Consider the following 96,941-nt stretch of genomic DNA (forward strand, 5'->3'; position numbering starts at 1 on the left):
ATTCAGTCCAGCAAACACAAGTGGTCGCCAAAGACCTACACGCAATCCGTGGCGATGGTGCAGAACCTCATCGTGCCGTATATCGGAAAGCGGAAGGTGCAAGACCTCCGCACCTACGACATCGAGCAGTTCTACGCCACTCTGAGCCAGACCCCCTGCGGCCAGTACGTTCACGGCGAAAAGCAGGAGCTGACGGAAAATCAGAAGAAGCGGCTGCTGTCCAGCACCTCTATCCATGAAGTCCACACGCTCCTGAAGACCGCCTTTTCGTATGCCGTTGACTGGGATTTGATTCACAAATCGCCTACCCCTCGTGAAGCCCCTAAGGTCAACACCGAGGAGCGCACGATCTGGGATGAGCGTACCATGCTGGCAGCGTTGCAGACCATTGAGAACCCCGCACTCCATCTGGCGGTGCATCTGAGCATGATCCTTTCCTTGCGAGAGGGTGAGATCCTCGGCTTGCAGCCGGGAGACCTCGACTTCGATGCCGCCGATGGTCGTGGAGCTATCACGGTGAACAAGGCAATGCAGCGCGCCAACAAGGAAGCCTTGTCCAAGATCGACCCCAGCCAGATCTACCACACCTTCCCGGACAGACGGGAGGGGAGCAAGTCCTCGCTGATTCTGAAAAAGACCAAAACCAAGAAGTCCAACCGTGTCCTGTATATGACGAAACCGCTGAAAGAGGAACTTCTGGCATGGCTCGACAAGATGAAGCAGGACGAACAGAACGCCCCGGAAAAGTACAGCAACTGCGGTCAGCTGTTCCGCTTACCAGACGGCTTACCCATTGCCCCGGACGTTCTGACCAAGTGGTATCGCCAGTGGAGAGCGGAGCACCCGGAGTTTGAGAAGATCGTGTTTCATGGTCTGCGACACTCCAGTGCCACCTATCAGCTGTTGCAGTCTGGCGGCGACTTCAAATCGGTGCAGGGCAACACAGGTCATGCAACTGCTACCGTCCTGATGGACACCTACGCTCACACGCAGGACAGGCCTCGGTTGGAGCTGGCAGAGAAGATCGAAGCCGACTTCTACCGGCAGGACGCAGCAGGAGCAAGACCTCAGCCCATGGAAAACAAAATGCCGGCGGCAACAAAAATCACGGGTAAAATGATCCTTGAAGCCATCCGGCAGATGGACGCAGAGGAACGCCGCGAGCTGACGCGGGTGCTCTTCGCGTAAAAGATTCTTTTTTGTGCAGCGAAATACACGCTGTGCAAGCGATGCAAAGAGTTCATGGCTTTTTTGTAAAGTGTGCAGAAAGTGTGCAAGTGTGTGCAACCTCTGCCAGAAAAACAAAAAAGCCATGAAATCTTTCGATTTCACGGCATTTTCTGGTGCGATGGAAGGGACTCGAACCCCCGGCCTACTGATTCGTAGTCAGTCACTCTATCCAGCTGAGCTACCAACGCATACGTTCCGTTCGGAACATGATGTATTTTATCACTCAGACTGGGTTTTGTCAACCGTTTTTTGCAAATATTTTTATCTTTTTCAAAAAGCAGCATTTTTTATGATTTTTCTTGTATCGTTTTTGTCGTTCTTGTGCTATAATAGCCTTACTATATGTTTTTAATCTGTGTCCGTGCAGGGGTACAGGAGCTTTACGGGCAGCACCGCGTGGAGGCTGCGCCGCCTGATTTTCTCTGCAGCGAGGCACCACGGAGGGTAGATCCTATGAAACTGGTAAGCGTGGAAACTCCCGAAAAGAGTGTCTGCAAAATGACCTTCAGCGCCAGCCCCGAAGAGCTGGAAGCTGCATCCAACGCCGTTTACGAACGCACCCGCGCCTCCTATACGATCCGCGGCTTCAAGAAGGGCGAAGCGGACCGCGCACAGATCGAGGCTGACCGCGGCGAGCACACCTTCTGGTACGATGCCATCAACGATCTGATGGACAAGGACGTGCCCGCGCTGTATGATGCCGCCATGGCAGAGCACGGCTTTGTGGCTGTTGACAATCCTGTGTACGATCTTGTGAGCGTGAAAAAGGACGAGGGCTTTGTGGCCACTGCCACTGTTGCCCTGCAGCCTGAGCTGAACCTGACCAAGACCACCGGCTTTACCGCCGAGTGCGTCACCCCGGAAGTGACCGACAAGGAGATCGACAATGTGCTGGAGCGCCGCCGTACTGCTGCCGCTGAGCTGGTGCCGCACAAGGGTCCGGCCGTAAAGGGCAACATCGTACATATCGATTACGAAGGTCTGCTGGAGGGCAAGCCCTTCCAGGGCGGCACCGCAAAGAACCAGGCCGTCCAGCTGGGCAGCGGCCGCATGATCCCCGGCTTTGAAGAGGGCATTCTGGGCCACAAGGCAGGCGAGGAATTCGAGATCTTCGTCACCTTCCCGAACCGCTACCACGCAAAGGATCTGGCCGGTAAACCCGTCGTGTTCAAGATCAAGCTGATCGACGTATGTGTGCGCCAGATCCCTGCTCTGAACAGCGACTTTGCCAAGAAGGTTGCCAATCTGGACACCATGGACGAGCTGCGTGCACAGGTCAAGCAGCAGCTGCACGACGGAAAGCATGCCGGTGCGCTGAACCATGCCAAGGATCAGATCCTGACCCAGCTGGCCGATGCTTCTGAGGGCGAACTGCCCAGCGTGCTGGTGGAGACCACCTACCAGCAGCAGATGGAGCAGATCCAGCAGCAGCTGCAGATGCAGCGCCTGAGCCTGGATCGCTACCTGAGCCAGATCCACGAGACCCGCGAGAGCTTTACCGCCAAGGTGCGCTCTTCTGCCGAGAAGACCGCCCGTGTGCACATGGCTCTGCTGCAGATCGCACAGCAGGAAAATCTGGTGCCCACCGAGGAAGATATCGATAAGGCTCTGGCCGCTCGTGCAGAGCGCGCCAAAAAGACACTGGAAGAGATCAAGGAAAAATCCGATATTCCCGCCATGCGCCGCAACGAGGGCATCCGCAAGGCTGCCGACTGGGTGATCGAGCACTCCACCATTGAAGAAAAGTAAGTTCTGATACAGAGAAAGCCCGTGCAGTTTCCGGCTGCACGGGCTTTCTTTTTTCATTTGAAGGGCAGGGGATATCAGCTCAGAAGGTTGAAGCCCATAATGACCACGCCCAGCACCACCAGCACAACACCGGTGGCACGGTTCAGGGTCTTGGGGTCTGCCTTATTGGCAAACACAGCGGCAATGCGCGCCCACAGCAGGGTGAACGCCACGCACAACGCCCAGACGAACCAATTGGGCGCACCGCCGATCATGAAGTGGGAGACAGCACCGGTCAGGGCGGTGAAGGTCATAATGAACACGCTGGTGCCCACGGCGGTCTTCAGCTCATAGCCCAGCACACTGGTGAGGATGAGCAGCATCATCATGCCGCCGCCTGCGCCGATGAAGCCGCAGATGAAGCCGATGAGCACACCGCACACGATGGACTGGATGGCACGCTTTTGGGCGCTGACACCCTGCATAGCTTCCTTGGTCGTCATGACCGGGCGCACAATGAACTTGACACCCAGCAGGAAGGTCATGAACACCGAGAAGCCGCCCATGGTGGCCGAGGGCACTCTGCTGGCCACCCAGCTGCCCACCACCGTGAACACCAGCACGCTGACCATCATGATCAGGCCGTTTTTGATATCCAGGTTCTTGTTTTTGTGGTAGGTATAGGCCGAAACGGCGCTGGCCAGCACATCCGACGACAGGGCAATGCCCACCGCCATATAGGGGTCCATGTGCAGGAAGGTGATGAGCATGGGGCTGATAACTGCAGCCGCACTCATACCGGCAAAGCCGGTGCCAAGGCCGGCCCCCATGCCGGCAAAAAAGGTGACAAGAACCGTAAACAACACGTTCAATTTATGCGTTCTCCTTTATAATTTCGTCCAGATTTTTCCCGATCAGCTCCATGGTCCGGAAAAAGACCTCCTGATCGGCCGGCTCCACATGATCCAGCAGGCGCTTGAAAAAGGCATTCTGCACCACACGCCCCTTGCGGATGATCGGGTCTGCCTTGCCGGTGCAGAGAAGCTTCGTTTTGCGGCGGTCGCCGGCCACAGCGTACCGTTCCAGATACCCTTCCTGCACAAGCTTATCCACATACATGGAGACGAGATTCGCCTTGATATGCCGCACCTCCACGATGTCCCGGGCCGTTTTATAGTCCGGGTTGTTGGCGAGGAACAGCAGGATGTCCAGCGCCGTCTGCGACAGGCCAAGCTCCTGACACAGCGGCTTGCAGACGGCATTGTACGCCTGCGAGGTCTTGATCGCAAATTCTACGTTCGGGTTCACGCCGAGCCTTCCTCTCTCTTCATTTTTGAATGATTCATTTTTGAAGTATTATAGTGCAGATGAGGGGAGTTGTCAAGAGAAAAAGAGGTCCTGAAAAGCCCGCAGGCTTTTCAGGACCTCAAAACCAAACGAATCTTTCAGAACAGCGCCACTGCCGCCAGACGCACCAGCAAAGCGCACAGCCATGCCACGGCGCACTGGTTCACCACCATGACGACCGCCCACTTGTTGCCCAGCTCCCGCTTGACCGAGGCCACTGCCGCGATGCAGGGGGTGTACAGCAGGCAGAACACCAGCAGGGGAGCCGCCTGCGCCGGGGTAAGGGTCGCCGACAGCGCAGCTTCGGAGCCAAAGAGGATGAGCAGCGAGGACACCACGCTCTCCTTTGCCATGAAGCCGGTGATGAGGGCGGTGGAGATGCGCCAGTCCGCAAAGCCCAAAGGCCCGAACAGCGGGGCGATGTCGCCCGCGATGCGGGCAAGGATGCTGGCCTGCGGGTCGGCGGTCAGCCGCAGCTGCAGGTCAAAGTTCTGCAAAAACCAGATGACGATGGTGGCCGCAAAGATCACCGTGAAGGCCTTCTGCAAAAAGTCCCGGGCCTTTTCCCACAGCAGCTGTGCCACGTTTTTCAGGCCGGGCAGGCGGTAGTTGGGCAGCTCCATGACAAAGGGCACCGCCTCGCCCTTGAACACCGTGCTCTTGAGCAGCAGTGCCGCCAGCACGCCCACCGCGATGCCGGTAAAGTACAGCAGCACCATCACAAGGCCCGCATACTGCGGGAAGAACGCCGCCGCAAACAGGCTGTAGATGGGCAGCTTTGCCGAGCAGCTCATGAACGGGGTGAGCAGGATGGTCATTTTGCGGTCGCGCTCCGAGGGCAGGGTGCGGCTTGCCATGACGCCGGGCACCGTGCAGCCAAAGCCGATGAGCATGGGCACGATGCTGCGGCCCGAAAGGCCGATGCGGCGCAGCAGCTTATCCATCACAAAAGCCACGCGGGCCATGTAACCGGTATCCTCCAGCATGGAGAGGAAGAAGAACAGCACCACGATGATGGGCAGAAAGCTCAGCACGCTGCCCACACCGGTAAAAATGCCGTCGATGAGCAGGGAGTGCACCGCCGCGTTAACGTTCCAGTTTGTAAGCGCCGTGTCCACGATGCCGGTCAACGCGTCGATGCCCGTTTCCATCAGGTTCTGAAAGAACAGGCCGATGACGTTGAAGGTGAGGAAGAACACCAGACCCATAATGGCGATAAAGGCCGGGATGGCGGTGTATTTGCCGGTGAGGAATTTGTCGATGCGGTTGGAGCGCAGCTGCTCTTTGCTTTCGTGGGGCTTGACCACTGTCTTTGCCACAAGCTCCTGAATGAAGGAGAACCGCATATCCGCAATGGCGGCGGCGCGGTCCAGCCCGCGCTCCCGCTCCATCTGCACGATGATATGTTCGATCATCTCTTTTTCGTTCTGATCCAGCTTCAGGGCTTCCTCGATGCGCCGGTCGCCCTCCACCAGCTTGGTGGCGGCAAACCGCACCGGAATGCCCGCCGCCCTGGCGTGATCCTCGATCAGATGGATGATGCCGTGGATGCAGCGGTGTACGGCACCGCCGTGGTCGTCCTCACTGCAGAAATCCATGCGGCCGGGCCGCTCCTGATACTTTGCCACATGAAGTGCGTGGTCTACCAGCTCATCCACGCCCTCATTCTTGGCGGCAGAGATGGGAATGACCGGGATGCCAAGCATGGCTTCCATCTTGTTGATGCGCACCGTGCCGCCGTTGCCGCGCACCTCGTCCATCATGTTCAGTGCCAGCACCATGGGGATGTCCAGCTCCATGAGCTGCATGGTCAGGTAGAGGTTGCGCTCGATGTTGGTGGCATCCACGATGTTGATGATGCCGGTGGGCTTTTCGCCGATGATGAATTGGCGGGTGACGATCTCCTCGCTGGAATAGGGGGACATGGAGTAGATGCCCGGCAGGTCAGTGACCTCCGTCTCCGGGTGGCCCTTGATGGCACCGCTCTTGCGGTCCACCGTCACGCCTGGGAAATTGCCCACATGCTGGTTGGAACCGGTGAGCTGGTTGAACAGGGTGGTCTTACCGCAGTTCTGGTTGCCAGCCAGCGCAAAGGTGAGGGTCCTGTCCTCGGGCAGGGGATTCTCCCCCTTTTTGATGTGGTATTTTCCGCCCTCGCCAAGGCCGGGGTGATCCACCATTCTATCATCTGCCGGAGCCGCCGACATTGCCGGGGCCTTTTCGGTGGGGGTGATGCCGATCTGCGCGGCATCATCCAGCCGGAGGGTCAGCTCGTAGCCATGGATGCGCAGCTCCATGGGGTCGCCCATGGGTGCCAGCTTGACCAGCGTGACCTCCGCCCCCGGGATCAGGCCCATATCCAGAAAATGCTGGCGCAGTGCGCCGGCCCCGCCGACGGTATCCACAACAGCGCTTTTTCCGATCTGCAATTCTTTTAATGTCATAAGATCGACCTTCTCATTTTATCCACTGTCAAAGTGTGTTAGTTTGTGTTAACAATAGTAATATAGGCTAACTTTGCGCGGTTGTCAATAGATAAAATGGTGAAGGTTTAACTCCCCCAGTCTGCTGCGCAGACAGCCCCCTCTGGGATGGGGCCTTTGGCATAGCGGGAAAGTTTGCAGCTAAAACGCAAAGCTTGCAGGCACGCCAGAGGCTCCCTCTCCGAGGGAGCTGGCAAAACCGTCAGGTTTTGACGGAGGGAGTTTGCACACTAAAAAGCCGTGCCCCCTCTTTTCAGAGAATGCACGGCTTTGGAGGTTTATGCGTTTACTTCACGGTGTGGTAGCCATCGGGGTTGTTCTTCTGCCAGTTCCAGCTGTCGGCACACATTTCCTCGATGCCGTATTCCGCCACCCAGCCAAGCTCGTTCTTTGCCTTGGTGGGGTCTGCATAGCACTCGGCAATGTCGCCGGGGCGGCGCGGGTCGATCACATAGGGGATCTCCTTACCGCATGCCTTGGAGAATGCGTGGATCACATCCAGCACGCTGTAGCCCTTGCCAGTGCCCAGATTGCAGATGAACAGGCCGCAGTTCGTTTCCAGCTTCTTGATGGCGCACACATGGCCGCGGGCCAGATCCACCACGTGGATGTAGTCGCGCACGCCGGTGCCGTCCGGGGTGGGATAGTCGTTGCCAAAGACATGCACCTTTTCCAGCTTGCCAACGGCCACCTTGGCGATATAGGGCATGAGGTTATTGGGGATGCCGTTGGGGTCCTCGCCGATGAGGCCGGACTTGTGCGCACCAATGGGGTTGAAGTAGCGCAGCAGGGCCACGTTCAGGCTGGGGTCTGCCTTGCACACATCCTGCAGGATGCGCTCGGTGAACACCTTAGTCGTGCCGTAGGGATTGGTGGTGGCACCGGTGGGGAAGTCCTCGGTGATGGGCACGCTGGCGGGGTCGCCATAGACGGTTGCGGAAGAGCTGAACACGAAGTTGTGGCAGTTGTGATGGCGCATCACGTCCAGAATGACCAGCGTGCAGTTGAGGTTGTTGTAATAGTATTCAATGGGCTTGGAAACACTCTCGCCCACTGCCTTGTAGGCTGCGAACTGGATCACAGCAGTAATGTCCGGGCACTCAGAGAAGATGTGCTCCACATCCTCGTGCTTGGTCATATCCGCCTTGTAAAAGCGGAAGTCCTTGCCGGTGATCTGCTTGATGCGGTCCAGCACCACCGGAGATGCATTATAATAGTTATCTGCCACAACAATGTCGTAGCCAGCGTTCAGCAGTTCGATGCAGGTGTGGCTGCCGATATAACCGGCGCCGCCGGAAACCAAAATTGCCATAGCCTAGTACCTCTCTCGCTCATTTACATTACAGTTGATGCCGGCATTCCCCGGCCTTGCCTAAAGAATACCGCTTTTATGGCTCAGAATCAAGGGATGTGTCTTTTATTTAGATGAATTTTTGTTGCATCTTTGTTTTTGAGGTTTTGATTTAAAAACGTTTTTTGGCATTTTGTCATGGATAAAAGGCACGGTTTGTGCAAAACATAGAAATAGGGATCAAAACTCCCTCAGTCAAAGCCTGACGGCTTTGCCAGCTCCCTCGGAGAGGGTTGTCGCCGTAGGCGACTGGGGGAGTTTTCCTCCTGCCACGCAAAAAACGCCTGCCGGAGCAGACGTTTTTGTGTGGTACATCATTTTTTACAATTTTCCGCACTGCTTGCCGGTGAAGAAGCGCAGGGTGGTGGTGGCGCGGAACACCTTTCCTGCCCGCAGCACTGTGGTGGGGAACTCCGGGTGGGAAGGGCTGCAGGGGTAGTGCTGAGTCTCCAGCGCAAAGCCGCCGTACTTCTGCATGGGCACGCCGCCCTTGCCGGGGGTGGGGCAGTCCTGCAAAAAGTTGCCGGTGTACAACTGGATGCCCGGCTGGGTGGTGTACAGTTTCATGCTGATGCCGGTCTTTTCACTGGTGACCCATGCGCAGATGCTCTGGCTAGAGCCGCGGGCGCGGTCGATCACAAAGCAGTGGTCGTAGCCACCGCCCACCATGGTGGTCTGGGCAAAGCCGGTATCGATATCCCGGCCAATGAGCTTTCCCTCGGTAAAATCCATGGGGGTGTTTGCCACCGGCAGAATGGCACCGGTGGGGCAGGTCTGATTGTTGCCTTCCAGATAGTTGGAGGCATAGATGCGCAGCTTCTGGCCCAGAATATCGCCCTCACCGTTCAGGTTGAAGTAGCTGTGGTTCGTGAGGTTCACGATGGTATCCGCATCCGAAGAGACGCGGTAATCCATGCGGAAGGCATTGTCCTCGGTAAGGGTATAGCGCACCGCCAGCTTCAGGCTGCCGGGGAAGCCGTCCTCGCCGTCCGGGCTTTCAGCCTCCATGAGCAGGGTATCGCCAAAGGATTTTACCCGGTACAGCTTGCGCGAAAAGCAACCGTGCAGATGGTTGGGGCCGTTGTTGGCTTCCAGCTGGTAGGTCTTGCCGCCCACGCTGAAGGTGGCATTCTCGATGCGGTTTGCATAGCGGCCCACGAACGCGCCGCAGCAGGTGCTGCTGGAGGACGTGAAGTCATCCTCATAATCTGCCATGGTGTCGTGGCCCAGCACGACATCCACCGGGCCGTTCTTGGCCGGAACGATGATGTTTTTAATGATGCATCCGTAGTTCAGAACGCTCACCGTCAGGCCGCCGGGATTGGAAAGGATGTACTCTGTAACATTTGCGCCCTGTTTGGTCACACCGAAGGGCTTGGAGCGGATCTGTGCCATTGGGCATTCGCCTCCTCAGATTTTACTCGGACATACAGTCAGGCAGACTTCCACTGTATTCTATCTTATTTATGATTATATCACAGTTTTATATCTTTGTGGGGAACCGATTTTAGAATTTGCATCCAATTTTTCCAGCTATTTTTTGTTGAAATTATTCAGGTGGCGAGGCATGTAACACAAAAAAATCCAAGCCGCTCCGCTAAATGATTTTTTGTGTTACGCCGATTTTGAGTCGCTGCGCGACGGCGATAAGCCGACAGCAGCAGCTGCCGTTTCCCGTTACGACCCTTTCCGTGAAAACATAATGCCGGGCGGTCCGCAGACCGCCCGGCATTGCTCTGTTCTAAAATGATCCTTCCGCCGAAGATGCCCAGCAAGACGCGGAAAGCCTTCTGAATCGTCAGGCTTCCGGCTGTGCCGTGCCCGCAGACTTCTGCGCCGCAATGAACTCGGCTGCATCGTCCGGGATGTCGTCCAGATCATCGTCGCTGCCAACATCCACGTTGAGCGGCGGCTTCTTGAACAGGATATCGTACAGCACCGGAACGATATACAGGGTCATCAGGGTGGCGTAGCTCAGGCCGCAGATGATGACGATGGCCATGCCGCTCATCAGCTGGCTTGCCATATCGCCGCTGAACACCAGCTGCAGCATGGCCAGCACGGTGGTCAGGGTGGTCATGAGGATGGGGCGCATACGGGTCTTGCCGGTAGCCACCAGCGCAGCGCGGCGCTCCATGCCGCCAATGCGCAGCTGGTTTGCATAGTCCACGAACACGATGCCGTTGTTGACAACCGTGCCCATCAGCACGATGAAGCCCATCAAGGAGATCATGGTGAGCTGCTGGCCGGTGATCAGCAGGCCCAGCAGGCCACCGGTAAAGGCCAGCGGCACCGTGAACAGCACGATGAAGGGGGACAGCAGGCTCTGGAACTGTGCCACCATGACCAGATATACAAAGGGCAGGGCCAGAGCCATCCACTGCACCATTTCGTTCACCATGTAGTCGGTGCTCTCGGTCTCGCCGCCCAGCGTGACGCTGCAGCTCTCCGGCATCTCGCCGCTGGCTGCGTACTCGTCCAGCTTCTTCTGCAGCACGCGGGACTGCACCATGGTGTTGTAGCCATCCAGCGTATCCGCCGTCACAGTGACATACTCGGTCTGGTTCTCGCTGGTAATGGCATCCGGTGCGGTGCCGGTGGTCCAGCTGGCGATATCGTTCAGGGTGCAGGTACCATTGGTCACTGTGCCGTCTGCCGACATTTCGGTGGTCTCAAAGGTAAGCTCCATCATGTTTTCCTTGGTGACGGGGTCCAGATTATTGGTGATCTGGACATCCATGGTGGTGCCGTTCACCGTGACGGGGGTCTGGGCGGTGGCGGTGGTGGTGAGCTTTGCCGCGATCTGCTGGTACACCTGCGCAACGGTCAGGCCGTAGGCGCGCACCTTGTCGCGGTCCACCTTCAGGATGATGGTGGCATCGCCGCTGCCAAGGCCGTTGTCCGCATTGGCAAAGCCCTCGGTATCGTTGATGATCTCCATTACCTTCTCGGAAACGGTAGTCAGCGTTTCCGGATCCTTGCCGTAGACCTTGACCGACAGGCCGGTGGCCAGCTGGCTGGTCAGATCATCGGTCATGCCGTACAGCTTGACCTCAGCGGTGCAGTTCTCGATCTGGGACACTGCATCCTCCATGGCCTGCCGGGTCTTTTCCACCTCACGGGAGGAAAGGCTCTCGCTCATCATGACGTTGATCTTGTATCTGCCGTAGGCATTGGCGGAGTTCAGGATATCGGTAATGGCGGTGGGCAGGCCCAGCTGGCTGATATCCAGACCGGCCATGCTGGTGTCGAGGGTGATGCCCACCTCTTCCACGTTTTCCACATTCAGGGCCGCCTCTGCCACCTGACCCGCAATGGCATAGGATTCCTCCTTGGTCAGGCCGTCGGCGGTGGACAGGGTGATCTGCGCCTCGTTGCTGGTGATGCTGGGCAGCAGCTCCACGCCCATGTTCAGCACCTGCCAGCCGCTGAACACCAGCAGCACCACCGCTGCGATCAGGGGCAGGGCACGGTGCTGCAGGCACCATTCCAGACTATGGGCATACTTTTCCTGCACCTTTTCAAACCAGGCAAGGCGCTTGGGTTCAGCTTTTTTCAGCACAGTAGAGGATGCCGCCGGGACCACCGTGAGCGCCACGATGAGGGAGGCCATCAGGCAGTAACCGATGCACAGGGACATGGGCATCATCAGGCTGCGCACAATGCTGGCCGAGAACACCACCGGCAGGAACACGCACACCGAGGTAAGGGTGGAGGCCACCACCGACATGCCCACCTGTTTTGTGCCCTGCACGGCAGCGCGGGCCGCAGGCACGCCGCGGCTGCGCAGACGGTAGACGTTCTCAATGACGACCACCGAGTTATCCACCAGCATACCAATGCCGAGGGAAAGGCCGGCCAGGGTCATCACGTTCAGGTCCAGCCCGGTAAAGTACATGAGCACCACCGCGAACAGAACGGACAGCGGGATGCTGATGCCGACCACGAGGGTGGGCTTGATATCCTTCAGGAAGATGGCCAGCACGATGATGGCCAGTGCAGCGCCCACCACCATGCTGGTGAGGATGCTGTTGATGACGATGGTGATGTAGTTGCCCTGATTGGACAGCACCACCATGTGCAGGCCGTCGTATTGTTTTTCCAGCTCTTTAAATGCGGTCAGGCAGTTGTCGGAGACCTCGCCTGCACTGGAAGTCGCATTCTTATAGATTTTGAGGATGGATGCCTTTTCGCCGTTCAGACGGGTGTAGCTGTCGGCGGAGTTATCAATGACCTCCACATCCGCCACATCAGAAAGGCGCACGTCGCCGTAGCCCTCCACATGCAGCAGCAGGGCACCGCTGATATCCTTCACACTGTCGTACTCTTCGCCGACTTTCAGCAGCCAGGACTCGCCGTCCTTATCCTGCACGTAACCGGCCGGCATGGAGAAGTTCTGGGCATAGATGAGCTGCGCCAGCGTTTCAATGTCCAGCTGCTTTGTCACATCGGCCTGTGCCAGAGCGTTGGTCTTGGCCGTCTCGTACTCTGCCTTGGCGGCCTCCAGCTGCTTTTCGTACTCGTTCAGCATTTCACGCGCTTCGGTGAACTGCATATAGGCGTTGAGCTGCTGCTGGGAGAAGCTGCCCAGTGCGCCGGAGAACTCGGTCATCAGCTGGGGCACATTGTCCATGGCCTTGATAGTGCTTTCCAGCGTGTTATAGACCACATTCAGGCTTTCCTGCAGCTGCATCTCATTGGCAAGATCCTCTGCGGTGCTGCCTTCGGAGCCGGTCTCGGTGTTCACGCGCTCCTGCAGCTTCTGCAGGGCGGTAGTGAGCTTATCGGTAATGGTGCGCAGCTCAGCCACAATATCGATCAGAGAGTCGATATCTCGCATACCGGTCTCGTTGAACTTGTCCATGACCTTCTGCAGACCGTCGCGCACCTCGATCAGGGCCTGCTGGATCTCAGGCTCCTTGACCACAGCGATCAGGCTGTTCACGCTCTCCAGAAGAGCCTGCGCCTGCGCGCGCACCGTTTCCACTGCGGCACCCACCTCGGTGCTCATCTGGCTCATGACCGAGTTGGACACCGTATTGCCAAAGTTTTTCAGCTGCTTTTCGTATTCCTTGCGTCCGGCGGTGATCTGCGCCTCGGCGCTTTCCAGCTGGGAGCGGGCTGCAGCCAGCTGGGTATCGATCAGTTCCAGCAGCTTTGCGTTGATCCCGTCGATCTTATCCTGATTGAGCTGCACCTGCACCAGCTTTTCCACCAGACCGCTGGACGAAACGCTGGACACACCGCCCTTGCGCTGCACTTCCGGCACAAGGGTGTTCTGGATAAACTCAGAAAGCTCGTACTGGTCGGCACCTTCGCGGCTGACAGCCACCGTCATGAAAGCATTCATGTTCAGGCTGTACTCAATGATGGAGGGGGTCAGACAGGTGCTGGGCAGGTCGCTTTTGGCCTGATCCAGCTTGTTGGACACCTTGACCAGCGCGCTGTTCATATCCGTATCCTCGGCAAACTCCATCAGCAGCAGGCTGTAGTTTTCTGCCGATGTTGCGGTGATCTTGGACACGCCCGGCACTGTGAGCGAGTTCTGCAGCACATCCGAGACCTCACTCTCCACGCGCTCCGGGCTTGCGCCGGGATACACGGTGACCACCATCAGATACGGTGTGTTCACGTTGGGCAGCAAGTTCGTATCCATCTTTGTGACCGCCACAAAGCCCAGGATCAGGATCATGACCACTGCAACCAGCACCGTAAACGGCTTTTTGACACTGAATTTTTCCATTTTCTCCTACCGTTTCTCTGCCTTGCCGCAAAGCAGGACAGCTGCTTTCCCTGCGGGAAAGGCTACACTTCAACATTTTTATTATACACGCAAGCCCCCGCCTTGCAAGAGCGGGGCGGGATTCTTTTGCGATTCTTTAGATTCTTTCGCAAGATTTTAACATTTGCCGTTCCGTTTTTCCATTTTTCGGCTGCGGGTGCGACCAAATTCGGTCAGTCTTCCTTTATGGATACGCGGCAGCCGGGCAGATTGTTGCACATTTTTAAAATTTTTCTGCTGAAGCGCCAGAGCCGCTTTTTGTTTTTTGCGTGGAAATGTGCATTTGAATATGTTATACTAGAGTACAGAATGGATCAGCAGGCTCTTTTTCGGGCCTTATCCTATAGATTCGACCGATAAAAACGAGGAACACTATGAAAAAAGTCATTTCCGTCCGTTTCAAAGAGAACGGCAAAAGCTATTATTTTGATCCCGCCGGGGGCGACATCAAAACCGGCGAATACGTGATCGTGGAGACCGCCCGCGGCATTGAGTGCGGCGAGGTAGTGCAGGGCGTGAGGGAGATCGCCGATGCGGCAGTGCCCAAGGCCCTCAAGCCCATTACCCGCATGGCCGACAGCGTGGATATCCGCCGGATGCGCCAGAACCGTGAGGACGAAAAGCGCGCCTACCGCACCTGTCAGGAGTGCATTGCCCGCCACGGCCTGGAAATGAAGCTTGTGGAGGCCGAGTATACCCTGGACCGCTCCAAGATCATGTTCTACTTTACCGCCGATGGCCGCGTGGACTTCCGCGAGCTGGTCAAGGATCTGGCCGGTATCTTCCACACCCGCATCGAGCTGCGCCAGATCGGCGTGCGGGACGAGAGCAAGATGATCGGCGGCCTTGGCATCTGCGGCCAGCCCTTCTGCTGCAGCCGATTTTTAAAGGACTTCCAGCCCGTCTCCATCAAGATGGCCAAGGAGCAGGGCCTTTCGCTGAACCCCACCAAGATCAGCGGTGCCTGCGGCCGGCTGATGTGCTGCCTTGCCTATGAGGAGAGCGCCTACGAGTACCTGAACAGCATCATGCCCATGGTGGGCAGCACCGTGCGCACGCCGGACGGTCTTGGCACCGTGCTGGAGGTGAACCCGGTCTCCGGCTACCTGCGGGTGCGCTGCGGCACCGAGAGCCTTTCGCCCCGTTACTATAAGGTGGGCGTGTGCGAATATATCAGCGGCGGCAAGCGTGCGCCCCGCCGCCCGGACCCGGACGACGATTACTCCGGCGTGCGCAACCCGGCCCCGGTGGTGGCTTCCTCCGACGATGGCGAAAAGCGCTGCGCGGGCGGCGGCTGCGCCCGGAAGCGCGCTGCCGAAAAGGAGTGAGGGCCGCGCCGGCGGCTCTGAGGGGTTAGTCTGCTAAAACTAACTGTTCTTCGTGATTTTTGCCAAAAAACTCCTGCAAATTTGGCCATAAGTTAGCCTGTGCTTTTGTGCAACCCAACAAAAAACAGACTTTTGTGTTTTTCGGGTCACGGTTAGTCTTGCCTTTTCTCACCTGCTTTGTTAAAATGCAGGCAAGGATATGATTTCCGGAGAGACATGCACAGCCGTGCCATACATGACTCTTCATACAATACTTCGGGCACGGAGATAAAAAGGAGAGTTTATTATGGCACACAAGGTTTCTGACGCATGTGTTGGCTGCGGCGCTTGCGAGGGCGCTTGCCCGGTTGGCGCTATCACCGTTGATGGTGTTGCTTCTGTGAACGCAGACGCTTGCATCGACTGCGGCGCTTGCGAGGGTGCTTGCCCCACCGGTGCTATCACTGCTGAATAATTTTAGCAGCTGCACAAAAAACGCATCAAAAGCAGCAGGCCTGTCCAAAGCAGGTCTGCTGCTTTTTTGTTTTGCAGTAATTCGCACAAATTCCCCGAGCAATTCCACGCATTTTTTTGAGAGGGTACGGCACACTTATCTATGGAACATTCTACCGAAGTCTTGTATAATAGAACTATGGTTTATTGCTCGCCGGAGCATCGTTTCGGCTCCGACGCGCTGCTGCTGGCCCGTTTCTGTGAGCCAAAGCGTGCCCAGAAGGCCGCAGACCTGTGCTCCGGCTGCGGCATCGTGGCGCTGGAATGGCACGACCGGGGCCACCGCGGCCCCTGCATAGGGCTGGAGCTGCAGCCCGAGGGCAGCGCTCTGCTTTCCGCTGCGGTGCAGGAGCAGGACATCGGGCACATTGAGCCTGTCTGTGCCGACCTGCGCGCTTTTCGGCAGGGCGATGGAAGTTTTGACGTGTGTGCGTGCAATCCGCCCTATTTCACGGATGGGCCTCAGAGCCGGAATGCAGCCCACGCCCTTGCCCGGCACGAGAACACCTGCACGCTGGACGATGTGTGCCAGTGTGCGTTCCGCCTTTTGAAGGACGGCGGGCGCTTTGCGCTGTGCCACCGGCCGGAACGGCTGGCGGAGGTGCTGGCGGTGCTGCGGGCCAACCGGCTGGAGCCGAAGCGGCTGGCCTTTGTAAAGAACAAGGCGGACGGCGCGCCATGGCTCTTCCTTGTGGAAGCGCAAAAGAACCGCAAGACCGGCCTGCGGGTGGAGCCGGATGTGTTGATCAGCGCCGGTGCGGCGTTATATGGGAGGTAAACTATGGCAGGAACTCTTTATATCGTGGCAACGCCCATCGGCAATCTGGACGATATGCCGCCGCGCGTAGCGGCCACCTTTGGCGCGGCAGACTTTATTGCCGCCGAGGACACCCGTGTGACCATGAAGCTGCTGAACTTTCTGGGCCTGAAAAAGCCCATGGTCAGCTACTATGAGCACGCCCTGCAGAAGGGTGAGGGCATCCTGCGCCGCATTGAGGCAGGCGAGAGCTGCGCCCTGTGCAGTGATGCCGGCATGCCCTGCGTCTCCGACCCGGGCGAGGTGATCGTGCGGGACGCACTGGCCCGGGGCATCAAAGTGGTGCCGGTGCCGGCGGCCTCTGCCTGCGTCACCGCGCTGGCCGTGTCCGGGCAGGACACCTCCCGCTGGGTGTTTGAGGGCTTTCTGCCCGTGAACCGCAAGCAGAAAAAAGAGCGGCTGGCTGAGCTTTTGCAGGAAAAGCGCACCACCATCTTTTACGAAGCGCCCCACAAGCTGCGCACCACGCTGGACGATCTGGCCAATGCCTTTGGCGCAGACCGCAGCATCACCCTGTGCCGGGAGCTGACAAAGCTGCACGAGGATATCTGGAAGACTACCCTCGGCGAGGCGGTGGAGCACTACAAGACCAACGAGCCGCGCGGCGAGTATGTGCTGGTGATGGCCGGTGCGCCGGAGACCGCCGACCCGGAGCAGGAGCTGACGCTGGAGCAGGCAGCGCATCGGGCGCTGGAGCTGACCGGGCAGGGCTTTGGCCCCACCGCCGCAGCCAAGGCGGCGGCACAGGGTACACCTTATTCTAAAAGCGAAGTGTACAAGCAGCTGCTGGTATTGCAACAGGGCCAGCAGGCTGGTGAATGACAGCATCTCAGGTAAATGGTAATAGAGGAGGACCCCTTTTGTGACAAAACTTCTGGTTTTGAGCGACAGCCACGGCGGACGTGCCGCCATTGAGCGCGTGCTGATGAAAGAGAGCAAAAACATCGATGCCCTGATCTTTCTGGGCGACGGCCTGCGGGATCTGGAACTGGCTCTGACGCAGTACCCCAAGCTGCGGGCCTACTCGGTGGCGGGCAACTGCGATTACGGCGCACTGGAACCCACCGACGGCCTTGCCGCCTTTGACGGCGTGGTGATCTTTTACACCCACGGTCATATGTACGGTGTGAAATACGATCTGGATACGCTGGCAGATGCCGCATCTGCCCGGGGTGCCGAGGTGGCCCTGTTCGGCCACACCCACATCCCCCATGCAGAGGCCCGCAGCGGGGTGTTCCTGTTCAACCCCGGCTCCTGCGGCCGGTGTTACACCGGGCCGGACACCTACGGCATCCTGACGCTGGACGAAGGCAAAGTGACCACATACGAACACAAAGAGGTACCCAGACAATGAGCATCAATGAGGTGCGCTATCTGCCGGAATGCGGCAGCACCAACGCTTACGCGAAGGAACATTTTGAAGAATTCGGCCCGGTGGGCGCGGTGTATACCGAGAACCAGACCGCAGGCCGGGGCCGTCTGGGCCGCAGCTGGGTGAACGCCGAGGGCAAGGCCCTGTATTATACAGCAGCCATCCGGGAACCGCTGGCCCAGCCTGCCACCCTGCCGCTGCTGGCAAGCCTTGCCGTGCGCACCCAGCTCAAGCTGCGCTACGGCGTGGACTGCCAGATCAAGTGGCCCAACGACCTTCTTCTCAATGGCAAAAAGGTCGTGGGCATCCTGTGCGAGAGCGTGAGCTACGGCTACCAGCAGCAGGGCAGGGGCATTTTGTGCGGCATCGGCATCAATCTGGCCCAGCCGCAGAGCTACTTTGATGCCGCCGGTCTGCCCAACGGCACCTCGCTGGCGCTGCAGGGGGCAAAGGTGGATCTTTCCACCGACCCCGCATGGCTGGCCGAGGGCCTGACCGACTTTGGTTTTGACCGCAACATGTATGTGTTTGCCCGCGATGGCTTTGCACCCTTCCGGGAGGAATACAAGGCCGCCTGCGTCAATCTGGGCCGCCGGGTCACTTTTGACCTGCCGGACGGCGGGCAGGGTGCCGGTGAAGCTGTCGATGTGGACGAAGAGGGCCGTCTGGTGGTGCGCACCGACAGCGGCGAAGTGCACGTTTTTACCGGCGAAGTATCGGTGCACGGCATCTACGGGGCCGTCTGAGTTTTATAGAACTGTACGCTCCACGCAGACAGTTTTAAGTCTGCATGGAGTTTCTTTGCACATTTTTGCTCGATTTTTCCGCAAAACGCTTGAATTCACGAACTTTTTGTGAATTTGTTGTGTACATTTCCAGTTGCCAATTCAGCCATACTTTAGTATAATAGAGTACGTGCCAGCGTATCCTTTGTTGGATAGGATGCGCGTGTTTTAGGAAATAGGAAAACGGACAGCACAAGCGCCATGCCCCAAAAAGCAAGGCGCTTGTGCTGTCGCAAGGAGTGCAAGCATGAAAGATCAAGAATCCTTCAAGCCGTATATTCCTGCGGAAAAGATCACCGCGGAAATGACGGCGACCTCTGTGATCATGGGCATCATCCTGTCTGTGGTCTTCGGCGCTGCAAATGCCTATCTGGGTCTGCGCGTCGGCATGACTGTTTCTGCCTCCATCCCGGCAGCAGTCATTTCTATGGGCGTGATCCGCGTCCTGCTCAAGAAGAACTCCATTCTGGAGAGCAACATGGTGCAGACCATCGGTTCCGCAGGCGAGAGCCTGGCCGCCGGTGCCATCTTCACCATGCCCGCACTGTTCCTGTGGGCAAAAGAGGGCCTGTGCGACAAGCCCAGCATCCTGGAGATCACCCTGATCGCCCTGTGCGGCGGCATTCTGGGCGTTCTGTTCATGGTGCCCCTGCGCAACGCCCTGATCGTCAAGGAACACGCCACCCTGCTGTACCCGGAAGGCACCGCCTGTGCAGACGTTCTGCTGGCCGGTGAAGAGGGCGGTGCAAACGCCTCCACCGTGTTCTCCGGCATGGGTCTGGCAGCCATCTTCAAGTTCCTCGTGGACGGCCTGAAGATGATCCCCGCCGACATTGCCGTAGCCTTCAGCTCCTTCAAGGGTGCTCTGGGCATGGAAGTGTACCCCGCTCTGCTGGGCGTGGGCTACATCGTCGGCCCCAAGACCGCTTCCTACATGTTTACCGGTTCTCTGGTGGGCTGGATGGTCATTATCCCGCTGATCTGCCTGTTCGGCTCAAACATCTCCCTGTACCCGGCAGCAGCCGGCACCACCATTGCTGATCTGTATGCAGCAGGCGGTGCAGACGCTATCTGGTCCAACTACGTCAAGTATATCGGCGCAGGTGCCATTGCTACCGGCGGTATCATCTCGCTGATCAAGAGCCTGCCTCTGATCGCATCCACCTTCCGTGATGCCATGAAGAGCATGAAGGGCGGCAGTGCTTCCGGCACCTCCCGTACCGAGAAGGACATGCCCATGCCCTTTATTCTGGGCGGCATCCTGCTCATCATCCTCATCATCTGGCTGGCTCCGGCAATCCCCGTCAGCCCGCTGGGTGCTCTGCTGATCGTCATCTTCGGCTTCTTCTTCTCCACCGTCTCTGCACGTATGGTCGGCATGATCGGCAGCTCCAACAACCCGGTCTCCGGCATGACCATTGCCACCCTGCTGATCGCTACCATGATCCTGAAGGCCACCGGCAACGTTGGCATCGAGGGCATGATCGGCTCCATGGCAATCGCATCTGTCATCTGCATCTGCGCTGCCATTGCTGCAGATACCTCTCAGGATCTGAAAACCGGCTACCTGCTGGGTGCGACCCCGGTCAAGCAGCAGATCGGCGAGCTGATCGGCGTTGTTGCTGCCGGTCTGGCCATCGGCGGTGTGCTGTACCTGCTGGACAGCGCATGGGGCTACGGTGGTGCTGAGGTCCCCGCACCGCAGGCTACCCTGATGAAGATGATCGTTGAGGGCATCATGGGCGGCAACCTGCCCTGGAACCTGGTGTTCACCGGTGTGTTCCTTGCCATTGCCCTGGAGATCCTGCGCATCCCTGTGATGCCGTTCGCCATCGGCCTGTATCTGCCCATCTACCTGAACACCTCCATCATGATCGGTGGTGCTGTGCGCTGGTTCATGGACAGCCGCAAGAACGTTGACGCTGCCACCAAGGAAGAGCAGACTACCAACGGCACCCTGTTCTGCGCCGGTATGATCGCAGGCGAGGGCCTTGTGGGCATCCTGCTGGCTATGTTTGCCGTGTTCGGCATCAGCACTGCCCTGAGCATTGATCTGGGCAACATTGGCGGCGTGGTTCTGATGATCGTCATGATCGCATGCCTGCTGGCCTTCTCCATGAAGAAAAAGAAGAACTGATGCGTAAGAAAAAGCAGTCCATCAACTATCTGGACCTTATTCCGCAGCGGGCGGAAACCCTGCGCTGGCACACAGACGAAGCCACCGGCCTTATCACCCTTGAGGTGGAGAACACCGGTGTGTTCAATACGATCGCGCAAAAAGTGTTTCATAAACCGCGCACCACACAGGTGCATCTGGACGAGACCGGCAGCTATCTCTGGCCGCTGATCGACGGCCAGAAGACCGTTGCACAGCTTGCTGACTGCATGAAGCAGCAGTTTGGTGAAAAAGCTGAACCGCTGTACCCGCGCATCATCAAGTATTTCCAGATCGTGGAATCTTACCACTTCATCCAGTTTCTGAACAAGTAAGCAAAAGCGGCACATCGGGCCTTTGTGCAAGGCTCCGAGTGCCGCTTTTTGCTGTTCTTTATTGTTTTTTGCAGTTTGCCGTGGTATTCTGTAATCGCCGCATCTGCGACCACGGCATTTTATCTGCGGCGCTTTCTCCTTTTAAGGTTCAGTGAACCGCCGCCGGCCGCAAGCGTGAGCACCATCATTGCAAACAGGATGAGCACCAGCGCGCACAGCAGAAGCACTGTCGCCTTCATGTCGGTGCGGAAATCGGAGACATACTCCTTGTGGGTCACAAGGTCTACCGTGCCCACCTCGTAGCCGTCCAGATAAACAGTGGCCGAGCCGATCACACTGCCGCTTTTGACGGTAGCGGAAACACTTTCCGGCAGGTCGAAGGAGTAGGTAACGATATCGTCTGCGTGGCCGTAGCCGCTGACCGGCGCAGCGGCATACAGCGCCACCGCCGGTTCGGTGCGGCACTTGGTCAGCGCCACGGTGGTGAGCTCGGTCTGGGTATCCACCAGCGGACGGTCCGCAAAGCTGGCAAAGGCCCAGTCGAACAGATCATCGCACTCGGCAAAGAGGTGGTCCAGCGTATCGCAGCCAAGGATCACCAGCCCGTAGGTGTGGCCGTCCTTTTCCGCAAAGGCCACGATGCAGCGGCCTGCCAGCGTGGTAAAGCCGCCCTTGACCCACCGGACATACTCCCGGTAGTTAGCGCTCTCGCTGTTCATCAGGCTGTTGGAGCTGCTGATGGTGTACTCGGCCTTGCGCAAGTTGGTAGCCGGCAGGACATAGCTGGCGGTGCCCGCCACCTGTGCAAAGGTCTGGTTTGCCGCACAGGCGGCGGCGATCTTTGCCAGATCCTGCGCGGTGGACACGTTGCCGTAGTCAAACAGGCCGTGGGCACAGGTAAAGTTCGTGCCGGTGCAGCCCAGCTCCTCGGCACGGGCGTTCATCTGCTTGACGAAATCCAGCACGCTGCCGCCCACATCGTAGGCAATGACGCTGGCGGCGTCGTTGGCGCTGACGATGAGCATGGCGTTCAGCAGGTCGATGCGGCGCACCGTCTCGCCGATGCGCAGGCCCATAGTGGTGCCGTTGGCGTTCTGGATGTCCCGGAACTCCTGGGTCAGCGCGGTGGGCACGGTCACTTCACCGTTCAGATCCTTGCCGCTTTCCAGCAGCAGCAGGGCCGTCATGAGCTTGGTCAGGCTGGCAACATACTGCTGCTGGTCAGCATTCTGGTTCAGGATGGTCTTGCCGGTGTCGGCGTTGAACAGGTACACCGCCTCGGTCTCGCTGGCAGTCTGGATGGGCATGGGATATACCGCAAGGCCCGGCAGTGCAGCAGCAGCGGCCAGTGCCAGCGTGAGCACCAGCGCCGTCATGCGGCGGAAGATGGTGTTTTTGAACATGAGCTTGCCCCCTTGTATCTGCTTGCCGACGCACGGCAAAAATTTTTGTTTTGAAACAGCTCCTACTTGCCGGAAAGGCTCTGGCTTGCTATACTACTTTAAAGAATACCATAAACCAGCCAAAAGAGAAAGAGAGAAAGGCGGTTTTTAACAATGTTTCTGTCCTTTTGTGGAAAAGTTCCCCGCGACGAGGGGGCTGCTTTTGTTGCGCCCAACGCCACCGTGCAGGGAGATGTGATCCTGAAAGCCGGTTCCACGGTGTGGTACGGTGCTGTGCTGCGCGGCGACGACGGCACTTTGACCATTGGCGAAAACTCCAACGTGCAGGATAATGCCGTGCTGCACTGTGATGTGGGCGGTGCTGTAATGCTGGGCAAAAGCGTCACCGTGGGCCACAGTGCCCTTGTGCACGGGTGCACGGTAGGGGACGGCAGCCTCATCGGGATGCACGCCACCCTGCTCAACCACTGCGTCGTGGGCAAAAACTGCATCATCGGCGCGGGTGCGCTGGTGCCGGAGGGCATGGTCATCCCGGACGGCTCGGTGGCCGTGGGCGTGCCCGCAAAGGTCATCAAGCAGGTGAGCCCCGCACAGATCGAGGCCAACCTGCACAACGCCGCCCACTATGTGGAGCACGGCAGAGTGCACGCAGCACAGTGCAAAATGGATTGACCCCCGTTTTTAGCCATGATATACTGTACAAAAAGCCCTTGTTTTGGGGGCAGGAGGTAAAAAACATGAAAAATCTTTCAAGACGCGCATTCCTTAAGCTTTCCGGCGCAGCACTGCTTGCGGCAGGGCTCACCGGCACCCTGACCGCCTGCGGCGGCACAGGCAGCATTGACATCCCCGGCACTGTGAACGGCATCGGATACGTAAGCGGAAGCGCAAACCGCACGATCCTTGGCACGCAGGAATACGGCACCATCCATGTGGTCAAGGTGGTTGTCACCCTGAAAAACGTCAGCAGCCGTGCCGTCACCCTGACCGCCGACAACTTCCCGGCTGAGATCGACCATTCTGCTGCATCGCCCATCTACTTTGGCTTTGCGGACAACGCCAGCGGCGACAGCTGGTGGACCCAGAAGGACTACGAATTGCAGCCGAACGAAGAAAAGACCTTTGTGCTGATCTACCGCATCAGCGAGAGTGCCTACAACAGCTGGTTCAAGCAGGTTCATACTGTCAGCCTCACCTTTACCAGCGGCCACCAGAAGGTGACCGGCAGCTACTCCTCCGAGACCGGTGAGCTGGTGGTGGGCGAAGTAGAAAAGGCATAAGGGAAAAACTGCGATTCAGATTGACACTTTGCACCTTATCTACTATAGTGAAAGTGACAGTCTGCCGCATTCTGGAATACCAGAATCTTTTGTACACCGCGCTGTTTGGTTTTTATCATTGGGAGAATTTTGTAAAAAGTTCATTGCAGGATGTTTTTTCACAAAAAAGTAATGACTTTTCACTTAAAATCGGGTATACTATATCCTGCGGGGAGGCGGGGCCGCAACCGTCTTTCCGCACATGATTCCTCCTCACACCAAAGCAATACCCCAAACAGAAACTCCCTCCGGTGTACCGCAAGCGCCGGAGGGAGTTTCTGTTTGCATCAGCTTTTGTATTTTATGATTTCCTGCAATCAAAGGAGAGATTTTTATGTCTGAACTGATCACCCGCCGTACTTTTTTAAAGGCCACTGGTGCCGCCGCACTGGTCGCTGCCGCAGGCGGCATGCTGGCAGGCTGCGGCGAAGGTTATGGTGCAACCCCCGGCAACCCGACCCTGCCCGCCATCGACACCGGTACTTATGCTACATTCGGCAACACCTATGTGGATATGGGGCCGCTGACTGGCACTTGGGTCTCCCGTACTACTTACGAATCGGACGGATGGCGGCATAATTATCTTTACACCGGCCTTTCTATTGATAACACCTATAACACAACTACTTCCGTTACGATTCATACCAGTAATTTTACCTGCAAACATAACGGTGCTACCGAATCTGGTCTGAAAGTGTGCAGTCTGGACAATTTTGGCCTGAACAGGGCCGGAACCGGTTTCCAGTATGTTTCTTCCGTAACCGTTGCCAGAGGTGACCGTAAAACGTTTCCTATCTATATTGACCTTGGCCCGGTGAATACAACTTCCCTCAATGTCAGAGGCATTTTTACGGTTGAGCTGAAACTGGGCGGAAAAACGGTCACCTTTAAATATCAGCCCATCTACGAAGACCCCTCTATTGAATAAAAATCATGATGCTAAAAACCGGAAGGGCACAACGCTCTTCCGGTTTTTCTTTTTGCATTACAGCGCGCGGAACTTTGCCGCAAACACGCTGAGCACAATTTTAGGGTTCACCTGCGCGCCAAGGCGCTGGATGGCGGCTTCGGCCAGCCGCAGGGCACGCTGGGCGGCAATGCCCTGCACCGGTGCGTGGGGGCTTTGCCGCAGGCCCGCTGCCGCCACCGCACGGAAGTCCGTCAGCAGGGCGGCGGCACCGGCCTTGTCCTTTTCGTAGGCGGCCAGCAGGCAGGCTGCGGCATAGCTGTCACGGTCGGCAGCGGCCTTTGCCAGCTGCAGGGCCTTTTCCACCTGCGCGGTGCGGGCTTCGTCCTGTGCGGCGGCAAGCACCGTGCCAATGTGACCGTCGAACAGTTCGCTGTACAGCGCGGCCGTCTTTTTGTCCACCCCCTGTGCGGCGCAGTAGCGGGCGCACTGCTCCGGCGAGACAGGAGCCACTGCAAAGCTGACGCAGCGGCTTCGGATGGTGGGCAGCACGCTTGCCAGCGAATCCGCCGTAAGCAGGAACAGCACCCCCTCCGGCGGCTCTTCCATCACCTTCAGCAGGGCATTGGCGGATTCCTCGTTCATCTTTTCCACATGGTAGAGCAACACGGCACGGCCCTCGGCCGAAAGGCTGGTGTTGAAGATCTCGCTGCGCATAGCCTTGACCTGACTGACCAGATATTTGCCGCCTGCGCCCATACCGGCAACGCTGATCGCTTCACGCACGATGCCGGTCTCCACATGGCCGCTGTCGCGGTCGCCGGGCTTACCCACAGCACGGCAGCATTCGCCCCGCAGAAGGGCCTCAGCGGGCACTCCGCCTGCAGGGTAAAGATAATCTGCCGCAATGCAGCGGGCCGCAAAACCGGCTCCAAGGCCCTCTTCTCCCACCAGCAGCACGCTGTGGGTCAGGCGGCGGGCTGCCAGCATCAGCTGCACGCTGCTTTTCAGTTCTGCATTGCCCTCCATGCGGTCCAGCATCATGGTGTTTCTCCTTACCTTCTGTTTCTCCGCTTCCACTGCTCACGGCGTACCCACGCGCGGACGGAACGATAGGCCATCGGGCCAAAGAACAGCCAGACGTTCGCCATGCTGAGCAGCAGGCTCAGCTTTTGCGGCAGCGGCGCGCCCAGAAAGCTGAGCACCCACAGTGCTGCCGCAAAAAAGCCAAAGTATTTTACCCGGATGGGGATGACAAAGAACAGCAGCACCTGCACCTCCGGGTACAGCACGGCAAAGGCCAGCAGCAGCGAAAGGGACAGGCAGTAGGTGCTGCCGGTCACGCCGGTGAGCAGGCAGGCCAGCACAGTGCCCAGCATCCCGGAGAGCAGATACACCGTATAGCGGAAATCGCCCCACTCCCGTTCCAGCGCCGTGCCGATGAACCATGTGAAATAGATGCCCAGCACCGCGCTGAGGATGCTGCCGCCGTAAGAGGGGATGAACGCAAAGGTGATGATGCGCCAGATCTGGCCGCGCAGCAGAAAATAGCGGCTGAGTGCCAGCCAGACACTGATGGTCTGGTTGACAAACAGCTCGATGGCCAGCACAAGGATCTGCCCGCCCACCAGAATGTTGGTCAGGTTCGGGATGCTGAAGCGGCCGTATTTGCGCTCCAGCTGGTTGAGCCAATTGTTCATATAAGGTGCCTCCAACGCATTGTATTCCGATATCGGTGAGTTTTGCCGCATTTTTCTGCTGTTATTGTACCATGATTGGCCGGGGCATTCAAGGCAATGCCACAGTGTGGAAAACCGCCGCATCTTCCGCCCAAAAATACAGCTGTCAAGCGGATCTTGCGGCACAAAAGCACAACCGGAAAGTGTATGGATTTTCCTGTCTGGAATGAACTTTTCACTTTTTCCACCGGGTTTTCCACCGTTTTTGTGAAGAAAAGGGCAAGTTTTCCATGAGGTTTTCCACTTTTTCCACCGGGTTTTCCACAACAAAAGGGCATCAGCCCTATACACACCGTAATTCAGGCCGCAGCTTTCTGGTAAGTTTTGGGCAAAAATGCGGGCATTCTGCCTTTTATAAAAAAGAAAGTCGAAGGATTTTCTTTGTATTCTACAAACCGTTCCTGAGCGGTGATTTATTTTTCTCCAATCTGGAATGAACCGGTCACAAGTTTTCAACACCTGGCCGCTGCCGTTTTTCTGTGTGGAAAAGGCGGGGAAACATGCAGTTTTCCACACCGGAAAAAGCAATGCCGGGCAGTCACTTCAAGACCGTCCGGCATTGCTCTATTGTTTACATCATATTGTGGAACACCAGCTGTGCGATCTGGAAATACAGGATCAGGCTGCAGGCATCCACGATCGTGGTGATGAAGGGGGTAGCCATGATGGCCGGGTCGGCACCCAGCTTCTTGGCTGCCAGCGGCAGCATACCGCCCACCAGCTTTGCCAGAATGACGCTGAAGAACAGCGATACGCTGACCACGATGGCATAGCCCATCACGTTGGCGTACTGGCCGGGGAACAGGAAGGTGTACATCAGGTAGATGCGCAAGCCGTTCACGATGCCCAGCACCGCGCCCACGATGGCAGACACCCGCAGCTCCTTGCCCAGCACCTGCAGAAAGTCGCTGGGCTCCACCTCGCCCAGAGCCAGACCACGCACCATCAGGGTGCTGATCTGGTTGCCGCAGTTGCCGGCGGTATCCATCAGCATGGGCATGAAGGAGACCAGCAGGGGCAGGCTGACAAAGGCCTCCTCATAGTGGGTGGTGACCATGCCGGTAAAGGTGGCGGACAGCATCAGGATCAGCAGCCATGGGATGCGCTGCTTTGCGTGGGTCCAGACGCTGGTGCCGAAGTAGGTGGTGGCATCGTCGTCCGGCAGAATAGCAGCCATCTTCTGCATATCCTCGGTGCTCTCGTCGGTCAGAACGTCGATTGCATCGTCGATGGTGATGATACCCACGAACATGCCCTCGTTGTCCAGAACAGGCATGGCGGTAAAGTCGTAGCGCTGCATCTCACGGGCCACGTACTCCTGATCGTCGGTCACTTTCACAGTGACCACGTTATCATCCATGATCTCGGTGATGGGAGTATGCGGCTCTGACAGCAGCAGGCTTCGGGCAGAAACAACGCCCTTCAGGCGGTTGCGCTCCACCACGTAGCAGGTGTACACGGTCTCTGCGTTTTCGCCCTGCTTGCGGATGGCTTCAAAGGCCTGCGCCACGGTCATATCCTCGCGCAGACGGACATATTCGGGGGTCATTAGGCTGCCGGCAGAGCTTTCGGGGTAGTTCAGCAGCTTGTTCAGGCTCTCACGGGTCTGCTTGGAGGATTTCTCCAGCACCCGCTTCACCACGCCTGCCGGCATATCCTCCAGCAGGTCGGCGGCATCGTCCAGACTCATTTCTTCAATGGCACCCACCAGCTCCACATCTGAGAAGGCGTTCACCAGATCGTCGCGGGCCTCGTCGGACATATAGGCAAAGGCCTCGGTGGCCACTTCCTTTTTGAGCAAGCGGAACACCACAAGGCGGTTGTTTTCGTCCAGCTCTTCCAGCAGCTCGGCCAAGTCGGCAGGCTGCTCTTCCTCGGTCACTTCGCGCAGCTTGACATACTGCTTCTTGATGAGCAGCTTGAGCAGGCGGCTCTTGGTGAGCATCTCAGGGTTGGCCTTGACCTCTTCGTCGTTGGCTTCCTCTTTTTCGGCCTCGCGCATATCCTGCTTGAGGTCTTCCGTAGCTTCCTCGTTCAGATCTTCAGCCAGCTTCTGGCGGACCTCGGCGGGGATATCAGCAGGCAGCTCCTGCACCGGCAGCGCCTGTTCCGCAGCATCAGCCGTCAGCTTCTTTTCTTCCATATCCATTGGGCGTACCTCCTCAGTTTTTACGGAACAGGAGCAGCTCCTGTATCCGGAGGACGCAGCAGATCGGGAAACAAAAAACGCGCCGCCTTGCCTGCCGGAATGCCGCAAACGCCGCATTCTGCGCACACAAAGCCGCGCCTTCCTCTGCTCTGTTTTGCGGAAAGATGCACCGTTGAAGCGGTGCTTTTCCGCAAGGCTCAGCGAAGGAGGCGAACGGTTGGGGAAAACGCAGTTGTTTTTGTTTTCTGATCCACCGCGCCGGTGGTTCTACTTCGACTATGATCCGGGTCCATTTTCCTGCGTTCACCTCCAAGTTTTCATACTCATTTTTATTATAGCGCCGCAAAAAAACGGGGTCAACCCTAAACCACCGATTTACCAGAATTTTGCAAAACAAAACACCCTCTTCCGTGTTGCGGCACACGAAAAAGGGTGTTTTGTTTGGATATTGCCTTGGTGTGAGGAGGAATCATGTTACTTGGGTAAGCGGTTGCGGCCCCGCTTCCCATGGCAAAAGTATAACAGCTTTCACAATTGAATTCGTTAAGAAGCTATGAAGAAACTGTAAAAAGGGAATGGTATCTTTTGGAAGATTTTGTGATAGGCTTTTTCGGTTGACGTTCGATTTCCGTGCACAAAAATACGCCCCGGTCACCTTGCGGTGAACGGGGCGCTAAAAACGATATTCGTTTTTTACTGCGGCAAGATTCCTGCAAAGCAGGTCTTATGCAGCAGGTGGAGCAAGGTATCTGCAAGCAGACCTTATGCTCCTGACACACGCGGTGTGTGCTTTCAAGGACCCTCGCGGGCGCTTTGGTATCTCATATCCCGCTGCGGTGCTCCGCACGGAACAAAGCACCGCCCGGGAAGTGAAATCAGATAGAACTCGTATGGCGAATGCTGTACTTCAGCACATCACCTGCATGGATGGATGCGTTTCTCCGCTTCGTACCGCTGCATTGCGCAGTAACCGCCGGTACGGGGCAGCCGCCCTCTTGCATTGTGGGGCTAAGGTGCCGCAAATATCTGCATCCAAAGCGCAGAAGAATGCTTACTTGTACAGGTCGACCAGACGGGTCAGGTGCTCGTAGCGGTCGTTTGCAACTTCCTGGTTGCGTGCGAACAGCTCCTTAGCACGGTCGGGGAATGCACGAGTCAGGCGGCTGTAACGGGTCTCGTTAGCCAGCAGTGCCTGATACTTCTCGTTATCCACAGCCTTGGAGGTCAGGGTGAACGGATTCTTGCCCTGAGCCTTGTTTGCCGGGTTGAAGGTGAACAGGTTCCAGTAACCGGCCTCAACTGCCTTCTTCATCTCGTTCTGGCAGTTGGTCATGCCGCCCTTGACACCGTGCAGCTCGCAGGGAGCGTAGCCGATGATCAGAGACGGGCCGGGGTAAGCCTCAGCCTCAGCGATGGCCTTGACAGCCTGAGCCGGGTTAGCACCCAGTGCGATCTGAGCAACATAGATGTAACCGTAGGTCATAGCGATCTCGGACAGGCTCTTCTTGCTGATTTCCTTACCAGCAGCAGCGAACTGGCAGACTTCACCAATGTTGGAAGCCTTGGATGCCTGTCCACCGGTGTTGGAGTACATCTCAGTATCGAAGACCATCACGTTGACATCCTCGCCGGAAGCCAGAACGTGATCCAGACCACCGAAGCCGATGTCGTATGCCCAGCCGTCACCACCGAAGATCCAGACGGACTTCTTGGCGATGTACTGCTTGCTCTTCAGGATCTCTGCAGACTTCTCGCAGCCGGCAGCAGCAGCCTTCTCCAGCTCAGCGATCAGGGCCTTTGCGGGCTCGTCGTTGGCCTTGGTGTTGTTCTTGGTTGCGATGAACTGCTCGTAAGCAGCCTTCAGCTCAGCAGAAGCCTTGTCGGAACCAGCAACCTCTGCGATCTCCTTGATCAGGTTCTCGCGGATGGTCTTCTGGCCGATGTACAGGCCCAGACCATGCTCTGCGTTATCCTCGAACAGGGAGTTGCACCATGCAGGACCATGGCCGCTGTCCTTGTTGACGGTGTACGGAGAGATGGAAGCGGTGCCGCCCCAGATAGAGGAGCAGCCGGTAGCGTTGGAGATGTACATCTTCTCGCCGAACAGCTGAGTGATCAGGCGAGCATAAGAAGTCTCGGCACAGCCTGCGCAGGAGCCAGAGAACTCCAGCAGCGGCTGGTTGAACTGAGAACCGATGACGGTATCGTCAGCAAACTTGGAAGGCTTCTTGGAGATGTTGGCCACGCAGTAGTCGAACACTGCCTGCTGATCGGCCTGGCTGTCCTGCGGCACCATGGTGATAGCCTTGGTGGGGCAGACGGTGACGCACTCGCCGCAGCCCATGCAGTCCAGAGGAGACACAGCCATAACAAACTTGTACTCGTTTGCGGGCTTGTTGTCGCGGCTCTTGGTCTGTGCAGGAGCAGCTGCCAGCTCGTCGGCGGTCAGCTGGAAGGGACGGATGGTAGCATGAGAGCAGACGAATGCACACTGGTTACAGCCAACGCACTTTGCAGCATCCCACTCGGGGACGTTGACAGCGGTGCCGCGCTTCTCGTATGCAGAAGCGCCCTGCTCCCACTCGCCGTTTGCATTTGCCACGAAGGAAGAGACAGGCAGGCTGTCGCCGTCCATACGGGCAATGGGCTCCATGACCTCACGGATCTGCTTGACCAGCTCCGGACGGCCGGTGAGAGCCTTGGGTGCGGGATCAGCCTCGGGGTTGGACCAGGATGCGGGCACGTCCACCTTGTGGATGGCGTCAACGCCTGCATCGATAGCCTTCCAGTTCATCTCAACGACGTCCTGGCCCTTCTTGCCGTAGCTCTTCTGAGCTGCCTGCTTCATGAAGTTGACGGCATCCTCGATGGGCATGACGTCAGCCAGCTTGAAGAATGCAGACTGCAGGATGGTGTTGGTGCGCTTGCCCATGCCGATCTCGATAGCCTTATCGATAGCATTGATGGTATACAGCTGGATGTTGTTGTCAGCAATATACTTCTTTGCCTCGGCGTTCAGGTGCTGGCCCAGCTCCTCATCGGACCACTGGCAGTTGATCATGAACACGCCGCCGGGCTTGACATCCTGGACCATCTTCATGCCCATGTGGATGTAAGCGGGGTTGTGGCAGGCCACGAAGTCAGCCTGGTTGATGTAGTAGGGGCTGCGGATGGGCTTGTCGCCGAAACGCAGATGGCTGATGGTCACGCCGCCGGTCTTCTTGGAGTCATACTGGAAGTATGCCTGAACATACTTGTCGGTATGGTCGCCGATGATCTTGACGGAGTTCTTGTTAGCACCGACAGTACCGTCGCCGCCCAGACCCCAGAACTTGCACTCCTTGGTGCCAGCAGCTGCGGTGATGGGAGCGGGCTTGACTTCCGGCAGAGACAGGAAGGTGACGTCATCGGTGATACCCAGAGTGAAGCGCTCCTTGGGCTGATCCTTCTCCAGCTCCTTGAACAGAGCAAAGATGGAGGACGGCGGGGTATCCTTGCTGCCCAGACCGTAACGGCCGCCGGTCAGAACGACATCGTTCAGGCCAGCCTCACGCAGGGTAGCGGCAACATCCAGGTACAGGGGCTCGCCCAGAGAGCCGGGCTCCTTGGTGCGGTCCAGCACAGCCACCTTCTTGGCGGTCTTGGGCAGGACCTTCAGCAGGGAAGCGGAGACCCAGGGACGGTACAGGCGGACCTTGACGATACCGACCTTCTCGCCCTTGGCGTTCAGGTAGTCGATGACCTCATCAGCAACGTCGCAGATGGAGCCCATAGCCACGATCACACGGTCAGCATCGGGTGCGCCGTAGTAGTTGAACAGATCGTAGTTGGTGCCCAGCTTTGCGTTGATCTTGGCCATGTACTTCTCAACAACAGCAGGCAGAGCGTTGTAAACGCTGTTGCATGCCTCACGATGCTGGAAGAACACGTCGCCGTTCTCGTGGGAGCCGCGCATCTTGGGGTTCTCGGGGTTCAGAGCCTTCTTACGGAACTCCTCCACAGCCTCCATGTTGCACATTTCCTTCAGATCGGCGTAATCCCACTTCTCGATCTTCTGGTACTCATGAGAAGTACGGAAGCCATCGAAGAAGTTCAGGAAGGGAACCTTGCCCTCGATGGCGCACAGATGTGCGACAGGGGACAGATCCATGACTTCCTGCACGCTGCTCTCGACCAGCATTGCAAAGCCGGTCTGACGGCATGCCATAACGTCGCTGTGATCACCAAAGATGTTCAGGGACTGGGTAGCAACGGTACGTGCAGAAACATCGAACACGCAGGGCAGCTGCTCAGCAGCGATCTTGTACATGTTGGGGATCATCAGCAGCAGGCCCTGAGAAGCGGTGAAGGTGGTGGTAACAGCACCTGCACCCAGAGAGCCGTGCACAGCGCCAGCAGCGCCGGCCTCAGATTCCATCTCGACGACCTTGACCTGATTGCCGAAGATGTTCTTCTGGCCAGCTGCGGACCACTGGTCCACAGAGTCAGCCATCGGAGAAGACGGGGTAATGGGGTAGATGGCAGCCACGTCCGTGTAGGCATACGCTACATGGGCGGCAGCGGTATTGCCATCCATAGTTTGCTTTGCTCTAGGCATTTTTCTTCCTCCATTATTCAGAATTTGGTACCTTTTGCGCGGGGCAATATGCCCCACATGGGACCGGAGAACCCCATAAAGGCACTATTGCTTGTATACTATAATAGCAAATTCCGCCCATAAAGTAAACGCAAACCGCTCAACAAACGCACCAAAAATAAAGAAATTTTTTTAGCGCTTTTGTACGTCTTTAGTTCGTTAAAGTGAGCAATGGCGCGGATTTTCCGGTTTTGGCCTGCCTGCTTTGCCAGATCCTGTGATTTTTTTCGCAAAAAGAGGAATTTCCCCTCCCGTGAAAATGCGTTTGGAGCACAAGGGCAGCGTCCTCGCCCTCTCCGTCTGCTCACTGCGTTCGCATCCACCTCGTTCCCCTTTCTGTCGCTTGCGCGACATCTTCCCCCGACCGGGGGAAATCTGTCAAAGGGAGAGGCCTTGGCAAAGAGATGAAGTTTGCATGGACTGCCAAGGGCTCCCACTTTGGGGGAGCTGGCAAAGCCGACAGGCTTTGACTGAGAGGGCGAGCCCGCTAAAGGTTTCTCCTCTCTCTCTTATATTTATCATCTCTTTATTGACAACAAACCTCATTTTGCCGTAAACTGAAGCCATAGAAAACCGGCGCTGTGCCGGGCAAAGAGGGTAATAGAATGGAGAAGACCGTGCATTATGAAAAAACACTCACCAGCGAGGTGCTCTTCGAGGGCCGGGTGATCACCCTGACAAAAGACACTGCTCTGCTGGAAAACGGCAAGACTGCCGAACGCGAAGTGGTGCATCACCACGGCGGTGCGTGCATCCTGCCCTATTTTGAGGACGGCACCATCTGCATGGTGCGCCAGTTCCGCTACGCCATGCAGCAGGAGCTGTGGGAGCTGCCTGCCGGCAAGCTGGAAAAGGGTGAGGACCCCTTTGAAGCCGCCAAGCGGGAGCTGGGCGAGGAGTGCGGCCTGACCGCGGACAATTATATCTCTCTGGGCCAGTTTTTCCCCACCGTGGGCTATGACACCGAAGTGATCTACACATGGGTCGCCACCGGCCTGCACAAGACCCAGATGCATCTGGATGCCGATGAATTCCTGACCCCTGACCGTGTGCCGCTGGATAAAGCTTATGAGATGGTCATGAGCGGCGAGATCCGGGACGGCAAGACCATTGCCGGTATCCTGAAGCTCAAGGCCCTGATCGCCGAGGGCAGGCTGTGAACATCCTGTACGAAGATGCCGCCCTTGTGGTGCTGGACAAGCCCGCCGGACTTTCCAGCGAAGAGGGCGTGCCCGCAGCCCTGCGGCAGCTGTGGGGCCAGCCGGATGCCTTTGTGGGGGTGGTGCACCGGCTGGACACGGGTGTGTCCGGCCTGATGGTGTTTGCCAGAACGCCCGGGGCTGCGGCCGCACTCAGCCGTCAGATCACCCAGAGCCAGAACGCCTACGCTGTGCAGGATGGCAGGGCCGAAGGGAAGCCGGAAGTGCCGCAGTTCATCAAGCGGTATCGGGCCGTCATTGCAGGCGGGCCGGACGAAGCACTGCCCGCCGAAGGCGCCCTGCGGGACTGGCTGTTCAAGGACAGCCGCAAAGGCCGGGTATTCCCTGTGAGCCGCCCGCGCAGAGGTGTGCGGGAAGCCGTGCTGGAATACCGCATCGTGAAAACGGCAGGAGAGATGAGCCTTGCTGAGATCACGCTGCACACCGGCCGCACCCATCAGATCCGGGTGCAGTTTGCATCCCGGAAGCATCCGCTGACCGGAGACGGCAAATACGGAAGCCGCGTAAAAGGCAGCATTGCCCTGCAGAGCTGTGGCCTGCAGTTTTTGCACCCGGAGACCGGAAAGCCTATGGCATTTACGCTGCCGCTCCCGGAGGGTGCGTTCTGGAAAACGTTTGAAGGATAATGCATTTCCATTAGGTGAGAGGTATGGAACAATACAAAACTGATGCTGAGATCTATGCTGTACTGGAGCGGGAGATCATTGACCTGACCATCCGCCCCGGCTCTTCGCTGAGCGAAAATCCGCTCTGTGCCCGCTTTGGCGCACCGCGCACCCTGATCCGGGTGGTGCTGCAGAAGCTGCAGGAAAACGGGCTGGTAAAGATCGTGCCTTACAAGGGCACTACCGTTACCCGGCTGAACCGCCGCATCGTGGACGAACTGATCTACGAGCGCACCGCCGTGGAAGCCCGCGTATTGCGGGATTTTTCGCCCCGGTGCACCCCCGAGCAGCGGGCGTTGATCCGCAGGCGGGTGGAAGCCTACGAAGCCCTTGCGGCTATGGAGAGCCCGGATTACAACAAGCTGTACGAGGCCGACCGTGCCCTGCACGGGACATGGTTTGCGGCCATGGATAAAATGTACCTGTGGAGCACCCTGCAGAACGCCCACGCCGACTACAGCCGCTTCCGGATGCTGGACACCATGACCACCGGCGGTCTTGCCGAGGTGATCGCAGACCACCGCAACCTGATGAACGCCATCGAACGGTGCGACCTTGCTGCCTTCGAGCCACTGGTGGAACGGCACCTCTACGGCGGCATCCGGCGGCTTGGCTCCAAGCTGACCGAGGAATATGCCGATTATTTTGAGCCGGAAAAGTAATTGTTCTATGTGGAACATTTTATAAAACGAAAGGACACAGTGCATTGCAGCGCCGTGCCCTTTTGTTTTATGCTGTCTGAATTTCAGAACACCCCGGAAATAAAAATTTCCAGACCAATGCCAATGAGGATGATGCCGCCCAGAATGGATGCCTTGCCGGAGAGCTTGGTGCCAAACTTTTTGCCGATGTGCAGGCCCGCCATGCAGATAAAGAAGGTGACCACCGCAATGATGAGCGATGCCGCCAGAGCCATCAGCCAGCCGTACTCCGAAATGGTGAAGCCGACGGAAAGAGCATCGATGCTGGTAGCCACGCCCTGCATGAACAGTGCACCCGCACTCAGCTCTGCTGCTTCTTCGGCCTCTTCGCCCTTGATGCCATCCACAAGCATCTTGCCGCCAATGTAGCCCAGCAGAGCCAGCGCGATCCACGGGATGAACTTTTCAAACGAAGAGAACAGCTCCACAATGGTGTGCACGCACACCCAGCCCGTCATGGGCATCACGGCCTGAAAAAGGGCAAAGGTGCCCGCGATCCTGCACATGGTTCCCCTGCTCATGCGGGGGTCGTGCAGGCCGTTTGCCATAGACACCGAGAACGCATCCATTGCAAGGCCCACGCCCAGCAGGGCACTGTTGAAGAAAAATACAAAACTCCATTCCATATTGTCTGCCTCCTGAATCTGACCAGAATATCGGGCAATACAAAACCCGGTCACGGGCGCACATGTACGTCCGGGACCGGGTGATTTTTTGAAACCAACTCCATGTGCACGGGCGCTGTTCTATGCGCCAAAAACACATGAGTCTCGCAAATGAAAGCAAGCCAGACCGGAACCAACGGTCATCATGTTGACTTGCTGCGCTCTGCAAAAGCGCCTGCTACTCCCCCACGGGTATTTGTGATTGTTTTGCCATTGTAGCATATCTTTGCAGGGAAGTCCAGACAAACCTGCGCGGTTACACGGTATTTTTCCATCGGCGGGCAAAATACCAGTCCTGTGAAATAATAAAACACAGGGTGTTGCCCAGTGCCCTCAGGGTAACAGCATGTTCCTGACGCAAGGCCCGGCGGGCGCAGCGCTCGTACTCCCGCGCCTGCTGCATCCGGGCACTCCGGCGCTCTTCGGCGGTCAGGTGCATTCCCACATCGATCAGGGAGTGCAGCAGTGCCCAGTACAGCTCACACAGCGAACCCGTGATACCATGGCGGCGGACGCACTCGAACACAGTATAGTTTGCTTCCACACGGTCGAGATTGCGCAGGGTGACTTTGCTGTTGACGATGCTGCCCGCCACCTTGCGGTAAAGGTACAGCACATCCGGGATATTAGCGATTCTGTCCGCTTTTTCGTAGGCGTAGGCGATCAGCAGGGTGTCCTCGTTCAGCTTGCCCTCTGCAAAGCGCAGCTGCGCAAAAATGCTGCGGTGGTACAGCTTGTTCCACACCACCATGTAGGGCAGAAGGGTGCTGTGCTCCAACGCCTGCTCCGGGGTCAGCACCTCCCGCCGCACATGCAGATACTGCTCCCGGATGGGGGTCAGGGCTTCGTCCACCTGCCGGTAATTGCACACGGCCATCTGTGCACCGGCCTCCTGCGCCGCATGGTAAAGCTTTGCGCAGAAGTCCGGCGTGATGGTGTCGTCTGAATCCACAAAGGCGATCCATTCGCCCTCTGCCGCGTCCAGCCCGGCATTGCGGGCCCCGCTCAGACCACAGTTTTTCTGGTGGATGACCCGGATGCGGCTGTCCTTTGCCGCTGCGGCATCGCACAAAGCAGGGCAGCTGTCCGGAGAGCCATCGTCCACCAGGATCAGCTCAAAATCCGTGAAGGTCTGAGCAAGGATGGAAGAGATGCAGGCGCTCAGAAAACGCTCTGTCTTATATACCGGCACGATAATGCTGATCTCCGGCTGTTTTTTATGTTGTTCCTGCACAATAAACTCCTCATTGCTTCAGGTCGTTTTCTGCCGTCTTTCCGCCCTTTTGCGGCATAGATCCAGATAACTGCAGGCCGATGCAGCGCAGACCACTGCCGCCCACAAATTTTTTAGTGTTACGCCGCGGGCTTGCATCAGCCGATGGCGGGCTGTACGCTCATACGCAAAGGCTTCCTTCATCCGGGGGCTTTTGCGCTCTTCCGGTGTCAGGTGCAGCCAGATGTCCCACACGGCAGTCAAAATCGGGCGATAGGCTGCACACAAAGCATCCCGGATGCCGTTTTGGTACAGCACATCAAACAGGCGGTACCATGCTTCCACCCAGTCCAGTGTTTTCAAGGTAGTCTTGCGGTGCATGGCACTGCCGGTAACGATGCGGTAATTGTATAAAAAATCCCATACACCGCAGGCAGAAGCCGCTCTTGCGTAAATGACCGGCATGAGACAGGTATCTTCAAACGCCTTGTTTTCTGGATAGCGCAGATTTTCCAGCAGTTTTCGGCGATAAAGCTTATTCCACGGAACCTGAAAATCCGACACCACCATCCGGCGCAGAACTTCCTCCTGCGGCAAAAACTCGTTCAAAAGGCGATGTTCTCCGCCCGCAAGCGTTTTGCCTGTTTCATCAATGCACTGACTGCTGCAGATTGCAAAATCTGCACCCATTTCCAGCGCTGCCTTATGCATTTTTTCCAGATATTCTGGTGCTGCTGTATCATCCGAATCCACAAATGCGATCCAATTTCCCTGTGCTGCATCCAGACCCGCATTGCGGGCTGTGCTTACACCGCCGTTTTGCTTATGGATCACCCGCACGCGGCTGTCCCTTTTTGCTGCTGCATCGCACAGGGCAGGACAGTTGTCCGGTGAGCCATCGTCCACAAGGATCAGTTCAAAATCTGTAAAGGTCTGAGCGAGGATGGAATCGATGCACTCATTCAGATATTTTTCCACCTGATACACTGGCACGATGATGCTGATCTCCGGTCTTCCGATTTCTGCTCTTTCACTCACAGTATTTCTCCCATTCGGAATTCAGTTTTATTTCCGGTACTTGAAGTTGAAGTAGAACTGCGGGTTTGCAATGCAGAGTGCGGTTTCTGCTGCGTTGCGCAGGGTACAGGCCCCCTGTTGACGAACCTCTCTGCCCGCTTTTTTCAAGCACGCTTCCGCCTGCCGAACCCGTTCACTGTTTCTCTGTTTGGGTGGCAGATTTTTTTTTGTGTTTCGGAGCATGCGTTTCATCAGTACATACTGCAGGAATGCTGTGTCTTTTTTTCCATACTTGAGTGCACAAGCAAGAAGGCCGTAGTTTGCATCGATCTCATCCAGATTTTTCAATGTGACCTTTCCATGCATGATGCTTGCCGGATGCAGCCGGTAATGGTACAGTTTTTCCTTTATACAAGCCACAGCTGTTGTATGTTCAATGATTTCCGGTGTGGTAAATGCATCTTCATAGTTTTTGCCCACAGGAAAAACGATTCCTTCCAGCACATCTCTCCGATGCAGTCTTGTTGCTGCCTGAATCAACGGCGTAAGGCGGATGCGGTGTATTGCTTCCTCACGGGAAAGCACTTCTGTACGTAAAGGCTGTTCCTGATAATCACAAAGACTTCCATCCTCTTCCATAAAAACTTCGTTGCAGACTGCAAGTTCAGCACCTGTCTGCTTTGCTGCCCGCAGCATTTTTTCGTAGTAAGTCTTGTCTACAAAGTCATCCGGGTCCACAAAGCCGATCCAATTTCCCTGTGCAGCTGCCAAACCCGCATTGCGGGCTGTGCTTACACCGCCGTTTTGCTTATGGATCACCCGCACGCGGCTGTCTTTTTCCGCCGCTGCATCACACAGGGCAGGGCAGTTGTCCGGTGAGCCATCGTCCACAAGGATCAGCTCAAAATCCGTAAAGGTCTGTGCCAGAATGGAATCAATGCATTCGTTCAGGTATTTTTCCACCTTATACACCGGCACGATGATGCTGATCTCCGGGGATTTTTTTTGCTCTGTCATGTTCCTTAAACCACTTTCTGTGTTTATTTTTATTCCTCACACGCTATTTCTATTATACATGGTTTGGATGGATTTGAAAAGAAGCCGCCGTGCAGAAATCCTTGCGCGGCGGCTTCTTTCAAATCTTATTGTGTTTTCAAGGTTTACTCTTCGCCCTTATCGTCTGCTTCCGGGGCTTCTGCAGCGGCGGCAGCATCCGCAGCTTCCATGGCGGCAAGCTGCTCTGCGGTGGGTTCGGCATCGGCATCAGAGGTGTCGATTTGCTCGGTCTGGGCCTCGTCGTCGTGGTCGGTGCGGGCAAGCACCATCACCTTGTCGTTCTCACCCAAGCGCATCACCCGCACGCCGGAGCCGTAGCGGCTCTGCAGCGGGATCTCGTTGGCGTGCAGACGGATGATGATGCCCTCCTGACTGCTCAGCAGCACATCATCCACGTCGTCCACGATCTTGACCGCAGCCACCTTATCCTTAGCGGCATCGTAGTTGCGGATGCCCTTGCCGCCGCGGGCGGTGATGCGGTAGGTGTCGATGTCCGACCGGCGGCCCTTGCCGTTCTCGGTGACGGTGAGCACCGTGCCGCCCTCGCGGCAGATGCACACGCCCACAACTTCATCGCCCTCGGCCAGACGGATGGCGCGCACGCCGTGGCCGCTGCGGCCCATGGGACGTGCATCGGCTTCGTTGAAGCGGATGGCCTGACCGTTGCGGGTGGCAACGATGAGCATATCGTGGCCGGAGGTCAGGCGGGTCCATGCCAGAGCGTCGCCCTCGTTCAGGGCAATGCCGATCAGGCCGGACTTACGGATGTTAGCATACTGTTCCAGCGGGGTGCGCTTGATGAGGCCCTGCTTCGTGACCATGGTCACAAAGCCGCCCTCGGTGTCGGCTTCCTTCGACTGGCAGATCATGTTGGTGACCTTTTCGCCCTCGGCCAGCTGCAGCAGGTTGACGATGTTGCTGCCCTTGCTGGTGCGGCTGCCCTCGGCGATGGTGTAGCCCTTGATGCGGAACAGACGACCCCGGTCGGTGACAAAGAGCACATAGTCGTGGGTGGAGCCAACGAACATCTCCTGCACGATATCCTCTTCCTTGCGGGTCATGCCGGAGATGCCGCGTCCGCCGCGGCGCTGTGCCTGATAGGTGGCCTTGAGCTGGCGCTTGATATAGCCGGCCTCGGTCAGGGTGTAGACGCACTGCTCCTCGGCGATCAGGTCCTCGATATCCACCTCACCGGTCACGGACTGGATCTCGGTGCGGCGCTCGTCGCCGAAGCGCTTCTTCATTTCCAGCAGCTCTTCCTTGACGATGGCAAGCACACGGGCATCGTCGGCCAGAATGGCTTCCCAGTTCTCGATCTTGGCCTGCAGGCTGGCAAGCTCTTCCTCGATCTTGAGGATCTCAAGGCCTGCCAGACGGCCCAGCTGCAGCTTGACGATGGCATCTGCCTGCGGGTCGTCAAAGCCGAACTGCTCCATGATGGCAGCCTTGGCCTCTGCCATGCCGCCCTTGCAGGCGCGGATGGTGGCAATCAGCTCGTCCACGATGTCGGTGGCCTTCTTCAGACCTTCCAGAATGTGGGCGCGCTCCTTGGCCTTTTTCAGGTCGTACTGGGTGCGGCGGCGCACCACCTCGTCCTGAAATTCCACGTATTTCTGAAGCATCTGCTTCAGGGTGAGCACTTTCGGCACCTTGTGGTCGATGGCCAGCATGATGACACCCACGGTATCCTGCAGCTGGGTGTACTGGTACAGCTGGTTCAGGATGACCTGTGCGTTGGCATCCTTGCGGATGTCCACCACGATGCGCATGCCCTTGCGGTTGGTCTCATCGTTCAGGCCGGTGATGCCCTCGATGCGCTTATCCTTGACAAGGTCGGCCATGTTCTCAATGAGGCGGGCCTTGTTGACCATATACGGGATCTCCGTAATGATGATCTGGGTGCGGCCGTTCTTGGTTTCCTCGATGGTGGCGCGGCCCCGCAGGGTGATCTTGCCCCGGCCGGTGGCGTAGGCGGCGCGGATGCCGCTGCGGCCCATGATGATGCCGGCAGTGGGGAAGTCCGGGCCCTTGATGTATTCCATCAGGCCGGGCAGGTCGATGTCCGGATCGTCGATATAGGCGATGCAGCCGTCAATGACCTCGCTCAGGTTGTGGGGCGGGATGTTGGTGGCCATGCCGACCGCAATGCCCTGACTGCCGTTGACCAGCAGGTTGGGGAAGCGGCAGGGCAGCACGCTGGGTTCCTTCTTGGTCTCGTCAAAGTTGGGGTCCCAGTCGATGGTGTCCTTCTCGATATCGGTCAGCATCTCCACCGCCATGCGGCTCATGCGGGCCTCGGTGTAACGGTAGGCAGCCGGGGGGTCGCCATCCACAGAACCAAAGTTACCCTGACCATCCACCAGCGGATAGCGCAGAGAGAAGTCCTGTGCCAGACGGACCATGGCATCGTAGACCGATGCGTCGCCGTGGGGATGGTAGGAGCCCAGCACCGCACCAACGGTGTCGGCGGATTTGCGGTAGGGATGGCTGGGGTCGTTGCCGCGCTCGTGCATGGTGTACAGAATGCGGCGGTGAACAGGCTTCAAACCGTCGCGCACATCGGGCAGGGCGCGGGACACGATGACCGACATGGAGTAGTCCAGAAATGCGGTCTCGATTTCCTTTTTCACATCGCGGATGATCTTTTTGGTTCCGCTGCCCGGTATCATCACATAATCTTCTTCCATTGTTTCCTCCGTAGGGTTTGACCCTCTCTTTTGTACAGGAAAGGGATTTTTTTCTCGGAAAAGAGCCTTGTCCTCTCAGGCGCTTACGCGCCAGCTCCCCCAAAGTGGGAGCCCTTGGCAGTCCACGCAAACGTCATCTCTTTGCCAAGGCCTCTCCCTTTGGGAGAGGTGGATTTGCGAAGCAAAGACGGAGAGGGCGAGCACGCTTACACGTCCAGCTTTGCGTACTGGGCGTTGGTCTCGATAAAGCGGCGGCGCGGCTCCACCTGATCGCCCATCAGGATGGTAAATGCTTCGTCGGCCTTTTCGGCATCGTCAATGGTGATCTGCACGATGACCCGGTTGTCCGGGTTCATAGTGGTCTCCCACAGCTGTTCGGGGTTCATCTCACCAAGGCCCTTATAGCGGTTCACCTTGGCACCCGGCATCTCCTGCGAAAGCACGGCCATTTCGGCATCGTTGTAGGCGTACTTGATGGTGTTGCCCTTCTGCACCTTGAACAGAGGCGGCTGGGCCACATACACATGGCCCTGCTCAATGAGCGGGCGCATATAGCGGAAGAAGAAGGTGAGCATCAGGGTGCAGATGTGGGAGCCATCCACATCTGCATCGGCCATGATGAACACTTTATCGTAGCGCAGCTTGGAGATATCGAACTCGTCACCAATGCCGCAGCCCAGTGCCAGCACAACGGGCATCAGCTTGTCGTTGCCGTAAATTTTATCGGCGCGAGCCTTTTCCACGTTCAGCATCTTGCCCCACAGCGGCAGGATGGCCTGAATGGCAGAATCACGGCCCATCTTGGCGGAACCGCCTGCAGAATCGCCCTCGACGATGAAGATTTCGGTGCGGCTGGGGTCTTTTTCGCGGCAGTCTGCCAGCTTGCCGGGCATCCGGCTGGTCTCCAATGCGCTCTTGCGGCGCACCAGTTCGCGGGCCTTTTTGGCAGCGGCGCGGGCGCGGGCGGCCTGGGTGGCCTTTTCAAAGATGGCCTTTGCCACACCGGGGTTCTCCTCAAAGAATTCCATCAGCTTGGAGTAGACCATGTTGGAAACCAGGGTGCGGATCTCGGTATTGCCCAGCTTTGCCTTGGTCTGGCCCTCAAACTCCGCCTCCTGCAGCTTGACCGAGATTACGCAGATCAGGCCCTCGCGCACGTCCGCACCGGACAGGTTCTCGTCCTTATCCTTCAGCAGGCCGTGGCTGCGGCCATAATCGTTGAACACGCGGGTCAGGCTGTTCTTGAAGCCCTCCTCGTGGGTGCCGCCGTCCGGGGTGTTGACGTTGTTGGCAAAGCTCAGCAGCAGCTCGTTGTAGCTGGAATTGTACTGCAGTGCGATCTCTGCCATGCCGCGGTCGGTCTGGCCCTTGAGGTAGATGACGTTGGGATGCAGCACGTCCAGCTTGCGCTTCTCACCCAGATAGGTGACGAAGCTCTTGATGCCGCCCTCGTAGCACATGACCTCGGTGCGGTAGCAGGGTTCACCCTCCTTGCCGTCCTCCAGCACGGGAGTGTACATCTCACGCTCGTCGGTCAGAGTGATCTTGACACCGGCGTTCAGGAAGCTTTCCTCCCGCAGGCGCTTTTCCAGCGTGTCGAAGTCGTACACGGTGGTATCCCGGAACATCTCCGGGTCCGGCTTGAAGGTGACCCGGGTGCCGGTAACGCCATCGGCTACGGTGCCGATGCACTTGAGCGGGCCGTCCGGGTCGCCGCGGCGGAAGGTCTGCTCGTACTCGTGGCCGTCGCGGCGCACGTTGACGGTGAGCCACTCGGAGCAGGCGTTGACCACCGAAGCGCCCACGCCGTGCAGGCCGCCGGCCACCTTGTAGCCGGAGTTCTCGCCGCCGAACTTGCCGCCGGCGTGCAGGATGGTGTAAACGACGGTAACGGCGGGCAGGCCGGTGTCGGCCTGAATGTCCACAGGGATGCCGCGGCCGTTATCCGTGACCTGAATGATGTTGTCTTTCAGGATCTTGACCTCGATGTGGTCGCAGTAGCCGGCCAGTGCTTCATCGATGGCGTTGTCCACGATCTCGTAGACCAGATGATGCAGGCCGCGCTCGCCGGTGGAACCGATATACATGCCCGGGCGCTTGCGCACCGCCTCCAGACCCTTCAGGACCTGGATCTCGCTGGCATTATACTCATGGTCGGTAGCGGTTTCGGCATTTGTGCTGGTAATGATTTCTTCTGCCATTTCCTTTCTCCCTTTTGTTCAATGTTTGCATTTTTGTTCGATCTATCGTAAAAGCAGAGCATATTCTCCGCCTGTTGGCTGGTTTACTCGATCATTTTTTCGGCTCTGCGCCGCATGGCAGCAGGCGACAGCTCCGAAAGATACACCGTGTCCACCACGGCCCCGTCTGCCAGAACATAGCTCTGGGGCAGCTCGTCCGAAAGGCTCACCACCGCGCCGTTCTTCTGGGCGTAGTTCAGAAACTCCCGGCCCCGGGGGGTGATGGTGGTGGTTTCCAGATTGAAGATGCCGATAATGTCCCGGTCATTCAGCACGTAGTCACGGCCCAGATGAATATACATACAGTATTTTCCTCATTCTGGCAGTTCATGCATAAAACGCCGTTTATTCACCGGCAGCTGCATGTACTTTTGCATCATTTCTTCATGCTTTGCTCAGCACACCGCCGTTCATGCGGTACACTTCGCCGTCCGTTTTCAGGAACGCGGTATCATCGCAGCTGGTCACGAATGTCTGCTTTTCCTTCATGCGGGTGAGCAGATACTGCTTGCGGCCCTCGTCCAGCTCGCTGAGCACATCGTCCAGCAGGAGCACCGGGTGCTCTCCGGTGATCCGGGCAGCGGCAGCCGCTTCGGCCATTTTCAGGCTCAGCACCACGCTGCGCTGCTGTCCCTGACTTGCAAACACCTTTGCGGGCTGGTCGTCCAGCAGCAGCTCAACGTCCTCGCGGTGGATGCCGCACAGGCTCTGCCCGGCGCGCAGCTCTTCGTTCTGGCGCTGCTTCAAAAGTGCGGATAGCCCGCCCGGCTCAAATTGGGCGGCATACCGCACCGCCATGCGCTCTGCCCCATGGGAAAGCTCGGCATAGTTGGCACAGGCCAGCGGTGTGAGCAGGGCAAGATATTCCCGCCGCCGCTTCTGGATGGCCTCGCCCTGTGCGGCAAGTTCCAGGTTCAGCACTTCCAGCAGGGCGCATTTTTCTGCCCACGGGCGCTCTACGCCAGCCGCCGAATGACGAAGCAGTGCGTTTTTCTGCTGCAATGCCCGCACATAGCGACGGTAGGTGGCAAGGTAGCCGGGGTACAGCTGGCACAGCGCCGCGTCCAGAAACCGCCGCCGCCCTTCCGGTGCACCTTTTACAAGGCTCAGGTGCCCGGGGTCGAACACCACAGCCGGAAAGCTGCCCGCAAGGCCCGCCGCCCGCTTGGGCGGAGAGCCGTTGACCGATGCATACCGGCCGGGGCGCTGTGCATCCGGCGTGCCCACCGTAATGCGCACATTTGCCGGTTCGTCCGGTTCCTGATCCTCCTGCCGGGTGCGCTGGGTGACGGCCTCCAGTACCGCGAATGTTTCTCCGCGGCGCACAAGCTCGGCATCCTTGCCGCCCCGGAAGCTTTTGCCGCCGGTCAGCAGCCAGATGGCCTCCAGCAGGTTCGTTTTGCCCTGACCGTTGTTGCCGCAGATCACGGTCAGCTCCCGGCCAGGTTCCAGCTGCGCTGCCGCAATATTGCGGTAATTCGCAACTTCCAGTGAAAGCAGACGCATTACTGGCCCTGACCCACTTCCACGGTCTGGCCGTCCAGCTCGATCACATCACCGGCACGGCACTTCTTGCCGCGCATGGTGCACACCTCGCCGTTCACCTTCACGGCACCGCCCTGCACCAGCTCCTTGGCTTCGCCGCCGGTCTCGCACAGGCCTGCATATTTCAGCAGGGCATCCAGCTTGATAAATTCCGTATGGATGAGAATTTTCTGCATAATTTCGCCCTCTTAATCGTTCTTGAAGCGCACCGGCAGCACCAGATACAAAAAGTCGTTGCCCTCGGCAGGCAGCACCTTGACCGGGCTCAGAGGGCCGCTGATCTCCATGCGGACCTTCTCGGTGCGGGCGTTGCGCAGCGCATCCAGCAGATAGCGGTTGTTGAAGCCGATCTCCACTTCGTCGCCCTCGCAGTCGGCGTTGAACTCGTCCACCACGCGGCCAAGGTTGGTCTGGCAGCGCACCACGACTCTACCCTCTGTAAAGGAGATGCGGAGAGGATTTTTTAAACGCTCTGTAATAATCAGCGAAGCACGCTCGATGGTCTCGATGAATTCCTTGGTGTCGATGGTCACGCGGGTGCGGCTGTCGGCGGGGATCACATTGCGGTAGTTGAGGAACTCGCCCTCGATCAGACGGCTCATGATGGTGTAGCCGCCGGCCATAAAGACCACATAGCGGCGGTTGGCGCTGATGTGCACCGGCTCTTCGTCGTCGTTGGGCAGCAGGTGGGCGACCTCGGTCATGGTCTTGCTGGGCACGATGATGCGGATATCCTTTACCGCCGTCACCGGGCGTTCCACGATGGCCAGACGGTAGCCGTCCAGTGCCACCACAGTCAGCTTGTCGGGCAGGATCTCGAACAGCTCACCGGTGTGGGCGGGCTTTTTCTCGTCCTGACTGACAGCATATAACGTACGATCGATCATATCTTTCAGTACGCCGGTCTTGATGGTCAGGGTCTCTTCCGCTCCGGTATTGGGCAGCTCCGGGAAATCGTTGGCCGGCATGGACTGGATCTCGAACTGGACCACGCCGCTCTGGATGGTGGTCTTGCCGTTCTCGGCAGAGAGGATGCTGACCTGACCGGCGGGCATCCGGCTGATCATGCTGCTGAGCAGCTTTGCATTCAGCACCACCTCGCCGGCTTCCTTGACATTGGCTTCGATGGTGGTCACGATGCCCATTTCCAGATCGTAGCCGGTGAGGTTGAGCTGGAAGCCTTCGGCTTTCAGCAGGATGCCTTCCAGCACAGGGATGGCAGAACGCATGGTGACGGCTTTGGACACACCATCGATGGCTGCGCTCAGCAGAACTTTATCACATACGATGTTCAAACTGAATTCTCTCCTTTTTTTTTCGTTTCTGATGTTGTTTTGTGTTTGAAAACAGTTTCAGAACCGGTCTATCTTATTGAACTTGTTGTAGTAACCGTAGTAGGGGGTGGGGAACTTGTGGAAAACCCCGAAAAGCCTTGTCGGAATGCGGGGGTTTTGGTTTCCACGGGGTTGTGAATGTGTTGTGAATGGATCGTGGAAAGGTTGGAATCGGTCTTTCTTTTCACAGACCATGTGGAGAACGGAAGTTGAATGTTGAAAACTCTGTGGAAAGTGTGGAAAGGTTTGCGTTTTTACCACAAGATATAGGTTCTTTTTTCCCGTTTTGTTCCGTTTTCTCCCCATATTTTGGGGTTTCACCCATAAATGAGTACGACTTTTACACGATTTCTGCGGTCAGGCCTTTACGTTCTTGATGATGTCGCTCACGGTCTCGCGCAGGTGCTGGTCGTTCTTCATGTCACGCTCCATGGTCTTGAGGGAGTAGACGATGGTGGAGTGGTCACGGCCGGAGAATTCACGGCCGATCTCTTCCATGCTCATGCCGGTGACCTCGCGCAGGATGTAGATGGCCACACGGCGGGCAGAGGCAACGTTGGCGTTGCGCTTGGTGCCGCGGATATCGGCAGGGGAGACGTTGAAGGTGCGGGACACCTCGCCGATGATCTTCTCGATGGTCACGGGCACCGGCTGGGTCTCGTTGAGGATGTCCTTGATGGCATTCTGGGCCACACTGATGACCGGCTGGATGCCCTCCAGCATGTAGTAGGCGTTCAGTTTTTTTACAGCGCCTTCCAGCTGACGGATGTTGTTCTTCAGGTGGTTGGCAATGAACTCGGCCACATCCTCGGGAAGGTCCAGATGCAAAAGTTCTGCCTTGCGCTTGACGATGGCCACGCGGGTCTCAAAATCCGGCGGCTGCACATCGGCGGTCAGGCCCCACTCAAAGCGGGTGCGCAGACGCTCTTCCAGACTTTTGATCTCCTTGGCCGGGCGGTCGGAGGCAATGACGATCTGCTTGTGGGCATCGTGCAGGGAGTTGAAGGTGTGGAAGAACTCCTCCTGCGTGGACTCCTTGCCGGCGATGAACTGGATATCGTCCACCAGCAGCAGGTCTGCCACGCGGTACTTCATGCGGAAGTCCTCGGTGCTGCCGGCGCGGATGGCGGCGATCAGCTCATTGGTGAACTGCTCGCAGGTAACGTACATGATGACGAAATCGGGGTGGGTGCGCTTGATCTCGGTCTGGATGGCCGTAAGCAGATGGGTCTTGCCAAGGCCGGAGCCGCCGTAGATGAACAGCGGGTTGTATGCGCCGGAAGGATTGGCCGCAACCGCCTGTGCAGCAGCAAACGCAAACTGGTTGGAGGGGCCTTTGATGAAGTTTTCAAATGTGAACTCGTAGTTGCCCTGCGGGGAGGCGGGGTTTGCCTCGTACTGCTGGGCCAGCACCACCTCGTGGGGCGGCGTGCTGGGCACCACCAGCGTGATGTCCACGTCGAAGCCCAGCACGGTCTTGAAGGCTTCCTTGAGCAGGCCGAGGTAACGGTCCGTCACGATCTTGCAGATGAAGTCGTTGCGCACCGAAAGGGTGATGTGGCTGGAATCCTCAAAGCTGATCGGCTCCAGTCCGTCGATATAGAGATTATAGGTCGGCTCGGCCATCTGCGTTTTGCAGTACGCCTGGGCGGCCTCTAAAACGTCCTTAAAAGAATCCATAAAACATCCACTCCGTTAAAGTTTTCAACAATGCTGCTGATACTAGGTTAGTATACCACAAAAAACGCTGTGCGTCCATATTTCTATAATGTAATTTATAATACATAAGAAAAGCCCCTGCACGGCCGTTGTGGCATGGGCAAAACAGGGCCACAATATCTTGTGGCAAAAGAGTTTTCCACGGCAGAATGGTGAAAAAGTTGAAAATCTTTTCACAAAAAAGTTTGAAGGAAAGCGAAAAAAATGCTTGACAGAACGCCATACTATGCGATATACTGTTGAATTGCAAGCCTGTCCCCAATCTGGGACCACATCAGACCCCATACCGGGGATAAGTTTTTACGGAGGATACAACCATGAAGAGAACTTTTCAGCCCAAGAAGCGTCAGCGCAAGGAAGTTCATGGCTTTCTGACCCGCATGAGCACCAAGAACGGCCGTAAGGTCATCAATGCTCGCCGTGCAAAGGGCCGCAAGAGCCTGACTGTCTGATCCGGCCTTTTATGACGGGATCCGGCGCAGAAATGAATATGCGCACAAAAGACCGCTGATATTGGATTAGCGGTCTTATTTTTTTTTGAAAATTGAAAGAATTTTCGTAAAAATGCCCGCATGGGCTTTCAAAGTCGAAAAAATTTTGATATACTGGCTGAAGAATGCACTCTTCGGGGCGTGTTCTCAGCCACAGAAAGGAGGCGCGGAACCATGCGCTATCGTCCCATCCGCCGCAACAGCGAGTTTGGCAGAGTGTATGCCCGCGGCAAATCCTATGTGAACCCCGGTCTTGTGATGTATGTGCTCAAGACCCGCAGCAAAAAGACCCGCGTGGGCCTGACCGCCACCAAAAAGATCGGCCACGCCGTGCAGCGCAACCGCGCCCGCCGCGTGATGAAGGCGGCCATCGACGAGCATCTGGACTACAACATCGGCGGCTACGATCTGATCTTTGTAGCCCGCGGTATGACCCCGCGGTTGAAGAGCTGGCAGCTGAGCAGCGTTGTGGCAAAGCTGTTTGCACAGGCCGGTCTGCCGGATAAGGCCAAACGGCCGGATGCGCCGCCCCCTGCCACCGTGCCCCCGGCACACAGGGCACAGGCGGAAAAGCCGAACGCATGAACCGCCTGCAGTACATCTGCCGCCGCGCGCTGTGCGTGCCCATCCGGGCCTACCAGTATGTTTTAAGCCCGTGGATCGGCCGCAGCTGCCGTTTTACGCCCAGCTGCAGCAACTACACCATGCAGGCCATCATGACCCATGGGTGCGTAAAGGGCATCCTGCTGGGGGCATGGCGCATCGCCCGGTGCAATCCCTTCGGCAAATGGGGCTTTGACCCGGTGCCGGAGCCGGGCCGCTGGCAGAACCCTGCCCGCCGACTGCAGCCCGCAAAGCTGTTTTCCACACGGCACAAGCAAAAGGTGGAAAAGTAAATATGCTTCTTGTGACGCGGTGCACTGTGGGCAGCGTGTCCTACGATAAAAAATAACAAGTCCCGTGCCACAGACGGGGCAGAATGGACAAAGGTATGAACTTCTTTTACATCCTGAGCGGTCCTCTCGGCTATGTCATGGAGTGGATCTACAAGCTGCTCCCGAGCTACGGCTGGGACATCATCATCTTCACGCTGCTCATCAACATCGTCAAGATCCCTCTGCAGCTGAGCCAGCAGAAGAGCATGGCTAAAATGTCGGCCTTCCAGCCCATGATGATGGAGATCCAGACCAAGTACAAGGACAAGCCCGAAAAGCAGCAGGAAGAAATGCTCAAGCTGCAGCAGGACTACGGCTATAACCCCACCGCAGGCTGCGTGCCCATGCTGTTGAACTTCCTTGTCATGTTCGGCGTTATCGGTGTCGTGTACAATCCGCTGGAGCGCATCTTCCACATCAGCGCTGCGGCTCTGACCGCCGCCGGTGAGGCCCTGACCGCCTCCGGCGTCGCCTTTACCGCCATCACCCGCGATACCAACATCATCGCACAGGTGGTTGCTGGCAACGGCGGTGTGCTGGGCTGCTTCAGCGCCGAGCAGATCGCTACCATCACCGAGTTCAGCCAGCACATGAACTTCCTCGGCATCGACCTGACCCGCATCCCCAAGCTGGGCCTTTCTCTGGACATCGTGCTGCCGCTGCTGTCGGTCATCACCATGCTCCTGTCCACCCACATCAGCATGAAGGCCAGCGGCCAGCAGATGCAGGGCAGCATGAAGCTGACCATGTATATGATGCCGCTGATGTACCTGTTCTTCTGCTTCACCTATCCTCTGGCATTCTCTCTGTACTACGTCGTTTCCAACATCGTGATGACCGTGCAGACTCAGGTCATGCGCAAGGTGTACGACCCCGAGAAGATGCGCAAGGAGATCGAAGCGCAGATCGCAGAAAAGAAAAAGCAGGAAAAACGCGGTGTGAAGAACACTACCGTCAAGGTCACCGATCCCAAGACCGGCAAGACCACGGAAAAGAACCTTTCTGCCAGCGAGATGAACAAGCACCGTCTGGAGTATGCCCGCCGGCTGGACGAGGAACGCTACAAGGACGAGCGCACCGTGCCGCTGAGCGAGCTGAACAAGCAGGATAAAGAATAAGAGGAGGATGAACGGTTATGATCCGTAAGCAGGAAGCGACCGGCAAAACGGTCGATGAAGCCCGCGCAAAAGCCTGCGCTCTGCTGGGCGTGCAGGCCGATGATCTGAATGTCAGCTGCGAAGTGCTGGAAATGCCCCAGAAGACTGGTTTTCTGGGCCTGAAGCTCACCCCCGCCAAGGTGTGCGTGAGCGTGGAGGAGCCGGACGCTCCGGCTGCAGCACCCGCTGAGCCTGTTGTTGAGAAAAAGACTCCCGTGCAGGAGGCTGTCAAGGCCGCTCCCGTGGCAGAGGAGCCTGCCGCTGTGGCAGAACAGCCGGAAGCAAAGGCCGAAGAGCCTGCTGCCCCCGCTGCAGAAGCTGCTGCAGAGCAGCCCGCTGCCGAGGAAGAGGAGCCGGAAGTCCCCATCGTGATCGAAGAGAACGCTAAGGTCAAGGCTGCTGTGGACTACCTGCGTGAGGTCATTGCCCTGATGGGCGTGGAGAATGTCACCTTCAGCGCTGTGCAGAAGGGCGAAGCTACTATCATCCGTCTGGACGGTGAAAAGCTGGGTGCCCTCATCGGCCGCCGCGGCGAGACTATGGAGAGCCTTTCCTATCTGGCAAGCCTTGTGGCAAACCGTCTGGAGGGCGATTACATCAAGCTGGGTCTGGATGTGGCCGGCTACCGCGATAAGCGCGAGAGCGACCTGACCGCACTGGCACAGCGCATTGGTGCCAAGGTGCGCAAGACCGGCCGCAGCTTTGCCATGGAACCCATGAACCCCTACGAGCGCCGCATCATCCACTCTGCCATCAGCAAGATGGAGGGCGTGCGCAGCGAGAGCAAGGGCGAAGGCCGTGACCGCCGTGTGGTCATCTACTCCACCGCACCCGATGCACAGACCGAGAACACCTATGGTGAGCGCCGTCCCCGCGGCGGACGCGGCAATGGCCGTCGTCCCGGCGGTCCGCGCAGCGGCGGCGGTTATCGCGGAGGAAACCGTTCCGACCACGGCGACCGCAATGGAAGCCGCGGCGGCTACCGTGGCAGCCGCAATGGTGCACCCCGCGGCCCGCGGCCTTCCGGCGTGCCGGAGCGCACCTATGCACCCCGTGATGCAGAGAATGCAGCACCGGTAGCACCCAAGCGCACCGAGCGCGTGGACGATTTTGCCGATTTCAGCTTTGGCAAGATCGAGCTGTAATACGGAATTACTTTTGAAATCAGGGTCTCCGGAAGATCTGCGGATTTTCCGGAGACCTTTTTTCACGCAAAAAGGATTTTACCAAAACCTGATGCCAAGGTGGTTTCGGGGCGGGCAGCCGTTGCGGTATACTGAGCCTGTCAAAAGTCATTCTTCTCAAAATTTGGAGAACCTGCCTGTTTTTTGCCGAAATCTTTCTCTTAAATGGCAATTGTAAAACAATTGGTCAAGGATTTATACTGTAGTCAAGAGCGTTCTGTTCGTGAGGAACAGACAGAATGATGAAAAGAGAGGTATTCAACTATGGCTCAGAACAAGATCTCCCGCCGCAGCTTCCTGCGTGGTGCAGGGGCATCCGCAACCATCGCAGCCGCCAGCTGCATGGCACCCTCTGCAGCCGCCTGTGACATCAAGTCCCTGTGGAGCATGGATCTGCAGATCCTTGCCACCAGCGATACCCACGGTAAATTCGATCCATGGGACTACGCCGCCAATAAGGCAGATGCTTCCGGCAGTGTGGCCCAGCAGGCGACCGCCATCAAGCAGTGCCGCACCCGGAACACGCTGGTGGTGGATGCAGGCGATACCATTCAGGCCAACTCCGCAGAGCTGTTCCTGAACGATGACCTGCATCCCATGGTCGCTGCCATGAATGCCATCGGCTATGATATCTGGACCACCGGCAACCACGAGTACAACTACGGCATGGATGTGCTGAAAAAGGTCATGGGACAACAGAAGGCCAAGGTGCTCACCGGCAACGTTTACGCACCGGACGGCACCCCGCTGGCCGACGGCTACACCATCATCAAGAAGGGCACCGTCAAGATCGGTGTCATCGGCATGGTCACGCCCAACATCACCCGCTGGGATGCCAAGAATCTGGAGGGTTGGACTGTCACCAACCCCGTGGACGAGAGCCGCAAGATCATTGATAAGATCAAGGATCAGGTGGATGTTCTGATCGGCGTCATGCACATGGATACCGAGAACGAGTACGGTGTGTACGGCTCCGGCGTTACCGATCTGGCAAATGCCTGCCCGGAGTTTGATGTGATCGTGGGCGGCCACGGCCACAGGAGCATCCCCAACATGATGATCAACAACGTGCTGGTGGTGGAGAACAAGAACGCCGGTGCCACCCTGTCCGAGATCCACGTCTATCTGGAGCGCCAGCTGGACGGTAAGTGGAAGGTCGTGAACCGCACCTCTGAAAACCTGCAGATCAAGGAGTACGAGCCCGATCCGGAGCTGACCGCTTTGCTGGCCTCCTACGACACCCGCGCCAAGGAAGACGCTGTTACCCCCATTGGCGAGCTGAAGGGCGGCGATCTGGCCCCCGAAAATGAGATCGACTGCCTGCCGCAGGCCATGGTGCAGGATACCGCGCTGCTGGACTTCATCAACGAAGTGCAGATGTACTACACCGGTGCGCAGGTCTCTGCTACCGCCCTGACCTCCATGACCTCCCAGATGCGCGCGGGCACCATCCGCAAGTGTGATATGGCCAGCATCTACACCTACCAGAACACCCTGTACAAGCTGCAGATGACCGGCGAGCAGCTGCGCCGCTTCATGGAGTGGTCTGCTGCCTTCTTCAAGACATGGAAGCCGGATGAAGTGACCATTGCCTTTGACCCCTCGGTGCGCTACTACCTGTACGATGCTTTTGAGGGTGTCAGCTACGAGCTGGACATCTCCAAGGAGCCGGGCCACCGCATCAAGAACCTCAAGTGGCCGAACGGCAAGGCCGTAAAGGACACCGACACCTTTGTTGTGGCAGTGAACAACTACCGCGCAACCACCCAGCTGCTGACGGCTGCGGACATCTTCCTGCCGGGCGAAGAGCTGCCCAAGCTGTTGGAGATCGATGTGCGCGGCGACGTGGGCGGCATCCGCGAACTGCTGGGCGAGTACATCCGCACCGTGAAGGGCGGCACCATTGAGCCGCACGTGAACAACAACTGGAAGATCGTGGGCAACAACTGGAAGGCTGCCGATCACCAGAAGGCTGTGCAGCTGCTGCGCGATGGCAAGCTGGCCCTGAATGAGAACGCCGATGCACGCACGCTGCCCGGCAAGGCCATCACCACGGCGGATATCGCCAAGTTCTAAAAAACAGATCTCTGTAAAAACAGGGGCTTTCCGGTTTGGGCCGGAAGGCCCCTTTTGCGTAAAAGAAGACGCTTTTTTCAACCTTTTCCCGGGAAATGGTTGAAAAACAGTATCATTCTGTGAATTTTCGTGGTACAATAAAAAAGTATTGGTATCTTTTTTGAAAGAAAAAGGATCACAGGGATCTTGCAGAAAGAAGGCAGACAGCATTGAACCAGATCCAAAAGCTCCTGTGTTATAGCGGGCTGGAAGTGCAGGATTACAGGGACTGTCAGCCGGAGATCGAGGAAGAGAACCGCAGAAAGATGCATGTGTACCTGAACATGGCGTGCGGCCTGTTGTTTGCAATCACCTGCCTGTCGGGAGGGATCGGTGTTCTGCGAGAGCACAGCCTGCTCTATTGCATCGCCCTTGTGGTGTGCGCGGGCCTGCGTGTTGTGGATCTGATGTTCCCGGATCAAAACGGCCTGCTTCTGCGGTGGCTGATGTATGCCTTTGCAGCTATGTTGTATGCGCTGGGCATTGCGGAAGCGGTGCACGCGCCGGAAGAGCTTTCTGTCACCTTCATTGCATTTTTGCTGGCGGTGCCACTGCTGTTCATGATGCCGCCCATCCAGCACATTGCCAATGTGCTTCTGTTTGACGGCATCTTTATCGGGATGGTGGTCGTGTTTGAAAGCGGCCGCACCGTAACGGTGGATATCGTCAATGCGGTGTTTTTTGGGGTGATCTCCTGCATTATTTCCACATTTACCATGATCACCATGTACCAGAACGCACTCTCCCGCAAAAGGATGCGCGAAATCGCCAGTTTTGATATCCTTACTGGCATGAAGAACCGCAATGCTTACGAACGGGAGCGGGAGGACTGGGCTTCCCGCTGCTCGGTGTCGCTGAGTTGCATCTATATGGATGTGAACGGCCTGCATGACCTGAACAACAGCGAAGGCCACGACAAAGGTGACCGGATGCTGCAGGTGGTGGCGCTGGAAATACGGGAAATGTTTGGCAAAAACAACTGCTACCGCATTGGCGGCGATGAATTTTTAGCCTATGTGACGGACCGGCAGGATCCGGCTGTGCGCAAATGTGTAAAGGATTTTGTCTCCATCGTGGGCAGCGCGGGTTACTCGGTGGCCGTGGGTGTTGCCACCGAGAGTGCGGGCGGCATCGATGTCGGTGCGCTGTGCCGCAAGGCAGAAAAGCGGATGTATCTTGATAAGGAAGAGCATTACCGCGTCCTGCGAGAGCAGCAGGGACGCTGAAAGGAAAACCATGCAGGAAACGACCATTGCAGCCATTGCAACAGCGCCGGGCGCAGGCGGTATTGCCGTCGTGCGGCTCTCCGGTGCGGAGAGCTATCCCATAGCAGCCCGGGTGTTCCGCCCGGCCAACGCCGCAAAAAAGGTGGAGGATGCCAAAGGCTACACCGCCATGTACGGCACATTCCGGGAAGGGGACGAAGCCTTTGATGAGGGGGTGGCCCTGTTTTTCCGCGCGCCCCACAGCTATACCGGCGAGGACGTGGTGGAGCTTTCCTGCCATGGCGGCAGCGCCGTGGCCCGCCGTCTGGTGGAAGCCTGTCTTGCTGCCGGTGCTCAGCCTGCCGCGCGCGGCGAGTACACCCGCCGCGCGTTCCTGAACGGTAAGCTGGGTCTGACGCAGGCCGAAGCGGTGATGGATCTGATCTCGGCGGATGGCCGTCAGGGTGCGGCGCTGGCCAATGCCGCGCTGGGCGGTGCGCTGGCAAAGAAGATCAGTGCCCAGAAGGAAGCGCTTACCGCCATTCAGGCTCACCTTGCCGCATGGGTGGATTTTCCCGAAGAAGATGTGCCGGAGCTGGACGGTGACCATCTGCACCGCGTACTGAGTGGGGTAAAGGCAGAGCTGGACGAGTTGATCCATAATTATCAGGCAGATACCGTCCTGCGCGAAGGTGTGGACTGCGCCATTGTGGGCAGACCAAATGCGGGCAAATCCACACTGCTCAACCTGCTGGCCGGGTTCGACAGGGCCATCGTCACGCCGGTGGCTGGCACCACCCGTGATGTGGTGGAGCAGGCGGTACAGCTGGGGGATATCCAGCTGAATCTGTTCGATACCGCCGGTCTGCGCGAGACCGAAGATGCCATTGAAGCCGAGGGCATCCGCCGCAGCTGGAAAAAGCTGGAGGAGGCAGGCCTGATCCTGGCTGTGTTCGATGGCTCTGAGCCGCCCACGCGGGAAGATCTGGAGCTTGCACAGCGTTGCACAGGCCGTCCAGCCATTGCACTTATCAACAAAGAGGATAAACCAACGCAATTTGACGCAGAGTTCATAGCGCCCTGCTTTGCCATGGTGCTGCCGGTGTGCTGTCAGGAGGAGGAGAGCCGCAAGGTGATCTCCGCTGCGGTGGCCCGCCTGCTGGGTACCAGCCAAATCGACCCCCATGCCGCCAGTCTGTCCGGCCAGCGTCAGCTTTGCGCCGCACTGCGTGCGCGGGACGCTGTGGCCGGTGCACTGGATGCTGCCGCAGACGGCTTTGGGCTGGATGCCGTTTCCGTCTGTGTGGACGACGCACTGGCCGCCCTGTGCGACCTGACCGGTGAGAACGCCTCGGAAGCTGTGATCGAACAGGTGTTTGAACGCTTCTGCGTGGGAAAATAAGAGGAAAACCAAGGAAAAGTATATGAACCACTTAGGAGATTATGACGTTATCGTCGTCGGTGCCGGTCATGCCGGCATCGAGGCAGCTCACGCCGCCGCAACGCTGGGCGCGAGAACGGCCGTATTTACCATGAGTCTGGATGCCATTGGCAACATGCCCTGCAACCCCAGCATTGGTGGAACGGCAAAAGGCACGCTGGTACGTGAATTGGATGCGCTTGGCGGCGTGATGGGCCTTGCTGCAGATGCCACCTATCTGCAGAGCCGGATGCTCAACAAGGGCAAAGGTCCGGCGGTGCACGCCCTGCGTGTGCAGACCGACCGCAAGCGCTACCATGAATATATGAAGCATGCATTGGAACTCACGCCCGGCCTTGCCATCCATCAGGCTGAGGTTGTGAGCATCGAGACCGAGAACGGCCGTGTGAAGGGCGTTGTGACCCAGCTGAACGGGGAATACAGCGCCAAATGCGTGGTCATTGCCACCGGCACGAACCTTGGCGGCAAAATTTTTGTGGGTGATGCATGGTACGCCTCCGGCCCGGACGGGATGCACGCCGCTAACGCCCTGACCGACAGCCTGAAGGCTGCCGGGCTGCCGCTGCGCCGGTTCAAGACCGGTACCCCTGCCCGGGTGCACCGCCGCAGCATCGATTTTTCCAAGCTGGAATGCCAGCCCGGCGACCCGGACAATGAGCTGCAGCCCTTCAGCTTTATGACCGATGCACCCATGCACAACAAGGTGGAGTGCTGGATCGCCTATACCAATCCCGAGACCCACAGGATCATTCTGGATAACATCCAGCGCAGCCCGCTCTACGGCGGCATGATCGAGGGTGTTGGCCCGCGCTACTGCCCCTCCATTGAGGATAAGGTGGTGCGTTTTGCGGGCAAGGACAGGCATCCCATCTTTGTGGAACCCTGCGGCGAGAACACCGAAGAGATGTATCTGCAGGGTGCCTCCAGCAGCCTGCCGGAGGATGTGCAGAATGCCTTTTACCGCAGTATCAAAGGGTTTGAGAACATCGAGATCATGCGCCCGGCCTACGCCATCGAGTACGACTGCGTGGACCCCACCAGTCTGGAAGCCACACTGGAAAGCAAGGTGGTGCGGGGCCTGTACGGCGCGGGACAGTTCAATGGCACCTCCGGTTACGAGGAAGCCGCCGCGCAGGGCCTGCTGGCAGGTTTGAACGCCGCCCGCAATGCGCTGGGCAAAGAGCAGCTCATCCTGCCGCGCCACACCAGCTATCTGGGCACACTGGTGGATGATCTGGTTACCAAAGGGGTTATGGACCCCTACCGCATGATGACTAGCCGCAGCGAGTACCGCCTGACCCTGCGTCAGGACAACGCTGACCAGCGGCTGACCCCCATCGGCAGGGAATACGGCCTTGTGCAGGATGACCGCTGGGCCAAGTACCAGCACACCCAGAGCATTCTGGAAGCGGAGCGCCGCCGCCTGCACGAGACGCATCTGCGCACCGCAGACCTGCGCGCCGCCATGGAAGCCACAGGCCTTGTCCCGGCTGCTGAGGGCGGCATTGCGGAAGAGCTGCTGCGCCGCCCGGAGATCAGCTATCCGCTGCTGGCGGGTATGATCGGCTGGGGCGAGCAAATCACCCCCATGCTGGCCGAACGGCTGGAGACCGAGATCAAGTATGCGGGCTACATTGCCCGGCAGGATCGGATGATCCGGGACGTGGCCCGGCACGAAAAGACCCTGATCCCAGATGATTTTGAATATTCCGACCTGACCGGCCTGACACTGGAAGCCCGCGAAAAGCTGGCCCGCATCCGGCCGAAGAACCTCGGTCAGGCGGGGCGCATCCCGGGCGTATCGCCCTCCGACGTGGCGCAGCTGAGCATTGCACTGGCAGCGAGGAAGTAAGCTGCTTCCAGCACAGAGAGTATTCGTGTGGGGCGGGCTTCATGCCTTTTGCAAAATGCGTCGCCGCCGGGGATGTTCTCTTTTGCGTGCCAAAAGAGAACCAGAAAGGACGGCGGTGCCCACAGGGCATGAAAGCCCCAGTGGGGCTTTTAAGCCGCAGACCGGTTTGCAAAGCAAATGCCGCGTGTTCAGCGAGGCAAGGTCTCCGCTACTTTCGAGGCGCGGGAGGCACGAATTAAGGGCTACTCGCCCTTAATAATCCCAAAGAAGATGGGCTCCATACAAAAAATCCAAGTCGCTTCGCTAGAGGATTTTTTGTGTTCCGCCGATTTCGAGTCGCTTGCGCGACGCGCCGTGCGGATAAGCTTGTGCATTTTCTGCTGCGTGAATGCTCCCGCAGGGAGTCAGCAGCAGTAGATGCCGTTTACCATTACGACCTTCCGTGTGAAAAAGCAAATCAGGAAAATCCGCAGATTTTCCTGATTTGCAAATATAAAAATAATTTTTCCGATGAATTTGCCCAGAGCAACGCGGAGGGCATTTGAAATCGTTAAACATAGAAAGAAGCTGCAACCAATGGAAGAACTGAAGCTTTACGAGGGCCGTCCTGCCGACTGCACCGGGCGGCTGGAAAAAGAGATCCGTACCTATGACCTGCTGGACAAGCTGGGCATCCAATTCTGGCGCACCGACCACGGCTGGATGAAGGCCGACACCATGGAGGACTGCCATGTGATCGATGCCTGCCTGAATGCCACCGTGTGCAAGAACCTGTTCCTGTGCAACCGGCAGAAGACGAACTTCTATCTGCTCATGATGCCCGGGGACAAGCCCTTCAAAACCAAAGAGCTTTCCCATCAACTGGGCATTGCCCGCCTGAGCTTTGCCTCGCCCGAGGATATGGAGCAGTATCTGGACTGCACGCCCGGCTCCTCCTCCATTATGGGCCTTGCCAATGATGCTGAAAATAAGGTGCAGCTGCTGATGGATGAGGACATAAAGGCAGGGGAGTACCTCGGCTGCCACCCCTGCATCAACACCTCCTCGCTCAAGCTGCGAACGGCAGATGTGCTGGAAACTTTCCTGCCTGCCGTGCACCACGAGCCGATCTTCGTTCACTTGACCGGCGAATAACAGAAAGGAAAACCTGCGTATGATCGATAAACAGCGCCTTGAAACAAAATGTTCCACATGGAACATCACTCTCACCGGCACCCAGCTGGATCAGCTGGATGCCTTTGCCGAAATCCTGGTGGACTACAACCAGAAGGTCAACCTGACTGCTATCACTGACCCCGAGGGGATCGAGGATAAGCACTTCCTCGACAGCCTGCTGTTTGCCAGCCAGCCGGAAGTGGCGGGCCGCATGGTGGATGTGGGCGCAGGCGCAGGCTTCCCGGGCATCGTGACCAAAATCTACAAGCCGGAACTGGAGCTGACCCTGATGGAACCCACCGGCAAGCGGGTGGAGTTTTTGAAGTACGCCTGTGCCCAGCTGGGCTTGACCGGCGTGGAGTTTGCAAAGGAGCGCGCCGAGGAAGCCGCCCGCAAGGCGTGGCGTGAACAGTTTGATCTGGCATCTGCCCGGGCTGTGGCTGCGCTGCCCATGCTGGCCGAATACTGTCTTCCGCTGGTAAAGGTGGGCGGCAATTTCCTCGCCATGAAAGGCTCTTCCGGTGAGGAAGAACTGGCCGCAGCGCGCGGTGCCATCAAAAAGCTGGGCGGCGAGTACAAAGAAACCCGCACTCTGCACCTTCCGGGCGGCGACACCCGCACCCTGATCCTGTGCAAAAAGATTTCGCAGACTCCGACAGCCTACCCCAGAAACGGCGGAAAAATTGCGAAAAGCCCGTTGAAATAACGAAATATCGATAGAATTTTGTAAAACCCTGCCGAACGAAACTTCTGGCAGGGCTTTTATTTGTGTGATACACTGTGCCTGAAGCCTGAGTTTTCCACGCTTTCCCGGGAAAATGTGAAAAACAAAACCCATCCACCACGCGAAAGGAGCCGTGTATCCATGTTTGAACGCAAAAAGCAGGCGGGCAAAATTTATTTCCTGCCCATCGATCAGATCAGACCGTCGCCGTTTCAAGCACGGCGGGAATTCAGCGAGCAGGAGCTGGCTGCGCTGGCCCAGAGCATCCGAGAAAATGGTCTGCTGCAGCCCATCTCGGTGCGAAAAGTGTCGGATGGCGGCTACGAGCTGGTAGCCGGGGAACGGCGGCTCCGTGCCTGCCGCCTTGCTAAAATGAACACCATCCCTGCCATCCTCTGTGATTACGACGATGAGCGCACCGCCGCGCTGGGCCTGCTGGAAAACATCCAGCGCGCCGACCTGAACCCATTTGAGCAGGCGCAGGGCTTAAAGGATGTGATGGTGCTGTGGGACTGCACGCAGGCCGAAGCCGCCAAGCGACTGGGCATGGCGCAGCCCACCCTTGCCAACAAGCTGCGGCTTTTGCAGCTGAACGCTGACCAGCGGCAGTTCGTGCTGGACAACAGCCTCACCGAGCGACATGCCCGGGCGGTGCTGCGTCTGCCGGAAAACCGCCGCAGTGAAGCCTTGATCAACATTGCCAAACGTCGTATGAATGCCCGGCAGACCGACCTCTACATTGAACAGCTGCTGAACACCCCTGCAAAAGGCAGGCACCGCATCTCGATGGTCAAGGATGTGCGTATTTTTGTGAACACCATCGACCATGCCATCCGTCTGATGACCGATAATGGTGTGCCCGCCACTGCCCACCGGGAGGAGAAGGACGGGTATATCGAATATACGGTGCGCATCCCAACCACCGCCGCCGAACGGTAAAATTGTTCCATGTGGAACAGGGGACGAACTCCCTCAGTCAAAACCTGACGGTTTTTCCAGCTCCCTCGGAGAGGGAGCCTCTGGCGTGCCGGAAACTTTGCAATTTATCCGGCAGCTTTCCCGCGATGCCAAGGGCCCCATCCCAGAGGGGGCTGTCTGCGCAGCAGACGGGGGAGTTTTCTCCCCAAAGTGTCCGCTTTTCCGTTTTCCCACCTCTAAAAGTTAAAAATCCAGCGGAAAAACGCTTCAGATGGTTCAAAAACCGATTTGGATGTGCTATACTAGGTGTTAAGGTGCCTGTATGGACGGGAAACCGGCGGGCATGACTGCGAATGTTCCACATGGAACAATTAAATTTTCCCGGAAGGAAGAATTGTGCGTGGCAAAAATTGTAGCAATTGCGAACCAGAAGGGCGGCGTTGGCAAAACCACCACCGCCGTCAACCTGTCGTCCTGCGTTGCGGCGCTGGGCAAGCGGGTGCTCATCGTAGACCTTGATCCGCAGGGCAATACCACCACCGGCTACGGCATCCCGAAGCGCAGCGTGGAAAAGGGAACCTACGAGATCCTGATCGGTGAAGCACGAGCATCCGAGGCCATCCGTAAGACCGAGTACCGCACCGATGTCATCGGCTCCAACACCCGTCTGGCTGGTGCCAGTCTGGAAATGATCGACCTGCCCGCTCGTGAGAGCCGCCTGCGCAAGGCGCTGGCCGAGGTGCAGAAGGACTATGACTTCATCTTTATCGATTGTCCGCCCAGTCTGGATCTGCTCACCCTGAACGGCCTGAGTGCCTGCGACAGTGTTCTCATTCCGGTGCAGTGCGAGTATTACGCGCTGGAGGGTCTTTCGGAGCTGATCAGCACCTTAAAGACCATTCGCAAAAAGTACAATCCGTATCTGGATATCGAGGGCGTGGTGTTCACCATGTTCTCACTGCGGTATAATCTGACCGTGCAGGTGGTGGAGCAGGTGCAGAAGTATTTCGGCTCCAAGGTGTACAAGACCACCATCCCGCGCTCCATCCGCATTTCGGAGGCGCCCAGCTACGGCCAGCCCATCAATTTCTATGAACCCAAGGGCAAGGGCAGCGAAGCGTATATGGATCTGGCAATCGAATTTGTCAAGAACAACCGCCCGCACGAGCCCAAAAAGGCCCGCAGCAAAAGTGCACCCGTCGCAGAGCAGACGAAAAATGCTCTGGAAGATTAAACCTCAGGGGGAACATGAATGGCAAGAGGAAAAGGAGGACTTGGCCGCGGGCTGGACAGTCTGTTTGAAGATGCCGCCCCGGTTTTTGAGTCCGGTGCAAAGGTAGACACCTTGCCCCTGCGTGAGATCGAACCGGACCCGGAACAGCCGCGCAAGACCTTTGACGAACAGGCGCTGGGCGAGCTGGCGGCAAGCATTGCAGAGCATGGTCTGCTGCAGCCCATCGCGGTGCGTCCGCGCCCGCGCGGCGGCTACAGCATCGTGGCGGGTGAGCGCCGCTGGCGTGCCTGCCGCATGGCAGGGCTGAACGATGTGCCGGTGGTCATTAAGGAGGTCAGCGACGAGCAGGCCATGGAGCTGGCTCTGGTGGAAAATCTGCAGCGCGAGGATCTGGACCCGGTGGAAGAAGCAACCGGCATCCGGGAGCTGATGACCCGCTGCGGCCTGACGCAGGAGCAGGCGGCACAGAAGCTGGGCAAGAGCCGCAGCGCACTGGCCAACAGCCTGCGCCTGCTGAACCTGCCGGAAAACGTGCTGGAACTGCTGAAAAGCGGCTTTATCAATATCGGCCACGCAAAGGTGATCCTGAGCCTGCCCACACCGGAGTTGCAGGAGCAGGCGGCGCAGATCATTGCGGACAACCAGTTGAATGTGCGTCAGGCCGAGGCGCTGTGCAAAAAGCTGGCAAAGCCCGCAAAGGAGCCCAGAGAACCCAAGCCGCGGGGCACTCTGCCGGTGGAGGTGGAAGAAAGCCTCAAGCAGGTGCTGGGCAGCGAGGTGAACGTGGCCTACCACGACGGCAAGGGCAGGCTGACAGTGCATTTCTATTCAGACGAGCAGCTGCGGGCCTTTGCCAACCTGCTGGGACAGTACCAGAACGAAGAATAAAGCGATCCAAGGCGGGCGACCGTCTTTGAACGGCACAGGGGAGGGGATCTTCTGTGCGAACCGAAATAGAGCAAGGAGAGTCAATCATGCTTGATATCAAATTTGTCCGTGAAAACCCGGACGCTGTCAAGGAAAACATCAAGAAGAAGTTTCAGGATGCAAAGCTCCCGCTGGTGGACGAGGTCATCGAGAAGGATGCCAAGTACCGCGCATGCCTGAAGGAAGTGGAAGCCCTCAAGGCTGCCCGCAACAAGCTGAGCAAGGCCAACGGCCCCCTGTTCGGCCAGCTGAAGAAGTGCACCGATGAGGCACAGAAGGCCGAGCTGCAGGCTCAGATCGACGCCAACAATGCCGCCGTCAAGGCCGATGCCGACAAGATGGCTGAGCTGGAGCAGGAAGAAGAGACCCTGTCCGCACGCATTCAGGAGATCATGTACACCATTCCGCAGATGATCGATCCCAGCGTGCCCATCGGCCCGGATGATACCTACAACGTGGAAGCACAGCGCTTTGGTGAGCCTGTGGTGCCCGATTTCCCCATTCCGTACCACACCGAGATCATGGAGAGCTTCGACGGCATCGATATGGACGCCGCAGGCCGTGTGGCCGGCAACGGTTTCTACTATCTGCTGGGCAACATTGCCCGCCTGCACGAGGCTGTGCTGGCCTATGCCCGCGACTTTATGATCAACAAGGGCTTCACCTATGTGATCCCTCCCTTCATGATGCACGGCAACGTGGTGCAGGGTGTCATGTCCTTCCCGGAAATGGATGCCATGATGTATAAGATCGAGGGTGAGGACCTGTACCTGATCGGTACCAGCGAGCACACCATGATCGGCCGCTTCATCGACCAGACTCTGGACGAGGCCACTCTGCCCCTGACCCTGACCTCCTACAGCCCCTGCTTCCGCAAGGAAAAGGGCGCTCACGGCATCGAGGAGCGCGGCATTTACCGCATCCATCAGTTCGAGAAGCAGGAAATGATCGTGGTCTGCCGCCCCGACGAGAGCGCTGACTGGTACGAGAAGCTGTGGAAGAACTCTGTGGAGCTGTTCCGCAGCATGGAGATCCCGGTGCGTCAGCTGAACTGCTGCTCCGGCGACCTGGCCGACCTGAAGGTGAAGAGCTGCGATATCGAAGCATGGAGCCCCCGCCAGCAGAAGTACTTCGAGGTCTGCTCCTGCTCCAATCTGGGCGATGCACAGGCACGCCGCCTGCACATCCGCGTGAAGGGCAAGGACGGAAAGACCTATCTGGCCCACACCCTGAACAACACCTGCGTGGCACCTCCGCGTATGCTGATCGCCTTCCTGGAGAACCATCTGCAGGCCGACGGCACCGTGACCATCCCCGAAGTGCTGCAGCCGTATATGGGCGGCCTGAAGGTCATGGTTCCCACCCACAAGAAGAACTAAAACTGCACCGGGTTTTCCACATCCGGACAGAAAAAGGTTGAAAAAGCACCGCTTTCCGTGAGGGAAGCGGTGCTTTTTTGCCGCAAAACCCCTGCAAAAATGACGGGAAATGCAATATTTCAACGAAGATGCGTGGATAAAATCGAGATATTGAAAAAACGAAAAATTTTTTGAAAATATGTGTTGACAAAAGGCCTATCTATGGATATAATAATAGAGCACTGTTCAAGTGCACAAACAATATGTGGCGGTATAGCTCAGTTGGCTAGAGCATTCGGTTCATACCCGAAGTGTCACCGGTTCAAATCCAGTTACCGCTACCACTTTTACAGAGTTTCGCTAAGGTTAGGGGGACGGTCGTCTGCAGTAGTGGACGATGGAAGTCGGAGGTTTTAGCGAAGCTCTGTATTTCTAAGGCCCGTTGGTCAAGCGGTTAAGACACGGCCCTTTCACGGCTGTAACATGGGTTCGATTCCCGTACGGGTCATAAAAAATCCCTGATCTTAGGATTAGGGATTTTTTTATGCAACCCGTACGAGGAATCGAACAGGGCGGCGGTGCGCAGCACCGCAACCAAAGCCCCAGTGGGGCTTTGGTTAGCCCGCGGGTCCCAACGGCCAGGAATGTCTACCGTGGTTGCTGCCGTTTTGACCCGTACGAGGAATCGAAGGAACACGGCCGCCCGCAGGCGGCAAAAAAGAGCCCAGTGGGCTCTTTTTTAGTGCCCCGGGTTGCGGCTCCCAGCATCCGCGCGTGCCTTGGGCGGCACTTGCGTCTTGCTGGCCGCTGCCCCAACAACTCCTCCCTGCATCGGACACTGGCCGCGGTCGTCGTTGTTGCAGGTCCCGTCCTGTAGGAATGTCTGATGTGGTTGCTACCGCTGCATTGCGCAAGGGCGTTTTTAATTTGACCCGCACGGGAATTGCAGCTGAGCTGACCGCCGCCAGCGAGCAAAGACTTCCCCCGGTCGGGGGAAGATGTCGCATAGCGACAAAAAGGGGAGTACAGGGAAGCGAAGCTGGGGCCGTGGTCAGCAGGATGCGAACGCCGCCCCAAGGCGTGAAGGATACGCTGGGAACCACAACCCGGGACAGGGCGGCGGTGCGCCTTCGTCTTGAATACTACATACCAGATCACGGATAAAAGATCCGGCAGAGGAACACGTTCAAGTGCTCTTCTGCCGGGTCTTTCTACATTTTTTCGCAGATTTTCGACCTGAAATAGTAACAAAATTATGTCATTGAGACATCAATCCTCTATTTTTTACCGCGAAAATTGACTTGCACACCAAAAAATCCGGGATATTCTAGCACTTTCCATATAAATTAATGACAAAGTTTGGCGGAAATAATATCTTGTATACAGGCTGCACTTACGTTACAATACAGATGATATATCAATTGTACGAGCAGAAGGGAGGAAATGGAGTCCACAAGGGCAATTTTCAATCACGAGTACGGGCCGATGGCGGATGCAGCGTGCAGTTTTTGCATCATCTGTTCCCATCGCCTGATGCTTAGAACGGGAGGATGTCAATGGAAGTCTTTTTGCAAGCACTGGTAAACGGGATCCTGCTGGGCGGTTTCTACTCCCTGATGGGTATGGGCCAGAACATCATTTTCGGTGTTATGAACATCGTCAACTTCTGCCACGGCGAAATGTTGATGGTGGGCATGTACATTACCTATGTTCTGTATACCTACTTTGGGGTGGACCCCTATGTAGCGCTTCCCATCGTTGCAGTGCTCATGTTCGGTCTGGGTGCGCTGATCCAGTCCACTCTGATCACCCCTTCGCTCAAGACCAAGAGCTTTACGAACCTGCTGTTCCTCACCGTCGGTCTGGGCCTGCTGCTCACCAACGGCGCTCTGGTCATCTTTGGTTCCACCTATTATAAGATCATTACCCCTTATTCCCAGACCTACATTCCGCTGGGTCCGGTCACGATCGCGCTGCCGCGTCTGGTCAGCTTCCTGATTCTGATCGTGGTTGCCATTGCACTGTTTGCCTTCCTCAAGTATTCCACCACCGGCAAGCAGATCCGCGCCGTATCCCAGAACCCCATTGGTGCTGAGGTCGTGGGCATCAACGTCAAGAAAATTTACATCCTGACCTATGGTCTGGGCGTGGCTCTGGCCGGTATCGCCGGCTCTCTGCTGACCCAGTTCTACACCATCTATCCCACCGCAGGCGCAAGCTTCGGCTTCCGCGCACTGATCGTCGTGGTCGTGGGCGGTCTGGGCTCCATCCCCGGCGCATTCTTCGCCGGTATTTTCCTGGGCCTGCTGGAGCAGATGAGTGCATTGTTCATCAGCCCGTCCTACAGTGATATGATCGTGTTCGTCACCTTCATCATCATTCTGGTCGTGCGTCAGGTCATGATTCTGAGGAGGCGATAAGATGGATACCAGAAAAGCAGTTAAAACCTATCACCGCAATCTGGCGATCGTTCTGGCTATCATCGTCGCCATCTTCGCCGCGATCCCGCTGGTCGTGGATAAACCCTACATCATCAACATTTTCGTTCTTACCTTCTATATGTCCACCCTGTCCATGGCATGGAACATTCTGGGCGGCATCACCGGCCAGAACTCGCTGGGTCTGGCCGCTTACATGGGTCTGGGTGCCTATGTGTGCTGTCTGGTGGTCACAAAGACGGGCATGAACCCCTGGGTGGCCGCTGTGCTGGATATGCTCGTTGTGGGCGTTGTGGCCGGTGTCATCTTCTTCCCCAGCCTGATCCTGCGCGGCCCCTACTTCACGCTGGTGTCCATCGCGTTTGCCGAGTCCATCCGTCAGTTCATCATCAACTCGGAGTTCTTCGGCCGCGCATCCGGTGTGGGCCTGCCCTTCGGCAAGGACTCCTTTGCGCAGTTCCGCTTTACCAGCAAGGTGCCGTACTACTACATCGGCTTCATCATGATGGTGGGCGTTTATCTCATCATGAAGAAGATCGGCCGCTCCAAGCTGGGCTTTGCGCTGCGCACCATCCGCGAGGATGAGGACGCAGCCGCCGCTATCGGCATCAACCCCACCAAGTACAAGGTTATTGCCGTTGTCATTTCGGCTATCATTGCCGGTCTGGTCGGCTTCTTCTACGTCAGCTACATCCGCTACATCGACCCCGATATTATGATCCAGTCCAAGTCCACTGAGATCGTGCTGCCGGCAGTCGTGGGCGGCGCTGCCTACATCGAAGGCCCGCTGATCGGCGGCCTCATCATGATCCCGCTGAGCGAACTGCTGCGTGCAAACTTTGCCGCCATCCTGCCCGGCATCAACATGCTGATGTACGCCATCGTGCTGATCGTGGTCATCCGCTTCCGTCCGTCCGGTATTCTGGGCTGGTACATGAACTCGAAGGTCAAGACCTTCATCGATGAAAAGATCCTCAAAAAGCCGTCTCTGGACGTGCTGGAAGAATATGAGCTGATGGCAGACAAGGGAGGGAAGTAATCATGGCAGAAAAGCCTATTATTGAAGTCCAGGGCCTGACCAAGCGGTTCAAGGGTCTGACCGCCGTGCATGATGTTTCTTTCTCGGTGGAGAAAGGCTCCATCACCGGCATGATCGGCCCCAACGGTGCTGGTAAATCCACCACCTTCAACATGATCTGCGGCTACTACCCGCCCACCGAAGGCAAGATCTTCTACAATGGTGAGGACATCACCAACAAAAAGGCGTATGAGTACACCAACATGAAGATCGCCCGCACCTTCCAGATCATGAAACCTCTGAAGAACCTGAGCGTTCTGGATAACGTCACCGCCGCCGCCTACTTCGGCCACGCCGGTGCAAAGAGCGAAAAAGAGGCCAAGGAGCGCGCCATGGAGGTGCTGCACTTCACCGGCCTGTACGAAAAGCGTCATGTGATCTCCAAGGACATGGGCACGCCGGACCAGAAGCGTCTGGAGATGGCCCGCGCTCTGGCCACCAAGCCCGAAATGCTGTTTCTGGACGAGAACATGGCAGGCTTGAACCCGGCTGAGACCGAAGAGGCCATCCAGCTGATCCGCAAGATCAACGAGTCCGGTGTCACTATCCTGCTCATCGAGCACATCATGAAGGCGGTCGTGAGCCTGTGCGAGAAGGTCATCGTCCTTCACCACGGCGAAAAGATCGCTGAGGGCACGCCCGAGCAGGTCATGAACGATCCTTACGTCATGGAGGTGTACCTGGGCACCAAAAAGGAGGGCGCAAGTGCTTAAAGTTGAAGGTCTGAACGCCGGTTACGGCTCTGTGAACATCCTGTGGGACATCGGCTTTGAGGTGAAGGATGGCGAGATCGTTTCCATCCTTGGCTCCAACGGTGCCGGTAAGACCACCATGGTGCGCACCATCACAGGCATGGTCAAGGCCAGCTCCGGCAAGGTGGAGTTCAACGGGGAGGACCTCTCCGGCAAAAGCTCCCGCGTTATTCTGGACAGCGGCATCGTGCAGGTGCCGGAAGGCCGTCAGCTCTTTACCGAGATGACCGTGCTGGAAAATCTGGAACTGGGTGCATTCAATAAGGAGACCAAGGCGCATTTTGCAGAAAATCTGGAAAAGTGCTATAACTGGTTCCCCAAACTGCGCGAGCGCGCAAAGCAGGCTGCCGGCACTCTGTCCGGCGGCGAGCAGCAGATGGTGGCCGTGGCCCGTGCGCTGATCGGTATGCCCAAGCTGCTGATCCTGGACGAGCCCAGTCTGGGCCTTGCCCCCAACATCGTGGACGACATTCTGGAAGTGGCCAAGACCATGGTGAAGAATGACGGCATCTCGGTGCTGCTGGTGGAGCAGGATATCACCAAAGCCCTTGCAGCGGCTGACCGCGGCTATGTCATTGAGAACGGCCGCGTGGCACTGGAAGGCACCGCCGCCGAGCTTTCGGCAAACGAGCACGTCAAGAAGGCGTACCTCGGCATCTGATTTTGGAAACTGGATGTCCGGCGGGCACTACTTCACACGGTGCGGCGGGGCATCTCGGATTAACAAGCTGTTTTTTACAAACAGAATTGGAGGACAATTATGAAAAAGATCTCTCGTAGAAGCTTCCTGAAGGCATCCGCTGTTCTGGGCAGCGCAGCTGCTCTGACCGCCTGCGGCGGCTCTTCCGCTTCCACCAGCACTGCAGCATCTACCAGCACCGCAGCATCCGGCAGCACTGCAGCAGCCAGCGGTGACACCATCAAGATCGGTACCATCTATGCAATGTCCGGCGGCAACGCAGCCATCGGCGAGAACATCCTGCGCGGCATCGACTTCGCAGTGGACGAGATCAACAAGGCAGGCGGCGTGAACGGTCAGATGCTGGAAGTTGTCCGCGGCGACCATGCAGGCGACGCAGCCACCGGTAAGTCTGAGGCAGAGCGCCTGATCACTCAGGAAGGCGTCAACGTCATTATGGGCTGCCATATGTCCGTTGTTACCGAGGTCGTGGCTCAGGTCTGCCAGCAGTACGGCATCCCCATGATCACCGCTATCTCCACGCTGGACCGCCTGACCGACGAGGATCACAAGGACTACGATTACTTCTTCCGTCTGTGCCCGCTGAACTCCGTCTACGTGGAAGATATGCTGAAGTATCTGCAGGACTCCAAGGAGCAGACCGGCAACGAGATCAAGAAGGTCGCCATCTTCACCGATAAGGCTGCCATCGGTCAGGAGCTGATCCGCTGCGTCAACCTGTTTGCACCGGACTACGGTCTGGATGTTGTGGCCGAAGTGGACTACAGCTCCAACGCGACCGACCTGTCCTCTCAGATCCTGGCTCTGAAGCAGGCTGATCCCGATGCCATCCTGTGCGACTCCTACATCGGCGACGCTACCCTGTTTGTCCAGACCCTGAAGGAGCAGAACTACAAGCCCAAGATGATCGTTGCCAAGGCAAACGGCTTCACCGATCCTTCCTTCATCCCGAACCTGGGCGCATCCGCAAACGGCGTGGCTTCTGTTGTCGAGTTCAACCCCGACCTGACCAACGGCGTGGAGATCAACGAGGACTTCAAGAAGGTCTACAATGTCAACATGAACGGCCACTCTGCTGAGTCCTACACCGTTGTGTGGCTGTTCAAGTCCGCCATCGAGAAGGCCGGCTCCACCGACGGTGCCGCTGTCCGCGACGCTCTGGCAGAGCTGTCCATCGACGGTGCATTCGAGGGCGGCCGCAAGATCGTTCTGCCCTACTCCAAGATCGAGTTCACTCCCGAGTACGAGATCGGCGGCGTAAAGCACTACCGTGACAACACCTACGCTTCTGTTGCAATCGCACAGGTGCAGGATCAGGAGTGGAAGACCGTCTGGCCCTTCGAGTTCGCTTCCTCCAAGATCCAGGAAGTCACTCTGGGCTGATAAAGTTACCCCAAAGAACACAGCAGGCGAGCCGCCCAATGGGCGGCTCGCCTTTTTGCATCTTCAGTTGTTTTTGATATAGGTAAAAATATCCTCCGGCACTGCCGCCAGTGCATCCGCACCGGCAGCGGTCAGTTCTGCGCGGCCCCGGAAGCCCCACAGCGCGCCCATGGCGGGCAGCCCGGCATTGTGTCCGGTGAGGATGTCCACATCGCTGTCGCCCACAAAAAGGGTGGCAGAGCGGTCTGCACCGATCTCGTCCATCAGCGCATACAGCCCGGCGGGGTCCGGCTTGGTGGGCACACCGGGCCTGCTGCCGCGCACGGCAGCAAAGCGGCCTGTGCCGAAATAGTGGGCGATGATCTTGCCGCAGAGCGGGTCGGCCTTGTTGGAGAACACTGCGCACGGAACACCCTGTGCCCGCAGCTCGTCCAGCAGCTCCGGGATGCCGGGATAGGGGGCCGTCTTGTCCTCCTTGTGGGCGTCGTACCGGGCAGTGAATTCAGCCAGCGTGGCCGCCAGCTGCTCCGGCGTGCGGGCATTTTCCGGCGAGAAGCGCTCCACCAGCTTCGGGATGCCATTGCCCACCATGTGCTTGAACTGTTCCACCGTAAAGGTGGGCCAGCCGTGCTGTTCACACACCCAGTTGCCTGCATCGGCAAGGTCGTCGATGGTGTTCAGAAGGGTGCCGTCCAGATCGAATAATACAGTTTTTATCACAGAAAAAGACTCCTTACAGTTTCAGAAAAGTAAAAATGGCAATTCGCTGCACTTTACGCTGCGCACCCTGCACTTCACCCCGCCCGGAAAGGTGAGGGTGAGGTTCGTGTGGTGCACCGCTGCGGCCCACGGCGACTGCATGGCCGTCAGGGCCGGTGCAGGGCACAGCACGCAGATCTCGTGCAGATGGAAGCCGTGCTGCCAGCGCAGGGTCAGACGGCCGTTTTGCAGCCAGATGCCCTCCTTGCGCCAGCCGTTGTACGCACCCACCAGCAGGGCCGCAAACACGGCGGTGACCACCAACAGCGGCACCGTGAGGGCAGGCAGGGTGTAGCGGGATACCGCTGTCAGCAGCAGGCACAGCCCGCAGGGGATGCCGGCAGGCAGAAAAAACGCCGGGATGCTGCGGCCTGCGGTGTCCACCGGGGCTTTTGGCGGCAGGGCAAAGCCGGGCAGAAGCTCCTGTAGAAAAGGGCCGTCCTCCTGCCAGACCAGCAACGGGATCTCCGGCTGGCAGCTGCCTGCTGTAACGAACACCGGGCAGTAGCCCAGTGCCCATGTAGCAGGCGAGCGGCGCAGGTCCGCATAGCTCAGATGTTCCAGCGCAAGGCGCATCTCGTACTGGCGCACAAAGCCGCCCCTGCTGCCAAGGTGACTCTCGGTGCGCCACACGGTGTAATGGGCCGCATGGGCCGCACTGCGCACAAGGCTTGCGCAGAACAGCACACCGCCCAGCACCAGCAGCCATGCTGTGCCCATGGGCAGCCAGCGCGCCGCCCACGCCGCAATGCGGTTCAGGTGGGCAAAGGCCGCCGTCTGGGCATCCGGCGCATAGGGCCTGCTCTGTTTGATGGCCAGCGCCAGCAAAGCAAGGGTGGAAAGGCCGTTGGCACCCAGCACCGCAAAGGCCAGCTTTTCGCCGCCGCGCGGGGTGTGGGCCACAGTATCCCGGCGCGGCATCATGCGGTCAGCTAAAAACTGCGCGTTCTGTGCGCTCAAAAGCAGGGTCAGGGTGCGCTTCTGCCCGGCAGGGTACAGCACCACCCGGCTGGCACCGGCCAGCCGGTAGAGCAGGGGCCGCTCGATGGTGAGCGCTGCCAGCTGGCTGGCTTTCAGGCAGCGGTCCAGCCGCACGCCCAGCCGCCAGCGCACCCGCAGGGTTCCCTGTGCATCCACCCGCCAGCGGCCTGCGTGCAGCACGGCGGCGCTCACAGCGGCAAGCACTGTCAGCAGCGCCGCGCCCTGCACCAGAGCCGTGCGCAGCGCCGCCCAGTTGCGGGCAAACAGCACCTGCAAAAGCGGCAGCAGATACAGCAGAATGGTCTTGCGCAGAAAATGCAGCACCGCAAACGGGTGGAAGCCGCGTTCGGTCATGGCGTTTCCTCCATCAGCACAGCGGCAAGGGCCTGCGCCTGCAGGGCATCCACGCCCGGCAGAAACAGCTGTACGCCCGGGCCGTGCACCACCAGCACGCTGCACCCGGCCAGCCACAGAAGCGGCGTGCGCAGGGTCCACACGCCAGTCACGGCCCGGCGGGGAAGCTGCCGTGTGATGGGAACGGCGATACCGGCCCGCACGGCAGTGTTCCGGGCGGTGAGCACTGCGGTAAAGCTGCAGGCTCTTGCCCACGCGGCGAACACAAGGCACACCCACAGGGCACAGAAAATACACCCGGCAAACAGGCTCTGCCAGAACACAAAAGGCGCGCAGAACACGCCGGGAACAGCGGCCCAGACGCACAGTACGGCCCGGCCCTTGGGCGGAATGATCAGCGCCGTGCGCAGCAGGTCACGTTCGGTCATTTGCCGGAAAGGCCCCATGCATCCATCAGCAGGTGCAGGGTGTCATCCTGCGTCAGGCAGAGGATGCGGTCCCACGGCAGTAAGGTGGTATTGCCGTGGGGGATGATGAACTCCGCATCGCGGGTGATGCACACCAGAATGACGTCGCCCGGCATAGGGATGTCCTTGACCGCCTGCCCTGCAAACTGGAAGTTCTCCGGCAGCAAAATTTCGTTCAGGCTGGCAGTGCCGCCGCCCAGCGAGAGCAGCTGGCGGATGGTATCCGTCTCGATCTCGCGCTCAAGGATGTGGCTCAGGTTGTCGGTGCCGCACACTACGGTGTCCACGCCTAAGGTGTGCAGCAGCTCGCGATTCTTGGGGTTGGAGGCCCGGGCCACAGTGCGGTTCACGCCAAACTCCCGCTTTGCGATCTGGCAGGCCACAAGGTTATTCTCGTCCGCACCGGTCACGGCCACAAAGGCATCGCAGCTGGCAACGTCGGCCGTGCGCATGGTGTCAAAGCTGATGGCATCGCCGCAGATCACCGGGATATCCAGCGAATCGGCCAGCGAACGGCACAGCATTTCCTGCGGTTCAATGATGGTCACTTTGTGGCGGTGGGCCAGCAGGCTCTGGGCCAGATACATGCCCACTTTGCCGCCGCCTGCGATACAAACTTTCATATGCTTCCCTCACTTTTTACTTTGCCAGTGCGCGGAACACCGATTGCTCGGTGAGCACCGTGGGGCAGATGGTGTCGATCTCGTAAGCCTTGTGGTACAGCACCTGCAGGTGCGGGTCGGACACGCGGCAGATCACCTTCTCACGGCGGAAGATGCTTTTTGCGATTTGTGCCGCCATCAGGTTTACCGAGTCGTCCTCGCTCACAGCGGCCACGGCATCGCAGCTGTCAATGCCGCCCTGCCGCAGGGTATCCGGGTCGGTGGGGTCGCCCACCAGAGCCGTGCCGCCAAAGCTGTAGTCGTCAAAGGCATCCAGACGCTTGAGCTGTTCGGGATCCTTTTCGATCAGCGAGATATCATGGCCGATGCGTTCCAGATCGCGGATGAGGGAAGCACCCACCTGGTCGCAGCCGATCACCAGAATATTCATATGGATTCACCCCGTTGTAGAATGGTTCAACAAAAATACCAAGAGTGCTTAAACTCTGTTTTGATTTGCGGATAAAATAGAAGGAAAAGGGTCTTTGCATCAGTATAACACATTTCCCGACGCAGTAACAGCCTGCAGGGCAAAAGTGGCGGCGGGCGTAAAAATTTTCGCATTCTGCGTGCGTGCAGAGACATAGTATGGTATACTGGAAGAAAATAAGCTGCTGTGCCTTTGTGCACAAGGAGGGGTACTTACGTTTTTTGAGATCATCAAAGCCATCCTGATGGGCATTGTGGAGGGCATTACCGAGTGGCTTCCCATTTCGTCCACCGGTCATATGATCCTGCTGGAGCAGATCATCAAATTCAACGCAAGCGAAGAGTTCATGTCCATGTTCCGTGTGGTCATCCAGCTGGGTGCCATCATGGCCGTGGTGGTGCTGTTCTGGGGCAAGCTGTGGCCCTTTGGCATGAAGCAGGGCAGGGTCATTTCCAAGCCCAGTGTGTGGAACCTGTGGTTCAAGGTGGTAGCGGCCACGATCCCGGTGCTCATCATCAGCCCGCTGGACGACTGGATGGAAGCTCACTTCTACAATTACATCACGGTTGCCGCGATGCTCATTCTGTATGGCGCGCTGTTCTTTGTTGTGGAGAACCGCCGCGCCGCGCCGCACGTGAGCCGGCTGGAGCAGATCACCTACCGCGATGCCATCATCATTGGCCTGTGGCAGTGTCTGGCCATCATTCCGGGAACCTCCCGCTCTGGTGCCACTATCGTGGGCGGCCTGCTGCTGGGCCTGTCCCGCGCCTGTGTGGCAGAGTTCACCTTCTATCTGGCCATCCCGGTCATGGCGGGCGCATCTCTGCTCAAGGTGGTCAAGTTCGTTGTCGGCGGTTCCGTGATGACCGGCACCGAGGTGGCTGTGCTGGCAGTGGGCTGTGTGGTGGCCTTTGGCATGAGCCTTGCCGCCATCCGCTTCCTGATGGATTACGTCAAGCGCCACGATTTCAAGTTCTTTGGTGCCTACCGCATCGTGCTGGGCATCATCGTGCTGGCAGTGGCGGCTGCGACAGCAATCTTCTGATTTGGAATGCTTCCCGCAGGGAGCGTAGTCGCGTGTTTAAGGTTTCATGCCTTTTGCAAAATGCATCGCCGCCGGGGATGTTCTCTTTTGCGTGCCAAAAGAGAACCAGAAAAGCACCCGCTACTTTCGAGGCGCGGGAGGCACGAACTAGGGGCTGCTCGCCCCTAGTGACCCCAAAGCTGTTGGGCTCCATACAAAAAATCCAAGCCGCTTCGCTAAAGGATTTTTTGTGTTCCGCTGATTTTGAGTCGCTTGCGCGACGAGCCGTGCGGATAAGCTTGTGCATTTTCTGCTGCGCGAACGCTCCCGCAGGGAGCCGGCGCTGCAAGATGCCGCTGCCCGCTACAACTCTTTCCTGTGAAAATTGAAAGCCGGAAATCTGCAGATTTCCGGCTTTCTTTAGTTAGGAAATGATAGTTCCGCTAAATATGGCCAGAGCGATCAGCGGAGGCCATTTTGATCGTGGGACACAGAGGGGTGCCCGCCGCCCTTTACGACAGCACTTTTTCTTTGCAAAAAGATGTGCTATACTACAAAATAAGAGAGTATGCGGCAGCGTGCCGCGCAAACAAAATGGAGGAACCTGCTATGGAAGCATCCAAGGTCTATTATACAGATTTCCGCTGTCCCGTGGGCACCAGCCTGCTGGACAAGCTGCGCCGCGTGTGCATTGCTGCCGGCATCAAGGATATTGATATGGATGGCAAGTTCGTTGCCATCAAGATGCATTTCGGTGAGTTGGGCAATCTGGCATTCCTGCGCCCCAACTATGCCAAGGTGGTGGCCGACCTGTGCAAGGAGCAGGGCGGTCTGCCGTTCCTGACCGACTGCAACACCCTGTATCCGGGCAGCCGCAAGAACGCACTGGAGCACCTCACCTGCGCCCAGCTGAACGGTTTCTGGCCCATGACCACCGGCTGTCAGGTCATCATTGCGGACGGCCTGCGCGGCACCGATGAAGCAGAGGTGCCGGTGCCGAACGGCGAATACTGCAAGACGGCAAAGATCGGCCGCGCCATCATGGACGCAGATATCTTTATCAGCCTGACCCATTTCAAGGGCCACGAATCCACCGGCTTCGGCGGTGCCCTCAAGAACATCGGCATGGGCTGCGGCTCCCGTGCAGGCAAGATGATACAGCACGCCGCCGGACACCCGGAGGTGCAGCAGAGCCTGTGCCGCGGCTGCCACCGCTGCGCGAAGGAGTGCGGCTCCGATGCCATCACCTACGATGCAAACAACAAGGCCGTCATTGACCAGACCAAGTGCAAGGGCTGCGGCCGCTGCATCGGTGCCTGCAACTTTGACGCGATCTATTCCCAGTGCGACAGCGCCAATGAGATGCTGGACCGCAAAATGGCCGAGTATGCGGCTGCCGTATGCGCAGGCCGTCCCTGCTTCCACATTTCTCTGGTGCAGGACATCAGCCCCAACTGCGACTGCCACGGTGAGAACGATGCACCCATCCTGCCGGATATCGGCATCTTTGCATCCTTTGATCCGGTGGCGCTGGATCAGGCCTGCGCCGATGCCTGCCTGAATGCACAGCCGCTGCCGAACAGCCAGCTGGGCCAGAACCTTGCAAAGCCCGGCTGGAACTGCCACCACGATCACTTCAAGGATTCCAACCCCAATATCGAGTGGAAGGCCACGCTGGAGCAGGCCGAGAAGATCGGCATGGGCACCCGCCAGTATGTGCTGAAGAAGGTATAAAAATCAGAAACAGAAGGAATGCTGCACATGGTCAGCATCCTCGCCCTCTCCGTCACCTACGGTGCCACCTCTCCCAAAGGGAGAGGCCTTGGCAAAGAGATGGACTTTGCGTGGACTGCCAAGGGCTCCCACTTTGGGGGAGCTGGCGAACGAATGTGAGCCTGAGAGGGCGAGCCCGTTAAAGAAAAAAGCATCTGCAACAAAATCGCTGATTCTGAAATTCAGAAGCGATGGTTGCAGATGCTTTTTTGTTTTATTAAGCCTCGCCGTTTGTCTCCGGCACGCAGTCGTCCAGCACGGTCTGCAGGGCCTGCCAGTTCTTCAGGGTGCAGCCGGGCAGGGTGTCCGGGTCAAGGCCGGCATCCTCAATGCGGCCAGCCATGCTGTCCTTGTCGCTCAAAAGGCTCAGCGCGTCCGGCTCGATCATCGTCCAGGCCTCGGCAAAGCTTTCCTGCTCATCAGCGTCCAGCGTGTCGTACCAGCTGTAGAAAGCTTCCTGCACGGCTTCCGGGGTGCGGGAGGCAAGGCGGGCGTTTTCTGCCCACTGCAGCAGGGATGCCGCTGCGATCACCGATTTGAGCGAGCAGCCGGAAACACCCGGCCCCCAGCCCAGACAAGGCTCAAAGGCGGCAGCGGTGCCGGTGATGGAGAAGATGGAGTTCTCGTCAAAATCGCCGGGGTTCAGGCCAGAGGTGTCGGCCCGGGTGGTGGAATCAGGCAGGTCCTCGCCGGAAGCAGCGGAGCTTGCAGAACTGCTGGCAGAGCCTGGCGCTTCGGAACTGCTGGCGGTTGAGCCGCCGCAGCCTGCCAGAATGCTGCAGGCCAGCGCTGCGCAGAGCAGCAGCGAGAGGATGCGGGTATATCTCAATTTCATAGTAATGTCCTCCTTGAGCGGTGCCGCAGCCGGGCCGCAGCACTTCAAAACGATACACCCTAAGTATACGTTCTGCCGCGGCGGTTGTCAATCGGACAGCGCAGAACGAATTTCAAGCGGGAAATATGCACCCTGCACAAAGAAGGGATGTATTTTTGGGAACTTTGCATTCTTGACATTTTTTGCAAAAATCGGTTGACTACAAGTATAGTGTCTGCCCACGTCAGCCGGAAAGGAGGGAAACGCCCATGAAGCACCGCATCACAGCCGCATTGGAACGGTTCTCCCGCGCAATGCTGGCACCGCTGAGCTATCTTTCGGCGGCAGGCCTGCTGCTGGTGGTGGGCGCACTGCTTACCAGTGCGCCGCTGGCCGGGGTGCTGCCCTTTTTGCGGTGGGAGCCGGTGCAGCTGGCGGGCAGGATCATTTACAAATGCCTCACGGCGGTCATTTCAAATCTGAGCGTGCTGTTCTGCACCGGTCTTGCGGCGGCGCTGGCAAAGCGGGAAAAGCATCAGGCGGCGTTCATCGCCCTGATGAGCTATCTTGTCTACCTGACAGCGGGCAATGTAACGCTGACCGAGTTGGGCCTGCTGGCGCAGCCGGATGCGCTTACCGGCCTGTACAGCGCAGGCCAGACCATGGTGCTGGGCATCCAGACTGTGGATACCGGCGTGTTCGGCGGCATTCTGCTGGGCCTGCTCACCGCCTTTGTGTATGACCGCACCTGCGAAAAAGCCCACCGCGGCATTCTGGGCGGTGTGTTCTCCGGTGTGCGGTGGTCCTTTGCCTGCATGGCGGCACTGGCGGCGGTGCTGGGCTTTGGGGCCTGCTTTGTCTGGCCGCCTGTCCAGAAGGCCATTGCGGCCGTCACCGGCTTCATTGCCGCTTCCGGCAATATCGGGTTGTTTTTGTACGGCTTTCTGGAACGGCTGCTCATCCCTACAGGGCTGCATCATCTGGTGTATATGCCGTTCCAGTTCTCGCAGCTGGGCGGTCAGCTCACGGTGGGCAGCATCACCTATACCGGTGCCTATGTGGTCACGATGACCGAATATAACCTCGGCCTGCCGTTTTCGGATGGCATCGTGTGGATGTACACCGGCTTTACCAAGACCTTCGGCTACTTTGGCATTGCGGCGGCATTCATCTTCTGTGCCCGGCGGGGCAGCCGCAAAAAGACTGCTCTTCAGCTGCTGCCGCTGGCCTTTACGGCATCGCTGGCTTCCATTACGGAGCCGCTGGATTTTCTGTTCTGCTTCTCGGCACCGGTTTTGTGGCTGGCGCACGCAGCCATCTCCGGCAGCTTCATCGTGCTGCTGCACCTGTGCGGAGTCACGGCGTTTACCTCGAACCTTCTGGGGTCGCTTGTGATGAACCTTTCCGCTGGTGCGGCCCGTACGAACTACCCGGTGCTGTATCTGCTGGGCCTTGCCCAGATCGCGGTGTATTTTGTGGTGTTCACTGTGCTCATCAAGGCGCTGGACCTGCCCACACCGGGCCGCCGCCCGGAAGAGCCGTCCCGGCCGGAAAAGGCCCTGCCACTGGACGAGCAGGGAGTAGAAAAGCTCATTGCAGCCTTTGGCGGGCGGGAGAACATCCGCACGGTGGACAACTGCTTTACCCGCCTGCGTGTCACGGTGAACGACCCGGCCTTCGTCAAGGAGCAGGCCCTGAAAGCCCTGCCCTGCAGCGGTGTGGTGCAAAGCGGCTGCGATGTGCAGATCGTGTACGGCATCCACGCGCCGGAGGTGCGGCAGGCGGTGGAGCGGCGGCTGGACAGGGCACTTCTCTAGGCAGGACGGCGGAGAAAGCTCCACGATGGCCTGCCAGTACAGAGAAAGCTTACAAATTGCGAAAGGAAATTTTCAATGCAGGAAAAACCGTTTCTAAACCAGAAAAAAACACCTGAGGTGGTTGGCCGCTTTGCACCCAGCCCCAGCGGGCGGCTGCATCTGGGCAATCTGGCCTGCAGCCTGCTGGCGTGGCTCAGCGCCAGAAGCCGGGGTGGACGCATCGTGCTGCGCATTGAGGATCTGGATGCCGAGCGCTGCCCGCGCATCTATGCTGACCTGCTGGAACAGGATCTGGACTGGCTGGGCCTTGCGTGGGACGAGGGCGGCAGCACCGGCGGGCCGAACGGCCCCTATTACCAGAGTGAGTGCGCAGAGATCTACACCGCAAGCTACAAAAAGCTGGAAGAGCGCGGCCTTGTGTACCCGTGTTTTTGCTCCCGCGCCCAGCTGCACGCGGCCAGCGCGCCCCATACCTCGGACGGCAACGTGGTCTATCCGGGCACCTGCCGCGGCCTGACCGCTGCCGAAATTGAGGAAAAACGCAAAAAGAAGGCCCCTGCCTATCGTCTGATGGTGCCGGACGAGGACATCACATTTGTGGATGGCTGCATGGGCCCGCACACCGAAAATCTTTTGCACGACTGCGGTGACTTCTACCTGCGCCGGGCGGATGGCGTGTTCGCCTATCAGTTGGCCGTGGTGGTGGACGATGCCCGCATGGGCGTTACCGAAGTGGTGCGCGGTGCAGACCTGCTTTCGTCCACGGCACGGCAGCTGTATTTGTACCGCCTGCTGGGCCTGCAGGCACCGGGGTTTGCCCACTGCCCGCTGCTGCTGGCCCCGGATGGGCGGCGGCTCTCCAAGCGAGACGGCGACCAGAGTCTGGAAAACCTGCGGGAAAAGTATACCGCGCAGGAGATCGTGGGCAAGCTTGCCTACGCCTACGGCCTGCAGCCGGAGCCTGCGCCCCGCACACCGGAAAGCCTGATCAAAGACTTTTCCTGGGCAAAGGTGCCAAAGCAGGATGTCTGCCTGCCGGAGGATCTGTTCTGAACAAAAAAAGATGCGCTGCCCCCGATGACAGCGCATTTCTTTTTTATAGAGATTCAGATGCGGCGCATCTGCGGAAGATCGTTGGTGTCCATCATACGGCTGAACGCGGTATCCAGTGCCAGCGCCAGCAAAGCGCCCAGCGCTGCATCGATGCAGCTGTGCTGCTTGAGCAGCATGGTGGAGCATACAATGGAGATGCACAGCACATCAGCGGCCGGGCGCATCCAGCGGAATCGGGGCTGCTCAAAGATGCGGCAGCGGTGATAGGCCAGCATCAGCGTGACCGAGTTGAACACATGGATGGACGGGCAGACATTGATGGGTGTGTCGGTGCTGTACAGGAACCGCACCGCACGGGCGAAGATGTCTGTGCCCGGCACATAGCAGGGGCGCAGATTCAGCCCGGTGGGCAGGATCACGTAGCAGGCCAGCGCAATGGTCATACCGCTGAACAGCGGCATACACAGCCGCCAGAAGTCCTCCCGGGGTGCCTTCCACAGAAGGAAGAACAGGGTGAACGGGATCCACGGAAACCATGCAAAATAGGGGATGGCCGCATATTTGCAGAAGGGAATCAGATCGTCCAGCCGGCAGTGCACGAGGATGTGCGGCATATGGATCTGGGTGTTCAGGAAATTGAATGCGGAAAGATAAAGTATGAGATACAGCGCCATGAAGCAAATCGGATGGCGCGAAAACCAACTGCGTTTCATTGAAAAAGCCTCCTTTTTGCAGAAGTGAAAGCTCTTAGCACTGTGAAATTATACGCCGGGAATGTGACAAAAACAAGAACGAAAGCAGACAACATTGCTGAAAAACAAATAAATTATTTGTGCGTATTGCGTAAAAAAGAGCCTGCCTTCGCGGCAGGCTCTTATAAAATGCAGAGGAAAGATTCAGATGACCTGCTGTTCCAGCCACTTGCCGCGCAGGAAGCGTACAAAGAAGCACAGGGAGCGGAACGCCCAGTCCAGATACATGCCCATCCAGATGGCCAGCAGGCCGCCGTGGAAGGCCAGCACACACAGGTAGCAGAAGCCCACCCGGAAGGCCCACATGGACACGATGCTCACGGTCATGGTAAAGCGGGCATCGCCTGCCGCACGCAGGATGTTGGGCATGGTAAAGCTGGAAGGCCAGATGAACAGCGAAACGATGTTGAACCACACCATCACTTCCAGCGCCATGGCGTAGGCTTCCGGCGAGAGGTTGAACAGGCCCAGTGCAAATTTGTTGGCAAACAGGAAGGCCGAAAGGTTCATGAACCATGCGCCACAGTAGGCAAACAGCATCAGGCGGCGGGAGTAATACACGGCCTGATCTTTTTCGCCTGCGCCAAGGCACTGGCCCACCACGGTCAGCGCAGCCATGCCCACGGCGTTGGCCGGGATGTTCAAAAAGGTGGTGGTGGTGTTTGCCACGGCGTTGGCCGCAATGGCAGCGGTGCCCAGAGTGGAGGTCAGGCTGGAAACGGACAGCTTGCCGATCTGGAACATGCCGTTTTCAATACCGGCAGGGATGCCCACCCGCAGGATCTGCTGGATGAGCCGTGCCTTCGGGGCAAGGGCCTGCAGGCCGTCCACCCGCAGCGGGCAGGCGGGCCGCTGCAGCAGGTACAGCACAGCCACGCAGGCAATGGCGCGGGACACAAGGCTGGCCAGTGCGGCACCCATCACGCCCATTTTGAAGCCGTAGATCAGCACGGCGTTGCCGCCAATGTTCACCACATTCATTACAAGGCTGGACATCATGCTGATCTTGCTGTTGCCCTGCGCCCGGAACAGGGCCGCACCGGCGTTGTACAGGCCGATGAACGGGTAGCTCAGGGCCGAGAGCAGGAAGTAGGTCTCGGCATAGCGCATCACGTCCACGTCGATGGAGCCGAAGATGCCGCGCAGGATGGCATGGCGGCCCGCCACCACAACGGCGGCCACCAGCAGGCTGAAGCTGGACAGGATGAACAGGATCTGCGCCGCTGCATTCTTGGCATCCTTTGGCTCCTGCCGGCCGATGTACTGGCTGGTGACCACCGCGCCGCCGGTGGCAAGGGCGCTCATGATCTGGATCATCAGGGTGTTGAAGCTGTCCACAAGGCTCACGCCGGAAACAGCGGCTTCCCCCACCGAGGAGACCATCAGCGTGTCGGCCAGACCGATGGTCACGCTGAGCGCCTGCTCTGCGATCAGCGGCAGCAGCAGGGCAATGAGCTGCTGCCGGGTGAACAGCGGCGGCTTATGGAACGCGGGCGTTTTGGTTGCTGTCATAGGTTCCTCCGTAACGGTGACAAGATACACTTGGATACATGACCTATATCATACAGCAGAACGCGCAGAATTACAAGAGAAAATCTTCTGTCAGGAAAATTCCTGACTGGGGGTCAGGCTGGTGCCGTAATATACGATATAATCATACGGGACGGTCGGCCCGAACACCGTCTTGTCTGGGTACTTCCTCAGCATGTCCGCTTTCAGGTCGGCCGGGGTCTCGGGCACACCGGCGCAGAGCGTATCGGAGCACACGGCATTCCAGAGGCCCGCAGAGAACGAGGTGCAGTTGTAAATGGCCGACCAGTGGTCTGCGTTGGCCAATGCCTGATTTACAGTGTCTAGCTGGCTCTGGTCCAGTGAGACCTGAATGCCGTAAAGATTCTGATAGTAAGAAGCGTTCAGGTAATACTTGTAGTAGCCCTCCAGATTGTACCAGATGCCGGAATGCTCGCAGCGGTTGCCGCGGGTGCTTACGGTGATGGACGTATCCGGCGCAATGAGCAGTCCGCCCACATTGATATCCTGCTCCGAGACATTGGTGATGGTGAGGAAGCTGTGTCCGCTGGTGTTGAGGGGAACATCGCCGTGGTCATCGGCGCGGGCAAAAAGCCGCAGCACCGCAACGGCTCCCTCGGCAGGGGCATCACCGTAGGCCTGCACAGGGGACTTGTGGTCTGCCTGCGCAAAGTGGTACGGCCCGCCAAAGTTGGTGGTAAAGCCAACGACATTGCGCATCAGGTCGGCAGAACCGGTGATATCTGTTACCACCTTATCCTCTTTTGAGGCGGGCTGTGCGGCCTTGGGTTCCTGTGCGTAGGCGGGCAGGGCGCACAGGCAGGCCAGCAGCACGCAGCAGGAGAGGATGCGGAAAAACTGCTTTTTCATAGATGCCTCCATTTGTGTTTTTTCAGGTAAAGCTTACCGTTTTTTGCAGGGTCTGTCAAGGACTGCGGCAGGCGGAAAAGCCGCGCCGCAGCGTGTTTGTTCCACTTTACCCGTGCAGGCAATTGTGCTAAAATAAACCTGAGGTGCACTGCGCTTTGCAGGAGAGGGGAGTGCACTGTGGTAAATGAGATAAGAAATAAAAGGTAAATCAGAACCCAAAGGGGGAACAATATGCCAAAAGCAGCCCATAAGGTGGTCGTGATCGGCCACCGTAACCCGGATACCGATTCCATCTGCTCGGCCATTGCCTATGCAGAGTTGAAAAACAAGACCAGTGATCTGGTCTGTGAGCCCCGCCGTGCAGGCAAAATGAATCAGGAGACCGAGTTCGTGCTCAAAAAGTTCGGGGTAAAGCCCCCGCGCATGTGCACGGACGTGAACCCGAAGATCCGCGATGTGGACTACCGCGAGATGCCCGGCATCCCCGGCTCCACCAGCCTGCGCAAGGCGTGGGAGATCATGCGTGACAAGCAGATCGACACCCTGCCGGTCACCAGCCCGGACAACGAGCTGGAGGGCGTGATCACGGTCAAGGATATCGCCACAGCCAACATGGACGTGTTCGACACCGGCATCCTTGCCAAGAGCCAGACCACCTACCGCAATATTCTGGAAACGCTGGGCGGCACCATGGTAGTGGGCCGCGAGGACGACGTGTGCACCACCGGCCACATCCGCATCGGCACCGCCACGCCCGAAATGCTGGAAAATACCGTGGAAAAAGGCGACATCGTCATCCTGACCAACCGCTACGAGAGCCAGCTGTGCGCCATCGAGAAGGAAGCGTCCCTGCTCATCCTGTGCAACAACGCCAAGGTGGGCCGCACCATCCAGCGCATTGCCGAGGAGACCGGCGTTGCCATCATGACCACCCCGGTGGATACCTATGCTGCCGGCAAGCTCATCAGCCAGTGCGCACCCATCTCCTATTATATGACCCGCAATGACATCATGAAGTTCACCCTCGTCACCCCGGTGGCAGACGTCACCCGTGTGATGGCCAAGGTGCGCCACCGCTATTTCCCCATCCTGGACGAGGACGGCAAATACTGCGGCATGGTCAGCCGCCGCAACATCATCAATCTGCAAAAACGCCGCATCATCCTGGTGGACCACAACGAGGCCACCCAGGCCGTGGAGGGCTTCGATCAGGCCGAAATTCTGGAGATCATCGATCACCACCGCATCGGCAGCCTGGAGACCAGCGGCCCGGTGTACTTCCGCAACCAGCCGGTGGGCTGCACGGCCACCATCATCACCCAGATGTACGACGAGAACGGTATGGAGATCCCGCCGCAGATCGCAGGCCTTCTGCTGGCGGCCATCCTTTCGGATACGCTGGTGTTCCGCAGCCCCACCTGCACCCCGCTGGATGAGGCCCTTGCAAAGCGTCTGGCAAAAATTGCCGGTGTGGACATTGACGAGTTTGCCAGCGAGATGTTTGAAGCAGGCGAAAAGCTGGACGGCAAGACCGCCGAGGAGGTGTTCCTGCAGGACTTCAAGGTGTTCATGTGCGGCGATATCCGCTTTGGCGTGGCGCAGGGCAGCTACATGACCCGCAAGAATCTGCTTGCCGCCGAAGCGCTGCTGCAGCCCTATCTGGAAGAAGCCCGCAACAAGCAGAACGTGGAGGATATCTACATGCTGCTCACCGACGTGCCCAAGGAGGAGAGCGTGGTCATCAGCGATGGCCGCTATGCTTCCGAGGTGCTCTCGGACGGCTTTGAGACCCAGCCTGCCGAGGACGGCAGCTTTACCCTGCCCGGTGTGGTGAGCCGCAAAAAGCAGTTCATCCCGGCGCTGATGACCGCCTATCAGGAGCTGTAAGATGTTTGATTTTCTGCATAAAAAAGCACAGGATGCCACGCCGCCCGCCCTGCCGGAAGGCACTGTGCGCCGCCGCTATTCCATCGAAGGGCAGGTGCAGGGGGTGGGCTTCCGCTACCGCGCCCGCTATGCGGCCCAGACGCTGGAACTGACCGGCTGGGTGGAGAATGAGGACGACGGCAGCGTGACGCTGGAAGTGCAGGGCGACCCGGAAAAGTTCCTGCGGCTGTTCGCCATGATCCAGAAAAGCGATTATATCCAGATCACCGGCATCCGCCAGAAGGATCTGCCGCCCGACCCATGGGAGCGGGGCTTCTCGGTAAAAGGGTATTGATGCGAGACCCTCTCAGTCAAAGCCTGTCGGCTTTGCCAGCTCCCCCGAGGGGGGAGCTTTTTGACATTTTTTGGCAAGCACTGCCTCTCGGGAAGAGGATCTTGAATGATCCCCGCTTATAAAGCTCGCCCTTCGGGAGAGCTGTCGAGCAAAGCGAGACTGAGAGGGTTCGTACAAACAAAAAAGCTGACGCGAAAGCGTCAGCTTTTTTGCTCTTTCTAAATTTATCAACCTGCTGTTTTCAGCGGGGAATTTTCTGTCCAGATGGTGCCGTCCAGCAGCCGGGTCACAGCCAGAGTGCCGTTTACGGAAACACGGGCCGGGTCCAGCGCGTAGAAATCGCTCTCCTTCAGGTTCGCGGGGTCTGCATCCGCACGGATGCCCACCACACAGACCCAGTGGCCATAGGCGGCGCTGGTGGCGATGTGCGGGTAATTGACCTCGTTCCAGCCGGAACCGGTCAGGTGATATTCATAGCTGGAGGTGCGGTTCGTGTGCCGTTTTACACCGCTCACCGCAGTGTTTTTCAGATGCACGATCACCGGCTTCCCGGCGGAAAGCTCGGTGTAAAGCTTCTGCAGGCACTCGGACAGGCTGCCGGAATAACCGTAGTAGCCGCCCGCAGACCAGACCGCACCGTTTGACCACATGCCACTGCCGGAGGAAACCTTTCCATCCAGAATGGTGCGTGCATAGCGCAAGGCGTACCAGCTGCATTTGCCGGAGGTCTGGTTGCCGATGGAAAGGATCTGGCTGGTGCTGAAGTCCAGCATCCGGATGCCGTGCGTTTCCTGCAGGGCAGCTGCGTGTGCGTGGGGAACGGCCAGAGCCAGCACAAGGCACAGCGCCAGAACTGCCGCCGCCAGCCGCTGTGCCGCGCGGGCGGGACAGTGTTGCATATTGAGCCACATCCTTTGTTTTTTCTACGACCTTATTTTACCATGCAAAAATGGTAGAATTGTGTAAAATCGTAATTTTTTGAAAGGATTCTGAAAGATGGATCAAGATGGATCGGAACACAACATCTGTTCAAACCGGGAAGGACTGTGCCCCGGAAAAAAACCGCATGGAGCTTCCGGCTGGAAGAAGATTTTCCAGCACGGTAAAGAACCTTTGCGAAATAAGGACAGTGTATCTCAATACTGTAACAAAAAGGCCGCTGTTTCATTGATTTTGAACGAAAATGTTTCGGAAACTTTATGCATCTTCTCAATTGACAAAACCAACTGCTGTCGGATAAAATAAGGCCAGAACGACACCCGTTCTGTAGTGCGAAAAAACAGCACTGAAATGAGACAAATCAACAAAATCTTGAAACGACAGGAGGCGCTTGACAATGAAAAAGCTGAAGAAATTTGCTGCCCTGCTTCTGGTGGGTGTGATGGCTCTGGCCCTGCTGACGGCCTGCGGCGGTGGCGGCGGCAGCTCCACCAACAAAGCCGAAGAGCAGAAAGTGATGGAGCAGATCGGTAAGGAGAAGGGCATTTCGGTGGCCAGTGACGCAGAGCTCCGCGCAGTGGCTGAAAAGAGACTGGATGAGTCGCTCCAGTATAAAGTTTTCGGCTATGCAGGAGCGTACAGGTTCTATCAGAATCGAGTAGGAAATGATCTGGCTGTCACCATTACTGCCCGGCACAACTATGAGGATACGTTCCTGAGCACGGTTCTGACTTATATCTCGCAGTATGTTAAAACGGATGTCAGCGGCAACGTGAGTCAGGATGGCATCTGGTCGAATATAGGCGTGGTGGTCAAGAGCGATAACGAGCAGAACTACATTGGCATCACCATCCGCATTAAGAACTACTACAAGTAAAAATCTATCGCCCTTTCCCCCGGAGCGTGGCTGCAAGGCCGCCCTTCGGGGCTTTTTTGCGTTTGAACCCTCTCAGTCACGCCTTACGGCGTGCCAGCTCCCCCAAAGGGGGGAGCTTTTAGGCATCTGACGGTTTGCAGCAAATAAGCTCCCCCTCTCGGGGGAGCTGGCATCGCGCAGCGATGACTGAGAGGGTTGCCTCCCTCGCTGAGGGAGGTGGCAAACCCGCAGGGTTTGACGGAAGGAGTTCGCCCTGCCCCGGGGCTTTTTTGTGTTTGGGGACAATTGCCAAAAAGAAGGGCGGAATTTGGGCGATCTGCCTGTTGACATGCGGGGGGGGTATGGCTAAAATAAATTCAGACGGGTAAAGCGATTTGGGGTCGCCCAAACCGTCAGAATTTGAAAACAGGAGGAACATGAAATGAAAATGTTCAAACGTTTCGCAGCCGCCCTTCTGGCCGGCGTGATGGTTCTGGCAATGCTCACCGCGTGCGGCGGTGGCGCAGGTGGCCCTGGTGAAAGTGAGTTCGAGAAGAAAGTTCAGGATGTATATATGGCTGCACTGAACAAGGAATACGGCACAGAATGGTCCAATAACAGTGAAGTCAAGGAACTGGCAACAGAAGCACTGAACAAAATTGCAGACGGCAAGATTGCATTGACTGCTATTACTGCAGAGAAAAAAACCGAGAAAAACTACGTAGGTGCAGTTGTTTGTGCTGAGAATGCGAAGCAGAACGCTGAAGTGTACACGGCTGTTTACTATGAAGAAACAACGGCAGGAACGATTACGGTTAATTCTGATATGGTTGAGTTGATGAAGACTGCAACAGATTTAGTAATCAATCTTGGTAAACAAAATAACACGAAAATCGAAGTTACTGGTTTGGGTGTTGGCACTAAGACCGTTGGCGGAAAGACCTACGTTGCAATTGGCTATAAACTGAGCAAGTAAGCGGATTACAATTAAACTATTGCCCCGAGGAGCACCCCGCTCCCCGGGGGTTTTTTGCGTTTGGGAGCAAACTCCCCCAGTCGCCTGCGGCGACAGCCCCCTCAAAGAGGGAGCCTTTCCCGGCGGCAAAGCTTCCGGCTCAGGTGCAAAGCTTCCGGTTTCGCCAGAGCCTCCCTCACTGAGGGAGGTGGCAAACCCGCAGGGTTTGACGGAAGGAGTCTGCCCCGCCCCTCCCGGCGGCAATTCTGAATGGTTTCTCTGTCAAACCGTGTCGTTTTGTGGTACAATAAAAACGTATTCTGATGTGAACAGGAAAGGACGTTTCCATGCAGCTGTTTGAACTGGTGTCCCCGCGGCTGTTCCGCCCGCTGGCGGGGCCGAACCGGGCTTTTTATGCGGAATTGCTGCTTCTGCTCTGGGAGGAGTGCCGCCACACGGCGGATTACAGCATTTCCCGTGCGGAGGCCGTCTGGCGTGCCGAGGATTACTTTGCCGCACTGGCAAAGCCCCTTGCGCTGGATGCCGACGGTGCGGGCGATGAGGACGAGCAGCCCACCCGCGACCCCCACACGCTGGCCGTGGGCTTTCTGCTGCGGCTGCGCCGCACCGGCTGGCTGGAAGAGCAGCCCGGCAGCTACGAGGGGGAAGCGTCCCTTGCCTTTGTGCCGGAGGTAACGCCGCTGCTGGAAGCGCTGGAAGAAATATTGAACCCCCGCGTAGTTACCTACACCGGCAAGCTGTACAAGGCATGGCAGCTGCTGGGCAGCATCGGGCAGGAAAAAAGCCCCTATGAGAACGTTCTGCGGGAGGTGGACGCAGACCTTGACGCGCTGAACCGCTCTCTCCGGGCGCTCAATGCCTCCATCGGCCACTATATCGACCGGCTCACCCGCAACCGCACCCCGCAGGAGGTGCTGGAACTGTTCGACCAGTACGAGGAAAAGGTGGTGGCGGCGGCCTACCACCGCTTCAAGACCAGCGACAACCTGTTCAACTACCGCGCCTATCTGGAAGAGGAGCTGGACGACTGCGAGGAGAACTACCTGCCGCAGCTGGCCTTTGATTATGCCCGGGTGGAGCGCTGCGCCCCGAACGAAGCGACACCTGCCGTGCGTGCACTCATCCAGAAGCAGCGGGATGCGCTGGAAGAGATGAGCCTGCTCATGCGCGAGATCGATGCAAGCCACATCCGCTACCGCAAGCGGGCTGTGCAGCGGGCACAGTTCCTGCTGCTGAGCGACCGTTCTTCGCAGGGCAGCGTCACCGCCCTGCTGCGCCGCTACGCCGAGGACATCCGCACCCCGGAGCAGCTGTTTGAGCCGGACGACGGCCCGGTGGCAAAGCGGCTGCATCTGTACCCGGCGGCAGTGTTCGGGGAAAAATTTCTGTACCCGCCCGCTGCCCAGCGCACCGCCGAGCCGCTGGCCCCGGTGCGCACCGAAGTATTCGATCCGGAACAGCTCAAAAAAGAGCAGCAATTGCTGCTGGATTACGCCCGCCTTGCCGTTACCGAGGAGAACGTGGCCCTGCTGGCCCGGCAGGCCCTTGCCGCCCGTCCGCAGGTGAACGCGGCACTTCTGGCAGACGAATACCCGAACGATTTTGCCCGCATCATCGGCCTGCACACCTACTCGCAGTCGCCGCACCGGGATTATGACATTCAGCTCACCGGCAATTGGGTGGAGCGCGGCGGTTTCCGCTTTGAGGACTTTGTCCTCACCCGCCGCAGGGAGGAAGAAAATGGCAACCATTAACATGCTGGAAGAAACCGCGAATTACCTGCTGAACCACTGCTTCGTGCTGGGCGGCGTGGAGGATCAGCGGGCAAAATATCTTTATGTGCAGGACCATCTGGACGAGGTGCGCGCTGTGTTCGCCCCGCTGGGCTATTCTGTATTGCTGTACCCGGCACCCCTGCAGGCGGCGGCTTTGGTCAACGGCCACGAGGGCAGTCAGGCCCGGCTGCTGAAATACGAGAGCATCCTGCTTTTGGTATTGCGGCTTTTGTACCTGCAAAAGCGCGAGAGCCTTGCGGCCAATGCCGACGAGGTGCTGGTGACGGTGGAAGAGGTGCAGACCGAACTGCAGAAGATGAATCTGCCCCGCCGTCTGGACCAGAAAACGCTGGAAAACCTCATGCGCACCCTGCGCCGGTACAATCTGGCGCGGCCTGTGGGGCGGCTTTCCGGGCTGGACAGCCGCATTGAAGTATTTCCCACCGTGCTGCTGGCCCTGCCGGACGCCGACCTTGCGGATGCCGCCGCCGAGAGCGGGCGCACCCGCACAGAGCTTGGCCTTTATGAACGACCGGAAGAAGCAGGGGAGGGTGAAGAATGATCGAACTCAAACGGCTGAAGCTTATCAACTGGCACAACTTTGAAAACGTCACCTTCGACTGCGCACGGCTCACCTATATGATCGGCGTGAACGCCGTGGGCAAGACCACCATTCTGGATGCCATCCGCTACTGCCTGACCACCAACCGCAATTTCAATGCGCTGGGCAATAAAAAGAGCGGCCGCACCCTGCAGGGTTCGGTGCACGCAAAGCAGCGCGGCGAGAACGCCTACCGCCGCCCGGGCCATACCGTGGCCTACATCGGGGCGGAGTTCTGGGACAGCGTCAAGCGCACCCCCTTCGTCATCGCGGTGCGGGTGGAGTCCGAAGGCCCCATGCAGGAGCTGCACCCCGGCGATCAGACATGGTATCTTTCGGAGGACGGCTGCACGCTGGAACAGCTGCCCTTCATCGACCCCAAGACCGGTGCACCCAGCGCAAAGGAGGACTTCAAGCCCGCAACGGGCCGTCTCTCCTACACCCGCAGCCCCAGCGAAGCGCGGGATCGCATCTGCCGTGCGCTGGGCATCGGGCGCGCCTCCAGCCCCTTGGGCAAAAAGTTCAACGAGGTGTTCCAGATGGGCACCAGCATGGACGAGATCCCCAACTTCCGGGAGTTTTTGTACCAGTACATCCTGCCCCAGCCGGAGCTGGATCTGGACGCTTTGCAGGGCGACCGGCTGGAACTGGAAAATCTGCACGCCGTGCTGGCCGAAGCACAGACCCGCGCCGACGCGCTGGAAGAGATCGTGGATTTTGGCCGCGAAGCTGCCGAAAAGCAGACCCAGACCCTTGTGAACCGGGGCGCGGCGCTGCTGGCCCGCGCCGCTGCTGACGGCGGGGAACAGACGGTCTGGCAGGAGCATCTGGATGCGGGACGCCGCCAGCTGGAACAGCTGAGCGCCCGCTATGCCGAGGCCAAAAACGCCGAAGCGGAAGCACGCCGGGCCTATCTTTCCGCCCACGGTGCCGCCAGCGCCAGCGGCGAGGGCCGGGCACTGGATGCCCTGACCGAGGAGCTTTCCCGCCGCAAAACGGCGCTGGACGCCGCCGCCCGCAAAGCCGAAAAGGCAGAGAGCGCCCTTGCCCGCACCCAGAGCCTGCTGGCAGTGCTGCGCCGCAGCGGCTTTGCATCCGGCATCAAGGCCGAAGAGCTGACGGCGGACACTCTGCCGCAGCTCACCGCATGGCTCTCCGCGCAGGAAAAACCGCTGGAGGAAGCCTATTTTGCTGCCCGCCAGAACACTGCTGCTTTGCAGAAGGAGCAGGCCGGCAAGCGCGCCGAGCTGGACGCGGTGTCCGGCGGCAAGTGGGTCTACCCCCACGGCGATGCCGCCACCCGGGTGCGGGATGCTGTGAATGCGGAACTCAAGAGCCGGGGCATGCAGCCGGATGCGAAAATTTTCTGTGAACTGTTGAACGTGGAGGACGAGAGCTGGCAGGACTGCGTGGAAGCCTGCCTTGGCGACCGCCGCTTTGATATCCTTGTGCCGCCCGCCCACTACGAAGCCGCCAAAAGCGCCTTTGTGGCTCTGAAGGACAAGGTAGGCCCCATCAGCCTGCTGGACACCCCGGGCATCCGCAAGGCCAACCGCCGCGCCGACAAGTACGGCCCGGACAGCCTTGCCGCGCAGGTGAGCAGCGAAAACCCGCTGGCTGCACAGTATGCCCAGACCATTCTGGGCCGCATCGTCTGCTGCGACACCCCCGATACGCTGGAACAGCATCCCGACAGCGCCACCCGCGACCTTCTGCGCCACCACCCCTTCCGGCTGGAACGGCTGCGCACTCCCCAGCGGTATATCGGTCTGGATGCCCGCCGCGCCCGCGCCGGGGCGCTGGCGGCCGAGCTGGAAGCTCTGGGGGAAAGCGCCCGTGCTGCCGCCCAGACAGAACAGAACCTGAAAGCCGCCTATAACCAGTACCAGACCCTGCTGCGGGGCACGGCACTGGACGAGCTGGCTGCGCTGTGGGATGCCCGCGCCGCACTGACTGCCGCACAGAATGCTGTGACCGAACAGGAAGCAAAGCTCACCGAGTGCCGCGAGAACCCGCTGCTGCAGCAGCTTTACAAGGAGGAAGAAGCCCGCGAAGCCGCGTGGGAGACTGCCCGCGCCGCCGTAGAGCAGGCGGGCGGCGACATCCGCGTGTGCCAAAAGCAGATCGCCTCCTGCGAAGCAGAGCAGAAAAAGGCAGGGGAAACGGCACAGCAGAGCGCCGATGCCGCCCGGAGCTTCTTTGCGGCGCACCCGCTGGTGGAGCCGCTGGCCCGCACCCGGATGCTGGCGCTGGCCCCGGCGGATAAGCCCCGCGCCGCCGCACAGGCTGCGGAAAAGGCGCAGGCCAAGCTGGACGATGCGCTGGCCGTCTATCTGAGCGGCACGCTGGAACCGGCCCAGAAGGCCTACAACGAGCACTATGTGTGCGATTATCCGCTGGGCCTTGCGGGGCTGGACCAGTACCGCGCCCAGCACGAGAGCCTTGTGCGCATCGATCTGGAACGCTACGCCGCCCGTCTGGAGCAGGCCCAGCGGGACTGCAAGGACCGCTTCCGCAAGGATATCCTGTTCCGCATGAAGGACGATATCTTCAACGCCCGGCGGCAGTTCCGGGAGCTGAACAAGGTGATGGAACAGCTGACCTACGGCGAGGAGGTCTACCGCTTTGAGCTGGAGCCCAGCCGCGACCCGCAGCTGGCGGCCTTCTATCAGGTCATCGTGGACAAGGGCAACCAGCAGATGACCGAGGGCGACTCGCTGGACAACCTTGCCGCCACCGCCGACCCGGCCTATGAGCGTCAGGTGGACGAGCTGATGGAAAAGATCATGGCGGATGTGGACGAGAACACCCGCGCCCGGCAGGAGGGCCGCACCGGCGGCGTGACCCTGTCGGACTATGTGGACTACCGCACCTATCTGGACTATGACATCAAGGTGACGAACCGGGTCACCGGCCAGCAGGCGTATCTGTCCCGCGTCAGCCGCGACTCCTCCGGCGGCGAGAATCAGGCCCCCTTCTATGTGGCCATCTGCGCCAGTCTGCTGCAGATCTACGAAAAGAGCGAGAACAGCATCCGCCTTGTGCTGCTGGACGAAGCCTTCAGCAAGATGACCAGCGACCGCATCCGCCCCATGATGGAACTGATGGAAAAGATCATGGCGGATGTGGACGAGAACACCCGCGCCCGGCAGGAGGGCCGCACCGGCGGCGTGACCCTGTCGGACTATGTGGACTACCGCACCTATCTGGACTATGACATCAAGGTGACGAACCGGGTCACCGGCCAGCAGGCGTATCTGTCCCGCGTCAGCCGCGACTCCTCCGGCGGCGAGAATCAGGCCCCCTTCTATGTGGCCATCTGCGCCAGTCTGCTGCAGATCTACGAAAAGAGCGAGAACAGCATCCGCCTTGTGCTGCTGGACGAAGCCTTCAGCAAGATGACCAGCGACCGCATCCGCCCCATGATGGAGCTGTTCCGCCGCCTGCAGCTGCAGGTGCTGCTCATCTCCACCGTGGAAAAGAGTACCGCCATCCAGCCCTACTGCGACATCACCTACTCCATCGTCCGCCACGGCGACACCAACGCAATAGCGCCGTTTGTCCGCCTTGCGGCGGAATGATGTGCGCATTGTATGCGCAATGATGTCTGCCTGCGGGGCATGATAGAATGTGCGATAGCACACATCATTTTGCGCAGCAACCTCATTTCTGCGCAGCAGAACATCATAAAAAAAGAAGCACGCATCTGCGTGCTTCTTTTTTATTGCTACCGCAGTGGCAGCACATCTTCATCCTCGTTGATCTCTTCCATCATCCCATCCGCAAAGTACCAGCCTTTGCCGTACAGCGCCTCGCTGCC

At 58.0% G+C, this 96,941-nt stretch carries 81 protein-coding genes and 3 tRNA genes; 51 read left to right on the forward strand and 33 right to left on the reverse strand.

What is annotated here, in order from left to right; genetic code table 11:
- Positions 1 to 1,188: tyrosine recombinase XerC (gene xerC / locus DXA66_RS12070; RefSeq protein ID WP_118529163.1), on the forward strand; the 1,188-nt coding region annotated here is incomplete at its 5' end.
- Between the two features lie 153 nt (positions 1,189 to 1,341).
- On the opposite strand, the gene DXA66_RS12075 is transcribed toward xerC, so the two are convergent.
- Positions 1,342 to 1,418: transfer RNA gene (locus DXA66_RS12075), tRNA-Arg, on the reverse strand.
- A 265-nt stretch (positions 1,419 to 1,683) separates the two neighbouring features.
- Here DXA66_RS12075 and tig point away from each other — a divergent pair.
- Positions 1,684 to 2,979: a trigger factor gene (tig, locus tag DXA66_RS12080; protein WP_118529164.1), complete on the forward strand. Its 1,296-nt coding sequence runs from the start codon at positions 1,684 to 1,686 to the stop codon at positions 2,977 to 2,979.
- Between the two features lie 74 nt (positions 2,980 to 3,053).
- Here tig and DXA66_RS12085 read toward each other — a convergent pair whose 3' ends face one another.
- From DXA66_RS12085 to DXA66_RS12110, 6 genes are all read right to left on the reverse strand, one after another.
- Complete coding sequence (locus DXA66_RS12085; protein WP_347562887.1) at positions 3,054 to 3,788, reverse strand: sulfite exporter TauE/SafE family protein; 735 nt, start codon at positions 3,786 to 3,788, stop codon at positions 3,054 to 3,056.
- 43 nt (positions 3,789 to 3,831) lie between these two features.
- A complete protein-coding gene (locus DXA66_RS12090) occupies positions 3,832 to 4,266 on the reverse strand; it encodes a MarR family winged helix-turn-helix transcriptional regulator (protein ID WP_118529166.1) in 435 nt (144 codons plus the stop codon).
- Between the two features lie 137 nt (positions 4,267 to 4,403).
- Positions 4,404 to 6,749 (reverse strand): ferrous iron transport protein B, encoded by a 2,346-nt coding sequence (feoB, locus tag DXA66_RS12095; protein WP_118529167.1) that lies wholly within the window; start codon positions 6,747 to 6,749, stop codon positions 4,404 to 4,406.
- 325 nt (positions 6,750 to 7,074) lie between these two features.
- Positions 7,075 to 8,100: a UDP-glucose 4-epimerase GalE gene (gene galE / locus DXA66_RS12100; RefSeq protein ID WP_118529168.1), complete on the reverse strand. Its 1,026-nt coding sequence runs from the start codon at positions 8,098 to 8,100 to the stop codon at positions 7,075 to 7,077.
- 360 nt (positions 8,101 to 8,460) lie between these two features.
- Complete coding sequence (locus tag DXA66_RS12105; protein WP_118529169.1) at positions 8,461 to 9,534, reverse strand: aldose epimerase family protein; 1,074 nt, start codon at positions 9,532 to 9,534, stop codon at positions 8,461 to 8,463.
- A 403-nt stretch (positions 9,535 to 9,937) separates the two neighbouring features.
- Positions 9,938 to 13,882 carry an efflux RND transporter permease subunit gene (locus tag DXA66_RS12110; protein ID WP_118529170.1) on the reverse strand — a complete coding sequence of 1,315 codons (3,945 nt, stop codon included), beginning with the start codon at positions 13,880 to 13,882 and terminating at the stop codon, positions 9,938 to 9,940.
- A gap of 413 nt (positions 13,883 to 14,295) precedes the next feature.
- On the opposite strand from DXA66_RS12110, the gene DXA66_RS12120 reads away from it, so the two are divergent.
- The 8 genes from DXA66_RS12120 to DXA66_RS12155 all read left to right on the forward strand — a co-directional run bounded on the left by DXA66_RS12120 (position 14,296) and on the right by DXA66_RS12155 (position 21,205).
- Complete coding sequence (locus DXA66_RS12120; protein WP_118529172.1) at positions 14,296 to 15,249, forward strand: stage 0 sporulation family protein; 954 nt, start codon at positions 14,296 to 14,298, stop codon at positions 15,247 to 15,249.
- Between the two features lie 286 nt (positions 15,250 to 15,535).
- On the forward strand, positions 15,536 to 15,703 hold the full coding sequence (locus DXA66_RS12125; protein ID WP_005937576.1) for a DUF362 domain-containing protein: 168 nt from the start codon (positions 15,536 to 15,538) through the stop codon (positions 15,701 to 15,703).
- A 141-nt stretch (positions 15,704 to 15,844) separates the two neighbouring features.
- Positions 15,845 to 16,519 (forward strand): tRNA1(Val) (adenine(37)-N6)-methyltransferase, encoded by a 675-nt coding sequence (locus DXA66_RS12130; protein WP_243089101.1) that lies wholly within the window; start codon positions 15,845 to 15,847, stop codon positions 16,517 to 16,519.
- 3 nt (positions 16,520 to 16,522) lie between these two features.
- Positions 16,523 to 17,380, forward strand: coding sequence for a 16S rRNA (cytidine(1402)-2'-O)-methyltransferase (gene rsmI, locus DXA66_RS12135; protein WP_097776804.1), 858 nt, complete (start codon positions 16,523 to 16,525; stop codon positions 17,378 to 17,380).
- A 40-nt stretch (positions 17,381 to 17,420) separates the two neighbouring features.
- Complete coding sequence (locus DXA66_RS12140; protein WP_118529174.1) at positions 17,421 to 17,912, forward strand: YfcE family phosphodiesterase; 492 nt, start codon at positions 17,421 to 17,423, stop codon at positions 17,910 to 17,912.
- Positions 17,909 to 18,676: a biotin--[acetyl-CoA-carboxylase] ligase gene (locus tag DXA66_RS12145; RefSeq protein ID WP_118529175.1), complete on the forward strand. Its 768-nt coding sequence runs from the start codon at positions 17,909 to 17,911 to the stop codon at positions 18,674 to 18,676. The genes DXA66_RS12140 and DXA66_RS12145 overlap by 4 nt, the downstream gene beginning before the upstream one ends.
- A gap of 286 nt (positions 18,677 to 18,962) precedes the next feature.
- The gene (locus tag DXA66_RS12150; protein WP_118529176.1) at positions 18,963 to 20,852 is read left to right on the forward strand and encodes an OPT family oligopeptide transporter; all 1,890 of its coding nucleotides are present in this window, start codon (positions 18,963 to 18,965) and stop codon (positions 20,850 to 20,852) included.
- Entirely contained in the window at positions 20,852 to 21,205 is a 354-nt protein-coding gene (locus DXA66_RS12155) for a PqqD family protein (protein ID WP_118529177.1), read from the forward strand. Before DXA66_RS12150 ends, DXA66_RS12155 begins: the two co-directional genes overlap by 1 nt.
- A 119-nt stretch (positions 21,206 to 21,324) precedes the next feature.
- Here the strand turns inward: DXA66_RS12155 and DXA66_RS12160 are convergent, their stop codons facing one another.
- Positions 21,325 to 22,608 (reverse strand): D-alanyl-D-alanine carboxypeptidase family protein, encoded by a 1,284-nt coding sequence (locus DXA66_RS12160; RefSeq protein ID WP_118529178.1) that lies wholly within the window; start codon positions 22,606 to 22,608, stop codon positions 21,325 to 21,327.
- A gap of 153 nt (positions 22,609 to 22,761) precedes the next feature.
- Between DXA66_RS12160 and DXA66_RS12165 the strand changes: the two genes are divergently transcribed.
- The 3 genes from DXA66_RS12165 to DXA66_RS12175 all read left to right on the forward strand — a co-directional run bounded on the left by DXA66_RS12165 (position 22,762) and on the right by DXA66_RS12175 (position 24,855).
- On the forward strand, positions 22,762 to 23,280 hold the full coding sequence (locus tag DXA66_RS12165) for a gamma carbonic anhydrase family protein (protein ID WP_118529179.1): 519 nt from the start codon (positions 22,762 to 22,764) through the stop codon (positions 23,278 to 23,280).
- Between the two features lie 65 nt (positions 23,281 to 23,345).
- Positions 23,346 to 23,888, forward strand: coding sequence for a twin-arginine translocation signal domain-containing protein (locus tag DXA66_RS14430; RefSeq protein WP_097776800.1), 543 nt, complete (start codon positions 23,346 to 23,348; stop codon positions 23,886 to 23,888).
- 373 nt (positions 23,889 to 24,261) lie between these two features.
- Positions 24,262 to 24,855: a twin-arginine translocation signal domain-containing protein gene (locus DXA66_RS12175; RefSeq protein WP_118529180.1), complete on the forward strand. Its 594-nt coding sequence runs from the start codon at positions 24,262 to 24,264 to the stop codon at positions 24,853 to 24,855.
- Positions 24,856 to 24,912: 57 nt separating this feature from the next.
- Here DXA66_RS12175 and DXA66_RS12180 read toward each other — a convergent pair whose 3' ends face one another.
- From DXA66_RS12180 to nifJ, 4 genes are all read right to left on the reverse strand, one after another.
- Positions 24,913 to 25,878: a hypothetical protein gene (locus DXA66_RS12180; protein ID WP_118529181.1), complete on the reverse strand. Its 966-nt coding sequence runs from the start codon at positions 25,876 to 25,878 to the stop codon at positions 24,913 to 24,915.
- A gap of 11 nt (positions 25,879 to 25,889) precedes the next feature.
- Positions 25,890 to 26,534 (reverse strand): rhomboid family intramembrane serine protease, encoded by a 645-nt coding sequence (locus DXA66_RS12185; protein WP_118529182.1) that lies wholly within the window; start codon positions 26,532 to 26,534, stop codon positions 25,890 to 25,892.
- Between the two features lie 610 nt (positions 26,535 to 27,144).
- Positions 27,145 to 28,722: a magnesium transporter gene (gene mgtE / locus DXA66_RS12190; RefSeq protein WP_005939167.1), complete on the reverse strand. Its 1,578-nt coding sequence runs from the start codon at positions 28,720 to 28,722 to the stop codon at positions 27,145 to 27,147.
- Positions 28,723 to 29,773: 1,051 nt separating this feature from the next.
- Positions 29,774 to 33,319, reverse strand: a complete 3,546-nt coding sequence (gene nifJ / locus DXA66_RS12200) for a pyruvate:ferredoxin (flavodoxin) oxidoreductase (protein WP_118529184.1) — start codon at positions 33,317 to 33,319, stop codon at positions 29,774 to 29,776.
- Positions 33,320 to 33,963: 644 nt separating this feature from the next.
- On the opposite strand from nifJ, the gene DXA66_RS12205 reads away from it, so the two are divergent.
- Genes DXA66_RS12205 through DXA66_RS12215 form a run of 3 tightly spaced genes read left to right on the forward strand, consistent with a single transcriptional unit; the run spans position 33,964 to position 35,905 of the window.
- Positions 33,964 to 34,518 (forward strand): NUDIX domain-containing protein, encoded by a 555-nt coding sequence (locus tag DXA66_RS12205; RefSeq protein ID WP_005940449.1) that lies wholly within the window; start codon positions 33,964 to 33,966, stop codon positions 34,516 to 34,518.
- Positions 34,515 to 35,204 (forward strand): RluA family pseudouridine synthase, encoded by a 690-nt coding sequence (locus DXA66_RS12210; RefSeq protein WP_118529185.1) that lies wholly within the window; start codon positions 34,515 to 34,517, stop codon positions 35,202 to 35,204. Before DXA66_RS12205 ends, DXA66_RS12210 begins: the two co-directional genes overlap by 4 nt.
- Before the next feature lie 23 nt (positions 35,205 to 35,227).
- Positions 35,228 to 35,905: a GntR family transcriptional regulator gene (locus DXA66_RS12215; protein ID WP_097781064.1), complete on the forward strand. Its 678-nt coding sequence runs from the start codon at positions 35,228 to 35,230 to the stop codon at positions 35,903 to 35,905.
- Positions 35,906 to 35,988: 83 nt separating this feature from the next.
- Here DXA66_RS12215 and DXA66_RS12220 read toward each other — a convergent pair whose 3' ends face one another.
- From DXA66_RS12220 to dnaA, 11 genes are all read right to left on the reverse strand, one after another.
- The gene (locus DXA66_RS12220; protein WP_118529186.1) at positions 35,989 to 36,570 is read right to left on the reverse strand and encodes a manganese efflux pump; all 582 of its coding nucleotides are present in this window, start codon (positions 36,568 to 36,570) and stop codon (positions 35,989 to 35,991) included.
- A gap of 295 nt (positions 36,571 to 36,865) precedes the next feature.
- Complete coding sequence (locus DXA66_RS12225; protein ID WP_158576388.1) at positions 36,866 to 37,843, reverse strand: glycosyltransferase family 2 protein; 978 nt, start codon at positions 37,841 to 37,843, stop codon at positions 36,866 to 36,868.
- An 18-nt stretch (positions 37,844 to 37,861) separates the two neighbouring features.
- On the reverse strand, positions 37,862 to 38,860 hold the full coding sequence (locus tag DXA66_RS12230) for a glycosyltransferase family 2 protein (protein ID WP_158576390.1): 999 nt from the start codon (positions 38,858 to 38,860) through the stop codon (positions 37,862 to 37,864).
- A 27-nt stretch (positions 38,861 to 38,887) separates the two neighbouring features.
- A complete protein-coding gene (locus tag DXA66_RS12235; RefSeq protein ID WP_118529189.1) occupies positions 38,888 to 39,856 on the reverse strand; it encodes a glycosyltransferase in 969 nt (322 codons plus the stop codon).
- A gap of 143 nt (positions 39,857 to 39,999) precedes the next feature.
- Positions 40,000 to 42,582 (reverse strand): DNA gyrase subunit A, encoded by a 2,583-nt coding sequence (gene gyrA, locus DXA66_RS12240; RefSeq protein WP_118529190.1) that lies wholly within the window; start codon positions 42,580 to 42,582, stop codon positions 40,000 to 40,002.
- Positions 42,583 to 42,788: 206 nt separating this feature from the next.
- Entirely contained in the window at positions 42,789 to 44,783 is a 1,995-nt protein-coding gene (gene gyrB, locus DXA66_RS12245) for a DNA topoisomerase (ATP-hydrolyzing) subunit B (protein WP_097774101.1), read from the reverse strand.
- Positions 44,784 to 44,866: 83 nt separating this feature from the next.
- Positions 44,867 to 45,124 carry an extracellular matrix regulator RemB gene (remB, locus tag DXA66_RS12250; RefSeq protein WP_005937016.1) on the reverse strand — a complete coding sequence of 86 codons (258 nt, stop codon included), beginning with the start codon at positions 45,122 to 45,124 and terminating at the stop codon, positions 44,867 to 44,869.
- Positions 45,125 to 45,206: 82 nt separating this feature from the next.
- Complete coding sequence (locus DXA66_RS12255) at positions 45,207 to 46,328, reverse strand: DNA replication/repair protein RecF (RefSeq protein WP_118529191.1); 1,122 nt, start codon at positions 46,326 to 46,328, stop codon at positions 45,207 to 45,209.
- Positions 46,328 to 46,543 (reverse strand): RNA-binding S4 domain-containing protein, encoded by a 216-nt coding sequence (locus tag DXA66_RS12260; RefSeq protein WP_005937022.1) that lies wholly within the window; start codon positions 46,541 to 46,543, stop codon positions 46,328 to 46,330. Before DXA66_RS12260 ends, DXA66_RS12255 begins: the two co-directional genes overlap by 1 nt.
- Positions 46,544 to 46,555: 12 nt before the next feature.
- Complete coding sequence (dnaN, locus tag DXA66_RS12265) at positions 46,556 to 47,662, reverse strand: DNA polymerase III subunit beta (RefSeq protein ID WP_097776786.1); 1,107 nt, start codon at positions 47,660 to 47,662, stop codon at positions 46,556 to 46,558.
- A 396-nt stretch (positions 47,663 to 48,058) separates the two neighbouring features.
- Complete coding sequence (dnaA, locus tag DXA66_RS12270) at positions 48,059 to 49,381, reverse strand: chromosomal replication initiator protein DnaA (RefSeq protein ID WP_005937115.1); 1,323 nt, start codon at positions 49,379 to 49,381, stop codon at positions 48,059 to 48,061.
- Between the two features lie 356 nt (positions 49,382 to 49,737).
- Between dnaA and rpmH the strand changes: the two genes are divergently transcribed.
- The 23 genes from rpmH to DXA66_RS12380 all read left to right on the forward strand — a co-directional run bounded on the left by rpmH (position 49,738) and on the right by DXA66_RS12380 (position 72,467).
- Positions 49,738 to 49,872: a 50S ribosomal protein L34 gene (gene rpmH / locus DXA66_RS12275; RefSeq protein WP_005924258.1), complete on the forward strand. Its 135-nt coding sequence runs from the start codon at positions 49,738 to 49,740 to the stop codon at positions 49,870 to 49,872.
- A 213-nt stretch (positions 49,873 to 50,085) separates the two neighbouring features.
- Positions 50,086 to 50,496 (forward strand): ribonuclease P protein component, encoded by a 411-nt coding sequence (gene rnpA / locus DXA66_RS12280; RefSeq protein ID WP_118529192.1) that lies wholly within the window; start codon positions 50,086 to 50,088, stop codon positions 50,494 to 50,496.
- Positions 50,493 to 50,807, forward strand: coding sequence for a membrane protein insertion efficiency factor YidD (gene yidD / locus DXA66_RS12285; RefSeq protein ID WP_118529193.1), 315 nt, complete (start codon positions 50,493 to 50,495; stop codon positions 50,805 to 50,807). Before rnpA ends, yidD begins: the two co-directional genes overlap by 4 nt.
- A 95-nt stretch (positions 50,808 to 50,902) precedes the next feature.
- Positions 50,903 to 51,964, forward strand: coding sequence for a YidC/Oxa1 family membrane protein insertase (locus DXA66_RS12290; RefSeq protein WP_243089102.1), 1,062 nt, complete (start codon positions 50,903 to 50,905; stop codon positions 51,962 to 51,964).
- 17 nt (positions 51,965 to 51,981) lie between these two features.
- On the forward strand, positions 51,982 to 53,148 hold the full coding sequence (gene jag / locus DXA66_RS12295; protein ID WP_118529195.1) for an RNA-binding cell elongation regulator Jag/EloR: 1,167 nt from the start codon (positions 51,982 to 51,984) through the stop codon (positions 53,146 to 53,148).
- 303 nt (positions 53,149 to 53,451) lie between these two features.
- Positions 53,452 to 55,263, forward strand: a complete 1,812-nt coding sequence (locus DXA66_RS12300; RefSeq protein WP_243089103.1) for a 5'-nucleotidase C-terminal domain-containing protein — start codon at positions 53,452 to 53,454, stop codon at positions 55,261 to 55,263.
- A gap of 209 nt (positions 55,264 to 55,472) precedes the next feature.
- Complete coding sequence (locus DXA66_RS12305; RefSeq protein ID WP_097776781.1) at positions 55,473 to 56,528, forward strand: GGDEF domain-containing protein; 1,056 nt, start codon at positions 55,473 to 55,475, stop codon at positions 56,526 to 56,528.
- A gap of 10 nt (positions 56,529 to 56,538) precedes the next feature.
- On the forward strand, positions 56,539 to 57,909 hold the full coding sequence (gene mnmE / locus DXA66_RS12310) for a tRNA uridine-5-carboxymethylaminomethyl(34) synthesis GTPase MnmE (protein WP_118529197.1): 1,371 nt from the start codon (positions 56,539 to 56,541) through the stop codon (positions 57,907 to 57,909).
- A 22-nt stretch (positions 57,910 to 57,931) separates the two neighbouring features.
- On the forward strand, positions 57,932 to 59,800 hold the full coding sequence (gene mnmG / locus DXA66_RS12315; protein ID WP_118529198.1) for a tRNA uridine-5-carboxymethylaminomethyl(34) synthesis enzyme MnmG: 1,869 nt from the start codon (positions 57,932 to 57,934) through the stop codon (positions 59,798 to 59,800).
- Between the two features lie 317 nt (positions 59,801 to 60,117).
- Complete coding sequence (locus DXA66_RS14165; protein WP_147365181.1) at positions 60,118 to 60,345, forward strand: hypothetical protein; 228 nt, start codon at positions 60,118 to 60,120, stop codon at positions 60,343 to 60,345.
- Between the two features lie 31 nt (positions 60,346 to 60,376).
- On the forward strand, positions 60,377 to 60,934 hold the full coding sequence (locus tag DXA66_RS12320; protein WP_337678554.1) for a prolyl-tRNA synthetase associated domain-containing protein: 558 nt from the start codon (positions 60,377 to 60,379) through the stop codon (positions 60,932 to 60,934).
- 19 nt (positions 60,935 to 60,953) lie between these two features.
- Complete coding sequence (gene rsmG / locus DXA66_RS12325) at positions 60,954 to 61,661, forward strand: 16S rRNA (guanine(527)-N(7))-methyltransferase RsmG (RefSeq protein WP_118529199.1); 708 nt, start codon at positions 60,954 to 60,956, stop codon at positions 61,659 to 61,661.
- Between the two features lie 159 nt (positions 61,662 to 61,820).
- Positions 61,821 to 62,618: a ParB/RepB/Spo0J family partition protein gene (locus tag DXA66_RS12330; protein WP_097774092.1), complete on the forward strand. Its 798-nt coding sequence runs from the start codon at positions 61,821 to 61,823 to the stop codon at positions 62,616 to 62,618.
- A 379-nt stretch (positions 62,619 to 62,997) separates the two neighbouring features.
- Positions 62,998 to 63,831, forward strand: coding sequence for a ParA family protein (locus DXA66_RS12335; RefSeq protein WP_097774091.1), 834 nt, complete (start codon positions 62,998 to 63,000; stop codon positions 63,829 to 63,831).
- 18 nt (positions 63,832 to 63,849) lie between these two features.
- Entirely contained in the window at positions 63,850 to 64,719 is an 870-nt protein-coding gene (locus DXA66_RS12340) for a ParB/RepB/Spo0J family partition protein (RefSeq protein WP_118529200.1), read from the forward strand.
- Between the two features lie 86 nt (positions 64,720 to 64,805).
- The gene (gene serS, locus DXA66_RS12345) at positions 64,806 to 66,137 is read left to right on the forward strand and encodes a serine--tRNA ligase (protein ID WP_118529201.1); all 1,332 of its coding nucleotides are present in this window, start codon (positions 64,806 to 64,808) and stop codon (positions 66,135 to 66,137) included.
- Positions 66,138 to 66,383: 246 nt separating this feature from the next.
- Positions 66,384 to 66,460 (forward strand) — tRNA-Met (locus DXA66_RS12350).
- Positions 66,461 to 66,552: 92 nt separating this feature from the next.
- Positions 66,553 to 66,624, forward strand: a tRNA-Glu gene (locus DXA66_RS12355).
- A gap of 1,048 nt (positions 66,625 to 67,672) precedes the next feature.
- Positions 67,673 to 68,536 carry a branched-chain amino acid ABC transporter permease gene (locus DXA66_RS12360; protein ID WP_005937151.1) on the forward strand — a complete coding sequence of 288 codons (864 nt, stop codon included), beginning with the start codon at positions 67,673 to 67,675 and terminating at the stop codon, positions 68,534 to 68,536.
- A gap of 1 nt (position 68,537) precedes the next feature.
- Positions 68,538 to 69,593 (forward strand): branched-chain amino acid ABC transporter permease, encoded by a 1,056-nt coding sequence (locus tag DXA66_RS12365; protein ID WP_005937154.1) that lies wholly within the window; start codon positions 68,538 to 68,540, stop codon positions 69,591 to 69,593.
- A 2-nt stretch (positions 69,594 to 69,595) separates the two neighbouring features.
- Positions 69,596 to 70,345 carry an ABC transporter ATP-binding protein gene (locus DXA66_RS12370; RefSeq protein ID WP_118529202.1) on the forward strand — a complete coding sequence of 250 codons (750 nt, stop codon included), beginning with the start codon at positions 69,596 to 69,598 and terminating at the stop codon, positions 70,343 to 70,345.
- Positions 70,338 to 71,045 carry an ABC transporter ATP-binding protein gene (locus DXA66_RS12375; RefSeq protein ID WP_118529203.1) on the forward strand — a complete coding sequence of 236 codons (708 nt, stop codon included), beginning with the start codon at positions 70,338 to 70,340 and terminating at the stop codon, positions 71,043 to 71,045. The genes DXA66_RS12370 and DXA66_RS12375 overlap by 8 nt, the downstream gene beginning before the upstream one ends.
- A gap of 99 nt (positions 71,046 to 71,144) precedes the next feature.
- The gene (locus DXA66_RS12380; RefSeq protein ID WP_118529204.1) at positions 71,145 to 72,467 is read left to right on the forward strand and encodes an ABC transporter substrate-binding protein; all 1,323 of its coding nucleotides are present in this window, start codon (positions 71,145 to 71,147) and stop codon (positions 72,465 to 72,467) included.
- A gap of 63 nt (positions 72,468 to 72,530) precedes the next feature.
- Here the strand turns inward: DXA66_RS12380 and DXA66_RS12385 are convergent, their stop codons facing one another.
- Genes DXA66_RS12385 through DXA66_RS12405 form a run of 5 tightly spaced genes read right to left on the reverse strand, consistent with a single transcriptional unit; the run spans position 72,531 to position 76,081 of the window.
- Positions 72,531 to 73,187, reverse strand: coding sequence for an HAD family hydrolase (locus tag DXA66_RS12385; protein ID WP_118529205.1), 657 nt, complete (start codon positions 73,185 to 73,187; stop codon positions 72,531 to 72,533).
- Between the two features lie 21 nt (positions 73,188 to 73,208).
- Entirely contained in the window at positions 73,209 to 74,561 is a 1,353-nt protein-coding gene (locus DXA66_RS12390; RefSeq protein WP_118529206.1) for a PH domain-containing protein, read from the reverse strand.
- Positions 74,558 to 74,989 (reverse strand): hypothetical protein, encoded by a 432-nt coding sequence (locus DXA66_RS12395; RefSeq protein ID WP_005937098.1) that lies wholly within the window; start codon positions 74,987 to 74,989, stop codon positions 74,558 to 74,560. The genes DXA66_RS12390 and DXA66_RS12395 overlap by 4 nt, the downstream gene beginning before the upstream one ends.
- On the reverse strand, positions 74,986 to 75,651 hold the full coding sequence (locus DXA66_RS12400) for a TrkA family potassium uptake protein (protein WP_118529207.1): 666 nt from the start codon (positions 75,649 to 75,651) through the stop codon (positions 74,986 to 74,988). The genes DXA66_RS12395 and DXA66_RS12400 overlap by 4 nt, the downstream gene beginning before the upstream one ends.
- Positions 75,652 to 75,667: 16 nt before the next feature.
- Complete coding sequence (locus tag DXA66_RS12405) at positions 75,668 to 76,081, reverse strand: TrkA family potassium uptake protein (protein WP_005937093.1); 414 nt, start codon at positions 76,079 to 76,081, stop codon at positions 75,668 to 75,670.
- A gap of 223 nt (positions 76,082 to 76,304) precedes the next feature.
- On the opposite strand from DXA66_RS12405, the gene DXA66_RS12410 reads away from it, so the two are divergent.
- The 3 genes from DXA66_RS12410 (at position 76,305) to DXA66_RS14700 (ending at position 79,037) form a co-directional block, all read left to right on the forward strand.
- Positions 76,305 to 77,165 carry an undecaprenyl-diphosphate phosphatase gene (locus tag DXA66_RS12410; protein WP_256372191.1) on the forward strand — a complete coding sequence of 287 codons (861 nt, stop codon included), beginning with the start codon at positions 76,305 to 76,307 and terminating at the stop codon, positions 77,163 to 77,165.
- Between the two features lie 588 nt (positions 77,166 to 77,753).
- Positions 77,754 to 78,878 (forward strand): DUF362 domain-containing protein, encoded by a 1,125-nt coding sequence (locus tag DXA66_RS12415; RefSeq protein WP_118529208.1) that lies wholly within the window; start codon positions 77,754 to 77,756, stop codon positions 78,876 to 78,878.
- 27 nt (positions 78,879 to 78,905) lie between these two features.
- On the forward strand, positions 78,906 to 79,037 hold the full coding sequence (locus DXA66_RS14700) for a hypothetical protein (RefSeq protein WP_256372190.1): 132 nt from the start codon (positions 78,906 to 78,908) through the stop codon (positions 79,035 to 79,037).
- A 97-nt stretch (positions 79,038 to 79,134) separates the two neighbouring features.
- Here the strand turns inward: DXA66_RS14700 and DXA66_RS14590 are convergent, their stop codons facing one another.
- Positions 79,135 to 79,752, reverse strand: a complete 618-nt coding sequence (locus tag DXA66_RS14590) for a hypothetical protein (protein WP_242959163.1) — start codon at positions 79,750 to 79,752, stop codon at positions 79,135 to 79,137.
- A 248-nt stretch (positions 79,753 to 80,000) separates the two neighbouring features.
- Between DXA66_RS14590 and DXA66_RS12425 the strand changes: the two genes are divergently transcribed.
- Positions 80,001 to 81,548, forward strand: a complete 1,548-nt coding sequence (locus tag DXA66_RS12425; protein WP_118529209.1) for a PTS transporter subunit EIIC — start codon at positions 80,001 to 80,003, stop codon at positions 81,546 to 81,548.
- Between the two features lie 75 nt (positions 81,549 to 81,623).
- Positions 81,624 to 82,601: a tRNA glutamyl-Q(34) synthetase GluQRS gene (gene gluQRS / locus DXA66_RS12430; RefSeq protein WP_118529210.1), complete on the forward strand. Its 978-nt coding sequence runs from the start codon at positions 81,624 to 81,626 to the stop codon at positions 82,599 to 82,601.
- Positions 82,602 to 82,654: 53 nt separating this feature from the next.
- On the opposite strand, the gene DXA66_RS12435 is transcribed toward gluQRS, so the two are convergent.
- The 3 genes from DXA66_RS12435 to DXA66_RS12445 all read right to left on the reverse strand — a co-directional run bounded on the left by DXA66_RS12435 (position 82,655) and on the right by DXA66_RS12445 (position 85,753).
- A complete protein-coding gene (locus DXA66_RS12435; protein ID WP_118529211.1) occupies positions 82,655 to 83,314 on the reverse strand; it encodes a phosphatase PAP2 family protein in 660 nt (219 codons plus the stop codon).
- Between the two features lie 183 nt (positions 83,315 to 83,497).
- On the reverse strand, positions 83,498 to 84,865 hold the full coding sequence (locus DXA66_RS12440) for an MATE family efflux transporter (protein WP_118529212.1): 1,368 nt from the start codon (positions 84,863 to 84,865) through the stop codon (positions 83,498 to 83,500).
- Between the two features lie 90 nt (positions 84,866 to 84,955).
- Entirely contained in the window at positions 84,956 to 85,753 is a 798-nt protein-coding gene (locus DXA66_RS12445) for a hypothetical protein (RefSeq protein WP_243089104.1), read from the reverse strand.
- Positions 85,754 to 85,984: 231 nt separating this feature from the next.
- Here DXA66_RS12445 and DXA66_RS12450 point away from each other — a divergent pair, with 231 nt between their 5' ends.
- Positions 85,985 to 87,640 (forward strand): putative manganese-dependent inorganic diphosphatase, encoded by a 1,656-nt coding sequence (locus DXA66_RS12450; RefSeq protein ID WP_118529214.1) that lies wholly within the window; start codon positions 85,985 to 85,987, stop codon positions 87,638 to 87,640.
- A gap of 1 nt (position 87,641) precedes the next feature.
- The gene (locus DXA66_RS12455) at positions 87,642 to 87,974 is read left to right on the forward strand and encodes an acylphosphatase (RefSeq protein ID WP_097774075.1); all 333 of its coding nucleotides are present in this window, start codon (positions 87,642 to 87,644) and stop codon (positions 87,972 to 87,974) included.
- Positions 87,975 to 88,201: 227 nt separating this feature from the next.
- On the opposite strand, the gene DXA66_RS12460 is transcribed toward DXA66_RS12455, so the two are convergent.
- Positions 88,202 to 88,873 carry a hypothetical protein gene (locus DXA66_RS12460; RefSeq protein ID WP_118529218.1) on the reverse strand — a complete coding sequence of 224 codons (672 nt, stop codon included), beginning with the start codon at positions 88,871 to 88,873 and terminating at the stop codon, positions 88,202 to 88,204.
- Between the two features lie 437 nt (positions 88,874 to 89,310).
- Between DXA66_RS12460 and DXA66_RS12465 the strand changes: the two genes are divergently transcribed.
- The 5 genes from DXA66_RS12465 (at position 89,311) to DXA66_RS12485 (ending at position 96,702) form a co-directional block, all read left to right on the forward strand.
- Positions 89,311 to 89,790, forward strand: coding sequence for a hypothetical protein (locus DXA66_RS12465; protein WP_118529215.1), 480 nt, complete (start codon positions 89,311 to 89,313; stop codon positions 89,788 to 89,790).
- A gap of 421 nt (positions 89,791 to 90,211) precedes the next feature.
- On the forward strand, positions 90,212 to 90,745 hold the full coding sequence (locus DXA66_RS12470; protein WP_118529216.1) for a hypothetical protein: 534 nt from the start codon (positions 90,212 to 90,214) through the stop codon (positions 90,743 to 90,745).
- Positions 90,746 to 91,071: 326 nt separating this feature from the next.
- Positions 91,072 to 92,499, forward strand: a complete 1,428-nt coding sequence (locus tag DXA66_RS12475) for a Wadjet anti-phage system protein JetA family protein (RefSeq protein ID WP_118529217.1) — start codon at positions 91,072 to 91,074, stop codon at positions 92,497 to 92,499.
- Positions 92,486 to 93,082 (forward strand): DUF4194 domain-containing protein, encoded by a 597-nt coding sequence (locus DXA66_RS12480; RefSeq protein ID WP_097776755.1) that lies wholly within the window; start codon positions 92,486 to 92,488, stop codon positions 93,080 to 93,082. Before DXA66_RS12475 ends, DXA66_RS12480 begins: the two co-directional genes overlap by 14 nt.
- Positions 93,079 to 96,702, forward strand: coding sequence for an SbcC/MukB-like Walker B domain-containing protein (locus DXA66_RS12485; protein ID WP_158576392.1), 3,624 nt, complete (start codon positions 93,079 to 93,081; stop codon positions 96,700 to 96,702). The genes DXA66_RS12480 and DXA66_RS12485 overlap by 4 nt, the downstream gene beginning before the upstream one ends.
- Positions 96,703 to 96,941 lie beyond the last annotated feature (239 nt).

Origin of the sequence: Faecalibacterium sp. OF03-6AC (assembly GCF_003478175.1) — a bacterium.
Classification (GTDB): Bacteria; Bacillota; Clostridia; order Oscillospirales; family Ruminococcaceae; genus Faecalibacterium; species Faecalibacterium taiwanense.

What these genes read in the sequence shown, in the direction of transcription:
- rpmH (WP_005924258.1), top strand. Translation starts at nt 49,738, where the DNA reads ATGAAGAGAACTTTTCAGCCCAAGAAGCGTCAGCGCAAGGAAGTTCAT.
- DXA66_RS12155 (WP_118529177.1), top strand. Translation starts at nt 20,852, where the DNA reads ATGCGTAAGAAAAAGCAGTCCATCAACTATCTGGACCTTATTCCGCAG.
- DXA66_RS12405 (WP_005937093.1), bottom strand. Translation starts at nt 76,081, where the DNA reads ATGAATATTCTGGTGATCGGCTGCGACCAGGTGGGTGCTTCCCTCATC.
- DXA66_RS12435 (WP_118529211.1), bottom strand. Translation starts at nt 83,314, where the DNA reads ATGAAACGCAGTTGGTTTTCGCGCCATCCGATTTGCTTCATGGCGCTG.
- DXA66_RS12180 (WP_118529181.1), bottom strand. Translation starts at nt 25,878, where the DNA reads ATGATGCTGGACCGCATGGAGGGCAATGCAGAACTGAAAAGCAGCGTG.
- DXA66_RS12205 (WP_005940449.1), top strand. Translation starts at nt 33,964, where the DNA reads ATGGAGAAGACCGTGCATTATGAAAAAACACTCACCAGCGAGGTGCTC.
- DXA66_RS12260 (WP_005937022.1), bottom strand. Translation starts at nt 46,543, where the DNA reads ATGCAGAAAATTCTCATCCATACGGAATTTATCAAGCTGGATGCCCTG.
- DXA66_RS12365 (WP_005937154.1), top strand. Translation starts at nt 68,538, where the DNA reads ATGGATACCAGAAAAGCAGTTAAAACCTATCACCGCAATCTGGCGATC.
- DXA66_RS12175 (WP_118529180.1), top strand. Translation starts at nt 24,262, where the DNA reads ATGTCTGAACTGATCACCCGCCGTACTTTTTTAAAGGCCACTGGTGCC.
- DXA66_RS12320 (WP_337678554.1), top strand. Translation starts at nt 60,377, where the DNA reads ATGGAAGAACTGAAGCTTTACGAGGGCCGTCCTGCCGACTGCACCGGG.
- DXA66_RS12425 (WP_118529209.1), top strand. Translation starts at nt 80,001, where the DNA reads ATGAAGCACCGCATCACAGCCGCATTGGAACGGTTCTCCCGCGCAATG.
- gyrA (WP_118529190.1), bottom strand. Translation starts at nt 42,582, where the DNA reads ATGGAAGAAGATTATGTGATGATACCGGGCAGCGGAACCAAAAAGATC.
- DXA66_RS12400 (WP_118529207.1), bottom strand. Translation starts at nt 75,651, where the DNA reads ATGAAAGTTTGTATCGCAGGCGGCGGCAAAGTGGGCATGTATCTGGCC.
- DXA66_RS12470 (WP_118529216.1), top strand. Translation starts at nt 90,212, where the DNA reads ATGAAAATGTTCAAACGTTTCGCAGCCGCCCTTCTGGCCGGCGTGATG.
- DXA66_RS14590 (WP_242959163.1), bottom strand. Translation starts at nt 79,752, where the DNA reads ATGAAATTGAGATATACCCGCATCCTCTCGCTGCTGCTCTGCGCAGCG.
- galE (WP_118529168.1), bottom strand. Translation starts at nt 8,100, where the DNA reads ATGGCAATTTTGGTTTCCGGCGGCGCCGGTTATATCGGCAGCCACACC.
- DXA66_RS12370 (WP_118529202.1), top strand. Translation starts at nt 69,596, where the DNA reads ATGGCAGAAAAGCCTATTATTGAAGTCCAGGGCCTGACCAAGCGGTTC.
- mgtE (WP_005939167.1), bottom strand. Translation starts at nt 28,722, where the DNA reads ATGGATATGGAAGAAAAGAAGCTGACGGCTGATGCTGCGGAACAGGCG.
- dnaA (WP_005937115.1), bottom strand. Translation starts at nt 49,381, where the DNA reads ATGGATTCTTTTAAGGACGTTTTAGAGGCCGCCCAGGCGTACTGCAAA.
- DXA66_RS12395 (WP_005937098.1), bottom strand. Translation starts at nt 74,989, where the DNA reads ATGACCGAACGTGACCTGCTGCGCACGGCGCTGATCATTCCGCCCAAG.
- DXA66_RS12440 (WP_118529212.1), bottom strand. Translation starts at nt 84,865, where the DNA reads ATGACAGCAACCAAAACGCCCGCGTTCCATAAGCCGCCGCTGTTCACC.
- DXA66_RS12120 (WP_118529172.1), top strand. Translation starts at nt 14,296, where the DNA reads ATGAAAAAAGTCATTTCCGTCCGTTTCAAAGAGAACGGCAAAAGCTAT.
- DXA66_RS12085 (WP_347562887.1), bottom strand. Translation starts at nt 3,788, where the DNA reads ATGGGGGCCGGCCTTGGCACCGGCTTTGCCGGTATGAGTGCGGCTGCA.
- DXA66_RS12125 (WP_005937576.1), top strand. Translation starts at nt 15,536, where the DNA reads ATGGCACACAAGGTTTCTGACGCATGTGTTGGCTGCGGCGCTTGCGAG.
- rsmG (WP_118529199.1), top strand. Translation starts at nt 60,954, where the DNA reads ATGATCGATAAACAGCGCCTTGAAACAAAATGTTCCACATGGAACATC.
- DXA66_RS14430 (WP_097776800.1), top strand. Translation starts at nt 23,346, where the DNA reads ATGAAAAATCTTTCAAGACGCGCATTCCTTAAGCTTTCCGGCGCAGCA.
- DXA66_RS12475 (WP_118529217.1), top strand. Translation starts at nt 91,072, where the DNA reads ATGCAGCTGTTTGAACTGGTGTCCCCGCGGCTGTTCCGCCCGCTGGCG.
- feoB (WP_118529167.1), bottom strand. Translation starts at nt 6,749, where the DNA reads ATGACATTAAAAGAATTGCAGATCGGAAAAAGCGCTGTTGTGGATACC.
- DXA66_RS12215 (WP_097781064.1), top strand. Translation starts at nt 35,228, where the DNA reads ATGGAACAATACAAAACTGATGCTGAGATCTATGCTGTACTGGAGCGG.
- DXA66_RS12150 (WP_118529176.1), top strand. Translation starts at nt 18,963, where the DNA reads ATGAAAGATCAAGAATCCTTCAAGCCGTATATTCCTGCGGAAAAGATC.
- DXA66_RS12480 (WP_097776755.1), top strand. Translation starts at nt 92,486, where the DNA reads ATGGCAACCATTAACATGCTGGAAGAAACCGCGAATTACCTGCTGAAC.
- serS (WP_118529201.1), top strand. Translation starts at nt 64,806, where the DNA reads ATGCTTGATATCAAATTTGTCCGTGAAAACCCGGACGCTGTCAAGGAA.
- DXA66_RS12465 (WP_118529215.1), top strand. Translation starts at nt 89,311, where the DNA reads ATGAAAAAGCTGAAGAAATTTGCTGCCCTGCTTCTGGTGGGTGTGATG.
- DXA66_RS12415 (WP_118529208.1), top strand. Translation starts at nt 77,754, where the DNA reads ATGGAAGCATCCAAGGTCTATTATACAGATTTCCGCTGTCCCGTGGGC.
- DXA66_RS12220 (WP_118529186.1), bottom strand. Translation starts at nt 36,570, where the DNA reads ATGGAATGGAGTTTTGTATTTTTCTTCAACAGTGCCCTGCTGGGCGTG.
- DXA66_RS12360 (WP_005937151.1), top strand. Translation starts at nt 67,673, where the DNA reads ATGGAAGTCTTTTTGCAAGCACTGGTAAACGGGATCCTGCTGGGCGGT.
- DXA66_RS12235 (WP_118529189.1), bottom strand. Translation starts at nt 39,856, where the DNA reads ATGACAGAGCAAAAAAAATCCCCGGAGATCAGCATCATCGTGCCGGTG.
- DXA66_RS12105 (WP_118529169.1), bottom strand. Translation starts at nt 9,534, where the DNA reads ATGGCACAGATCCGCTCCAAGCCCTTCGGTGTGACCAAACAGGGCGCA.
- gyrB (WP_097774101.1), bottom strand. Translation starts at nt 44,783, where the DNA reads ATGGCAGAAGAAATCATTACCAGCACAAATGCCGAAACCGCTACCGAC.
- jag (WP_118529195.1), top strand. Translation starts at nt 51,982, where the DNA reads ATGATCCGTAAGCAGGAAGCGACCGGCAAAACGGTCGATGAAGCCCGC.
- DXA66_RS12450 (WP_118529214.1), top strand. Translation starts at nt 85,985, where the DNA reads ATGCCAAAAGCAGCCCATAAGGTGGTCGTGATCGGCCACCGTAACCCG.
- DXA66_RS12485 (WP_158576392.1), top strand. Translation starts at nt 93,079, where the DNA reads ATGATCGAACTCAAACGGCTGAAGCTTATCAACTGGCACAACTTTGAA.
- DXA66_RS12290 (WP_243089102.1), top strand. Translation starts at nt 50,903, where the DNA reads ATGAACTTCTTTTACATCCTGAGCGGTCCTCTCGGCTATGTCATGGAG.
- DXA66_RS12185 (WP_118529182.1), bottom strand. Translation starts at nt 26,534, where the DNA reads ATGAACAATTGGCTCAACCAGCTGGAGCGCAAATACGGCCGCTTCAGC.
- DXA66_RS12380 (WP_118529204.1), top strand. Translation starts at nt 71,145, where the DNA reads ATGAAAAAGATCTCTCGTAGAAGCTTCCTGAAGGCATCCGCTGTTCTG.
- DXA66_RS12160 (WP_118529178.1), bottom strand. Translation starts at nt 22,608, where the DNA reads ATGTTCAAAAACACCATCTTCCGCCGCATGACGGCGCTGGTGCTCACG.
- DXA66_RS12340 (WP_118529200.1), top strand. Translation starts at nt 63,850, where the DNA reads ATGGCAAGAGGAAAAGGAGGACTTGGCCGCGGGCTGGACAGTCTGTTT.
- DXA66_RS12330 (WP_097774092.1), top strand. Translation starts at nt 61,821, where the DNA reads ATGTTTGAACGCAAAAAGCAGGCGGGCAAAATTTATTTCCTGCCCATC.
- DXA66_RS14700 (WP_256372190.1), top strand. Translation starts at nt 78,906, where the DNA reads ATGGTCAGCATCCTCGCCCTCTCCGTCACCTACGGTGCCACCTCTCCC.
- rsmI (WP_097776804.1), top strand. Translation starts at nt 16,523, where the DNA reads ATGGCAGGAACTCTTTATATCGTGGCAACGCCCATCGGCAATCTGGAC.
- DXA66_RS12145 (WP_118529175.1), top strand. Translation starts at nt 17,909, where the DNA reads ATGAGCATCAATGAGGTGCGCTATCTGCCGGAATGCGGCAGCACCAAC.
- DXA66_RS12455 (WP_097774075.1), top strand. Translation starts at nt 87,642, where the DNA reads ATGTTTGATTTTCTGCATAAAAAAGCACAGGATGCCACGCCGCCCGCC.
- DXA66_RS12255 (WP_118529191.1), bottom strand. Translation starts at nt 46,328, where the DNA reads ATGCGTCTGCTTTCACTGGAAGTTGCGAATTACCGCAATATTGCGGCA.
- mnmE (WP_118529197.1), top strand. Translation starts at nt 56,539, where the DNA reads ATGCAGGAAACGACCATTGCAGCCATTGCAACAGCGCCGGGCGCAGGC.
- yidD (WP_118529193.1), top strand. Translation starts at nt 50,493, where the DNA reads ATGAACCGCCTGCAGTACATCTGCCGCCGCGCGCTGTGCGTGCCCATC.
- DXA66_RS12110 (WP_118529170.1), bottom strand. Translation starts at nt 13,882, where the DNA reads ATGGAAAAATTCAGTGTCAAAAAGCCGTTTACGGTGCTGGTTGCAGTG.
- remB (WP_005937016.1), bottom strand. Translation starts at nt 45,124, where the DNA reads ATGTATATTCATCTGGGCCGTGACTACGTGCTGAATGACCGGGACATT.
- DXA66_RS12390 (WP_118529206.1), bottom strand. Translation starts at nt 74,561, where the DNA reads ATGACCGAACGCGGCTTCCACCCGTTTGCGGTGCTGCATTTTCTGCGC.
- nifJ (WP_118529184.1), bottom strand. Translation starts at nt 33,319, where the DNA reads ATGCCTAGAGCAAAGCAAACTATGGATGGCAATACCGCTGCCGCCCAT.
- DXA66_RS12130 (WP_243089101.1), top strand. Translation starts at nt 15,845, where the DNA reads ATGGAACATTCTACCGAAGTCTTGTATAATAGAACTATGGTTTATTGC.
- DXA66_RS12445 (WP_243089104.1), bottom strand. Translation starts at nt 85,753, where the DNA reads ATGAAAAAGCAGTTTTTCCGCATCCTCTCCTGCTGCGTGCTGCTGGCC.
- DXA66_RS12460 (WP_118529218.1), bottom strand. Translation starts at nt 88,873, where the DNA reads ATGCAACACTGTCCCGCCCGCGCGGCACAGCGGCTGGCGGCGGCAGTT.
- tig (WP_118529164.1), top strand. Translation starts at nt 1,684, where the DNA reads ATGAAACTGGTAAGCGTGGAAACTCCCGAAAAGAGTGTCTGCAAAATG.
- mnmG (WP_118529198.1), top strand. Translation starts at nt 57,932, where the DNA reads ATGAACCACTTAGGAGATTATGACGTTATCGTCGTCGGTGCCGGTCAT.
- gluQRS (WP_118529210.1), top strand. Translation starts at nt 81,624, where the DNA reads ATGCAGGAAAAACCGTTTCTAAACCAGAAAAAAACACCTGAGGTGGTT.
- DXA66_RS12300 (WP_243089103.1), top strand. Translation starts at nt 53,452, where the DNA reads ATGGCTCAGAACAAGATCTCCCGCCGCAGCTTCCTGCGTGGTGCAGGG.
- rnpA (WP_118529192.1), top strand. Translation starts at nt 50,086, where the DNA reads ATGCGCTATCGTCCCATCCGCCGCAACAGCGAGTTTGGCAGAGTGTAT.
- DXA66_RS12165 (WP_118529179.1), top strand. Translation starts at nt 22,762, where the DNA reads ATGTTTCTGTCCTTTTGTGGAAAAGTTCCCCGCGACGAGGGGGCTGCT.